Genomic DNA, 115,343 nt, shown 5'->3' with positions numbered 1-115,343 from the left:
TGAACAACGCCTTTTGTGCGATTCGCCCACCGGGTCACCATGCGGAATTTGATAAAGCCATGGGATTTTGTTTCTTCAATAATATTGCCGTAGGCACTCGCCATGCGGTTCAAGCTTATGGTCTAGAGCGAGTGGCGATTGTTGATTTTGATGTGCATCACGGCAATGGCACAGAGAATATTTTCCAGTCTGACCCTAATGTACTTTATGCCTCCAGCTATCAGCATCCGCTGTTTCCTTATAGCGAACCCAGTACGGCACATGACAATATTTTGCATATACCGCTAGAAGCTGGCACAGACAGCGAGGCTTTTCGAGCCGCCATTAGTGAGCAGCTTTTACCAATGTTGGATGCTTACCAACCCCAGTTGTTGATGATTTCCGCAGGCTTCGATGCCCATAAAGAAGATCCCATGGGACAGCTAAGATTAGACGAGTCTGATTTTATCTGGATAACTGAGCAGCTAATGGGCATTGCTGATCGTCATTGCGATGGCAAAATAGTGTCTGTATTAGAAGGGGGCTACAATATTGATGCCCTAGGGCGCGCCGCCTTTTGTCACATTAAGAGTTTGATGAAGTTATAAGAAGGAGAGAATCATGCAGAAGATTAGCTACCCAATTACAGGGTCTTGCCAATGTGGTGGCGTGACTTACGAATTATCAGCACCGCCTCTTATGGTCATGGTGTGCCATTGCAAAGAATGCCAAAAGCTATCCACAAGTGCTTTTAGTATTACCGCTATGGTGGAGGCTGACAGTGTGACATTTAGTGGTGAATTAAAGGATTGGAGCCGTTCATCAGACAGTGGCAATATCAATGCCGCGAAATTCTGCCCTTCCTGCGGTAATAGAATTTACCATTACGATCCAAGTAAGCCCGATAAGATAAAACTCAAACCGAGCAATTTATCCGACACTCGTATAATCAAACCCAGCATCCATGTTTGGGTAAGTGAAAAGCAAGATTGGGTAGATATTCCAGCTGACGTTCAAGTGTTTGATACGCAGCCATAAAAGCAGCTAAATAGCAGAGGGCAGCTAAGCTGTAAAAGCCAGTCAGACACTGCCTTCTTTTTCGATTACTAGAATACGCGCTTCACCGACAGGATGAGCCACATGTTCAGTACCTATGCTTGCAAAGAAGATATCCCCAGCTTCCATTTTTTGAACATGTTCCTCACCGCCACTTCGGTAATGCATGTTGACCTGACCATCCAACACGACGAATACTTCTTCACCATCATTGATATGCCATTTATAAGGGCTATCCGTCCAATGTAAACGCGTGGTTACCCCATTCATATTGGCAATGTCTAACGCGCCCCAAGCGCGGGTGGCGGTAAAGTCTTTTGCTCTATAGAAAACCATAAATACTTCCTAATTTAATGCTTAATAGCAGCTTAGAAAATTGGTGAATCAAGTGCAATAAGGAGTAAGAACAACCGTGAAAAAGCCTGTTATAACGGCGAAATGAAGGTAGGAAAGAACAAATTGCTTGCGGTGCACTCCCGCAAACAATTATCCGCAAGCTAAGTGCTTTGCAGGTTATTGTAAGTTCAGCAACACCAAGGTGTATGCGTACATACAGAAGCATGCAAACAGTACTAATAAAATGAATAAGTGGATAACACTAGGGAGCTTGTGAACTTGAGCTTGCAAACGCGGCAATAAGAATTTCACGATAAAAGAATGCTGAAAGAAGGAAGGTAAAGCACTCAGTCCTATGGCGTTGATGCTGGTGATAATCATAGCGATGCCTGATATCAGCGCCATATCTCCCCAAAGTTGACCTAGATGTTGTAGGCCATAAGCAAGCGCATTCCAACAGCCTAAGAAAAACGCTAACAGAAGCAGGATAGATTTAGCGCTATCGCTCAGCTTCAACAGTGGCTTTGGAAGAGAAAACGCCAAAATCAGCGCCATAAAAACAGTGACTACAATACCCATTACTTACCTCGAAAACGTTAGGCTAAAATGACTGCGCCATAGGGTGACGCTTTGGGTTGGGATTATTGCATTTAATGGGCTTAGGTTCATGTGGTAGGGAGAATTAATGCTTGATTCTTGTGACGGCTACCTATATTGTACTAGTACGTGAATACGTGGTGCTTTTAGAATGCACTTTTTTAAAGTACACAGACCGCATTAAGAGACGATTTTCTATGAAGGACTTGGTCCATTTTTTAACCGAGGCTGCGGATGATGCGGTGTTAGAGAAGCGCTTAAAAGCGCTGTTAACACCGAATGAAATTAATGAAATGCAGCATAGATTACAGATATTTTCCCTATTGGAGCAAGGCGTGCCACAGCGTGATATTGCTAAACAATTAGGTGTGGGTATTGCCACTGTTACCCGTGGCTCCCGAGCATTAAAGGAATTAAACAACGCATGAGTTCAAATAATAAAAAGCCGCAGCCCATTAGCCTGCCGCGTAAACCTAAGTACATTACTATCAGCTCCGATTGTGACTTCTTCGCCTTGTTTAAGAAGGTAGAAAAGCGCTTTGAGAACTGCTTCATGTTGGAGTCATTGGGGGAGGAAAGCTTTATTTCTCGCCACTCTATTATTGGTTTTGACCCAGAAAAACTTATTTGGGCAGAAGATAAGAAACTCTTTATTCAAGAACGTGACGGCAGCACCGAATCCTACGATTCAGAAAACCCTTATTACTTGCTTCGTGACATTGTGCCGCAGAATATTTTATCCCGTGGTTTTGCTGGTGGTTTAACAGGTTACCTTGGCTATGACAGCATGAACTACTTCGAGCCGACTTTGGACTTACAATCCAGCGAGATGTTCGATGCCTTCCGCTTTGGTTTGTACAAGGATGGTCTGATTCTCGACAAGATGACGGGTGAAGTGTTCTATTTTTACTATGAAGATGCGTCTTCCGATGGCAGCCGTTTGGATGTTATCAACGAAATGATGGCGCAAGACACACCTGAAAATGGTGCCCTTGTGGTTCGCTCAACAGGGGAGTCTATGGGCAAGTCTGACCATGCTGAGGCGGTTGCCAAAGTGAAACAGGACATCATAGACGGCAAGATTTTCCAGTGTGAAGTGGGCTTCAAAAAGTGGTTTGACCTAGATGGCGATACCATCAACTTGTACGAGCAGTTACGAGAAGTGAACCCATCTCCACAAATGTACTATGTCAAATTTGGTGAGCAAAAAGTCATTGGTGCTAGCCCAGAATCTTTGTTCCGACTTCGCCAGGGGGAAATGGAAACCTTCCCTCTTGCTGGTACTGCAAAACGTGGTAAAGACGCCACAGAAGATACTGCTTTTGCACGAGCTTTGCTGAATGACCCGAAAGAAATTGCTGAACACAATATGATTGTGGATTTGCACCGTAATGACATTGGCCGTGTGGCGCGTTTTGGTACAGTAAAAGTACGCTCTTTAATGGACATTAAACGCTTTAGTCATGTTCAGCACATTTCCAGTGAAATTGTTGGAATTATGGCAGAAGATCACGACATGTTCTCAGCATTAGCAAGCAACTTCCCAGCGGGCACATTAACCGGTGCGCCAAAAATAGAAGCCATGAAAATCATAGATGATCTTGAAAGTGATGGCCGAGGTCCATACGGTGGTGCGGTTGGTCAGTTCTCTTTTAATGGCGATTGTATGTTTGCCATTCCGATTCGTACCATTTTTGCCAACGGTTCTAAAGCTTATGTGCAAACCTGTGGTGGCAACGTATACGATTCAAACGCGGAAGATGAATTCGAAGAGATTCAACGTAAATTTGCAGGGACTAAACGTGTGCTAGACCTGTTCGCAGAAAAGACAGGTCAGGAGTAAGCAGCATGAAAGTTTATATTATCGACAACTACGACTCTTTTACCTACAACCTATATCAGTTCATTGGTGAAGTGCTAGAAACCGAAAAAAGTCGAGGCGAAATTGATGGCTTCGAAGTCATCGTAAAGCGTAATGATGAAGTCACCTTGGAAGACATATTCAAAGCGGCTCCTGATCGTATTATTATCTCACCGGGTCCGGGCTCTCCAGACGACAAAGCCTATTTTGGTGTTTGTGCCGATGTGATCCAGCAGTTCGGTAAAACTACACCTCTAATGGGCGTTTGCTTGGGCATGCAGGGTATTTGCCATGTGTTTGGCGGTAAGGTGGTAAAAGCCCCTTTACCTATGCACGGTAAAACTAGCCCTATTACCCATATTGGGGAAGGCATTTTCCATGACATTCCTGATCAATTAGAAGTAATGCGTTACCACTCACTCATTGCAGAAGCAGAAAGCTTCCCTGATGTGTTGGAAGTGACGGCCTCTGTGGGTGACCTAAAAGCCTCAGACTTCGTGGATATGAATGCGATCCATCAAGGTGGAGAGTTTGAACTGATGGGGATTCGCCATAAAGAATACCCCATTCAAGGGATTCAATTTCACCCAGAATCTTTCGCCACAGAAGGCGGTAAGGATTTAATTAAGAACTTCTTGTTTCAGGTGTGATTGACTCTTAGTTTCAATGTTAAAGTAAAAGGCTGAGTCAGATGACTCGGCCTTTTTTGTTTTTGTTGCCCCGTTCTGAAATAGGCTATATCGGAAATTTCTGCCTCATATGCAGTATGCGAAGAATTTGGATGTCTTTTTTGTCTATATAGTAGGAAACCAGCATGGATATTTCAGGGGTGATTAATAGTCGTCCTTTAAGATTCTCTCGTTCTATCCCGATTAAAGGCTGATGAAGTAAGTTTTCGATTTTTCTGATAAGAATATCGTCGGTTTTCTCGGCGGCTGAAGGGTTAAACTGAAACAGGTATTCAAAGAGTTTTCCTCGGTCTTTTAGGGCTTCCTTTTCCCATAAGATCATAACTTATCCTCGCGCTCGGATTTTAGCTTTGAAGTCTTCCATTTGAGTATTCGCTTCTTCTTGAGAAACGAATTCTGCCGAGCCTTGTTCTAGGCGCTCGAAAGCGAGGTTTACTTGTTCTGTTACCCATGAATCATGAGACATTCGTTTTTTTTGCTCGTTGGCGAGTTGCTCTGTCATTTCGCGGCATGCGTCACTTAGGCTTCTACCTTGGCTTTCCGCCATCATTTGAGCTAAGCGCTTTGTTTCTTTTTCTACTCTAAATTGAATTCTAGTATCCATATTTTTACCTTGGTGAATCACCCTTGTCATACAAATGTTAGTACACGATGAAAATTTCAACAAGGCATACTTTTGGCTTATAGCGTTTTATATATTTCAGATGTAATCTGGTTATTTTTTCAAAATACCCAACTTATCTAAGGGGGAGATATGTATTCCATCGTTCAAGCAGTCTTTCCAGACGACACAAATAAAGTGTTAGCGATTTTTCGGGAGTACATTGCCTCCGCTCCCGTCAGCTTGGACTACCAACAAAACGATACTGAGTTTTTAGAAGTTGAAAGCAAGTATTCACTACCAGTTGGTGTTGTGTTTCTAATCAAAAGAGGCGATGAAGTCGTAGGCTGTGGGGCGTTTCGAAAAGTGGATGATGCCATCTGTGAAATGAAGCGAGTGTATATTCGCCCAACGGAGCGTGGTCATAATCTTGGTGAAAAACTGGTTCAAGCGCTAATGCAATGCGCTAAAGAAAGCGGCTATTCAAGAATGTGTTTGGATGTGCTGGCTGACTTCGACACTGCAAAACGTTTATATGAACGCCTTGGTTTTACCCCTTGCGAGCCTGTGAGCTATAACCCCATTCCCGGCACATCCTTCCTTGGTCGAGATTTATAAGAGTCGTTCTCATTTATATTTTATTGTATTGTTAACATGGCTCTCATATCTGGGGGCCATTTTTGATATGAGATGAATGAAAATGCTGAAGGAGTTGTTATGAACAAGGTTGTTTGGAAATTGATAGGTATCGTTGTTGCAGTACTTACTATGGTGGGGTGTGCTACTCAATCGAGTAATCAAAATGCATACAGTGCACCTAAGCTAAACACGACGGAATTCTTTTACCTTAATAGTATTTCTTTGGTGACCGAGCAGTTCGTTACGCCAGACATTGAATACCACAGTGAATCTGAGATAGAAGAAAAAGTATCTGCAGGTGTGCGTCAATCATTATCTTCCGCTGGATTACTGTCGGAAGACACTTCGATGACGACATTAGACGTGGATGTGGTTTACCAAAAACGTTTCGTTGGCGATAAAACTCCCATTACATCTGACTCACTTGCTTACCCAATGTTCGATTACACCATCACAGTACAAAATGGTGCTAAAGAGGTCTCCACTATTTCTCGTAAGGGGCTGACTTACAGTGGTGATTTTACGATGAATTTAAAAGTGGCGGGCGGGCGTTTAAGAAAGAAATCCGATGAAGAAGTGTTTATCAAGGCTCTTGTGGACTCTATCTCGGAAACGATTCAGTCTTTTAAAAAATAGAAACCAAAAATATTGACGATCTTTCGCAATTAGCGGTTTAAGTTTCTGTAATTCTTCCATAAAAGGATTTTTGTGTGTTTAAAAATAAGCTAGTAATAAAGAGTTGTGTTTTAGTTTGTAGCGTACTTATAGCTTTCCTATTAGAACCATTAAAAAAACTTAGTTATGACGATAGTGAAGAAAGGGACCAGTTTCAAGAGTTAGTTGGAGAAGCGCAAGAAAAGTATCCAGATGATAATGAAATAGTCGCACTAACTAAGCTGGCAGAGGAGAAGAGCTCAAACTACTTTGAATCGAACGCTTCGTTAAGAGATAAGCAAGCTAAAGCAGCGGATATATTTTTTGGATACTATCTTATTAATGTTAAAGCTAGAGAAGACTTTTGCAAAGGTATAGGTATTGATATTTCACATTTTACCTACTTGTTCAAAGCGTCCGTTAACAGAGAGTTTTTGATAGCGAAAGCTATCCGAAAATATACGCCATACGAAATTAACCAACTGTATATACAATCCCGTCCAAGCATAGATGCCTTAGTTAAAAAAGATATGGAATCACTTTCGTCTAGAAATAACCTCTCGATCAAAGACGGCTGTCGTTATTTGATAAACAAAGGGAAGGATATAGTTGAATTTATACATATTTCAAACGTAAATCCGAATGTATATGAAGTATTGATAGAGGCAGAAAAAGAGAGTGCCAGTTTGAGTCAAAGAGGGCGAAGAACTAAGTAATATAAAGTAGTGATAGTATATTTTATATGGATTTATATATTGGGTTAGAGAGCACCTCTATATTTTAGATATATCTATTTGGGTGTGTTCTTGAGATTTTTTAATCAATGTAGGTAGGGCTAAGTTTCCTAACTTGAAACTCTCTAATGCTTTGAGTTTTCGTTGTTGTCGCTAGGTTGTCAAAGCTGCATTCAGTAGCTATCAAGCTCCAAAAACTTCGATCAGTTCTATTGCGAAGAAAGCCGCAAGTACGAGAAATAGCGCCAACTTAATTAAGTTAAAAGAAATGAGAGAGGGCTTTTTGAGGGGCTTGGCTTCTGTATGAGGGTTGAGGAAGTTATCCATTCTTTTTTCTGTTTCGTCCGCTTCTTGCTGATCGACAATTGGAATACCTTGCCATGAGCCTACTGCTGTCTTAGTAGCTGATAATTTAGCTAATGATCTAATTGCTTCTTTTTGCTGCTTTTCTCGCTCAGTGTTATTCATAGCATGTCCCTTTGATTAATTAGATTCCCTATCGCTATTTTTAGCACCTTCTTCAATGTGGCTGCAACCCTGTTGTGCTCTTCAGCACAGGGTTGCCTTTTTTCTGCCCTCTAATTTTTCTCCAAGTACCCGCCCACAGCTTGTAGCACTTGATTGGTTTGGTTGTCTGATACCCATGCGGCAATGGCGGTTTTCTGTTGGCCTTTGTTAGGTGCTTCAGGCAGTAGAAGAGTCCAGTTTTGGTTACCCGGTAGAGTAAGGTGGTTGAGGGCCACGAAATCGTGGTTGAGTTGTTTGTTTCTGTTCTCTCCTGCTCTTACCTTGGTGGTGAGCCCCATACCTAGGTAACTGACATGCAATGTCACATTTTTGTTTTCGCTGTAGCTCGCTTGCAGGATGTTATTGTCATCAAGGCTGATGTGTAGCTTTCCTGTTTCTTTTGTGGCTTCTGGTAGTTGTCTTTGTCCATAAAACCATGAACGCCATTCTTTGTTGTTGACGACAAACCCCGGTGTGTACACTTGGCTGATGTGTCCATCTCTTGCGTATTGGCGCTGGCGTTGGCTGTATTCAGGTGAAGCGAAAGGGTCTTTCCAACCGATGTAATCCCAGTAGTCCACATGCATGGCAATAGGCACTATGTGGTCGAATAGTTTGGGGTGATCTTTTAAAGTAGATAGCCATTTATCCGCAGGTGGGCAACTGCTGCACCCTTCGGAAGTATAGAGTTCAACCAGTTGAGCCTGTTTGTTACTGCTTTGCCATTCTTGAGCTTGTACCAATAATGGCAACAAGAAAAAGGCGGTTATCAATAGGGTTTTCATAAATATCACCTTGGTCTGCTAGCGAGTAGTTTTAATAGTGCAGTAGTCTTAATAGCCTGTGGTCTCGAGGTATGTGATACCTTGGAACGCAAGGACTAGAAACAGTTCCCTGCTTTTGAAGTGGATTAAAAAGCAATGAGCTTAACTAAAGAGATGTGGTGTAAATGAAAGACAGTGTGCTTGCTCTGTTACCGATAAAACAAGAAGCTGACTGGTGGTTGCCTCGCCATGGGGCCAAGCTTGTCGAAGCGCAATCTATGGAAGAGATAGATATTGTTTTCTTAGGAGACTCTATTTTCCAAGCATGGGAAACAGCAGGCGCTGAAGCATGGCAGCAACACTATGGGCCACGTAATGCATTAAACCTTGGCTTTAATGGTGATAGAACAGAGCATGTTTTATGGAGGATAGAACATGGCGCATTAGATAATATGCAGCCTAAAGTTTTAGTGCTGCTAATTGGCACTAATAATACGGGTCATCGAATCGATAACGCAGGGGATACGGCGTTAGGTATTCAAACCATTTTGGAACGTATAACAAAAAAACTCCCCCACACTAAAATTATTTTGTTAGCCATTTTTCCCCGTAGCGCGAAACCGACTCAAAGATTGCGAATGCTAAATGATGAGGTGAACCTTTTGATTCAAAAGCACCATGACGGTGAGCGAATTTTCTTCTTGAATATCAATCACATTTTCCTTGATGGCCAAGGTAGGCTGGGTAGCCATGTCATGAAAGACTACTTACACCCAAATGCCGATCAATACGAACGAATTGCAGCCATGATAAACCGCCAGATGGATTTACTAAATGGGTAATCACTCCAAAAACTAAGTATAAATACGTATCTTGCTACGTAGTATTTTTTGGTTTCTCGGTATTCTCACGAATTGTTTACGATCTCTATACACAGGATTATGTTCCTTGCTTGATCTATGACAATAAAAACAAGACAACAGGATATCAAAATGAAATCATTAAAAATCACCTCTTTGGTGGCTGCTGCTGCAGTTACTATCAGTGCTTTTTCTCTTCCAGCTTCTGCTGCGGACAGAGTCTATAAACTTAAGATGGCCGAAACTTGGTCTTCTAACTTCCCAATCTTCGGTGATGCGCCACGTAACATGGCTCGTATTGCTGAAAGTATGTCTAACGGTCGTCTTAAAATTACTATCGACTCATCAAACAAACACAAAGCGCCTCTAGGTATCTTTGATATGGTGCGTTCTGGCCAATATGACATGGGTCACTCTGCTTCCTATTATTGGAAAGGTAAAGTGCCAAATACTTTGTATTTCACGACTATGCCATTTGGTATGACAACGCCTGAGCAATACGGTTGGTTCTACCACGGTGGTGGTATGGAATTAATGCAAAAAACTTATCAGCCTCTTGGTTTAGAGTCTTACCCAGGTGGTAACACAGGTAACCAAATGGGCGGTTGGTTCCAGAAAGAAATCAACGGTTTGGAAGACCTGAAAGGTCTGAAAATGCGTATTCCAGGTTTCGCAGGTGAGGTATTGGCTAAGCTAGGTGCTAAACCAACAAACATTGCGTCTGGTGAGCTTTATACTGCCCTAGAACGTCGTACTATCGATGCTCTTGAGTGGGTTGGTCCTTCTCTAGACTTACGTATGGGCTTCCACAAAATTGCGCCTTACTACTACACTGGCTGGCATGAGCCTGCTACGGAATTGCAGTTCCTTGTTAATGCCCGTGCAATGAAGAAATTGCCAGAAGACTTACGTGAAATTCTACGCGTTTCTATGAAATTAGCGTCTTACGACATGTACATTCAGTCTTACCACGAAAGTGCAGAAAACTGGGTAACAATGAAAACTGAGTACCCAAATGTTGAAGTTAAAACTTTCCCGAAAGAAGTTCTAGCAGCAATGAAAAAAGCCAACGACGAGTTGCTTGCTGAAAAAGCAGCAGCAGATCCTTTAGCGAAAGAGATCTTAGATTCTCAAGCAGAGTACATGGAGAAAGTACGAGTTTGGACTAACATTTCTGATCGTGCTTACTTAGACAGTATTGATAGCCTAGATAAGTAAGACCTGTTTAGGGCGATAAGCTTGCCTCTATTGCTTATCGCCCTTTTTTATTTCTAGGAGTTTATATGCTGTTAGTAAATTTAGAAAAGGCCATTGGCCGCTTTTCGAATGCCCTCGGCACTATTTCTGCCATATTGTTTGTTCTCTTATTGTTCAATGTTTTTTATGACGTATTGATGCGCTATGTCTTTAATGACGTGTCCATCGGTATGCAAGAATTAGAATGGCATCTTTATGCTGCGGTCTTCTTACTTGGTATTCCTTATGGATTACAGCATGGCGGCCATGTTCGCGTAGATGTGATTTATGAAAACTTATCAATCAAAGGTAAAGCATGGGTTGATCTGTTTGGATGTATTTTCCTATTGCTGCCTTTTACTTTATTGGTTGGTTATTACGGTATTGGTTTTGCGCAAGAGTCTTATGCGCTAGGTGAAACCAGTGGCGATCCGGGTGGCTTGTCTCACCGTTGGATTATTAAAGCGGTTATTCCATTTGCATTTTTCTCAATGGCAATCAGTGGTTTAGGGATGATGATCCGCTCTATTAACGTGCTACGTGGTGTTAGCACAGATGGATTTTCGCACCCACCTATTCAACATTAATTGAAGTCGTTTTATTCTGATTTAGTAGGTCACTTATGATTGGCATTATTATGTTTTTTGTTGCTCTAGTAATGTTATTACTGGGCTTCCCTGTCGCCTTTACGTTTGGCGGTATTGCGTTGATCTTCGGTGTGTTTGCCGAAGGTTTTGATATGTTCGCTTTTATGCCTTTCCGTATACAAAGTTATATGGAAAATACGGTAATGATGGCGGTGCCGTTATTCATCTTCATGGGCATCGTGTTACAGAAAACGAGATTAGCAGAGCAGCTGCTTGAAGCCATGGGTAAATTGTTTGGTGGTGTTCGCGGTGGTTTGGCTATCTCTACTATTCTGGTAGGTGCATTGCTTGCCGCTTCAACCGGTGTGGTTGGTGCGAGTGTGGTTGCAATGGGCTTGATCTCATTGCCTGTTATGCTTAAGTACAACTACAGCAAGTCTCTGGCCTGCGGAACTATCTGTGCATCTGGTACATTAGGGCAAATCATCCCGCCTTCTATCATCCTTATTATCTTAGGTGATGTTTTAGGTATTCCAGTTGGTGATCTTTTCCAAGCGTCTTTAGTTCCTGGCTTAGTGTTAATTGGTTGTTACATTGCTTACATCTTGGTGCTGACTTACTTGAAACCAGAAATGGCGCCTGCGATGCCGCAAGATGTTGATGATGAAACGCGAGCACAGCAAATTCGTAGTGCATTGAAAGCGATCATCCCGCCTTTGGCTTTGGTACTAGTAGTATTAGGTTCTATCTTTACTGGTATTGCGACACCAACTGAGTCTTCTGCTCTAGGTGGCGTTGGTGCATTGATTCTTGCGCTAATTTACGGTCAGTTTAGCTGGAAAATGGTTTACGACAGTGGTTTAGAGACTGTTAAAGTAACTGCCATGGTATTCGCTATCCTGATGGGTGCAACGGCTTTCTCTATGGCATTCAGCTACACAGGTGGTGATTACATTGTTGAAGAAGCATTGTTGAATCTACCGGGTGAGAAGTGGGGCTTTATTATCCTTGCTATGGTTGCCATCTTGATACTAGGTTTCTTCATCGACTTTGTTGAGATTGCCTTTATCATAGTGCCAATTCTGGCGCCTGTTGCAGAAGCTTTGGGCATCAACATGGTATGGTTTGCGATCTTGATTGCGATGAACTTACAGACCTCTTTCTTGACGCCACCCTTCGGGTTCAGTCTCTTCTATTTGAAAGGTGTCGCACCGAGTTCGGTACGAACAAACCATATTTATAAAGGGGTTATGCCTTTCATCTTGATCCAAGTCTTGGTGCTAGCAAGTATTATGATTTTCCCAGCTTGGTATGGCATGGGTTAATCGCTGAATAGTTTCAGCACTGGCTTTACAAAAAACAAAAGCGGCCCTAGGCTGCTTTTGTTTTTTTGCATTTACAGGGTAAAGTCTTTTTCATGTTAATTAATTATCGGGGTGGCATGTGGGCTTAAAAAGTAAAATCATCTTATTGGCTGTTGCTCCTTTAATTGTCGCCACCGCCATCATCAGTTATTTGGGTTTTCAATCCGCCCAAGAGCTAGCTGCGCAAGAGCTAGCGATATACGAATACAACTTAGTCGACGCCAAGAAAAAAGCGCTTAAAAATCATGTGGGTATCGCTTTGTCAGCCATTGACCCCATATTGAATAATACAGAGCTCAGCGATCAGGAAGCGCAAGAACAAGTCAAAAAGGTACTCAGAGAGCTACGCTATGACTATGACGATGAAGGCTACTTTTTTATCTACGAGTTGTCTGGCGTTAATGTTGTTCATCCTCTTCAGCCTGAGTATGTGGGTCAAAATCTATGGAACTTTCAAGATAGGTTAGGAAACTACCTCATTCAGGGTTTAATTAAAGCGGCGCAATCGGGTGGTGGCTATCACAGGTATATTTGGGAGAAACCGCCCATACTGGAATACGACGAAAAGCTCAGTTATGCGATCTTGATAGAGCGTTGGAACTGGATGATGGGCACTGGCTTGTATTTGGGTGATATCTACGAAGAGCTAGAAAAAACCAAAGCCATCATGAATGAAAATATCCAAAACAGCTTTTTTACCGTGATGACGGTAGTTGTTATTACTGTTGTCTTGGTGATCTTGCTGGGGTTAGCCATTAACCTCCATGAACATAAGCTGGCGGATCGAAGATTAAGTGAAATGGCGCAGCGCTTTATGCGTTTGCAAGTCAATGAGCGTCGAGGCTTCTCTAGAGACTTACACGATGGCATTAACCAGTTACTGGTAAGTTGTAAGTTTCGTATTGAGTTAGCGGGTAATAAGTTACGCCGTGAAACAAGCCATGAAGTAGTACAAGAAGAGTTAGTGAAAGCCAGTGATTTGATAGGCCAGACTATCAGTGAAGTAAGGCAAATTTCCCATAGCCTACGTCCTATATTGTTGGATGACCTTGGCTTGAACTCGGCGTTAAGTGCATTAGTTGATCAGTTCTCCGAGCGAACTAATATTCAAGTAAACTATTGCTTTGATGTTCGTACCAAAATGGCCGATGAAATAGAAACGACCATTTATCGTTTAACCCAAGAAGCACTGACCAATGTCGAGAAACATGCTTTTGCAACTTTGGTTACCTTAACTTTTGAAGAAGAGCATCAGGGCTTAGTGTTTGAATGTAAAGACAATGGCACAGGCATGAAAATGGGAGCAAGCTCAGGCATAGGCATTATCAATATGCGTGAGCGTTTGGCGTTGATTGGTGGAGAATTCCGAATCGAATCTCAAAAGGGACAGGGCACAAGAATTTACGCTGTCTTTCCTATTAGTTAGAGTTAATATGTTGATCTTACATCATCGCATAACAATAAAAAAAGAGAACACAATATGACGGTACAAGCTGCTTTACGAGTCCTCTTAGTGGATGACCATATGCTGGTTTTAGACGGCTTAAAAGCACGTCTAGAACTGGAAGATAATATCGAAATAATAGGCACGGCTTCGAATGGTTTAGAAGCACTAGAAGTGTCGAAAACGTTATCGCCAGATTTGGTTTTAATGGATGTTTCCATGCCAATCTTAAACGGCCTAGAAGCGACTAAGCGTTTTAAAATAGAACAGCCGGATGTGAAGATTCTCATGCTCAGTATGCACTATGAGAAAGAATATATTCTGTCGTTAATTCAATCAGGTGCGAATGGCTATGTATTGAAAGACGTCTCTTCTGAAGAGTTAGTACAGGCCATTAATACGGTTCATCAAGGTGGCACTTACTTTAGTTCAGGTGCATCCGATGCTTTGTTTGCTCAGGTAAACCAAGAAGAAAAAACAGAAGAACTCACCAAGCGAGAAATTGCTGTGCTATCCGAAGTAGCCATGGGGTTGTCCAATAAAGAAATCGCACTGAAGCTGGATATCAGTGTCCGAACCGTGGAAACACATAGGCAGAACATCAAGAATAAATTGAATATCCACACAGCGGCTGGCTTGGTAAAATACGCTATCGCCAATCAACTTATTAAGCCTTAGTGTTCGCATTAGTGCTAAAAAGGTCATCATGGAAGATAGTCTTTTAGGAGCTTTGTTATGACACCTTCAACTCACCCCATTTTCTGGCGAGACCCAAAATTAGACTTTGTTGAACTTCGCCAAGTACTGGATGGCCGAGATGTCTCCTATTCCCCCCATTCCCATGAAGAGTGGTCTATAGGCGCGATCTTAGAAGGGCAAAGTGAGTTTCTTTGTGCAGACAGATTGCATCAGGTCGAACGAGGGAACTTGGTGATGATGAACCCTAACGTGGTTCACGCCTGTAACCCTTGTCATGACTCCCCTTGGGCCTATTACATGATGCACCTAGACAAAGAGTGGCTAGCGCAGTGCCTGTTAGATTATGGTATTAGAGCCAGTTCATCATGGCAGGACACTAGAACGGATACCCTCTTATCGACAGCATTCTACGAAGAGTTTGTGGCGCTATGCGAATACCTGATGTCGGTAGAATACAGCTCGGAAGAGAAACAGAATGCCTTAGTCGGTTACTTTGTTGGCCTATTTAAATATCTAAATAAAGTTGATGGTACGCCAGTGCAGTTGTTTCCAAATACCTTGTTGCCTAACAATAAACTATACGAGGTTGCTGACTATCTGAATCTATTTTGCTTAGAAGACACGCCTATCGAGGTGATAAGCGCAAAGTTTGGCTTTAGTACGGCGTATTTTGTACGTGCCTTTAAACGTCACTTTAATATGACGCCCCACGCTTATCGCCTTAATAAACGAGTACAACTAGGGCAACATGCCTTGAAAGAAGGGCAAGGTATTGCAGAAGTTGCTCAGGCAGTAGGCTTTAGTGACCAAGCCCACTTTCAGCGAGTATTCAAAAAGCGCGTAGCAGCGACTCCCCATCAATACCGTTGTTCTGTTTCATAACGAAACCAGCCGTTTTAGAGAACGAGCATAAAACAACTGCCTGCCAACATAAGTGCCAAGGTGCGGTTAAGTAATCTGACCTTGCTAGGGCTTTGGATGTACTGACCTAGCACTCCGCCCATGATTACCCAGACAGCGAGAGACAGCCAGCAAGTAGGCAGGTATATCCATGCGAAAACAGCCACTTCTTTTACTGTAGATTGGGGGATATAAGTGCTAATGCCAGAGACAGAAGCCAGCCATGCTTTTGGGTTAAGCCACTGCATAATTGCCCCTGTCATAAAGCTCGGTGCGTTTTGGCTAGCATGATTACTTAATTCGCCCGAGTCTTTGAATAGCTGGTAGCTTAGGTACAACAAAAAGGAAATGCCCAACCATTGTAGTAGCTGAGTAATCCAAGGTAGCGCGTCGATAAAATAATGTAGTCCAAAGCCAATCAACACAAAGAGTAGAATAAAGCCCAAAGTTGCCCCAGTGATAAAAATTAGCCCTGTCTTTAGTCCATGGGTCGCACTACTGCTTAACGACAGTAAATTCACAGGGCCGGGTGAGAGAGAAGCGGCGAGGGCAAAAATAAACATGGAAATTAGTAGCGAAAAGGACATGATGGATACTCTTTTATATTGGAAGAGGGTGTAGTATCCGTATTTAAGTCATTTGGATATTGAACAAAATTGACCTCTCGCTGGTTTTGATGAAATAAAGAGAAAGGAAGAAATAGGGTTATGGATAAAATACGTGTATTAGCTCTCTCGGGAAGCTTGAGGAGGCATTCTCTTAACACCGCAGCTATACAAACATTACAGAGCTTAGCGCCTGATTATATAGAAATTACCCAGTTTTCTTTAGGGAAACTCCCACTTTTTAATCCAGATCGAGAAGATGAGTCTATTGAATCGGTAGAGAGTTTAAAGCGAAATCTGCAATCCTCCCATGGTTTGATTATTGCTAGCCCTGAATATGCCCATGGCGTCACTGGAGTGATGAAAAATGCATTGGATTGGCTAGTAAGCGGTGAGGAATTTGTTGATAAGCCAATTATGCTTATCAACACCTCGCCCAGAGCGACCCATGCGCAAGACGCGTTAAAGGAAATACTTAAAACCATGTCGGGACGTTTAATCAAAAACGCGCATGTTACTGTTCCGTTGTTAGGCAGTGGTTTGGATATGGTTAGCATTAGAAATGATGAAGAGATAGTTAGGTTATTATCGGATGGTTTGAGCCAATTCCATCAATCTATAAGTGAATCATTTTAGGAAAGTATTCACGCATCTCAAGGATGAGTTATTTTCTGTTATAGGAGAAGTTCATGTTAGTAAGATGCTTGTTGTGTCTATGCATAGGTCTATTTTCTACTGGCTTGTTTTCGAATGAATCGATTGCCAATGAATCGGTTGATAACGAAAACCCCGCTGTAGAAACGGTAGAGGAAGTAAAGCAAGATAAAGATGTAGCCCAAACCTTGTTTGAGTTGGAGCGCAGTGTGGCGATTCTGCAATTATCCAAAGCCAATCTAGATGACTACTACAGTATGGAAAAAAGTGTCATCAGCTTGCGCTCTGTAGTGGACTTCTTTGCGGTGATGACCTTTATTCTACTGATTGGTCTGGTGGTGCTCATAATGCAAATGCGTCGCCTCAAAGCAAAGTTAATGATGACCGAACAAATACTCGAAAAAGAGCTAAATGTGGATAAAACCTCAAAAACAGTGGATTAAAATGGACTTATCAAAACACTTATGAAAAACGCGATATTGATGATTATAGATATGCAGCAAGGCATGTCGTGGCCTCAGGCTGGTGATCGTAATAACCCAGAAGCAGAAGCTAATATTGCCGCGTTATTAGTCCATTGGCGTGCTCACCATGGCAAGGTGGTGCATGTGCATCATCATTCTACCGAGCCCGATTCTCTATTTTGGCCTAACCAAGAAGGGGTGCTAGTTCAAACGGCATTTTTACCTCTAGAGCATGAAAAGTGTGTCGTGAAATCCGTTCCTGATGCTTTCACATATTCGGATCTAGCGGATTGGCTTAAAGAGCAAAAGAGTGAAGCGGTTGTCATTGTCGGTGTAAGTACCAATAACTCGGTAGAGTCTACCGTGCGAAGTTCAGGTAATTTAGGCTTCTCTACCTATGTGGTTGAAAGTGGCTGCTTTGCATTTGCAAAACAGGACTTTGATGGACAAGAACGCACAGCACAAGAGGTTCATGCCATGTCACTCGCTAACTTACAGGGTGAATATGCGGAGGTGATTTCCGTGGAAGAGGCTATGGCGCTATTGTCATAAATTTTAGTACCGAAGAGCTGGGTCACATAGGATGTTTTTTATCGCTTGCTCTACGTAAGTTTCTTTTTCACCAACGGGCGCAACGTAATGGATAGCGCTCTTCGCTTCTTCAATGCCTTCTAACCGAGCAATTAACCATGCCGCTAAATAGCTAGAAGCAAGGCAGCCGCCAGATGTGGCAATATTGCCCTCAGCGTAAAAGGCTTGATTAAGCACATTGACTCCAGCCTCTTTTACCCAAGGTGTCGTGGTCAAGTCAGTACAGGCTGGGATATTCTTTAATAAGCCTAATTTTGCGAGCATGAGTGTCCCTGAGCATTGGGCACCTAACAGCTGACGGCTCGGATCTAATTTTATTCGTTGCATAATGCTTGGATCTTCGACGATATGGCGAGTTTTCATACCACTGCCGATGAGTACAGCATCCGCTTGATTGGCTTCTTCTAAAGTGGCTTGTGATTGAATGGTTAAACCATTCATGGAAGTGACAGACTGAGTAGGGCAGGCAATAGAGACCTTCCAGTTTGGCTTTTTAATTCGATTGAGAATACCAAGGGCAATCATAGAATCGAGTTCGTTGAACTCTTCGAAGGTTAAAATACAAATATGCATGTGGGTTCCTGTCCATCATGGTGTTGAGTTATGGCTAATACTAAGCAAACTCCGTTCCACAGCATAATGATTTTATTAAAGTTTGATGCAGTGGAGCCTTAATAAGGTCGGCTCCACTGCTTTATTGGAGGGCTGTTTTGCTATGTTATTTTGGCTGATTGAGTAGTCGTATTAAATCTTGAGCAATGATTTCTGCAGCAATAATGCCTCGTGCTCTAGACCAAACATTTGGGTCATCCATAAAGTAAATTTGCTTGCTCTTCACCGCAGATAACAAATTCCACAAAAACTCGTTTTGCCACACTTTCAGTATGTTGTTGTCATTGTATTGACCAATAATGAAGTGCTTCGGATTAATGGATAACAGCTGTTCCAGTCCAGATCGAACCGATGCTTTTTGGTCTTTTATACTATCCGGAGTCATCATCCCTAGTGCTTGAATAACCGTGCCTGAGTAAGACTTTCCAGGGTGCAGTGAAATATAGTTTTCGAGAGCGATGCCAAACTGTACTTCAATTCCTTTTGGTAATTGCTGGGCATATTCCGCCATAGTGTTTTTGTGTTGAGCAAGGCGTGTCTGCATCTCTTGGTCTTTGTTTACTACTTTGCCGATGATGGCTGAGGCTTCTAAGAGTCTTGTGTAGGTTTCACGGCGAGAAGGCAAAATCAGGGTTGGGGCGATTTTCTGAAGGTCTTTATAAATACCTTCATGCCTATCCATATCGGCAATGATAAGGTCAGGTTTTAATGAAGATATTGTTTCGAGGCTAGGTTGTGAGCGAGTACCTACTGACTGCCAATCGTCTATTATATCTCGTATTGGTTTTATGATTCGTTCTTTGTCTTTATCGTCTGCTATGCCTACTGGGCTTATGCCCACTATGGCTAAAGCGTCGACAAATGAATACTCCAAGACAACAATACGCTTTGGTGTTTCCTTTATCGTGAAGCTGCCTTTACTGTCTTTTATGGTAATCGCATGGCTAAAAGCGGAGAAGCAAACGAGCAGTAATATGGTTAAGTGTTTTAATACATTCTTCATCTTGTGTACCTAAAGTGACCTATTCTATTTTTTATATTGCGTTGTTATTCGACGATACACATGGGTGTATGGGCTACTGGGTCGGTATGGATTTGTGCCGTAACAGAAAAGACGGACTCTAATAGCTCTTTTGTTAATACGGACTCAGGCTCACCTTGGGTGATAATTTCTCCTGCCTTCATGACCACAAGGTGGTTGCAGTAGCGAGCGGCTTGGTTAATATCATGCAGTACTGTGATGATGGTTTTGCCTGCCTCGTTTAGTGTTTTAAACAGGTTCATCAACTCCACCTGATGGTTTAAATCCATGTAGGTGGTAGGTTCATCGAGTAATAAATAGGGTGTATCTTGTGCCAGTGTCATGGCCAGCCAAACGCGCTGTCTTTGCCCTCCAGATAACTCACTCACAAACTGTTCACTCAGCTCAGTAACACCGGCCTGCTCCATTGCCTGTTGAATGATCTTGTGGTCTTCCTTGGTTAGTCTCCCCCAAAATCCTGTGTATGGACTACGGCCATAAGCAACCAGATCTTTTACCTTGATACCTTCTGGGATAGGTTGGGTTTGTGGTAACAAAGCAAGTTGAGTCGCTAAATACTGGGATGGGGTGCTGTGTAAATTATTTCCTTGCCAGTGAATCTCGCCACCCATTGGTGTCAAAATACGCGCCATGGCTTTAAGCAGTGTGGACTTTCCACAACCGTTAGGGCCTAGCAAGGCGATAATTTTTCCTTCCGGCAAGGTTAGGCTGACATTCTTGACGATGGCTTGGCCATGGTAGCCAACAGAAACGTTATGGGTACTGAGTGACATAATTTGATCCTAACTATCTAACCTTGAATAACAGCCAAAGAAAATACGGTGCGCCTATGATGGCTGTCATGATGCCAGCAGACAGCTCAATAGGCGGGTTAATAATACGAGCCACTAAATCGGCCAATAACAAAATGACCATGCCGACGAGCATGGTGCAAGGTAATAAGACTTGGTGTCGTCCACCCACTAAACGTCGAGCCAAATGAGGTGCAATTAAGCCAAGAAAACCAATCGGCCCACAAATGGAGACACAAGACGCAGTTAAGCCCACGGCAATCGTCAGTGCCCAGAGGCGAGTCATGGAAATGGAAGTGCCTAGGCTGGTGGCCACGTCATCACCTAAGCCAATAAGGTTAAGTCGCTTTGCCAAACTAAAAGCGAACGGGATAAGAACCAACCAAGGTAATAGCATAGTAATTTGGTTCCAGCCTCTGCCCCATAAACTGCCTGTTAACCACAGTAAAGCGTTGTTCACTTCTAAGGGTTTGGTCAGCATCAAAAAGTCTACTGCGCTGGAGTAAAGCGCTGCCATGGCAACACCAGTAATGGCGAGCTTTATCGCTCCACTATGGGAACCACACAAAAACCATAGGAAGAGTGCTGCAATAATACCGCCCGATAATGCAGCCCAAGGTAACCAAAAAATAGACACGCTTGGAAAAATTGTCATCAGTATTACGGCTGCCAGACCAGCACCTTGGCTTACCCCTAGTACATCGGGAGAAGCTAACGGGTTACGAATGACTCCCTGAACAAGGGCGCCAGATAGAGCCATCATACCGCCCACTAAAATAGCCAATATACTTCTGGGTAAACGGTATTCATGAATGGTGAAGTAAAATTCGGACGAGGCATCAAAGCCGCTGAGAATTTGCTCGAAGGATAAGCTGACCGCACCAAGTGACAGGCTAAGAGCGACAATAAAGGCAACGAGTAACGCTAATAAGAAAGAGGAAAGTAAGGTTTTCATCGATTGCGCCTACTCACCATGTAAATGAAAAAGGGTGCACCAATCAGCGCCAAGATAGCACCTGCAGGGGTTTCTAAAGGGAAGATAATCGGGCGACTGATGATATCGGCAGCCAATAGTAATAAAGCGCCTAACATAGCGGATATGGGCAATAATTTACGATGATCATGGCCGACTAATGACCTTGCCATATGAGGAACCAGCAAGCCGATAAAGGCAATAGAGCCTGCAACACTCAAGGCTGCGGCCACAAGAATCAGAACCAAAATACTACAAAGTATTCGAGCCCAACCTAGCTTAATACCTAAGCTACGAGCATTGTCTTCGCCGAGGTTTAGTAAGTTGAGAGTGGGAGTAATAAGCTGAGCACCTACTAGACCAATGAGTGCCATGGGCCAGAGTTGGTGCCAATGCCCCCAACGTGCATTAGCAACGGTTCCAGCTAACCAAGTGAGTACAGCAGAGGCTTGGTCTTCATGCAAAATAAGGATGGCTTTTGTGAAGGCGGCACATAAAGCGGAAATGGCGACACCTGCTAACACTAAGCGGCCATGCTCTCCGCCACGCCATGCGGAGCCGAGTACCATTACCAGAGCCCATGTGACAGCACCTCCGAGCATAGCGGCAACAGAAGAACCAAATAAACCAAAGGAAGGTGCCAGAATAGTCACCGTCGCCATACCTAATGCCGCTCCCGCGTTGACTCCCAAAACGGAGGGCGAAGCCAGCGGGTTACGAGTAAGGCCTTGCATAATGGCACCGGCGACGGCTAAACAGGCACCAACGGTACAAGCGATAAGTGCTCGTGGTAAACGAAGATCCAACACTATGCTGTGGGCAATAATGCTTTTATCCGTTTGAAAGAGTGCCGTGATCGCCTGCGAAGCACTCACTGGGACGATAGACCAAGAGAACAAAGACAACCATATGAACAGGCAAAGCACAGCAAGGAGCGCCGTGCATTGTACTAAGTAGCTTTGTTTTTTAAATCTGTTCAACATAGATTATTTTTGGAAAATCGTGACAAGATCTTGAGCGATGCGTTCTGCGGCCATAATGCCTCGGCAGCGCGACCAAACATTAGCGTCTACTTCGTGTAAGTTACCGTTTTGAGCGACTTTTAGGACAGACCATAAAGGTTCTGTTTTCCATGTGTCGACTATATTGGGTGTGCTGTAAGGCCCAAGAATCAAATGCTCAGGGTTGATGGCGAGTAATTGCTCCAAACCAACTTTGCGGCTAGCCTTGTCGCCTTTGGTGATTTCAGGGTTGCTTAAACCAAGTGCTCTGATGACACCACCTGCGTAAGAATCTGCCGTATGAATGTACATGTTGTCTTTACGAGCGATCGAAAACTGTACTTCTACTGCGTTAGGCAGTTGCTCGGCAAAGCGCTGCATGGTGTCTTTATGCTGTGCCAGACGTTGTTGCATTTCGCCTTCTTTTCCTAAAACCTTGCCGATAATAGCAGCAGATTTTAGGTTGTCTTGGTAGGTTTCACCCCGTGATTGCAAAATCACAGTGGGAGCAATTTTCTTTAGGTCTTCATAGATTGCTTCATGACGATTGATGTCAGCAATAATTAGATCAGGTTTTAAAGAAGAAATAACTTCTAGGCTAGGCTGTGAACGAGTACCGACAGATGTCCATTCACCAATAATATCGCGAACTTCTTTTAATACGCGGGTTGGTTTTTTGTCATCCGCAATGCCTACTGGGCTGACATTAACTGAGGCTAAGGCATCGGCAAAAGAGAACTCTAAAACCACAATGCGTTTTGGTGCGTAATCTAAAGTAAAGGTGCCTTTACTGTCTTCGACGGAGACCGCAAAAACAGCCGAGGAGAGGCTAAATAATAGGGTGGTTAAGAGTATGTTGAGTGCACGAAGCATTAGAAATTCCTTCTCTATAATTTGAAAGGCGAATAATAACACTTCTTATTAATATTTGTGCGTTTGTTGAACGTGAAAATGTTAATTTATTTTGTTTTTATGAGGGTCGCTAATGCCTGCTTTAACACCTCATTTACGGGTTTTTTGATATCAATGTGATGGGCTTCTTGCTCACTTGGCTCAACCAAGGTAGCAAATTGGCTTTCCAGCATGTCTTTTCCATTGAAATAATGGTTTTCCCGCTGCTGATGGCGTTGCCAAATGGTGTCGAAATCTCCTTTCAAATAAAGCATCGAAATATCATCTAGGTTGTTTCTAAGTTGTGCGCGGTATTGTGGCTTTAAGGCAGAGCAGGCAAGTACAACTCGGTCGTGGTTCTGTAACTCTTGGTTGAGTGTGATGAGCCAATCGGATCGGTCTTCGTCGTTAAGAGGGATACCTTGTCGCATCTTGCTGACATTCGCTTCACTATGGAAATCATCACCATCGAGAAAAACATATCCTAACACTTGCGCGATTTTTTGACCTATTAATGACTTACCTGAGCCAGATACACCTAACACGACGATTTTCTTGTTCATTACCTGTTGTCCATTTGTTGTTTTTTGAGCTTTTCCAATAGGGCTTTCTGGGTGAAAGGGCGAGCTATATGTTAGGTGTTAGTCGTGAGAGGGATCAACTAAAACGTTTTAGGTATCAGAGAATAAGGCTTTAGACATTGGTCTAAGATAGGTGTCGCTGTACAAAATAAAGGCGCACACTCTATAGCTATAGTGTTCAGAAAATACCGTAATGTAGGAAATATCGGGTTTAGGTAATACCTGATTTAGGCAAGACTGGTTTTTAGGGAGTAGCTCACAGTGACGGCGATAGACATTCCAGAAGTGCAGAAATTTGTATCATCGATACCGCCATTTGCTCACTTGAATGCATTTGAGATGAGCCAATTACTGCTGGGCGTTTCTATGCTGTATGTTCGTCAGGGGCAAACCCTTCAGCTAAGTGATAAAGCGGCAACTGTTCACCTGATTCGCCGTGGCGCTTGCGAGATTAGAACGGCAAAGGGTGGCTTAGTTGATCAAATTGCCGATGGCGAATGTTTTGGCATGTCGACCTTACTAGAACAAAACCCGCAAGGGCTTCAGGTTATTGCCTTAGAGGACAGCTTGGTTTATCGATTTGATAAGGCGCGCTTTGAAGAAAGACTGGATAAAAACGAAGCCTTCGGCCTGTTTTTTGAGCACACATTGCATAATCGATTGCGTAAAGTGTCTCGTACACAAAGTCATGAGTTAGCCTCTCCCGCCCTCCAGCTTTCTACACCTATCACTCATATTATGACGCAGAATCTTGTTTTGGCATCGCCAAATGAGACTGTACAAGCAATTGCTTTACGCATGACGGAAGCACGAGTCAGCTCGATTCTGGTGGTCGAAGAGAAGCGATTGCAGGGCATAGTAACAGATCGAGATTTACGTTCGCGAATATTGGCCGTGGGCGGTTCGGCAGACTCATTAGTACGAGATGTGATGACAGAGAATCCAGTGGTATTGCTGAACGACGCTTTGGTCATGCAGGCGCAAACTCTCATGAGCGAAAGCAATATACATCACCTGCCAATTGTAGATGATGACCATAGAGCGGTGGGCATGCTGACGGCGGCTGATTTACTGCGCCATCAAGAATTAAGCCCTTTATTGTTGATTAAACAGATTAACCGTCAACAATCTCTAGAAGGTGTCGCTGTGGTGTGTAAACAGTGGCCAACTCTGATGATTAACCTAGTCATTACGGATATGAAATCGGTAGACGTGGGTAAGGTGTTGGCTACTTTGAGTGACAACTTAACTCGGCGTTTAATTGAGTTAGCGCTTGAAAAATTAGGCCCAGCGCCTATGGATTTCCAATTTTTGGTATTTGGTTCGCAAGCACGAGAAGACCAATCCCTTGGTAGCGACCAAGACAATGCTTTGATGTTGGAGCGGGAGCCTACGGTAGAAGAAAGTCAGTACTTTGCTAACCTGTCTGACTACGTCTGCCAAGGACTAGCGGCCTGTGGTATCCGCCTTTGCCCCGGCAACATTATGGCAAGCAATCCTGAATGGCGAAAAACTAAAGCCCAATGGCAAAACACCTTTTCTAGTTGGATAAGAAATAGCACTCCTGCAGATTTGTTACATGCCAGTATCTTTTTTGATATTCGCTGTATTTACGGGCAAGAAGATGACCTGATGGACGTGATTCGCAATATGTTATCTGAAGTGAGTAAAAACAGTGTTTTCCTAGCCACTATGACGCGAGGAGCTATTGCCTCTAAGCCTCCTTTAGGTTTTTTCAGGCACTTTTTATTGGAATCTTCAGGGGAGCATAAACACCAGCTTGATTTGAAGCATCAGGGGTTGGCTTTGATTAATGACCTAGCACGCTTATATGGCTTGTCTTGCCAAACCTACCGTATCAGTACTCTTGATAGACTGGAGCAGGCATTAAAGGAGAAGAAGGTTAGCAAGGATACGGCTCGTAACTTGATGGATGCATGGGAGCAGCTTAATGAATTACGCCTTGGTACCCAATGCTCCCATTGGCAATCGCTGGGGGATGTGAGTTCTTACTTGGACCCGAAGGATCTGAGTCCTCTGGAGCGTAAACAGTTAAAAACGACTTTTAGTATGATCGCAGACGCCCAAGAAATGGCCCAGCAAAACTTTCTGCGAGGGTTCAGTTAAATGCCAGCAGGACTGCTACAACATGTTAAAAATGCTTGGGAAAATTACCAAGCCAACCAAAAAAACTGGGCCGAGTGGGATTACCTCGTCTTGGATATTGAGACATCAGGACTAAATCCTAAGCAAGACAGCATTGTGAGCTTGGGTTGGGTGTGTATTCAGGATGGCTTAATTGAACTAGGAAGCGCCCGACATATAGTGTTAGAAAATGCGCCAATTGATGAGCAGGTTGGCATCCATATGATTACCGAAGCAGATGTACAAAGTCAGGGGAAAAGGCAAGAAAGTGTATTACGTTACCTGCGACAGCTGCTCAGGAATCGGGTTCTAGTGATGCATCATGCTCCTATGGAGCTGGGATTCTTAAAGAAAATCTGGCAACAAGAGTCCTTTTCTAACTTCTCTTTATCGTGGCTAGATACGTTAGCCATCGAACGGACCAAAGCCAACCGAAGTCAGCAGCCTATTCAAGAGGGGGGCTTTCGTCTAGATAACTGTCGGGAACGCTATGGCTTGCCTGCCTATGCAGGCCATGATGCGCTGACAGACGCACTTGCGACGGCTGAATTACTATTAGCGCAAGTGGCCTACCAAGGACCAGATTGCCGGCTTCATGACTTAAACCAACTTGGCGGAGGGCGTACACGTTTATCGAGTAATCAATAAGGCGACCTTGCCCTATTTTTGTTAGCTGTTTACCGCTTCGGGAACATCTTCCCAGTTCTCGATAGCAGGCTCTGTAGCAAGAACTTTTGGATTCTCAGACCAGTGTATTAAGCTCATTTCTCCTGATGCTGACTCCGTCAGTGCGGTGCAATGTTCAACCCAGTCCCCATCGTTACAGTAAAGCACGCTGTCTTTTACTTTGAAGGAAGCGAAGTGAATGTGCCCACAAATATAGCCATCGAGCTTTTGGTTTTTAGCCGACTTAAGTGCTGCCGTTTCAAAGCGGTCGATAAATTCTTTGGCTTTGCCAATGTGACTTTTTAAGTAGCCTGCTAGTGACCAATAAGGTAATCCTGCAAAGCGTCTTATTCTGTTAATCCATTGATTGAGTGACAACATGAGACCGTGAGCTTTGTCGCCAATAGCGAGCATGATAGGGCTGATTTTTACCATCTGATCGAATTCATCGCCATGGCTAACATGGAAGGTACGGCCATTGGCTGTTTTGTGCCTATCATTTAGTTTTATTTCAATGCCTGACAAAGTTTGCCCTGCGAACTTACGGAAAAAAGCATCATGATTGCCCGGGATGAAAACCACTCTTGTGCCAGTACGAGCCATGCTCAATACTTGGTCCACAACTTGGTGATGGCTATCAATGAAATGGGCTTTATGCTGCATTTCTTGAAGGTCAATAATGTCGCCCACTAGGTAGAGGGTGTCAGTTTGAATGTTTTTCAGAAAGTTTAAAAGGTGGGTTGCCTGACAGGCTTTTGTTCCTAAATGAACATCAGAAATGAACACGGATCGAAATGTTGTCTGCATAAATACCTCCAGTTATTTAGTTCTAGACTAGAGGCGATTTATGACAGCTATGTGTTTACTTTATGACAATTAGATCACAAAAGACTGTTGTTCTGGCCCTGACATGTAGGCAACAAAACTAGGTTGTATATAAAGGTTGTTACCGCCTTTTTGTTTTGCCGATTTTTTGGCTTGGGCGGCCATTTCAGCTACTTGGTGGTGATTATCACAAATCGCAGGATTAGGTTTTACAACACCAATTGCCAAACTAAGAATGGCGTGAAAGCGCATTTCACCTTGACGGTCTTTTGTCCAGACTCCTCCCTCTTGCAACATGTCAGCAGAGTAAAACTGGCTGACGGCTTCGCTAAATTGAGTGAGTATGTTGTTGCATTCTTGTTTCCAGTCAGTATTTCCGAAAATGACTACAAAGTCGTCGCCACCAATGTGGCCTATAAAGTTATTGTCCGGAGACACGCAATCTTTAATGACATTACCAAGTAATTGAATGATGTCATCGCCTTTTGAATAGCCAAAAAAGTCATTGAAAGGTTTAAAGTCATTCAAATCGAAATAGGCAACATGGAAATCTTGTTGCGCTAATAAACGTCGACTGACTTCTCTGTGTATAGGCACATTGCCGGGCAAGAGAGTAAGAGGGTTGGAGTATGTCGCATTCTGAATTTTTAGTTCTGTAATGCGCTTAAGCAGATCTCTTAAATGGCCTATACCAAGGTATTTTCCTTCCCTTGTGACAATAATTTCATTGCTTAAGGCTTCTGCATCTTTGTTGGTAAGTTGGGTGGACACACTGGAAAGGCTGACATTATGTTCAACAATTAATGCGTCTGGATTTAGTAGATAAGAAACAGGCTTTTGTTCGTATAAAGCACGCCCGTAGGGGCTGGAAAAAAGCTCGTGTAATTGGTACTTACGTATTACACCAATAGGCTGTTCTAGGTGGTTGAGCACAGGGATAGTAGACAATTCTTTGTGCTTACTGAAATATTGTGAAGCGTCTTCTAATAAATGAGTTTCGTTTAAATAAGGCGTTGGTCGACATAGTGTCTGTACTGTTTCAGAGTGGTTGATCTGAAACTGAGCGCGCCTTTTTGCTTGCTGTACCAAGTAGTGGTTTGTAGAAAAGTCTGGCGAGTCAGTAGGGCGGCCGAGGAAGTAGCCTTGTCCTAGTGTGATACCCATCTCAATAAGCTGATCAAGCTCTTGTTTGGTTTCTATGCCTTCAGCAATAAGTTCACAATTCAAGCTTTGGGATATAGTTAAAATAGATCGCACGAACTCGCGTTTAATCTCATCTTTATCGATATCTTGGATGAAGTGTCGATCTATTTTTACTGTATCTGGACGCAGCTCTGACCATAATTGTAGCCCTGAGTAGCCAGCGCCCAAGTCATCAATAGCGACTTTAAATCCCATATCACGATAATGGTCGACGCTGTTTCTGGGTAAGCCATTGTGGTCGTATGGATATTTTTCTGAAAGCTCAATCACAATATCACTCTGATTAAGGCCAAGCTCATTCAGAATAGAAAGGGTCATTCCAGACTCATGGTATGGAGAGGCTAGTAAAGAAGCGCTGACATTGAGGAATAAGCGGCCTTTCAACGCTAAAGCAGAAAACTTGGACAGGGCTTTTTCGCGGCACAGGAGTTCTAATTCGTGTAATCGACCTTCTTTTTGAGCAAGGGAAAAGAGTGGGTCAGGTGAAAATAAGGTAGAGTTTTTAGGTCCGCGAGACAGTGCTTCATGGCCGTATATTTTACCCGTACTCAGGTCATAGATAGGCTGAAAGTAAGGTGTAATCAACTTATCTAGGAGAATTCTGTCAAATAAAGCAAGATCGTGAGTATCGGGCATATGAACTGCTGCTCTTTCAATAGTGTAATCTTATGTAATATTTCGAGAGACAGCATATGGCAGCTTTGTGACATTTTGATGACATTTTTATTAGGGGGAATACGTATAAAGTGGGAGGGAGCCAAAAGGTATGTCAGAACTTAAAATGTAATAAGTTAAATGGTTAATTTTATCTTTTCGTTAGCCACAGAAACATGGAATCAATTGCTTGACTGGCCCAATTCTCAGCCGCTTTATTAAGTGCGCTTTCTTGATTTTTTGCGATACCCCTTGCTTGAATGTTCCATGAGCCAAGCAGCTCTCCCTTTGGTGATAATAATTCAAGACTGCCTTCTTCGAATGCATAGAAACGTCCACTTTGGGTTTCTATATTAGATTGCCCCTTACTCCTTAACGTGAATACAGAATCTTGCTTAGGGCTAAGTCCGTATGTGGATAAAGCACTGGATAATTGACTTGCGAGGTGGGTTTTCGATGTATCAAAACCATAGTGTAATAAGGCCTTGTTGAGTGCTGACTCTATCCCTGCAATCTCTTGGTTTGCTTCACCTAAAACGCGGCTTTGTTGCGAGTATAAATTGAGTTGCTCTACATACCTTGCTCGTTGAGCGAACAAGGGGATAAGACGCATAAAACTTTGCCAATCAGCGGTTTTGGGTTCGCCATGAAGGGTTATGCTCTCAGCTTGTCTAAGAATGTCAGTATCTAGCTCTGCGAGTTGTTCGCTGAGTTTGCTGATTAAACGTGTTCTATTAATGGACTGCAAAGCATAGACGTAGTTATCAGCGGTAAAGCGTGCTTCGTTTTTGGTTTGTTCTAGCTCAATGGGAGCTGTGCGAACTTGAGTATAAGCAGACTGAAGCTTAGTGACTTGTTCGCTGTTGCCGTTTGATATGACTTGAGTATCTTGGGTGTTGAGCTGGCTTACTTGAGTGCGCAGCTGTTGGGCAATCTGAGCGTTGCCATTTTGTTCAGCTTGAGCAAACGCTAAGGCTAAATTTTCGATGCGACTCGCGCTACCGACTCCATATATGTGGGAGCTGTTTGACGGTGGCGAGGTCACCCAATCGGGCAACTTCTGGGTAGAAGCGGCTTCCTGTTTAGCGTTTAAGCAACCCGTTAAACTGGCGACTAAGCATAGGCCTAGTGTCCAGTTTATGAGTTTCAAAGGCATTTGCAGCGTCATGCTTAAAAGAAGCCTTTATCCGCTAGCTTTTTAAGTTTTTTCTGGCCGTTCCAAACTTCTCGATTGGTGGTCATGTTGATGAGTTTTAAGTCTACTTGATAGAAGCTCACTCGCTGATCGCCATTTGAATCTACGATAGAGTTGATGGTGCCAGATAGCGCAAAACCAGCCCCTTGCTCTAGGCCAAACTGTGCAACCGTGTCTGGCGCTGCATTAAGCTCTTGGTCTTCCCGTTCAGTTCTTACTTCTTCACGTTCTGCACCCGATACGACAAAATCGACTTTACCTGCTCGTAACAGGCTGCGTTTGATATCGTTAATAAAGGTGTCGACAGGAATGTGTTCAGAGCTTTTGTTACGTATGGTTTGCACTATGATGGTTGGGTTGCCTTTTTGAGAAAAGTTGAAGTCTCTAAACCAAGGGAAGGTTAGCATATCGGCAACCATTTCCTCTGCCACAAGGCGTGAATCTGTGTCATTCCAACGGTCAGAAAGCGCCACTTCTTTATTGGCGTCAAGGCGTTTTACGCTGCCGCTTGAACAGGCAGTTAGGAGAATCGCCATCAAAAACGTGCAAAGGCCTTTCCAGATTAAGGCGGTGTATTTGGATTCTGAGTATGCGCTTATCATAAAGTCTTCCTTTTTAGGCAATATGACCCAATAGAGTCTTTGCAGTGTAAACAATTTATCTTGGATTGCGTAGGTTCCAGACTTTTATTTCGTTGGCCTTTAACTGTATTGGCTCATGGCTATAAAGGGTCTGGTTTATTCTATATTCAGGAGTGTATTCCCCCGGAGCCAAAGGCTCTCTTGTTAGTCGAATTTGTGCGGGTAAGGTTAACCAGTTTCGAGTATCCGCTGCAGAAGATGCAAAAACAGTGACTTGGCCAACTAAACCTAATAACAACCCCGCGGTATCGTCTTTTATTTCAGAAGATATTTTATAGGCTATCCAGCTACGTAATAGTTCCCTTATTAAACTTTCGTATATATCTCTTTGACCTTGAGCAAGTTGCTCTTGAACCGCAATGTCTGCCAAGGAAGTCATCCTCAAACCTTGAGGCTGCGCAGTAGAACTAATGTTGAGCTTAGGTGAGCTGTTATCTAACGAGAAGCGTTGATAATAGGGTACGGTAATGCGAATGAATTGGTTCGCTAACACCTTGTCGACATCTGCGGCTTGAAGTTGGCGCCATACACCTCGACCAAGAATGACTCGCTTGGTAAATAGGCCAGATACACTGCCCCACGCACCACCAGTTTTATAATTGGCGATTAAATTGAGTGGGTTTATGTCCGCATAGACCATAGAGAACCAGCGAAATACATCGTTTTCTTCACGTCTTCCACCATTATGGAAGGGCTCTAATACCAGCGAGGTGGCTCTCGGGTCACTATAGAGTAGTAAACTCATTTCGCTTTTGGCGGGAACAAAACCTTGATGTTCGAGGACAACCAATTCCCCATCGCCTTGTTTATATGAGGCAAGTAACTTTTGCATTTGTGGAGAAAGCTTAGCTTCGCTTAATCGACGAATTTCATCTTGACTGTAACCGCCTTTTTGCATCATGCGGATAACGTCTAGCCAAGCTCTTTCTGCTGTTAAACCAGGTAAATCATATTGTTTAGCGTAACCGTCTTGGTATAACTCTGCAGCTTTTTGGTAGCTGATGCGGGCATCATCGTATTCCTTGCTGATCTCGTACTGCAGGCCTTCCATATAGCGCCCCCAAGCATCGTTACGGTATAGGAACTTGTCGGTGTTTCGCCCACCCGTATAGAAACCGCCTAGCCAATTCAGGGCTTTTAAATAAAATGCCTGATCTTGTTGATTATCTAGGTCCTGATAACTGGGAGTTTGCGCTTGAATTTCATTAAGCTTAACGTCTATGCGTCTTGCTTCAACTAAGGCAGCGTCTTGTAATTGGAGTTTGCGTGAAGGGCTGTCTGCCTGCTCAGCTAAGGCGAGGTAATTTAAAGATTTTAAATAACTAATGTAGACCCGCTCTAATCCGTTACCTCGATAAGTGCTCTGCCTTGGGTTGCTTAGCAGTGCCCAAGAACGGTTTGCAAAGCTTTCTTTTAAAAAGGTATCACTTAGTAAGTCCGCTTTTTCTAGCAGTTCATTACTGCGCTCATACTCACCTTGGTGTTGTGCAAGGGTGCCGATTTCTAGCAAATAGAGTAGCTGATCTTGAGGGTTGTCTAGGGCGGGTTCTAAGCTGCTCTCAGCCTTTTCCCATTCACCTTGCTGAGCGTGACTTAGACCTTCGTTAATACTGTCTTTATAGGTCGAACAGCCATTTAGAAAAATCAGTATTAGACTGAAATACGCCCACTTCACACTAGAAGCCCTTTTCTAAAAATTGATCAATAAAGAGAATAGCCATGAGAGCAAAGCAGCCGCCGCAAAGCAGAAGCCAGCGCATCTTCATACAGTATGGGCAGGGCTTTTTCTTTTTCATCTACAGGTCCGTTATTGGATGATTAAGGTTCTAAAAACGATTTAAGAAGTATTATGCTACAAAAAAAGGAGGCATATAGCCTCCTTTTTTAATTTGAATTGCAACTTATTGCGTTGCTGCTTCAGCTTGTTGCTTTTGTAGACTTTCCATATACAAAGCATCGAAGTTGATAGGAGCAAGCATTAGTGGTGCGAAGCTACCTTTAACAACTACTGAATCGATGTTCTCACGAGCATATGGGAACAGTGATGCTGGGCAGAATGCGCCTAGAGCGTGGTGCAATTGTTGGTCGTCTAAACCAGCGATAGCAAATAGACCACCTTGTTGAACCTGTACTAGAAAAGCTGTTTCGTTGTTGTTTTTCACTGTAACCGTGATCTCTAAAACAACTTCGAATACGTGCTCACCAACTTGGCGACTTTTAGTGTTTAGTTCTAAACCTACTTCTGGCTTCCACTCTTCTTGGAAAACCATTGGAGAACGTGGAGATTCGAAAGAAATGTCTTTCAAAAAAATACGTTGCATAGAAAGTTGAGGTGCTTGAGCTTCTTCTTGCTCTGCTGCTGCATTTACGTCTGTATCAGCCATGTTGGCTCCTTTATTTCGATGTTATGTTATTTAGAATAAAGTGAATTAAGCCAATAAACTATCAAGTTTACCTTGGCGTTCCAGATCATAAAGATCGTCGCAGCCACCTATGTGCTGTTCACCGATCCAGATTTGTGGGACAGAAGTTCGTCCGCATTTTTGTGTCATTTCCTGACGCAACTTATTAGAGCCGTCGACGCGAATTTCATTGAATTTCGCTCCTTTTGCACTTAATAGTTGTTTTGCTCTACTGCAGTAAGGGCAATAGTCGCTTGAATAAACTGTAATAGAAGCCATTTTTTACCCTTTAACTAATGGCAGGCTAGACGCTTGCCAGTCAGAAACACCACCCTGAAGCTTGTAGACCTGTGCGAAACCTTCTTTTTTCAAGTCTTTCGCCGTCGCACTAGAGTTAAGGCCCGCTTTACATACTACGATGATGGGGCTGTCTTTGTGTTTCTCAAGTGTATTCAGACTTTCTTTTACTTTTGTCGCAGGAATATTAATGGCATCAGTAATATGCCCCGACTTGAACTCTTTATTTGGACGAATATCAAGGATGACAGCGTTTTCAGAGTTCATCATATTGATTGCGGTTGAAGCATTGACACTTTTTGCGCCGTTTTTGCTTTCTACATAAACGACAGTTGCTAGGATCACGAAGAATACAGCGACCATTTCCCAGTGATTGATTGAAAATTCAATAAGTTGATTCATCATAATTTTGATACTCATATAAAAACTGCGAGCATTATACACGGCTAAAGGTATTGGTACACATTTTCAAGGCCTTCCTTACCTTCTCATAAAGGCCATTTAATGTACTGTCAGTTAGTGAACTTTAGAGGGTAGGGTGGCTCATAAGAAAAGGTGTAAAACATGTTGCAGCGGGCTATCGATAACTTTGTTTACAGCCAAAACATAGAAAAGCCGTCTTATAATTAAAATCTATAGCCTGAATAGACGCGGTATGCTGTCACTCAATTACTTGCCTATGGTAGTATCAAATGATAATCATGAATAATTTTCGGGAAACTTCACATGAGCAAAAAGACAACTGCACTCTTTATTCTTGATGGTTGGGGCTACAGCGAAACCTCTACATCTAATGCCATTGCAGCGGCGAACACGCCTAATTGGGATTCACTGTGGGCTAATCAACCTCATTCATTAATCAAGACATCAGGTCTTGCCGTTGGTTTGCCTGACGGTCAGATGGGTAACTCTGAAGTAGGCCATATGAACATTGGTGCTGGCCGTATCGTTTATCAAAACTTTACGCGTATCGGCAAAGCGATTGAAGATGGTTCTTTCTTTGAAAATGAAGCTTTAGTTAATGCGGTAGATAAAGCCGTTTCTGCTGGCAAGGCTGTACACATTTTAGGACTACTTTCTAACGGTGGTGTTCACAGTCATCATGAGCAAATTATGGCGATGTGTGAACTGGCTGCAAAACGTGGTGCCAAAGCGATTTATATTCACGGTTTCACCGACGGTCGTGACACACCGCCTCGTTCAGCGAAAACGCCAACGGCTGAGCTAGAAGCAAAATTGGCTGAGTTAGGTGTTGGTAAAATTGCTACTTTAACGGGTCGTTACTATGCAATGGACCGTGATAATCGCTGGGATCGTGTGCAAACAGCTTATGATGCTATCGTTCTAGGTAAAGGTGGCTTCCAAGCAGCAACGGCAGAAGAAGCGATTCAAGCTGCCTACGACCGTGATGAAAACGATGAGTTTGTTAACGCGACTGTGATTGGTGATTCAGCACCTGTAGAAGATGGCGATGCGATTATTTTTGCTAACTTCCGTCCAGATCGCGCACGTCAATTGACTCGTTCATTCACCGATGCTGATTTTGCTGGTTTTGAACGTGCATCAACACCAGCGCTTTCTGCTTTCGTAACCTTCACTGAATTCGCTTCAGATATTGCGGCTGACGTTGCTTTCCCTCCTGTTGCTTTGAAAAATACGTTTGGTGAAACACTAGCAGTTAATGGCAAAAAGCAATTACGTATTGCTGAAACAGAAAAATATGCTCACGTTACTTTCTTCTTCAACGGTGGGGAAGAAGCCTTGTTTGATGGCGAAGAGCGTGAATTGATTCCTTCTCCAAATGTGGCTACTTATGATCTTCAGCCTGAAATGAGCGCACCAGAAGTAACTGATAAGCTGGTGGAAGTGATTGAAGCGGGTAAGTACGACACTATCATCTGTAACTTCGCAAATGGCGATATGGTTGGGCACAGTGGTGTATTTGAAGCAGCAGTGAAAGCAGTAGAAGCTGTTGACGCTTGTCTAGGTCGTATCATTGAAGCGCTGAAAGTTAATGGTGGCGAGTGTTTGATTACGGCAGACCACGGTAACGTTGAGCAAATGCTAAGTGAAGATGGCTCTCAACCACTGACTTCTCATACTATTGGTCCTGTGCCTCTTGTGTTGTACACGGCAAATAAAGAGTTAAGCATTAAAGAAGGTGCTTTGTGTGATTTAGCACCAACACTGCTTGATATGATGGGCTTAGAAAAACCTGCTGAAATGACAGGTGAAAGCTTGTTGATTAGAGGCTAAATGCAAATATGAATTGGCTGCTTCGTTGTTTTTTTCTTGGTGCTTTTCTCATGTCCAGTTTCGGCTGGGCTTTGGATCAGCCTACGACATCGGCTGAAGCGAAGCAGCAAATTCAAGCTTTGCAGAAAGACTTAAAAAAGCTAAATGATTGGTTAAAAGACCTGAAATCAGAACGTTCGGGTGTAGAGAAGCAGCTTGAAGTTAAAGAGAAAGACATTCAAGACTTGCTGAAAAAGATCCAAGCCATCCAAGAGAGTATTAAAAAAGGCGATAAACAACTTAGTGCTCTGCGGGATCAGCAGCGATCATTGCAGCTGAGTATTCAGCAACAAAACGAACAAATAGCCGCCCAATTAAGGGCGGTTTATCGTTCAGGCAAAGAAGAAAGTGTACAGCTGCTGCTGAGTGGTAATGATAACGAGGACACTCAGCGTCTGGTCCAATATAACCGTTACTTTTCTACGGCCAGACAGTCCTTAATTAACGGCTTTGCTGCTGAGGTGACGGACCTTAACCTTGTTGAGAAGAGCATTCGTAGTCATCGAGCTCAACAAGCCAGAGAAGCTGTGCAGCTAAAAGAAGAACAGCAAAAATTGCTGAGTGAACAAAAAAACAGACAAGGTTTATTAGCTAAGTTAAATCGAGATCTGGTATCAGGCGATAAGCGATCTCAGCAGTTACGCAAAGATCAGCAAGATCTACAGGCTATGCTCAAGCGTTTAGATGAAGCACTTGCGGATATTAAAATACCTGATCAAAGTGTGCCCTTTGCTTCCCAACGGGGCAAGCTGGTTCGACCTCTACGAGCCTTATCCAGTTTACCCAGTGATGGCAGTGTCAATCTAGGTGGCGTTGCTTTGAAAGCAAAAGAGGGTGAGCCTGTGCGAGCCGTTTTTCATGGGCGGGTTGTTTTTGCGGATTGGATGAGGGGCTTTGGCTTCTTATTGATTCTGGACCATGGCGAGGGTTATATGTCTATGTATGGCTATAACCAAAGCCTTTTAAAAGAAGTGGGAGAATGGGTTAGTGCAAATGATATTGTTGCCATGACAGGAAGTTCTGGTGGCCGTCCTGACCCTGCTTTATTTTTTGCCATTCGACATAATGGCGCTCCTTTAAAACCACTTGCATGGATAGCCTCTAGATAACCTAAGTTAGTCGTCTTAGGATAGAGAACATAATAGGAAACACTATGCTTACATTACGCAAGAAACCGCTCCACTTATTACTGGTGACGTTATTGCTATCTGCCTTGCTTTCCACTAGTACGCAAGCGAATGAGAACTTGCCAGCGTTGGAAATCCAGTCCTTCGTTGAAACCTTTGAAACCATTCGGGAAGGTTATGTTGAGGTTCTATCAGACGAAGATATTTTGAACAAAGCGTTAAAAGGTATGGTGTCGGGTTTAGACCCTCATTCAGAATATTTTACCAAATCTGAGCTGGCGGAGTTTGAAGAGCTGACTTCGGGGACTTATGCCGGGATCGGTGTGGAAGTAGAACTGAAGGATAATGAGCTTATTGTTGTTACGCCAGTAGATGGGTCGCCAGCATCAGAAGCGGGTATTTTACCCGGCGATATTATTATTCGTATCAATCAAACCCTAGTATCTGATTTAAGTATGCAGGACATCATTACTTTGATGAGAGGTGAAGAGGGTTCGTTACTCACTCTGGATATCGACCGTGATGGCGAAATTGAAAAGGTTGAGTTGGTTCGCAGTTTAATGAGTGATGCAAGCGTCTCTAGTAAGTGGTTGGCAGAGGGTGTTGCCTACTTCAGAGTGAGCCAGTTTCAAGGAGACAGCGCAGAGGAATTTCTTGCTGCTATAGATCAGTTGGAAAGCGAAAAGGCGATCCAAAGTGTCATTATTGACCTAAGGAATAATCCGGGTGGCGTTTTGCAAAGTGCTGTGGGTATTGTTGATGCCTTTATTGATGATGGCTTAATTGTCTATACCGATGGTCGACATGAGCTATCTAGAAGTGAATTCAAGGCCACAAAAAATACTAAATTAGCGAAGGTGCCGGTCGTCGTTTTGATCAATGAAGGCTCTGCTTCCGCATCTGAAATAGTTGCTGGTGCCTTACAAGACCATGAAAGAGCCGTAATTTTGGGTACGGAAAGTTTTGGCAAGGGGTCTGTACAAACAGTCATTCCGCTATCCCATGGTAATGCAGTTAAAATTACCACAGCTCTTTATTATACGCCTAATGGTCGCTCGATACAGGCCCAAGGCGTGACACCAGATTTAATTGTCCCTCAAGCGACTTTATCTTTCGGTAAAGGGCGGTTTTTTGTTAAAGAGGCAGAACTGAAAGGGCATTTAGGCAATGGAACGGGCGGAAAAGAGCGTACCAGTATTGATGTACAAACTGATGTAGAAGAGCTCGCCAAAAAAGACTTTCAATTATTCCAAGCGGTTAGCATGTTAAAAACACTATCTAAGTTTGTGTCGCCTAAATGATGGTAAAAGTAATTCAAAAGGCGACAAGAATTTATACTTGTAAGCGATGGTTAGTAGCGACGTTATTGTTAATAGTTACTCCGCTTCATGTCACAGCGGCAGAAGTAGAACTGGTTGAGCCTGAAGAGCCTTCGGTTATTCTAGCGGAAGAAGAACAGGAATCATTGGAAAATGATGCTTTAGTGCTGGGCGAAGAGCTTGATAGCCGCCCAGGTATAAATGAATCAAACAGTTCTGCTGCCGATGTCTCTGAATTAAGTAGCATTGAGCTAGAGGCGGCTGAACTAGAAAGCACTGATCTAGAAAGCACTGATCTAGATATCACTGATCTAGATAGTACTATTCCAGAAAGTACTGAACTAGATAGCATTGAATTAAATAGCACTAAAGCCGAAGTGCTTGCCGACTCAGTTGAACTTGACTTTGATTTAGCAGATCCAGAGTCTCATTCTATAGCGGATAAAGAGGTATTAAAGGCTAAAGCTGAAAGGCTTGGCCCAGTGATTGTTAAAGAGGCCGCAGCTCAAGAAAAGCAAGCGGGTCCAGTGATCTTTTCGAATCCTCAACCTTGGCAACCATCGATAGTACCTATTTTGAAGAGCTGGGATTCGAAAGCACTTGAGTTAGATGCGCCTACCATAGCCACAAAACAGAGCCAACTTCCTTCCCCTATATCTGAAGTGGATATACATCCTCCACAGCCTACTATTGCGATTTTAATTGATGATTTGGGCTACAACCGCTCAGGTATGGAAGCATCCCTGAAGCTTCCTAAAGAAGTGGCTTTGGCTATTTTGCCAGCTACCCCTTTCGCTAAGAAAACGGCGACTACTTCTAATGAGCAACAGCGAATCACTCTATTACACGCACCTATGGAAAATCAGCGTGAGATGAAATTAGGTCCAGGTGGTCTTTATCAGGATATGACAGAAGATGAGCTTAAAGCTGTCCTAATTGAAAATTTAGAGGGATTACCCGGTGTTCTAGGAGTCAATAACCATATGGGGAGTCTTCTTACGACCAAAGAAAGCTCAATGACTTGGGTAATGGAAATACTTGAAGATCGGTCGTTATTTTTTATTGATAGTCTGACTAGCTCGGATAGTGTGGCGGGTAGAATTGCTAAAGAGCATGGTCTGAAAACGGTTACTCGAGATGTATTTCTGGATAACATTCGTACCGAAGATGCAATTGATAGGCAATTTGGCAGGTTATTAAAGCATGCCAGACGCCATGGGACAGGTCTTGCCATAGGGCATCCTTATCCTGAAACTATGAGTTACCTAAAGCGCCGTCTTGAGCAGATAGATATGGATGGTGTGAAACTGATACCCATAACAGATATTTTAACGGGCAGTTGAGTAGGGCATATAAAGGTTTATTCACACGCTGAAGCCAGTGGACTTGTTCGTACCTTCCTTAAGCTCTGAAGAGCTTGTCTGTCAGTAAATCCCGTACTTGAGATGGTTGTGTTGCGCTTCCTGTTGGGGCGTCATAAATAGCATCTACCTTATCTGAGAAGTAAGTCTTCACTTCTTCTATATTTAATGCAGGATCTAGCCCTGATGGGTTTGCCGACGTAGATACTATGACGCCATTGAAGGCCTTGCATAGTGTTTGAATTGGCTGGTGTTGTGTCAATCGTATAGCCACACTCTGATGCTCCCCACGAACCCAACTGGGTGTGATTTCTACATCGGGCACCACCCAAGAAATTGGCGCTTCGTTGATTTGGGTAAGTCGTTTGCATGCATCTTCATCGAGAGTATCTAGCCATGGTGTTAACTCATCTGGATGGCCTGCTATCAGAATAAGGCCTTTATATTCAGGGCGAGATTTTAAGGCTAATATTTTTCGCACAGCGTTTTCGTTAAAAGGGTCACAACCCAATCCCCAAACCGCTTCAGTTGGGTAAGCGATAACACCGCCAGCGTTAAGAATATCAGCCAGTTCAGCAACAGAGTTTGTAATACGCATAATCTAAATTTATGTGAAAAATGGGAAACAGATTGTAGCTATATTTGGAATGGCTAGCCAGTGGCTTGAAAGGAGAACGCTTGTTTGAAAGGGTTTCGTTAGCGCTAAAAACACTTACCCTCCAAATCAACTGTCTGTTCATTTGAAGGGTAACGGAGAAAGGAAGTTGTTAGTCCATTTCTTCAATTTTTAGTTTGATCTCAGTGATCTTACTGTTGACGACTTTCTCTAAATGGATCAACTCATTGATAAGGTCTTCTTTTGTTGCTTTTGTTTCGTGTTGCTTGCCTACAATGGTTTCTAGCTCTTCCATTGCACGTAAAACAATGAGAGAAGGTTCCTGTACTAGTTGATAAGTCTGTTGGCCACCATCGGTTAATACGGTTTTTGTAGAGCGGCCGAATTTGAACTTTTTACTTTTTGGAAGAAGTGAGCCTTTTTCACGGCGATAGTAAATCTTTAATACGTCTTGGTTGTTTTCAAATCGTAAAGTAAATTTTTCAATGTCCTGTATGCTGGTGATACCCATGGACGTTAGCGTTGGATACATAACTGCTTCCCCGTTTATTGATGGTCATTTAATAGCCTTTAATTAGTAGGGGATTATTATACTAAAAGCAAGTTTAATATTGGGAAAGGAAGGATAATACAGATACATGTCAATATAGTATCTGTATTACCTTTTTTAGAAACGGCTTTATTCTTCGTCTTGTTCTGCGTGATCGATGTTTAACTCTTTGATTTTTCTAGTCAAAGTGTTACGACCCCAACCTAGTAAAAGTGAAGCGTCACGACGGCGACCACCAGTATGAGCTAGAGCTGTTTCAATCATGATTCGTTCAAATTTAGGTACAGCTTGATCCAAAATACCTGTCTGTCCTGTGGCTAGGGTATTGTCTACCCAGTTTTTTAACGCCTCTTCCCAAGAGGAGAACGGCTGCTCTTGAGGGACAGAAGATAGTAGTTCTGGGGGAAGATCTTGTACAAGTACTTCTCGGCCAGACGCCATAACAATCAGCCAACGGCAGGTGTTTTCAAGCTGTCGCACATTACCGGGCCAGTCGAGTTGTGAAAGATAGCTTTCGGTTTCCTTAGTGAGGACTTTTGGCTCAACAGACAGCTCTTCTGCAGCTCTGCTTAAGAAGTGGCGAGCCAGTTTAGGAATGTCTTCGCGACGCTCTGCAAGCTTAGGTAAGTGGATGCGAATAACATTTAAGCGATGGAACAAATCCTCTCGGAAAGAGCCGCTTTTTACTAAAGTTTCTAAATTTTGATGTGTCGCTGCAATAATTCGAACGTCGACTTTTACTGGCGTATGGCCGCCTACTCGATAGAACTCACCATCAGCAAGTACACGTAGTAAACGCGTTTGTGTTTCCGCTGGCATATCACCTATTTCATCTAGAAAAAGCGTACCGCCATTGGCCTGTTCGAAACGGCCTCTACGTTGAGTGTTAGCACCAGTGAAGGCGCCCTTTTCGTGGCCGAATAGCTCAGATTCAATGAGGTCGTGGGGTATTGCGGCCATGTTTAAGGCAATAAAGGGGTTCGCTGCACGAGGACTATGGGTATGCAAAGCTTGAGCAACCAGTTCTTTACCTGTACCCGATTCACCATTAATAAGGACAGTGATGTTGGAGTTTGCTAAGCGGCCAATAGCACGAAACACTTCTTGCATTGCTGGTGCTTCACCAATGATTTCTTTATCGACTTCTGGTACCGCTTCTTCTTCCATGTCGGAAGTGCTTGGTAGGGAGTTTTTGTGGTGCAACATGGCACGCTTCACCAAGCTGACAGCTTCTTCCACGTCAAACGGTTTGGGAAGATATTCAAAAGCGCCGCCTTGATATGAAGCAACGGCACTTTCAAGGTCCGAATGGGCTGTCATGATGATAACTGGCAAGTATGGGTGATTAGACTGAAGTTTTTCTAACAAACTTAAGCCGTCCATGCCGGGCATGCGAATGTCACTAATAATCGCGTTTGGTTGTTCTTTTTCAATGGCGCTGGACAAGCTTTCTGCAGAGTCAAATAGACGGCATTGAATACCTTCTTGTTCCAGTGTTTTTTCTAGTACCCAGCGGATAGATCGGTCATCATCAACAATCCATACTGTCTCTTCTTGTGCCATGTGTTTTCTCCTAACCTTGGGTCGTCATCTCAATAGGGATTAATATATTAAATTCTGTGTGTTGGGGGCGGCTATGACACTCAATAATGCCTTGATGCTGGTGTATTATGGATTGAGCGATAGATAATCCTAGGCCCGTACCTTCTGCTCTTCCACTAACCATAGGGTAAAATAGTGTTTTCATGATGGCTTCTGGGATGCCAGGGCCATTATCAATAATACTAATTTTACAAGCGAGACGGTGTCGCTTTGAGCCAATAGTAAATTGTCTTAAAGCTCGAGTAGAAATTTGTATTGTTTTTTCAGTGTCTGAATCGTGCTCTATGAGCGCTTGCATCGCATTTCTCGTGATGTTGAGCAGAGCCTGTATCAGCTGTGATTCATCCCCTGTCAGATCTGGAATGCTCGGATCATAATCTCGAATCAAAGAAATTTGGTTTTCTGTTTCTACGGAAATTAATTGTCTAACACGCTCTAACACTTTGTGAATATTGAGCGGCTGACTTTTAGGGATTTGTCTTGGGCCTAATAGTCGATCGACTAAGTCTCTTAAACGATCAGATTCTTCAATAATGACTTGTGTGTAGTCGTTTAGTGCTTCGTCTGTGAAAGCTCTACTAATTAGCTGAGCTGCACCTCGAATTCCTCCAAGAGGGTTTTTGATTTCATGGGCAAGTCCACGTACTAGCTCTTTGCTGGTTTCATGGTTGGCAATGAGTTCATCTTCCTGAGAAATTCGCTTCATTCTATCTCTTGGGTAAAACTCGATAATCAAGCTTACGGTACTGTTTGCTGAACCAAGAATAGGTGTGACTGTGTAATCACAAAATAAGGTTTTTTGGTTGTTGCAGGTGATTTCTGCTTCGCGCTTTGTGAATGGGTTACCCGTATCGATTGCTGAGTATAACGATTCGATGCCTTCCTGAGTCTCGCGAAATACAGCCCCTACAGCGCTGCCTTGTATACGGCGGCGACTAACAGCAAGCAGCATTTCAGCAGCTGGGTTTAGGTATTCGATTTCTAACTTATTGTTAAGCTGAATAACTGCTGTTGATATATGGTCAATTAATACACTGTACACAAAAGGTGCCTCATTATGGATGAGAAAGTAACTGCAAAAAGCGAACCAACATTGGGCGTTTTTATTAAGCCTATTTATTGGCGTTGAGAGGGAGTATACAAAAATAACGCATCGTTTTGGTGCGTAATGTTTAGGGTGTGGTGAATTAGGTCAAAAAAAAGCCCTGACAAGTGTCAGGGCTTTGATGTGTAGTTAATAAGTACAGGGTACTTAGGTCTTATACACTGTAGTAAAGTTCGAACTCAAGTGGGTGAGTTGTCATTGAGATACGTTGAGCATCACCAGCTTTAAGAGCGATGTATGCATCAATCATGTCGTCAGTGAATACGCCACCTTGAGTTAGGAACTCACGGTTTTCGTCAAGACACTTAAGAGCTTCTTCTAGGCTACCAGCAACTTGTGGGATCGCCGCAGCTTCTTCAGCTGGTAGATCGTACAAGTCTTTATCTGCTGCATCGCCAGGGTGGATCTTGTTTTTGATACCGTCAAGGCCAGCCATCAACATAGCTGCGAAAGCTAGGTATGGGTTAGCAGTTGGATCAGGGAAACGTGCTTCGATACGCTTACCTTTAGGGCTAGCAACGTATGGAATACGGATAGAAGCAGAACGGTTACGAGCAGAGTATGCAAGCATAACTGGTGCTTCGAAACCTGGAACAAGACGCTTGTAAGAGTTAGTTGAAGCGTTAGTGAACGCGTTCAATGCTTTAGCGTGCTTGATGATACCACCGATGTAAAAAAGGGCAGTTTCAGAAAGACCAGCATATTCGTCACCAGCAAATTGGTTAACGCCATCTTTCCAGAAAGATTGGTGAACGTGCATACCAGAACCGTTGTCACCAACGATTGGCTTAGGCATGAATGTCGCTGTTTTGCCGTAAGCGTGTGCTACGTTGTGTACACAGTACTTAAGGATTTGAACTTCATCAGCTTTCTTAACTAGAGTGTTAAATTTAGCGCCGATTTCGTTTTGGCCAGCTGTTGCAACTTCATGGTGATGAACTTCAATTTCTAAGCCCATAGCTTCCATTGCACCACACATAGCGCCACGAAGGTCGTGATGAGAGTCAACTGGTGGTACTGGGAAGTAGCCGCCTTTTACGAAAGGACGGTGACCCATGTTGCCGCCTTCAATTTTCTTGTTTGAAGACCAAGCAGCTTCTTCAGAGTTTACTTCAACTGAAGAGCCAGACATGTCGCATTTCCAGCGTACATCGTCAAAGATGAAGAATTCTGGCTCAGGACCGAAGAATGCAGTGTCGCCAAGGCCTGTAGATTTCAAGTACTCTTCTGCGCGGATCGCAACAGAACGAGGGTCACACTCGTAACCTTGCATAGTAGCAGGCTCGATGATGTTACAGCGAACAATAACAGTCGACTCTTCTGTAAACGGGTCCATAACTGCTGTGTCGTCTTGAGGCATCATGATCATGTCTGATTCATTGATTCCTTTCCAGCCAGCGATAGATGAACCGTCAAACATTTGACCAACTTCAAAAATCTCTTCGTCTACAGTGCTTGCAGGAATAGATACGTGTTGTTCTTTACCTTTAAAATCGGTAAAGCGAAGATCAACCCACTTCGCATCATGCTCGGCAATCAAGGCAAGGGTTTTTGACATAATTGTTCTCCAATTGTCGTTTAAAAGCGAAATTACTTTTTATTTTCAAAAGTGCCAACATAGTAAAGCACCGTTTGCAGAATGCAAAGCACATCTTGTGCCAGAATATTGTGCATCCACATAACTCTATAAATAACAGTGGCTTATGAAAAGTCTCCTTGTGGCTCTGCTACATTGGAGGTTTTTGCTATGGATGATTTGGGTATTTTTGTCTTGTTTTGGTGCGCTATTTTGGTTGTTTGCCTAGGTTTGGTGCAAATTTAATATTTTAGAATCTGAAGGCTTTTCTTTATACTGTGCGCCTTTCTCAATCTTTGGTATGAATCGCACCTCCTATGAAATTTATCGTTAAATTCTTTGCTGAAATCACAGTAAAAAGCCGCCCTGTACGAAAGGAATTTGTTAAACAATTAAGACACAATATTAGATTGGTCCTAAAAAAACATGACACTGATGTAACTGTTTCAGGTAATTGGGACTTTATAGAAGTCTACTCAAATAAAGACGATCTTCGTGAGGTGTTTAGCGATGAGTTGTCACGTATCGCTGGTATTGCTCATTTTCAATTTGTCCGTGAGTTTTCCTTTGTTGATCTTGATGGCGTTGTCGATGAAGCTGTTGTTTCCTATGGTGATGCACTCAAAGGGGCGGTGTTTGCAGTAAGAGTTAAACGAGTGGGTAAGCATGACTTTTCGTCTGTTGAAGCTGAGCGTCATATCGGTGGTTGTTTAAAAGCTCGCTGTGAAGCGCTAGCGGTTCGCCTGAAGAATCCAGAAGTCTTGGTGCCAATCGATATTCGTGATGACAGAGTCTGGATGATTGAGCAACGCATAGAAGGTTTGGGTGGCTATCCTCTTGGCTCACAAGATCCTGTTTTGTCATTGATGTCTGGCGGTTACGATTCGACAGTAAGTTCTTATTTGACCATGGCTCGTGGTCTCAAAACACATTTCTGCTTTTTTAACCTAGGTGGTGATGCCCATGAAATTGGCGTTAAGCAGGTATCTAATTTTATCTGGGAAAAATATGGTTCTAGTCTCAATGTGAAATTTATCACTGTGCCTTTTGAGGCGGTTGTAGGTGAAATATTGACCAAGGTCGATAATGCCGAGATGGGCGTTATTCTAAAGCGAATGATGCTAAGAGCAGCTTCTAAGGTAATGGAAGAGGTAGGTGCTAAAGCTTTGGTGACGGGTGAGAGCGTTGCTCAGGTTTCAAGCCAGACGGTGACCAATCTCAAGGTGATTGATCAGGTAACCGATGAGTTGGTATTGCGTCCTCTTATTACCACTAATAAACAAGAAATCATTGATAAAGCGATCGAAATTGGTACGGCACCTTTTGCAGCGAGTATGCCTGAGTTTTGTGGTGTTATTTCTGTTAAGCCAACCACAAGAGCGAAGATGCATCGTGTTGAAAAGCAGGAATCGAACTTTGATTTTGATGTGCTAGATAAAGCGGTTGAAAACGCTAAAATCATGTCCATTCAAAATGTCATGGACGATGTTGCTAAACAATATAAAGGCGAAGTGCCAATAGTACGCATGCCAGTTGGTAATGAAATTATCGTTGATATTCGTCACCCAGATGAAGCCAGTAACCGTCCGTTAAAGGTCAGTGGTCGTCCAGTAAAAGTGATTCCATTCTTCGCTCTAGAAGGCAGCTGGTCAGAACTAGAGGCCGATGTTCCTCATCTTCTTTACTGTGGTAAAGGCGTCATGAGTCGCATGCAGGCGTCTTTCTTATTAGGTAAAGGTTATAAGAATGTAGGTGTTTACTTACCCTAATGAATATCGACTCTAACAAGCTGGAAGTGACTGTCATATTTTTGTTGCTTTGGCTTGTTAGAGTATGACTATTAAGCGCATCATATTCCTAGATGTTTGATACATTTTATAGACTTTTTTGCCTATTTTAATGGGATATTGCTCAAGATAAGAGTACAATTGCGCGAAATTTTACCTCGCACCAAGATCCAATACGCTTGATGGACTTAATTGTTTTACAAGTGGACGAATATCTTTTTGCTCACGCTAAATGCAGAGAATTATAAATGTCTAATGATATCAGTAAGTTACGTAACGTAGCGATTATTGCCCACGTTGACCATGGTAAAACAACCTTGGTTGACCAACTTTTAAGTCAGTCAGGTACGCTTGATCGTAAAGACGAAGGTGCAGAGCGCATCATGGACTCTAACGACCAAGAGAAAGAACGTGGTATTACCATCTTGGCTAAAAACACAGCCATCAAATGGAATGATTACCGTATCAATATCGTAGACACACCTGGACACGCCGACTTTGGTGGTGAGGTTGAGCGTGTATTGTCTATGGTAGATTGCGTATGTTTGTTGGTTGATGCTGTTGATGGTCCTATGCCTCAAACACGTTTCGTAACTTCTAAAGCATTTGAGCAAGGTTTGCGTCCGATTGTTGTTATCAACAAAATTGACCGTCCTGGTGCTCGTCCTGATTGGGTTATGGATCAAGTATTTGATTTGTTTGACAGCTTGGGTGCGACTGAAGATCAGCTAGACTTCCCTGTTATTTATGCATCTGCAATTAACGGTATCGCAGGTGATGACCCAGAAAACATGGCTGAAGACATGGAACCTCTATATCAAATGATTGTAGACAGTGTTCCTGCTCCAGACGTAGATCCTGATGCACCTTTCCAAATGCAAATTTCTGCATTGGATTATGACAGCTATGTTGGTGTTATCGGTGTAGGTCGTATTACACGTGGTAGCTTGTCTCCAAACCAGCAAGTTATCATCAAATCTGCTGATGGTTCAGAGCGTAAAGGTAAAGTACTTAACGTAAAAGGCTACCTAGGTCTTGACCGTATCGATACTGACCTAGCAACAGCGGGTGACATCGTTTGTATCAATGGTATCGACAAACTAAGCATCTCTGACACCTTATGTGATCCAGATAATGTTGAAGCGCTACCAGCACTAAGTGTTGATGAGCCAACAGTGAGCATGAACTTCATTGTTAACAACTCTCCTTTCGCAGGTAAAGAAGGTAAGTTCGTTACATCTCGTAATATTAAAGACCGTTTGGATCAAGAGTTGATCCACAACGTGGCATTGCGTGTAACACAAGGTGATTCTCCAGATAAATTTATCGTATCTGGTCGTGGTGAATTGCACCTATCTGTATTGATCGAAACAATGCGCCGTGAAGGTTTCGAAATGGGTGTATCTCGCCCAGAAGTAGTAACCAAAGAAATTGATGGCAAAATGTGTGAACCGTTCGAAGTTGTGGTAATCGACGTTGAAGAGCAGCACCAAGGTTCTATCATGGAAGAAATCGGTTTACGTAAAGGTGAATTGACGAATATGGAAGTGGACGGCAAAGGCCGTGCGCGTCTTGAGTTCATGATGCCTTCTCGTGGTTTGATCGGCTTCCGTGGTCTATTCCTTACTTTGACTTCTGGTTCTGGTATTTTGACCAGCGTCTTCGACCACTACGGTCCAGTGAAAGATGGTGAAGTTCAAAGCCGTAAGAACGGTGTACTGGTTAGCATGTTGACTGGTAAAACAGCTGCTTATGCTTTGTTTAACCTACAAAGCCGTGGTCGTATGTTCTTGGGTCACGCTGTTGAAGTGTACGAAGGTCAGATCATCGGTATTCACTCTCGTGATAACGATTTGGCAATCAACCCGATTAAAGGTAAGCAATTAACGAACGTACGTGCTTCTGGTACAGACGAAGCGTTAACTTTGACTCCACCTATTCGCCACACTCTTGAGCAAGCATTAGAATTCATCGAAGATGATGAACTGGTAGAAGTAACGCCAGAAAGCATCCGCCTGCGTAAAAAATTCTTAACTGAAAACGAGCGTAAACGTAACGCGCGTAAGTAAGATTGTATTGAGCAGCAGCAAATGAATTTATTTCGATAAATTCAGGAGCGACAGAAGCGCCTTCGGGCGCTTTTGTTTTTTCTGCTGTTTGATAAAGTGGGTTACATCAGAAATGAATTTATAAAGGAGTCACTGTGAAGGTTTTGGTTCAGCGAGCAAAAAATGCCAGTGTAGAAGTGGAAGGTGAAATCATAGGAGCTATTGAACACGGTCAAATGGTTTTGGTAGGCATCGAAAAAGGCGACAGCGAAGAAGATACTCAGCGCTTAGCGGACAAGCTACTCAAATACCGTATGTTCAGTGATGGTGATGGAAAAATGAACCTGAATGTTCAGCAAGTGAGTGGTGGTGTATTGCTCGTTTCCCAGTTCACATTAGCTGCGGAAACAAAAAAAGGCTTAAGGCCAGGCTTTTCAACCGCAGCAGTGCCCTTGGAAGGAGAGCGCTTATTTAATGATTTTGTGTCTAAGGTTCGAGCTCAATACCCGAAAGTAGAAACAGGCCAGTTTGGTGCAGACATGAAGGTGTCTTTTACCAATGATGGCCCCGTGACTTTTATGTTGGATTAGGTCGGCGAGTAATTAAGCGGTTTCCTGTTCGGGTTCGCTTTCTTGTTCTTCTGCTTTTACGGTTCGCCCAGCTATTAAACCTAGTTCAAACAGTAGCCACATTGGTATTGCTAGCAGTGTCTGAGAGAAGATATCTGGTGGCGTGATAAGCATGCCGACTACAAAGCAGCCAAGGAAGATATAAGGTCTCTTCTTAGAAAGAGAAGCGACAGAGGTGATGCCTGCCTTGATAAGAAGGTAAGTAGCGACTGGAATTTCGAAAGTCACACCGAAGGCAAAAAACAGCTTTAAAACAAAGTTGAGGTAGTTATTTATATCTGTCATCACAGTCACTTCACCTGGCCCTACCGTAGTAAAGAAGCCAAAGATGAGCGGTAGTACGACAAAGTACGCAAACAGCACACCAGCGTAAAAGAGAAAAATACTAGAGATGAGTAGCGGGATGGCAATGCGCTTTTCATTGCTATAAAGAGCTGGTGCGATGAAAGACCAAATCTGGTACAAGCTGAAAGGCACAGACACTAATACCGCAACCGCGAAAGTCAGCTTTAAAGGTGCTAGAAAAGGTGAGGCAACTTCCGTTGCAATTAAAGAGCTACCTTCAGGTAAAAGTAGACGTAATGGCTCAGAAACAATCAAATACAAGTCGTTTGCGAAATAATATAAGCCGAGAAAAAGTACTAAGATAACTAAAACAGACTTTAATAGGCGGTTTCTCAATTCGATAAGATGAGAGGTGAGAGGGGCTTGATTAGAAGAGTCTGTGCTCATAAAACGTCATTATCCGCGTTGGCTGTTAGCGTATTTAGATTTGTGGGGCTTTAACGGTATCTTTTTCTGTTGTTACTAAATCATTGTTATCTGGTGCTGTATTTTCAGCTATTGGCTGAGCTTTTTCAGTCATTACTTCTGCAGAGGGAGCATCGTCCTGTTGAGTATTTTGCTCTTCCTGCAATGCCTGCTTATTAGTAGCCTCAATCTTTCTTTGCAACTCTTCTTGATCTAGCTGGGCGTTAATCTCTCTTTGTACTGAGTCAACGCTGCGACGAATTTTTCGTAGCCATAGACCAAGGGTTCTCGCGGCATGAGGTAATCGCTCAGGCCCCAATACTAGGAGCCCGATGACGAAAATAATGAGCAGTTCAGAAAAGCCAATATCAAACACAGATTAAGCGCTTTTATCGTCTTTTTTGACTTCAGAATCAATGACTTTGTTTTGTGCTGTTTCTTCTGGAGTAGGTTCTTTGTCCACCGCCTCTTTGAAGCCTTTTACAGCGCCACCCAAATCAGAGCCAAGATTTTTTAGCTTTTTGGTACCAAAGATTAAGATCAAAATGGCTAAAACAATTAATAGTTGCCAAATACTGATTCCACCAAACATGTTATTTCTCCTAGCGTTATAGGTGTAAAAATTATTTTGTGCGGTTGGCTTTTTCTTCTATGCCAGACAAGTTAAAACGACGAGCTAATTCTTCCAATATTGCATCAGGCCCAAGGTCTAAATGAGATAGCATGACAAGGGTGTGGAACCAAAGGTCAGCGGTTTCATAAATCAGGTCAGATTTGTCATCTGAGTGAGCAACATCCTTGGCTGCAATAATGGTTTCGATGCTCTCTTCGCCTACTTTTTCAAGGATTTTGTTTAACCCTTTGGCATGTAAACTTGCTACATAAGAAGTGTCAGCGGCCGCCGTTTTTCGTGCTTCAAGGGTTGCCGCTAGTTCAGCCAATACATCGGTATTCATTATAATCTCTCAAGTGTTACGGTTTTAATACAAGTAAGTATAAGCCTAATAAAAGTAGCCCTACACTTAATACGTCAGCGGACTTTAAATAGTTCAGTCTGCTTGGCTCCATAATGAACCAAGCTGTGCCTATGCTAATTAGGCCAAGTAACCTGAAAGATTGATTCTTTCGGCTACGTTTAAGTTCGTTGCTTAATTCTTTAATGGATTCTGTCTGCGCCTGTAAGCGCTCTTCTTGCTGTGAAACTTGTGACAGCGCATTGAACACTAAGTTCGGTATTTTTGGTAATTGGCCAACCCATTGTGGGGCCTGCTTGCGGACTTCCTCTAGAACACGCTTTGGACCAATTTGTTCTTGCATCCATCTTTCTAGGAAAGGCTTCGCTGTCACCCAGAGGTCAAGGTCTGGATAAAGCTGGCGGCCAAGGCCTTCAATATTGAGAAGCGTTTTTTCTAGCAAAATAAGCTGTGGTTGAACTTCCATGTTGAAGCGTCGAGCAGTTTGGAAAAGGCCTATTAGTACCTGTCCAAAAGAAATGTCTTTTAAGGGCTTATCAAACATGGGCTCGCAAACACTACGAATAGCAGATTCAAACGCATGGACAGGGGTTTCTTTCGGAACCCAGCCACTTTCCACATGAAGTTCGGCAACGAGCCGATAATCTTGTTGAAAAAACGCCAACAAATTTCGTGCTAGATAGTTTTTGTCTTCGTCATCTAGACTGCCCATTATTGCGCAGTCAATCGCGATATATTTGGGCTTGTTTGGGTTGCTAGGGTCTACAAAGATGTTTCCCGGGTGCATATCGGCATGAAAGAAGCTGTGTGAAAAAACTTGAGTGAAAAAAATCTCAACGCCACGCTCTGCTAAACATTTCATATCCACATTAGCTGCATTCAGCTTGTCGATGTCAGCAACCGGTATGCCTGAGATTCTTTCCATCACCATGACACTAGTGCGCGTATAATCCCAATAGATTTTTGGTACATATAAAAGCTCTGAGTCTTTGAAGTTGCGTAGTAGTAAACAGGTATTGGCGGCTTCTTTGCTCAGGTCTAGTTCATCTAATACTGTGTATTCGTAATCTCTGACGACTTCCAATGGTCTTAAGCGCTTACCGTCTTCACTAAGAGTGTTCACAAGCCTAGCAAGTGAGTAAAGCAGCTGAATATCTTTATTAATGGTTTTGTCTATTTTTGGGCGAATCACCTTAATGATAACGTCTTCACCAGAGTATAGCTTTGCAGTATGAACTTGAGCAATGGAGGCAGATGCGAGAGGTTCTGTGGAGAACTCGCTAAATATTTCACTTACAGGTGCCTTTAGACTTTTTTCTATAATGTCTTGGGCTATTTTTCCTGAAAAAGGTGGGACATTATCTTGTAGCTGAGCAAGTTCATTGGCCAGTTCTTCATCTAGCAAATCTCGTCGCGTTGATAAGATTTGCCCAAACTTAACGAAGATTGGCCCTAATGATTCGAGTGCTAGGCGTATATTTTTTGCTCTGTTTTTCATGGCCCTTTCACGACCAATTGAGCAAATTAGGCCTAGGGTATAGCGGATATACCAAGGGGATAATTGGAACGGGATAAATACATCAAGGCGGTAACGAATTAAGGTATAAAAAATTCGTAAAAAGCGAAGGGTATTAGTTAGCATAATTAGAATTTAAATCCTTTATGCAAAGCGACGATACCACCTGTTAGATTTTGGAATTGTGTGCGTTCGAAGCCGACTTCATCCATCATGCCTTTTAATGTTTCTTGATCTGGGTGCATGCGAATGGATTCCGCTAAGTAGCGGTAACTCTCTGCATCATTAGCAATAAGCTTACCCATAGTTGGCAGTAAGCGGAATGAATAATGATCGTAAGCTTTGGACAGCAGTTCAGATTGAGGCTTTGAAAACTCCAAAACTAATAAACGCCCGCCGGGTTTTAGTACTCGGTACATAGAAGCAAGTGCTTTGGATTTATTGGTAACATTGCGCAAGCCAAAAGCGATGGTGATGCAATCAAAAGTGTTGTCTGGGAAAGGTAGCTCTTCGGCATTCGCTTGAACGAATTTTACATTACCGACAGCGCCATGATTAGCCAGCTTGTCACGGCCAACCTTGAGCATAGAGTCGTTAATGTCTGCTAGGATAACTTGCCCTTCACTGCCCACTAAACGTGAAAATTTAAGGGTTAAATCGCCTGTGCCGCCGGCAATATCTAGTACCTTGTTGCCTGCACGTATTCCAGATTGGCTGATAGTATGTCGCTTCCAAAGACGATGTACGCCACCGGACATAAGGTCATTCATTATGTCGTATTTTGCAGCGACAGAATGAAAGACCTGCGCAACAGCTTGTACTTTTTCATCTTCTGGGATTTCTTTAAAGCCGAAGTGAGTGGTTTTTTTAGTATCGTCTTGCATAAATTACTTCTTAATTCTCGGTGGGGGCTTTAGCAACCCTTATGTATTCTAAATAATCGATATTGTAACCGTGACGGCTGAGAACGCATACAGATTTCTATTGGATTATTTGTCTAGCATGACCCTATTACGACCAGACTCTTTGGCTGAGTATAAGAGCTTATCGGCACGGAAAAATAATGACTCAGGATCTTCTGCTGGGCTCAGTTCTGCGACACCAATCGAAATAGAAATCGAAACCGGTTTACCTTGCATATTAAAAGGTGTCTTCTCTACGGCACGACGAATGTCTTCGGCTCGTTGTGCTGCTTGCGCGGCATTCGTATTGGGGAAAATAATGACGAACTCTTCACCACCGTAACGGAAAATCGAATCTTCTTTTGCTAAAGTACTTTGGATTTGTTTTGGTACGAGGCGCAACACTTTGTCTCCAGCCAAATGCCCCCAAGTGTCATTTACGCGTTTAAAGTGGTCAATGTCACATACAGCTAAGCATAAAGGCTGTTTGCTTTGGTGTGATTTCTTACAGAGAGTGGAGACTGCATCTTGATATGCCATGCGGTTAGGTAGCTCTGTGAGTGAATCCGTAATGGCTTGCGCAAGCTTTTCTTGGAGCATGGAGCGTAATGAGGTGGTGTCTTTCTCCATACGCGTCACTTTATTTTTTAAAGAAGCAATAGAAGAGTTGGCTTGCTTTTCTTGCTCTTCCATTTGTGTTTTGTGCTCTTCCATAGTTTGGGAGATAGTTGTTAAGCGTTCACCGATAAGTGTTTTTAAACTGTCTAGGTTATTGGCACCTTGGACAGCATTGTTCGTATCAGAAACTTGCTCTTGCAAAGTGGTATTAAAACCTTCCCGGCTCTGTGAAAGTGTTTTTTGTGATTGATAACTATCCGTAATCGAAGAGTTGATACTCGAAAGCTGTTTGTTTAACTGGTTTAAATAATTGGTTAGGTTTTCTTCTGTTTTCCCTATGATGATCATGATGTAGTGAATCACATCATCTAGCAGATCTGGCAGTTGCTCTAAATTATCATTATTGCGTAATGCAGCTTTCAGCTTGGCGAGGCCATCATCATGGTGGCTGGGTAGTTGTAGGTTACTCATTAGGCCTGAGAGTTTATTGCTGATCTCTGCGAGAATTTGCTGGTTATTTTGGGCGTTCCTATCTTCTTCTCTGCGGTTAAAGATACGCTTGATAACTGAGTCTTTATTTGTGTCTTGCGCAGCTTCGGTCGCTGTTAACGAATTTTTTGTTAAAGATAAAAACGCTATCAGTAAGGTGGGCCATTGGGCTGGTGTCTGCCAGTGTTTGCGTAAAGACGACTCAAACTGTCGTTTTTCTTGTTTAGGAATGCTTGCTGAATCGTTTTGCTCCAATAAACTCACTAACTCATGGAACACCTTTCGTACGGCTTTTGCTCGCTTCAGCTGAACCTCTTCACTGTTTAAAAAAAGAGGCTCTGCTTTATTAAATACTTTGAGTATTTCTTCAGCGTTTTCGCCCTTAGTGGTTGCTTGGCGAATCTCACGAAGAGCGGAATCAAGCTTAGGATCACTACCTTCTGCAATGATACTGGTGCGAGAAATGATTTTTCGAAGAATTTCTATCAGTTTTACGCTGGATGATTCCGCCATAGTTTTTTAGCCTTTTACTTTTGTCGTTCCTTCTCAATTAAGAAATCGACGACTTTATAAATGTTTGCGTTACCTTTTGCGGTTTGCGCAGTTACTAAGTATTTACCATTTACAATCAACCCTGGAACGCCTCGTGCACCATAAGCGCGTATCTTAGCGTCTGCTTGAGTTAAACGGCTGTTCACCGTAAACGAGTTGTAATGCTTACGGAACTCATCTTCGTTAACACCATATTTAGCAAAGAAAGCCGCTAAATCTTCTTCAGAGTTTAGACTGCGTTTTTCGACATGAATAGTGTGAAAAATATCATCACGCATCTTTGATTCTATGCCTAGTAAATCTGCCACATAGTAGGCTTTTGCGTGGGCTAACCAATTACGACCAAAAACGGCTGGTAAGAACTTGAAGTCAACATCGTCAGCGATGGTTTTTTCCCAAGCATGGGTAATAGGTTCAAGTTGATAACAATGTGGGCAGCCATACCAAAAAATTTCAGTTACTTCGATTTTGCTAGGGTCAGCGGTACGAACTGGATTTTTGATAGTGGTGTAACCATTGCCATCGCTAAACTCTGCTGCGTTGACTGGCACAGTAAGGAAAAGAGAAAAGATAAAGGCTGAAAACAGCTTGATCATGGGGGTGCTCCTAATTTAATTTGCTCAATAATTCGTACAACGTACACAATATAACTGGATACTATGAGCGCATGGAACGTATTAAGTTCTATCTAAGTGACTAGTTTACATAAAATTTACGACGAATGGTCCACTATCTGAAATTTTCTCTTTGAAGTCGTCTTTCAATACTCTTATCGCTTTAGATGAACATAGAAAATTCATCCACTTTCTGGCATTATAGTAGTTCTGAAATTAATGCCAATTGCCCACCTAATTAGACGATACCTGCTTATGACTCCCTATGATTCTATTTTCCAATCCGCACACTTTATTAAGAGTGCCGAAAAGCTTTCTCAATGCCCTTTAGATCAAGGTGTTGAAGTCGCATTTGCAGGGCGCTCTAATGCCGGTAAATCTACCGCATTGAACACACTAACCAATCAACGTAAGTTGGCGCGAACCTCAAAAACACCAGGTCGTACTCAGTTGATTAACTGTTTTGGCTTAAATTTGGATGATAGGCGCTTAATTGACCTGCCAGGTTACGGTTTTGCAAAAGTGCCAATTGAGATGAAAAAAGTTTGGCAAGCTCATATGCAAGATTATCTAATGAATCGACGTTCATTAGCTGGTGTAGTATTGGTAATGGACATACGCCACCCATTAAAAGAGTTTGATGAAATGATGTTGGATTGGGCAAAGTCTAACAACATGAAGGTGCATGTATTGCTTACTAAATCCGATAAGCTCAAGCGTGGTCCTGCTAAATCGACACAACTTTCTGTAAAACAGACCTTAAAGAAACAGGGTGTTGATGGTTCTGTACAAACATTTTCTGCATTGAATGGCGATGGTGTTGAAGAGTTGCGAATTAAGCTAGCGGAATGGCTAGTGTTTGATAATCTAGATAGTATCCCATTGTCGCCCAACGCTTAAGGAAGGTGCGAATAAGTCTTCTGAGCTTCAGTCTTATCAGAGAAACGGCCTATCAAGGCAAGAGTGAGCAGGAATGTTAATACCTTTCAATCACTTTTAACACAGAGAGGTCATTTCTCTGAAAGACCCGAAGGGCGTGTACTAAACTCTTTTTATTCTTTGTTAAGCTTCTTGCCAATATGTTCAATATTGGACGGCGAAACTTGCCTCGAATAATAAAGGTTTATCCACACGCTGAAGCCAGTGGGCTTGTTCGTACCTTCCTTCATTTCTGTGTGATATAGAAAAGTTAAAAAAGCCCTTGAATATCTAGTATTTAAGGGCTTTGTTATTTGTTGCTTCTTGCGTTTTAACTATTGCTGTTTTAAGTAATGATTTAAGAAGTCATCAAAGTTTATTTCATCATGGGCTTCTATCTCTTTCTGTTCTGCTAATGAACGTTTAGCTTTGTCAGCGAAGCGGCTTAGTAAATCGTCAGAAATAGGCTTGGATAGCCATTTATCTTGCTGTTGGTTAGAGAGTGCTAGCATGGCAGTTTGATAGCCACCTTTCTCTTGGCACAGATTTAGTAAGGATGCTGATGGTAGGCTACCGTCAGTGAGCTTTTTGCTCTGTAATGCAACGGCTTCTTTATAGGCTGGGTTGCCAGTTAATTTTGATAGCACCTCGGCAACTTCGGCAAGCTCAGTTAATAGGCGTTCTGTTTGGCTTCTTAGTGCGATTGGCCCTTGTCCGAAATTAAATTCTCTTGCTAAATCTTGACCGTGCTCGGCGATATCCTGCTGAGTGAGGCGTAATTGATGACACTCTTCGCTACTGAGTTTTTTATCACTGTGTAGCATGCAATAGAGTAGGAAGGTATCGATAAAGTAGAGTGTCGAAGCTTGCATGCCAATTGGCGAGCTTGGGTCTAAGTCCATGATACGAACTTCTATATACTCAATGCCTCGTTCTTTAAGAGCTGTACTTGGGTGCTCTCCTGACTTTGCGACACGCTTTGGTCTAATATCGCTATAGTACTCATTCTCTATTTGTAGCAAATTGGTATTGAGCTGACGGTATTCCCCATCCACTTTAGTACCTATGTCTTGGTATGCCGGGTAAGGAGTCTGAAGTGCTTTTTTGATCGTGCTAATGTATGTACCGACTTCGTTATAGCAAACATACAAATCGGCTTGGGCTTTGTTTTGATAGCCCAAATCACTCATGCGTAATGAAGTGGCTTGGGAGCCAAACCAAGTGTGATCTTGTAATGTATCAAGAGTAGCTGGTTTGTTTGTTAAAAAGCTTTGGTCGACCGCTGGTGAGGCGCCAAATAATAAAGATAGCACCCAAGAATTACGGCGAAAGTTTCTGATTAGGGCAAAGTAGTGATCGGATTGGAAGTCCTGTTTTTGCTGAGGTGATAGCCCGTGTTTGTCTTTATAAGCTTCAAAGAATTGCCAAAACTCGCTATCAAATGAGAAATTATAATGCATGCCGGCAATGCACTGCATAATGCGACCGTATCGATTAGACAAACCTTCTCGGTAAACACGTTTTAACTTGCCTGTATTAGACTCGCCATAATAGGCAATAGGCACATCTTCATTACCTGAAAGGTAACAAGGCATACTGGATGGCCATAAGCTTTCGTTTTGCTTTGCAAGCTCATGCTGCACAACCTGATGAATGCTTTCTAACTCGTCAGTTACACCTTCGACACTAGGATGAACCCCAGTAATAAACTCCATCAAGGACTCAGAGTAATCCGTGGTGATCGAGTTGTGTGTTAATGCAGAGCCTAGACTGGATGGGTGAGGTTCGTGAGATATGCGTCCAGTGTCTTTTTTGACACGTAATGCCTCTCGCTCGACGCCACGGTGGAAAGTAACACCTGAAAGAGATTGGTTGTCTTTACAGTAAGTAGCCAGTGCTTCTAATGCATGAGTTAGAGTGCTCAAGGAATGGGTCCTTATGAATAACAAAGCAAGCAGTTAAGAATGAAAGAGCTTTGATTAAAAAAATAGAATGGTCGGATTGTACGCGCCCGAAGGGATTTACAGCAAGAGGAAGAGATCGAATACTCATTGATTACTTAATCTTATGGCTTGTGATCGATTGCCAATTTGTGAATTTTGGGCAAAAAAATAGCCGCTAACGAGCGGCTATTTTTAGTGTAAGTAATGTGCTTGTTCAGCTTAAAGGCGCATCTCAATACCTGCATCTGTCATACGTTGCTTAGCTTCTTCAATGCTGTATTCCCCAAAGTGGAAAATACTCGCAGCAAGTACGGCATCTGCCTTACCCTTAGTGACACCTTCTACTAGGTGATCTAAATTGCCCACACCGCCAGAAGCAATGACAGGAACATGAACTGCTTCACTAATAGCGCGTGTAACACCTAGGTCAAAGCCGTTTTTCGTGCCGTCACGATCCATACTGGTTAATAAAATTTCTCCAGCACCGTACTCAACCATTTTCTTCGCCCATTCAACTGCATCTAAGCCTGTTGGTTTACGGCCACCATGGGTGAAAATTTCCCATTTGTCTGCCTCACCTTCCGCGCTGACTTTCTTAGCATCAATGGCAACAACGATACATTGAGAACCAAATCGTTGCGCAGCTTCACGGACAAACTCAGGGTTAAATACTGCAGCCGTGTTGATCCCCACTTTATCCGCCCCTGCATTCAGCATGCGACGAATATCGTCACACGTGCGAATGCCACCACCGACAGTGAGAGGGATAAATACTTGGCTGGCAATGGCTTCCACCATATGTACGGTTGTCGCTCTATCATCTGAGCTAGCGGTGATATCAAGGAAGGTGATTTCGTCAGCACCTTGTTCGTTGTAGCGTTTTGCTACTTCTACAGGGTCACCTGCATCACGAATATCAACAAATTGTACGCCTTTTACTACGCGGCCGTTATCCACATCAAGACAAGGGATAATGCGTTTTGCTAAGCCCATAAGTGGCTCCTAAATACTAACAATCAGTTCTTATTGAACTCAGGGTTTGCCATCCCACTGGATGAAGTTTTTATAAAGTTGTAGACCGTCTTTATGGCTTTTTTCTGGGTGGAACTGCACGGCAAATACGTTATCGCGAGCCAGTGCGACACAGAAGTCCAAACCATAGTTACAGGTGCCAGCGACTTCACCTTTGTTCTCCGGAACAACATAAAAACTGTGCACAAAGTAGAAGCGTGCGTTGTCTTCAATGTTTGCCCAAAGAGGGTGATTAATCACCTGTTTCACTTGGTTCCAGCCCATGTGAGGCACTTTAAGTTTACTGCCGTTATGGTCTTTGTGATCTTCGCCAAAGAATAGAGCATTGCCTTGGAAGTGATTTAAGCAGTCAACCCCACCATTCTCTTCACTGTGAGACATTAAAGACTGGATACCAACACAGATCGCTAAGAATGGTTTTTCTGCCATAGCCTTACGAATACTAGGAACCAACCCAGCATTGTACATTTCACCGATGCAGTCGCGTATTGCACCAACGCCGGGTAAAAGTACTCGATCGGCTTGGTCTATGGCTTTTGGATCGCTGGTAACAACAACCTTGGTGTTTTCATCTGCAACGTGTTCAAGCGCTTTGGCAACAGAGTGCAAGTTGCCCATACCGTAGTCGATAACGGCAACTGTCGATTTTTTTATTTCGCTCATACTACTAGAGTCCTACAAACAACCTTTTGTTGATGGCATTTGTCCAGCCATTCTCTCGTCCACTTCCAGCGCCATACGAAGTGCGCGACCAAATGCTTTGAAGATGGTCTCCGCTTGGTGATGAGTGTTTTTGCCACGAAGGTTATCAAGGTGCAATGTCACCTTGGCGTGGTTTATGAAACCGTGGAAGAACTCAGAAAATAGGTCCACATCAAATCCACCAACAGAAGCGCGAGTAAAAGGTACGTGCATTTCAAGACCTGGACGGCCAGAAAAGTCGATCACCACGCGAGACAAGGCTTCATCTAATGGAACATAAGCATGGCCATAACGTTTGATGCCTTTTTTGTCGCCTACAGCTTCATCGAAGGCTTGGCCGAGCGTGATACCCAAATCTTCAACAGTGTGATGGGCGTCTATGTGGAGGTCGCCAACCGCATGAATGTCTAAGTCAATTAAACCGTGACGAGATACTTGCTCAAGCATGTGATCCAAGAAAGGAACACCTGTAAAGCAGTTAAATTTGCCAGTACCGTCTAGGTTGATTGATACTTTGATCTGAGTTTCAAGCGTATTACGCTCTACACTAGCAATGCGATCGGACATTGGTTGTTTTCTCCACAGTGTTGGTGACGTTATTCGTCACTTTAAATACGATATAAGCTGCCTATTATAGAACGAGGGCGCCCCAGCGGCTATGCCTTATCTAGGTGTTTTTTCATTGTGCTTACCTATTGCATCGATAATCCTTGCCTACCACTGGTATAATGCGTTTTTTACCTTGTTTTAAAGGCTTTTGGTGTTTCATATTTAGGGAGATCAGTATGGTTTGGATAAAGCGATTCTCATTATTAGTTGCAGCAGTCTTAGCTGTTTTAGTGATTCTGCTTGCTTATGTCGCCTTGTTATTAAATCCAAATGATTTTAAAGACGAACTAACCTCGATAGTGCGTGATAAAGCAAAAGTTGAACTGCGCTTTGATGGTGATATTAAATGGTCTTTTTATCCTTGGCTTGGTCTCGAGCTGGATAACCTTGGTATGGCAATAGAGGGTGATAGTGAATTACTGCGCTTTGATCGTGCCGAATTTGGCCTTGCCTTAATGCCTTTGTTGCAACAGAAAATTCAAGTGAACAAAGTGAAATTGGTCAACCTTACGGCTGACTTATCCATCGATCAAGAAGGTAAAGGGAACTGGCAGTTTGCCGAACAAACTTCTACGGCGGCTTCCTCATCAGAAAAGAGTGACGAGGTAGAGTCGCCTATTTTAATGGGGACAACCAAATCCTCTACCCATCAAGACGACACCGCTGAATTTTCCCTGCCGGATGTGAAATTAGAACTACTGCAGATCGAAAACGCTCGTATTAATTATCGTGATTTGCAAACCAATCAACAGGTTAGTGTGGTAATGAACGCACAGGTCGATGATGTTGAGTGGGATAGAATTTGGCCTGTTACCATGGATATCGCATTAACTCAGAGCGACCTTCAAGGCAAAATGCCAATGAACCTAGAGGCTCAATTGAATGCCAATCTATCGGTTTTCCCTGAACGACAGTTTTTCTCTATGGATTCTTTAGTTCTAACGACTAAATTGCAGGCACATGAACTGCCTGTTGAGACGATAGAAAGTAAATTAAAAATCATGAAAGTAGATTTTGATTTACCTCAGGAAAATATGTCGGCGGAAGGGATATCTCTAAGCTCACTGGGTATCAATGTCGACGCGAATCTTCAAGCATATCAAGTGTTAAGCTCGCCGAGCTTTACGGCCAATATCGCAGTAGGTGAGTTCAGCCCAAGACAAGTGATGGAAAGCTTGAGTTTGCCTTTACCTGATATGTCCAGCAAGAGTGTATTGAGCAAAGCACAGGCGAGCCTTGAATTAAATGGTAATGCGCAGCGTCTGACCTTATACCCTGCCACAGTTCAATTTGATGAAACCAAAGTGGACGCTAAAGCCGTATTGGATTTGTCTCCTTTGCGTTGGGATATCCGTGTTGAAGGTGAAAACCTCAATCTGGATAGTTATTTACCTGCTGAGGAAGAGGGCAAGCAGACTCAGTCCGATGCAACGGCCGAATCGCAACCTTCAGCAAATGATGAAGTGGCTGAACTCTTTCCAGTTGAGCTGGTACATTCATTGAATGGTTATGTTGAACTGGCCTTTAAAAACTTGCGAGTCAAGAATTTAGCGATTGACACCATTCAGCTGGTGTCGACACAGAGCCAAGGTGTGGTGAAGGTGTCGCCGCTTATGGCAAACCTTTACGAGGGAAATGTGGAAGCTAAGGTCAATCTGGATGTACGTAGCAACGAACCTGTTATTGATATCGTACCTTCTATAAATGGCATACAAATCCAACCCTTGTTAGTGGACTTTATGGACATGGATAAAATTTCTGGAACGACTCAACTTACCGGTGGTTTGCAAGCCTCGGGCAATAATATAGATGCTTTAATGTCATCGCTAACGGGTGATCTTTTGGTGGACATTAAAGAGGGTGCCCTGGTTGGCATTAACCTGACTAAAACAGTATGTGAAGGCATCTCTTCTGTTCGTAATGAAGAAATTGATAATAGCCGCTTTTCAGATGACACCCCATTTGAAAGTATGAGATTCCCTGCAAACATTGTGAATGGTCAAGTGTCCACTCCGGGGTTAACCGTTCGCTCTGCAGGTGTTCAAGTGACAGGGGACGGCACAGTATCCCTCACAGAATCTAATTTGGATTACCTTGCCCGCGTCGGTTTTTCTGGAAGTGAATTAGACGACGCTTGTCGAGTGAACGATAAGGTCGCAGCACTGACCTTCCCTATTCAATGTAAGGGTGCTTTTGATGATGATCCGTCATCCTTGTGTAGACCTGACTTAAAAGGTTTTGCAGGTTTATTTGCCAATCTTGCTAAAGCCGAATTAAAGCAAAAAGCAGAAGAAGAGAAAGTGCGACTTCAGGCTGAATTGGATGAGAAAATAGCCGAAGAAAAAGCGAGATTGAAAGCGCAACTGGAAGCTAAGCGTCAAGAGGAAGAGGAAGCCTTAAAAGAAAAGCTAAAGAACAAACTGAAAAGTCTCTTTTAACTATTAAATCATGGCGCGACGATAATTTATGCAAGCAGTGGAAAATTTTGCGCCTCGTGTTTTAGCGTGGTTCGACGAATATGGGCGTAAAAACTTGCCTTGGCAGGAGAATAAAACGCCTTATCGAGTGTGGATATCGGAAATCATGTTGCAGCAGACGCAGGTGACAACGGTGATTCCTTACTACCTCAAATTTATGCAGTCCTTCCCTACGGTTGAAGCACTGGCTGCCGCCGACCAAGAGCAAGTATTGGCCCACTGGAGTGGCTTAGGCTATTACGCTAGAGCCAGAAATATGCATAAAGCCGCCCAGATGCTGGTGGATGAAATGGATAGCGAGTTTCCACAAAGTGTGGAAGCCGTGTGTGAATTACCCGGTATCGGGCGCTCCACTGCTGCAGCGATATTATCTATTTCCCGAGGTGTTCAAGCGGCGATTTTAGATGGTAACGTCAAACGAGTCTTGGCACGCTTTCATGCTGTGCCTAAGTGGCCCGGTGAAAAGCAAACCGAAAATGCCATGTGGGATTTGGCGGAAGCTTATATGCCTTCATCGCGCTGCGCCGATTATACGCAAGCTATGATGGACTTGGGTGCGACGCTCTGTACTCGTTCTAAACCACAATGCTTGATTTGTCCTTTAATGGAAGATTGCCAAGCACAGAAAACCCCCGATCCAACACAGTATCCCATTAAAAAGCCTAAGAAAGCGGCAAAGCCTGAAAGGAGTGTGCAACTACTAGTACTGCGTAACTCGCAGCAGCAAATCCTGTTGGAAAAACGACCCCAGACGGGTATTTGGGGTGGTCTATGGAGTTTGCCTGAATTGTCTTCTGATGAATCTATTATTATGCATGTTGAGCAACGTTTTGCTCTTCCTGTTTCGGCTGTAATGCCTTTGTCATCTTTTCGACATACTTTTAGTCATTACCATTTGGATATTAGCCCTAGCTCTGTACAGGTCGGTGAGACTCATCAAGTGATGGAGTCGAGTAAATACCAATGGTTCGATTATCAAGATGCGTTATCGCTCGGGCTCCCTGCTCCAGTGCGAAGTATTTTTGAATCACTAACAGAATAACGTAAAGAGAAAATTGCATGTCAGCCGATAATTCAACTTCCTATGTATCTCGTCTATATCATGTCTTTGTGTCTTTCTTTTTGCTTGGCTGGACGAGCTTTGGTGGGCCAGCGGCGCACCTTGGCTACTTTAACCAAGAGTTTATAAAGGCGAAAAAATGGGCGACGGAATCTCAGTATGCCCAGTGGGTGGCGTTGAGCCAAGTTGTTCCGGGGCCGGGATCGAGTCAAGTAGGCTTTGCGCTTGGTTATCACAGGGCTGGCTTTTTCGGTGGTGTTGCGGCTTTTGTGGGCTTTACCCTGCCGTCATTTATCATCATGGTCGCGTTAGCAATGTTTGGCGCAGCTTGGCAAGGGCATACTCTTTTTGACGGTGTGCTTTATGGACTGAAATTGCTAGCGGTTGTGGTAGTCGCTGATGCTTGCGTTAGTATGTGGCGATCATTCTGCCAGACCAAAGTGATGGCAGCGGTGGCGATTATTGGCGCGGCAAGTATTGTTTTCCTTCCTTTCCCATTTATAAGTCTAATCATATTAGTGTTAGCGGCTTTGTTTGGCCTCACACAAGGTTCAAGCGAACCTTCGGAACATGAACTATTGCCGAGTGTGCCTTTTACAAAAATCATTTTTGCGATCGCACTGATGCTGTTTGTTGCCAGTTTTTTCTTTGATAATGGTTTGGCGGGGATGTTTGCAGACTTTTATAAAGCAGGTGCTCTGGTGTTTGGTGGTGGTCATGTGGTTTTACCTATGCTGTCTGCATTCGTTTCTGATACCGCTTCTAGCTCTGATCTCTTGCTAGGTTATGCCGCAGCGCAAGCGGTCCCCGGCCCAATGTTTACTATGGCAAGCTTTTTAGGAGCAGCAGCTACCCCAGAAGGCAGTAGCATATGGTTATGGGCATTGGTCGGTACGCTAGCTGTTTTTTTACCCGGTTTAATGCTGATGCTGTGCGCTCAGAGTGCGTGGCAGAAATTGGCAAATTACCCTCGTTTCCGTTCCGCTATTAATAGTTTGAATGCCGCCGTTGTTGGAATATTGATCGCGGCTTTATACAGCCCTATTGCAACTTCTAGTTTGTTTAGCGTGTTTGACGTATTAATTGTATTGGCTGGTTTTGCATGGTTGAAGTATAAGCGGCCTTCAATCTTTCTATTAATTCTTGCTTATATTGTGATCGGGGTTGTCTTCGGCTTGTTAGCCTAATGTAATAAATATTATTAGGTTGAAACGGTATCACCTTGATTTATTGCGTTTTGCTGCCATTATGTTCGACATACTTTTTATCTGTTGAGAATGTTTTATGTCCAATACTGTTTTTTGCAAGAAATACCAAAAAGAGCTTGAAGCTTTAGCGCGAGCACCTTTACCTGGTGCTAAAGGGCAAGAGGTTCTTGAGACTGTTTCTAAGCAGGCGTGGCAAGAATGGCAGCTACTGCAGACTATGATGATCAATGAAAAGCAGTTGAACCTGATGCTTCCAGAATCCCGTAAATATGTGATGGAGCAAATGGATAAGTTTTTTAATAACGAAGAAACAGACAAGCTGACCGGCTATGTAAGCCCAGACGATATTACGGAGCTGTAGAGTCGATAAATTTATATACGAGACAATAAAAAAGCGCCCTAGGGCGCTTTTTTATTGTTTTCTTGAAATGAGATAGGCGGCGCTTACTGAGTAATGAAACTAGAAAATAATACGTCTTGAATAGGAGATATTCCTATTTGCTCTTGTAAAGCACTGTTCACAACGCCAACAGATTCTTGTCTGGTTTTTTCTCTTGCTAAAGCGCCTTTCACTTGGTCTTCAGCGCGAGAGCTTAAAAACATAACAAGAGCATCACGGATAATTGGCATGTTATTTTCAATTGTTTCCTGTTGGCTCATGTCTGCACGTACACTGATGCTCGCTTTGATATATCTTAATCGAGAACCTGTACTAATGTGATTCACTACAAAGTCTGGCGTTAATGCAATATAAACTGGGACTGGCGCCATTGCATCATCTTCAGCAGAAGCAATTGAACTGATGAAACACGCAACAATAAACAGGGGTAGCATGAGTATGTTATTTCGAATGGAGGTGATTAATGGCATAGCTGGGTCTCATTTTTAATTCAATACACAGTATACTAACGCTCTATAAAGTAGGTTGTCAGTAGTAAAGTCGCACTTTTTATCCTTTCTATTGTCACATCTTAGCTACTTATTTACTTCTATTTAATAACGAGTTTGGGAATTTTAATTTATGTTTGGTTTTTTTACCGCTCGCCGCTTTCATGGTTTAGTTGCTTTTGCCTCTTTTGCGTTGTTATTAGTGGCTTTTTATATGGAATATCAAATGGGATTAGAGCCATGCCCATTATGTATGTTGCAACGCATTGTTTTTTTTAGTGTTGGTGTTGTGTCTTTATTCTGCGTGATAGCTCGAAATCCATCGATTTTAAAAGTATTAACATGGCTAGTTGCTCTGCTTTCTGCGGTTGGGGCGGCTTTGGCCATTCGTCATCTATATTTGCAGAACATTCCTGCCGATCAGTTACCTGCTTGTTTACCTGGATTAAGTTACATGTTTGAGGTGTTCCCATGGCAAGAAATTATGCAGGCCATGATTATGGGGACGGGAGAATGTGGTGATGTTGTGTGGACCTTGTTTGGTATTAGTATTCCAGGTTGGACCTTGATTGCTTTTCTTTTGATGGCTTCCACAAATATTGTTATTGCGACACGTATTAAGGGCAACTCAGCAAAATTTTAAGGCTCCACATGATATAGGGATTATCTTGCAGGACTTGAAATATGGGAATATGCTTGAATTATACTTAAGAAATCACTTTTCACTTGATGGAGCCTGCTATGTTAGAAAGTTGTAAAACAGCGCAAGAAAGATGGGGTGGTGTTCACGAAATTATCGATCGTTGGCTTGAACAGCGTCGACAGTTAATTGAAGCTTTGATGTACCTAAAGGGGTGCAAGACCTTTTCTGGCTCCGATACGGAAAAAGTTCAGCATGCCTGCGATATGTTAGTTGATTATGTGTCAGCTGGTCATTTTACTGTTTATGAGCAGCTCGCTATCGAAGCGAAAGAGTTTCATGATGATGACTCTATATTACTGCTACGTAAATTATTACCCTTGATTGAAAATACGACTGAAGTGGCTATCGAGTTTAATGATAAATTTGGTATCAAAGACCACTCTGCTAGCCAACTTGAAAGTCTTTCTTTTGCATTGCAAGCGCTACTTGTCGTGATGGCTGAGCGTTTTCAGCATGAAGATTTGCTTATTAAGGAATTGCATGAGGTCCACAGTGAAAAAGTTCCTGAAGAGTAGCTTACTGCTGCTCTCCAGTGTTGCCTTATTATCTTGTACAGCGGAAGCGCCAGTTCGAACGGCACAATACGCAGTACAGGGTATATATGCAGCAGGACTAAGTGATGATGGAGCATTCTCTTTAATTGGTTCGATACAGCACGGTGGAAGTTACTGGAATAACTCTAAGAATGAACGAGTTTTTAATTGGAATCATGCGCAAGGTGACAGCACCGCATTTAGTAGCGTGGATATTGACCCTACCGGAGAATTTGCTGCTACAGCCAGCGGTCAAGATCTCGTTTTATGGAATGCGGTTACAGGGGCGTTAGATGGGTTTTGGACAACGCCTGCAAATATTCAGTCTGTAAAGCTAACTCAAAATGGTGACTTTGCTTTAGTTGGGCTTAATGATAGAACAGCACGCTTTTTTGATGTCAAAAATGGTGGGATTAGACAAACCTTTCAGGCTAATGAAATTGTGCGAACGGTTGATATCACACCTGACGGTAGCTTAGGAATTACTGGGGATGATAGCTCTACTGTCATTCTTTGGGATATTCAAACCGGTGAGAAAAAGTATGAGTGGATGCTAAATAATAACGTCTCCACAGTTGTTTTATCCGCGGACGGTAAGTATGCATTTGCAGCAGCGCATTTTGGTCATGCCAAGGTCTGGTCAACTCGTTCGGGAAAAGAGCTATCTACCATAGACACTGGTAGTCTACCGTTTCGAAATGCGACTATTAGCCAAGCGGTTTTTTCTGATAACAATAAAACCATTTTGACCGGTGAAGTGAATGGACTCGTATCCTTAGTGCAGGTTAGTACTGGGGTGGTATATAAAGAGTGGGAGCTCTATACCAAACAGGGCGGCCCTACTGGCGCTAGAGTATTGGCTTTAGCTTATGGCCGAGATAGTAGATACCATGCTATTGGCAGTAATGGTTATTTAAATATTCTGCAGTAATAAAATGAAATATCTCCCTTTATCTTCTTCTAATGTCTTATCTAAATGGACAAGTTTATTTTGTCTGCAAGGCCTTCTTTCAGTTGCTGCTGGTGCTTTTGCTGCCCATGCTTTGGAGGGGGTGCTGACGCTTAAAGCTGCGGGTTGGTGGAGTACTGGTAGTCAGTACCTTATGTACCACTCTATTGTTGGGATGGTGGTATCTTTAACTCTTTCTGAGCTAGCTCGAGTAAGGGTAGTCCTACGTTTCTTTCTTTGTGGTAATTTTCTTTTCTCTGGTAGCTTGTATGCAATGGCTCTGACTGATTTTCGATATTTAGGCATCATCACGCCATTAGGTGGGACTATGTATCTTCTGGCGTGGTCTCTTCTCAGTGTCCAGCTATGGCGCTCTAAATAAATAGGCTAGGTCGAATAGTGAAGCGAAAAGGTAAGACAGTTTAGCCTTTTTCTGTTAGGGTAAGCTCCCAAATATATCTTCAAAAAAGTAGTTTAGGTGACCTTAATTTAGGTCTCTTGAAACTACCTATATAAGGCAATAAGCGATTTTATAGCATGTCAGATCAAGAAAAAGAAACTCAAGAACCTATCAAAAAACGCACCATTCGAAGTTTTGTTGTACGCGGTGGCCGTATGACCGAAGGTCAGCAAAAAAATTATGACACTAATTGGCGGGAGTATGGCTTAGAATTGCAAGATGGTCGTATTTCGTACGAAGCTATCTTTAGTCGTAAGTCTGATGTGGTGATTGAAGTGGGCTTTGGTATGGGAGCCTCTCTTGTTGAAATGGCTAAAAACGCACCTGAAAAAGACTTCATAGGCATTGAAGTACATCCACCTGGTGTTGCTAAACTAATGATGTTGGCAAAAGAAGAAGGTGTACACAACATTCGTGTTTATTGTGATGACGCGATTGAAGTCATGGCTAAATGTCTACCTCCATCAGAAGCCTCTGCATTTCAATTGTTCTTTCCTGACCCGTGGCATAAAAAGAAACATAATAAACGTCGCATTGTGCAGTCGCTATTTGCTCAGCAAGTGGCAGGTGTTCTACAAGACGGTGGACATTTCCATATGGCGACAGACTGGCAGCCTTATGCTGAGCACATGATGGAAGTGATGGAGCAAGAAGTAATCTATGTGAACAAAGCTGGGGCGGGGAATTATCACCCTCGTCCTGATTGGCGCCCTCTTACTAAATTTGAGCAGCGTGGTGAGCGTTTAGGGCATGGAGTTTGGGATTTGATTTATACGAAAAGCTAGACTCATTTTCAGGCATTTAAAGTGCTTACGGGCTATATTGCCAAATTTAGTTCTTATTTGTATTAAAGAAATCATAAAAAAAGCGATTTACTAATGAATAGTAAGTCGCTTTTTATTTTTTAGTAGCAGGTTACTTATTTAATTGTAACGCTGTCTCTGCTGTTACCAGCATCAAAATATTCTTGGAATACTTTTGGTGTACGACCACGGCCAGTCCATTCATAGGTTTCACCATCAACAGTAAGACGATACTTAGGCTCGACAGTATTTCCTTTTTTTGCCCCAGCCTTAGAAGTTTTAGGTGTACTTAAAGCAACAATTTCTTCTACTGTTAGACCACTATTAACGATAAGGTCTGCAATTTCTGCTGCGCGGGCTGTCTTTTGTGCTTTTTCTGCTTCTAGTGCTGCTTCTTCTTCTTTTGCTTTTTCTAATGCTTTATTAAAACCAGCAATTAAATTCTCAAGTTGAGGGATGCTTAGCTCTTTTGCTGCTGCGCGAGCTTTGGCTTTATTGCCGGCCAATTCTAGTAATAGACTCATTAAGTCTCTCCTATTATTCTTTAATTATCAAAATATGGTATTTTTTTGTCTTTTAGTGATTGTATTTTTACTTCCATGGCCGCCTTTAATTTACAATCACTAAAAAATTATGCGGTAAACTCTCAATGCTTCCTAAATTAAGAAAACTTTATTCTAATAATAGCGATTCGTTTTTATTAGAATAAAGTTTTGAATAGAGACTGGTAATATAAAATTTCATTACACATATATGGCTTATGTAACTTTGTGAATTTTAATAAAGAATTATGGAATATGCCAATCGAATAGTGTTAATAAAATGTTAAAAGTGTAAAGGTTAAGTTAGTAATGAAAAGTATATCAGAAAAACTTAGTGCTGAGTTCTCCATAGCTCTTAAGATCAGTGAAAATATTATTCAGCTATTTGAAGATGGCGCCACAGTACCTTTTGTAGCTAGGTATAGAAAAGAGAAAACTGGTGGAATGAACGATGTTGATTTGCGTACTTTCTTTGATCGTTGGCAATATCTTGTCGATTTAATGAAGCGTAAAGATAATATTATTTTATCACTAGAGAAAGAGAAAACCCTTTCTGATTTTTTAAAAAAACGGATACGTAATGCGGAAACGAAAAAAGAATTAGAGGACATATATTCCCCTTATAAAAAAACCAAACGTAGCAAATTAGATGAAGCGATTTCTCTAGGCCTTTTGAATCTTGCTCAAAGAATATGGTCTGGGGATATTAAATTGACCCTCGCCTCTATTCAATCTTGGTGTAACGAGAAGAAAGTTAATATCTCTGTTTTTGATGCTCAACAAGGTGCGGAAAGTATAATACTGGAAATGCTTGCTAATGATGTCGATGTTTTAAAATATGGGCGAGAAAAGCTCCATCAAAAGGGTACAGTCATAAGCCGTGTGGTAAGGGGTAAAAAACAATTAGGCGAAAAGTATAAAGATTACTTTGACTACCAAGAGCCAGCTAGAAAAATACCGTCCCATCGTTTGCTCGCTCTTTTTAGGGGAAAAAAGGAAAATATCTTAAAGTTGAGTGTGCTTTTTGATTATAAGCAGGACACAATGCTAGCGAGAAAGTTTGCTTATTTGAGTCAGATGTTTGAAGAATCTACTTTGAGCGACAGGTTATCAAATGTACAAATGCATTACTTTAACTTGGCGTGGAAAACAACACTGGGAGCTAAGATTGAATCAGATGTGCTTAGTCAGCTTAAGAGGCAAGCTGAGGTTGGCGCAGTAAGGGTTTTCTCCGAGAACTTAGATGATTTGTTGATGGCTTCACCTGCGGGTGCTTGTAAGGTATTAGGGGCTGATCCAGGTTTTAAGAATGGCGTTAAATTGGCTGTCGTTGGAAGGCAGGGGGACTTTTTAGATCACAAAGTCATATACCTATACGGGAATGCTCAAGCCAAGGCAGAAGCTGAATTGTTGGAATTTCTTTCTTTGCATAATGTGGATTGGATAGCTCTGGGCAATGGAACCGCATCTCGCGAAACAGAATTATTATTTAAGAGGCTGATAGAGAAGCATGGGCTGGGGTGTCGTGTCGCGGTCGTTAATGAGGCAGGGGCATCTGTATATTCCGCATCACCTATTGCAGCAAAAGAGTTCCCAAATCTAGATGTTACTATCCGAGGAGCGGTGTCTATTGCCCGACGTTTTCAAGACCCTCTTGCTGAACTGGTAAAAATAGAGCCTCAAGCTATTGGAGTTGGGCAATATCAGCATGATATAAAACCGTCTTTATTATCTAAGTCGTTAACAAACGTTGTCGAAGATTGTGTAAACAGGGTAGGTGTCGATGTGAATCTCGCCTCGGCATCTTTGTTATCCTATGTGTCTGGGTTAACAGATCGCTTGGCTCAGAATATAGTTGATTATCGACTAGAAAAAGGTCGTATCGAATCTCGTGAAGAGCTTTTAAGTATTAAAGGTGTTGGCCAGAAATGCTTTGAGCAATGCGCTGGCTTTATACGAGTGTTAAATGGTAAGGAGCCTTTAGATCAATCTGCGGTTCACCCTGAATCTTATCCTTTAGTGAGTAAAATGGCGGCTTTGCTGACGCTTTCTCCACACAATTTATTAAATAACCCATCTGCATTGCAGCAGGTTAGAAGTTTGTTACCAAGCTTACCTTCTGGGAATGAATTTACCTATACCGACATATTGGCTGAACTTAGCTGGCCTGGTAGGGACCCAAGGCCGGAATTCAGGTACGCCTCTTTTGATGACCAAGTGAATACTCTGGATGATTTACAAGAGGGTATGTCTTTGGAAGGCGTTGTTACCAATGTGGCAGGCTTTGGCGCATTTGTAGATATTGGTGTTCACCAAGATGGGCTGATACATATCTCACAACTAGCAAATCGTTTTATCAAAGACCCGCGAGATATTGTGCGCGTTGGTCAGGTGGTTAATGTCACTGTGTTGGAAGTGGATAAACAACGTAGAAGAATTGCTTTGAAAGGTAATGAACTATGACAAGCTTCTTGTATTGTTTTTTGACGATTTTTGATGTTTTTTATTTTTAAAAAATAATTGTATAACAAAGGCTTTTTGTTTTCTAAAACATATTGTCAATTTATTTTTGACATTTTAGGTTGTTGGCTTTCAGCTAATCCTATTTAATAGCCGCATTCTCAATATTTTTATTAACACGCCACGAATAAGGACGTTTTATGACACAGGATATAGTAATTTTAGCTGCAGGTAAGGGAAGCCGAATGAAATCGGCTTTCTCTAAGGTTCTGCATAAGGTTGGCGGTGTTTCAATGGTGAAAAGGGTGCTTGCTACTGCCCAGAGTATCCCTAATGCAAAATTACATCTTGTCGTTGGTCATCAAGGCCAACAAGTAGAACAGCATTGTCAGGATTTTTCTGCCAATGTGGTTTGGCAAAACAACCCTCAAGGAACTGGAGATGCATTACGTCGTGTTGCACCTGATTTGCAAGCCAATGGCGCCACATTAACACTCTATGGTGATGTGCCGCTAATTCAAACATCGACTTTAGAGAAGATGATCTCCTTATCAACACAAAATACATTAGTGCTATTAACTATCTCCCTTGATGACCCTACCGGCTATGGACGTATTGTTCGAAATGCTCAGGGTAAAGTGACAGCTATTGTTGAGCAGAAAGACGCGTCTGCAGAAGAAAAGATGATTCAAGAGGTAAATACTGGCATTCTGCTAGCACCTAATAATCACCTTCAAGGGTGGTTGAAGAACTTAAATAATGACAATGCACAAGGTGAATATTATTTAACTGATATTATCGCGATGGCGGCAAATGATGGAGTCGATATTGTCACGGTAAACCCTGAGAATGAAGCGGAAGTGGCTGGTGTTAATGATCGTGTGCAATTAGCGGCATTAGAGCGCGAATTGCAGAGACAAACTGCGATTGAACTTATGCAAAATGGTACTAGCTTATTAGACCCTTCTCGAATTGATGTTAGGGGAGAGCTGGTCAGCGGCCAAGATGTTGTTATCGATGTGAATTGTATTTTCGAAGGTAAAGTTGTTCTAGCTGATAATGTTGAAATTGGCCCTAATTGTCATTTAAAGAACTGCTCCGTTGGCGCTGGAACTGTTATTAAAAGCAACACTTTAATAGATGATAGTCAGGTGGGTGAATATTGTGATATTGGCCCTTTTGCTCGTTTGCGCCCAGGTACTGTATTAGCTGATAAAGCCAAGATAGGTAATTTTGTCGAGACGAAAAAAGCTCACATTGGCGAAGGCAGTAAAGTGAACCACCTAAGTTATGTGGGTGATACACAAATGGGGCAAGGCGTTAATGTTGGTGCAGGCACCATTACTTGTAATTACGACGGTGTGAATAAGCACCAAACTACCATAGGTGATGGCGTCTTTATCGGCTCTAACTCGTCTCTTGTTGCTCCGGTTAATGTGGCTAAGGGGGCAACGGTGGCCGCAGGCTCTACTATTACAAAAGAAGTAAAGCAGGATCAGTTGGCATTCGCTCGTGCACGTCAAGCGAATAAAGATAATTGGCCAAAGCCGACTAAAAAATAATTTAATATATTGATCGCTGTGAAATAAGACAGCGTAAAGCAAAAGGGATTCAACATGTGTGGAATAGTAGGCGCGATTGCTCGTCGTAATGTATCTAAAATTTTAATTGAAGGCTTAAGCCGCCTAGAATACCGCGGTTACGATTCGGCTGGTGTGGCGATTAATAATGAAGAGGGTGTGTTTTCCCATCGCGCAGTCGGTAAAGTTCAAGCGTTAAAAGATAAGTTTTCAGATCAGCTATTAGATGGAAAAATGGGCATTGCTCATACTCGTTGGGCAACCCACGGAAAGCCAACGGAAAGTAATGCACACCCTCACTTTTCAGGAGGTGATCTTGCTTTAGTACACAATGGCATTATAGAGAACCATGAACCTTTACGACTCGAATTAAAGGCAAAAGGGTATGTATTCCAGTCAGAAACAGACACAGAAGTCATTGTGCACTTAATACATGATGCTTTAAAAGTTGAGCCGAGTTTGTTGAACGCTGTGCAAGCGAGTTTGGCTAAGCTTGAAGGCGCCTTTGCTATTGGCGTGGTGCAAAACGACGATAATGAGCGCTTTATCGCTGCACGTAAAGGTAGTCCATTGGTTGTGGGTGTGGGTATCGAAGAGAACTTTGTCGCTTCAGATCAATTAGCTTTATTGCATGTCACGGATCAGTTTATCTTCTTAGAGGAAGGTGATGTGGTGGATGTCACTCTTGATAAAGTGACTATTTACGATGCTCAGGGTGAGCAGCAAGATCGCCCAGTGAGTGTCTTTAACCATAGTATTGATGCTACTGATAAGGGCGAGTTTCGTCATTACATGATGAAAGAAATATACGAGCAGCCGAAGGTTATTCGAGCTTGTCTAGAAGGACGCATTAGTGATAATAAAGTTTTAACCAGTTGCTTTGGTGCTGACTCTGGTTTTCTAAAGCAAATTGAAAACATTCATATTGTGGCATGTGGTACCAGCTATCACGCAGGAATGGTTGCCAAATATTGGTTGGAAGAACTGGCAGGTTTGCCATGTAGTGTTGAAGTGGCAAGCGAATACCGTTATCGAAAAGTAGCCGTACCTAAAAATACCTTGTTTTTAACCTTGTCTCAATCTGGTGAAACAGCAGATACCTTGGCGGCCTTACGTATGGCCAAAAGCTTAGGTTACTTAACAACCCTTGCAATCTGTAATGTGCCGTCTAGTACCCTGGTTCGTGAGTCAGCACTTACTCTTCTTACAAATGCAGGGGCGGAAATAGGCGTTGCTTCTACGAAAGCTTTTACTACTCAATTGACAGCTTTACTACTTACGAGTGTGGCTATTGCTGTTGAAAATGGTTTATCTGCTCAAGAAGAGAGTGCTTTAGTTGATGCAATGCGGTCACTGCCAGCTTATGTCGAATCTGCATTAGCGGAAGATGAGCATATTAAGAAAATTGCAGACAGGTTTGCGAATAAGCACAATGCTTTGTTTTTGGGGCGAGGAGCTATGTTTCCAATCGCCTTAGAAGGGTCTTTGAAATTAAAAGAAATTTCTTATATTCATGCTGAAGCCTACCCTGCAGGTGAGTTGAAACACGGTCCATTAGCTCTTGTTGATGAAGATATGCCGATCATTACTTTAGTGCCTCACAATGATATGTTGGATAAATTAAAGTCAAATATGCAGGAAGTCGCCGCTCGTGGTGGTGAGTTGTATGTGTTTGCAGATAAAGACACAGACCTACACAATGAAGACAATATTGTTTTCACTGAAGTGCCAAAAGTTGACAGTATTTTAGAGCCAATTGTCCACACGATTCCGTTACAGCTGTTGTCCTATCATGTTGCAGTGGTGAAAGGCACGGATGTGGATCAGCCGCGAAATTTGGCTAAATCTGTTACTGTTGAATAATCGTTAAGTAATACTGAAAGTATTTAATTTGACTTACCTTTGCATCAAAATTAAATGATGTAGAGGTAAGTTGAAGTAAATACGCCCTTTCTAGTTACTTGTATACTGCCTATTTCTCGTTTGACATTACTTAATGCCACCTACCCCTTAGAAATAACATACCGTTGCTTTAAAAAGCCTAGATACCTTGTTATTAGTTATATACTCGAAAAACTTATCATAAGAAAATCGCATTTCATTATGTATTGAATGACATTTCATCGGCCTGATATAGTAATATAGTATGAATATATCAAAACAATAGGAGAGAAATTATGTTTACATTTAACAAAGACGTAGAACTTGAAGATTTAGGTGGTGGCCTTTCTCGTAAAGTAATGTCTTACTCTGAAAATATCATGACAGTAGAAGTTCACTTTGAAACAGGTACTGTTGCACCAATGCACAATCACCCACATGAGCAGCTAACTTACGTTAAATCTGGTAAGTTCGAATTCACTGTAGGTGACGAAACAAGAACAGTAGTAGAAGGTGACACTATCTACAAAGTGCCAAACATCATGCATGGTTGTAAATGTGTTGAGAAAGGTATCTTGATTGATAACTTTACACCAATGCGTAAAGATTTCTTAGAAACATCAGGCTACTAAATGGCTAAGGAAGTCTTAATGGACAAGGCTTCTTTTTACATAGCTAGAAATTCGCCTTTCTCATCTCTCTAATAAGTATAAAAAATTCGGAGACAGTAATGAAAATCGCACTAATGATGGAAAATAGCCAAGCAGACAAAAATGCTGTGGTATTAGAGCAACTGAACAGCGTGGCTCTTCCTCTAAACCATGATGTTCATAATGTAGGAATGAGTGATAGTAATGATCATCACCTTACTTATATACACCTAGGAATTATGGCAAGTATTCTTTTGAATTCTAAAGCGGTGGACTTTGTTGTTTCTGGTTGTGGTACCGGTCAGGGTGCCATGATGTCATTAAACGCTCACCCAGGTGTCGTTTGTGGCTATTGTTTAGAGCCTTCGGATGCTTTCCTTTTCAATCAAATTAACAATGGCAATGCGTTAGCGCTCGCTTTTGCTAAGGGCTTTGGTTGGGGAGCTGAGCTTAATGTGCGAAATATGTTTGAAAAAGCATTTACTGGATCACGTGGTGAAGGATACCCATTAGAGAGAAAAGAGCCTCAGGTCCGAAATGCTAGCCTGCTAAATGATGTAAAAGCTGCCGTCATGAAAGACAATTACTTGGATTCACTAAAAGCGATCGACCAAGAATTGGTTCGAACAGCTGTATCGGGTGAACGTTTTCAAAAGTGCTTCTTTGAGCGCAACCAAAACCCAGAGGTAGAAGGCTATGTTAAGTCATTAATCTCATAGTGGCACCTGCGCCAACACATTTTTGCTAGGTAATAATTTCATTGCTTAGTAAAATTAGATAAGCCTAAAATGGTGATCATAGCTTTTATGATCGCCATTTTTTATAGAGCTAATTTTGATTAGGTCTTTGGAACCAAGGGGAAACTGTGTCGGTTAGGTTGAATAGGGAATGTTTCCTACTGAGTTTCTGACCGCCGTCTCGTAAAATAGGTTGCCAAGCAGCTTTTACTCTTCGAGTTGTAGGTTTGAGTGATAAAGTATCGAAGGGCATTGATAAATAAAAGCCTTTAGTGAAGCTTCCCTCACCAAACTCTTCAGCGCTTAAATTAGTTTTGCTGGCAAAAGCCCCAACTATAACACCACTTTTATATTGTTTAGAGAAATCAAATCTTACACCTACATCAGTCGCTAAAAACTTGCCAGCATCAACCTGTAAAAGGGTGTCATTTAAAAGTGACCATTGGGGAAGGTAATAAAGAGAAATGTGCCCGGTGGTGCCATTGGCCAGAACCTTAGCGTTATTACCGTAGCTGTTCTCACTGTCAAATAGCCCAAATGTTGAATCAGGATCTCTTTGGGATATTGAATTCCAGTCTGCTCCAATGGCCCAGTTTGAGTTAATAGGGCGGTATAAAACTTCGCTCCCAATGCCTGCAAACATTCTCTCTAAGTAACCCGCATAGAATTGTTGATACCAGTTTTTTTCATACTTTTGGAACATGGTGAGTTGTAGGTTTTTGATATTTGAATCCGATTCCTGAACATAAGCCCTTATGAGAGTGCGAACTCGATAATTAGAAGTGCCATCACTAGGTACGGTAAAATTAAGTTTGTCGTAGTTGTTGACTAGGTTTGTGCTTGCTACTCCAGAGAGTAGCAACTTACTGTTAAGCCAATAAGATGCTTCAGCATTTATACTGAGGTTATAAAGGTAAAAGCTTTCAGGGCTGCCAAAGGATTGATTCAAATGAGGGTATAAACTGAAGTTTAATGGAGTATTAGGAATGTGGATAGAGCTGGTGTTTAAATAATCGCTAGGTGAGATTGAGTAAGTGTCCTCAATTTTTGGTTTTAAGTATTCTACATTGATAAAATGTTGGAACTTTTCAGCAGATACTTTTGTTGATACTAATGGTAAGCCTTGGTTTTCTTCAATAACCTCGTAAGACTCTATGTTGGAAGGTAACTGCTTTTCGAATATAGAGCTCGCTCTTTCTAGAGCCTTGTTTCTGTCTCGGTATTTGTCTTGTGTAGCTACTACAGAGACTTGGTTGTTAACGGTATGTATAGATTTCGTTTGATAGCCAGATGCTTGGTATAGCGATTGAGTAAGATCTTCCCAGTTGACCTCATCTAATGTAGTGGGGCGAGAGTCTTTTGCCACTTTAATTGGAGCGTCATGAGAAATAGTGGGTAGCGTATTGAGATTTGCGGCTAACGTAAACCCTAGAGTTAAGGTGGTGCCTCGTTCGTATCCTAGTCTTAAGTTAAAAGCGTCATTAACAGAATAAACGGCACCAAAGTTCCACGGTGTTTCAGGAGTCATATTGACTCCTGCGTTTGTAACTGGCCTATCAGAACTATAGTCGTTACCGTCATATTCCAGTTTAAATTGCAAAGGCAGAGAAGGGGGTTGATATACTATTCCGCCAAAGAAGGAGGATCTTCCTGTGAACCAGCGTTGAAAGTCAATTGATCCACCATTCCCAGAAAAACCAGCAGATCTATTGCAGAAGTGTTCTGCCGTTGAGCATAAAGGGTTATCTAATGTGCCGCGTGTACCCAAATACCCCCAACCAATGCCTAAAGTAAAGTCAAATTGCCCATGACTTTCCGTAGAAAAGTTTTTACTAGCAGCAATAAATTCACCATCAAATAAGCCAGTACCGCCGATGTCTCTTAGTCCTACAGATAGATCTGGTAATAAATGACTTTCTTTCCATAGTTTTATTTTTGTATCTAGTCCTTTATCTGCATAGCTGGTGTCGCCACTAAAGCTTTCGTCACTACTGTATAATACATCATCGACTTCCGTGTAACGAATGACACTTTCAAGCCAAGGCATAAGCTGAAAGGATAGGGTATAGAATTGGTATTCGTCATTATGGCTATAGCCAAAACTTAACGTGCCTTCATCAGCCATACGTGCTGATGGCATTTGCATTATCCCTACTCCACCCAAATCCATTTGAGATGTTCTGAGTTTAGAGGACTGAAATGGTTCGCCAAAATGCAAATCTGTTTCCGCATTGGAATTCATCGTAATAAAGCTAGCTATGAGGGCAGTGAATAGCTGTCGAAAAAAGTTTCTTGAATACATTACAAATCCAGACGAAACGTCAATAGGTCAACGATCTCTTCATTTAAGTATTTATACTTTTTAGGAAGTTTTTGAAGAGGTTTATAAATAATAGCTCCTGGGCTGAGGAAGTATGCGGTATTTTTCCATAGAATATTGGTGGCTAAGTAGGCGGTTTTGTCAGCCTGTATTAGCCAGACTTTTTTATAATTTCTGAGGGTGTTATCGGTTAATAAGTAATCCCGTAAGCTAAAGTTTGGCACTATCTTAATGGGGATACTGCTTTCGAATTGGCTGTCTATTAATAGAACCTTATCAGGTCTTGTAGGTAAATATAGTTGGTAACTTCCCTCTAGCATAGGGTTGAACTGTTTTAGCTCTTTTACTTTGGTGATATTGGTATCTATTGTTTCTCGATATTGAAAAATTAAATTTTTTAGCTGAGTTTTCAGGTTCAATGATTCAGAGGTATTTAAGCTATCTAATGCATTGAAAATAGCAGCTTTTCTTTGCTCAACAAGAGGTTGTTTGTGGGGGCTTATGAGAGCAATCCCTAAAGGGTAAATTTGGGTGCTTGTACTTTTATAAGCATCTTCAAGTATGGTCGAGAAGCGCTCTGGCTGAGAATAGTTTAGAGAAACATCGCTATGTAATAAGGCTATTTGAGTTACGGAACCGTAGGCTCCTAAGCAAACGAAATATATGACTAGATAACCTACTAATTTAACAATGCTGTGGGTCATATTATTGAGTCGCCTCACGGTTTTCTGTAGCAGATATAGGCTCTAGGAAGGGTTTTATAAACAACATCTCAATTTTATCCATATTAGGGCCAATGTATTGAGTGGTTTTTATAATATAAGATTTATAAGAGCCTTGCTGAGGGACTTTCCAGAAGTGATTGGTGAAACTAGTGTTTAATGATTCAAAAAAAACTATCTCGCTAGTATGTTCAGTTTGCTCTGTCCACAATTCGGTAGAAATCTGCTCGCTACCATGTGTTTTTGATTGGATGTCTGCTGTGAAATTGTATCGGTAGCCTGGAGACCAGTCGTAAATGGCATGCCAACTTTTTGAAGTCCCAGGTGTAGGAGGCCCATTATGGTTTTGGGTGAATAACTGCTCTAAGTTGTTGCCCGTCAGCCCGATGGTTTTAACTATGCGTCCATTCTCGGTCACAATGGCTGCCTTATCAGAAGAGAGCCATGTTAGAGAGTAGCTGTATTTAGAATTTATGTATTCAGCTGAAGAAAGAATTATTAATATCGGTGCGCGATCATTAAGCTTAACGATAGCACTCGCATATGGTAAGGAGTTTACATACTCTGCAGTTATCGGGAGTCCTTTGTTGATGGTCCTAGCTTCTAATGCGGAGTTTATAGCGTCGGTAAAATTAGAACTGCAACCTGATGCAGAAATCGCCAAAGTTAGCAGAAAAAGGTGGGCAGTAACTTTATTAAAAAAGTTCATTTTTGTAGGTTGCTTAAAAAAGTAGAAATAAAAAGTCGCTCGCACTGTTATTAGGTAGTGCTAAGCGACTTTTGGTATTAATTGGTAACAGTAGTTACTGTATCTGCTTCAGAATCAGCTACTGCAGTAGCTACTGCTCCAACGGTTGCCGCTACTGCTGCACTTGTTGATACTACTGTTGCACCAACGCTTGCAGCAGCTGCTGCACTACTTCCTGCTGCTGCGCCAGCGCTTGCTGCTGCACTAGAGCTTGCTGCTGCACTAGCTGCACTAGTAGAGCTTGCTGCTGCACTTGAGCTTGCTGCTGCGCCTGTTGAAGAGCTAGCTGCAGAGCCTGCAGCTCCACTAGTTTCTGCAAAAGCTTGGCTAGCTAGGCCTAGAGCTAATGCAGCGACAATAGGTAATACTTTCATGTTTGACTTCCTTTATGATTAAACATCGATGTTTGAATAAAAAATATTCAAATCGATCATATGGCAAACGTAATGAAAATGGAATATGTCACAGCTATTTTATAGAAAGTTCTAGACGATTTGTAGAGGAAAGGGTAGAGAAATATGGTTAAGCGAAATAAAAACGATATAAAAGTTCATATAGGAGGGGAAATCGGTTAAAGTTTCGCCCAGTCTTAAAATTTGTTGATCACGCGTTGTTTTTAAGTTGTATGCTCCTTTCGAGAAGTTCTCTTTAATTGGCAACGATTGATGTGTGATTGCTTTTGTAAAGTGTACAAAAAGGATGTACTTGGTGTTTTTTAAGAATAAAAACTGTCTACATATTCTGGTAAAGCTCTCAAGGCTACCTTTCTCGCTATTTTATTTTTTTTTGATGCTTTCCAGTGCGAATGCTTCGCCTTGGCTAGAAGCAAATGATCCTTTTTTAAGGTCTTCTCTTGTTTTGCTTTCTGATGCGGGCAATATCTCCTCCCCTATTAATATCTATCCTTTACGATGGTCAATGTTTGGTGATGATTTGGGTGTATCCAAAGCTTCGTCGGATGCTTTTACGGTAACAACAGCAAATCAAGAAATTTTGTATGCATTAAATTCGATAAAGTTAAACAGAGGGAATCGTCTTTTTAAAGTTTCCAATTCAATATACTCCCCTCTATTGCCTAGTTTTGGACAGTTTTCTGAAGACGAATGGGGAATCTACACAAGTGTTGATCACTTAAGTCGAGATTTTTCATATCGCTTTACTATCGGTTACGGTGAATATAGTGGTGAGAGTGAACTTAACTGGAATGATAGCTATCTATCCCTTAGTGCCGGTGAATGGCTGTTCAGTATTGGTAATCTTAATCGCTGGTGGGGGCAAGGTTGGCAGCATAATTTAATTTTGGCTTCTTATGCAAAATCGGCGCCTGATATGAGTGTGAGTTATATGGGGTTGAACGCGGGCTTGGGAAGTTGGTTTTTTGAGAGTTTAATATCCTCGCCAGAAAATAATGATGTTGCATACCACAGTGCTACACGCTTAGTAAGCAAGCCTCTAAACGTTTTTGAATATGGCGTTACTTATCAAGTGTGGTTGGCTGACCTGAATAGTGGGGAGCAAGACCAACAGTTATCAATAGATGCCAAACTGGTTCTTCCTTCTTTAGATTGCCTATATCATAGTGTCTATTCTGAAGTGGCATCCACTTCGAATGTTTCTGAATTGGGGGCTTGGCTTATAGGTTGGACAGGTAGTTTCCCTATTGCAAATCATTCAGCTCGTATTGTGTTGGAGTCTCAACAAACGACGAGTGCCCATGATTCAACTGCATGGGATTTAGGTGATTACCCTTCTGTAACGGAAAACGTTAGTAACACCAGCTATTTATTGGATGAGAGTCAATCTATTGCTTTCTATCTACAGCTTAAAAACGACCATAGCTTTGGACTTATTTACCAAAAATCAAAAGAAGATGATAAAGAAACGTCCAGCAAGCAATTGACCTATCGTCTGCCAATCTTGTCTGGTATGGGGCATGTTGGTTTAAGTTTTGATCGCACAGTGGGTGCTGGTACTGATAATGATATAAATGTGTGGGCTGGTTATGAATTTCGTTTTTAATGTGCCGCCACTAAGAGTGCTGGTGCACTGGTAAGGTATTTTCCTTAAACCTTTATATAAACAACACTGAATTGAGTTTAAATAACATAGAATTGAAATTATGAGCTTAAAACAACGACTACTTACAATTTTTCTTATTGCCTTTTCTACTTCTTTGTTAGCTTTTACGCCTACGGCTGCACAAATTAATCAATTTAAAAGTTTACCTAAAGTTCAGCAGGAGCAGTTGGCTCGTCAGTATGGTGTTGATATAAGTGCTTTTGTTGCCTCTGCTTCCGCGGCCCAGGAAGTGGTGCAAAAAGCGCCTATCTTGAGGCGCACTTATACATCAGTCGTTCAACCGCAAAGTGATGACCTACGGCCTTTTGGTTATGATGTGTTAGTTGGAAAAGCGGCTGGTTTGACTGTGGTGGATGACTTGCCTATACCGTTGGATTATCAAATGGGCCCTGGTGATGAAATTAATGTGCAGATGTTTGGTAAAAGTAATCAAGCAATGTCTCTGCGGATAGGTAGGGATGGGAGTGTTAATATACCTAGTCTTGGTCCTTTGTCTGTCTCAGGTCAAACCTTTGGTGAGCTAAAGAGGCATCTGACTAAAGTTATCAAGCAAAAAGTGATTGGTGTAGATGTTTCTGTCTCTATGGGTAGTATGCGAACAATGCAGGTTTATATTGTTGGGGAGGCGGTGCAACCAGGTGCTTACAATGTTAATGCCTTAACGACAGTGACGCAGGCTTTAATTGCCAGTGGTGGTATTAAAGAGTCTGGAAGTCTGCGTAATATCCAATTAAAGCGTAAAGGTAAGATAATTTCTGAGTTTGATTTATATGACCTGCTTCTTCAAGGGGATACATCAAAAGATGTTCGCTTATCTTCAGGAGACACACTGTTTATTCCTATTAAAACGCGCAGCGTCTCTGTTCAGGGCGAAGTTTTTCGTCCCGCTATGTATGAGTTAAAGGGTGAAACTAGCATGTCACAATTGCTTAACTTAGCGGGTGGCACTAGGCCTCAAGCATACCTTTCAAAGGCGGGTTTGCGTCGAGTTCATGCTGGCCTGAAGCAATATACATTAGATCTAGAAGCCCCTTCAGGGCAAGAGTTTTTGCTGAAGCAGGGAGATCAAGTAAATATTGGTCGAGTATCCTCCTCATTGGATAATGTAATATCAATACGTGGTGAGGTTGTAACACAGGGTGCTATGGTTTTGACCGAAGGAATGCGAGTAAGTGATGTGGTCGGCTCGATTGATGAGGGTTTAAAAGATGGGGCTGATCTTGAGTATGCGCTCCTAGTGCGCGAAAAAAACGAAGTTCAAGATATAGAGGTGTACCAATTCAGTCTTTTAAAAGCCTTAAGTGAGCCAGGGTCACAAGACGACCTATTATTGCAAGGGAGAGATCAGATATTTGTATTTAGCAACGGTTTAGATCTCAACTATTGGGCAGATGTTAATCAAAATCGTTCGATAAATGGCTCTACACAGTCTACTCAGGTAAGAGTGGCATCTGAATATGTGGACCCAGAAACTGGTGCTGTGGTTAAAAATGAAGCCGAAACAGCACTAAATACCCCTGATGAAGATGATATATCGCTTTCTACTCGGTCTCGCCAGAAAAATAGAGAGGACTTATTAGAGCCTATAATTACTCGCTTAAAAGAACAGTCCTCGATTGGCTCGCCAGCGCTTTTGTTTGAAGTGTCTGGCTTAGTTAGGTTTCCAGGCGTGTATCCGTTAACGGTAAATGCCTCAGTGGCCTCGCTTATTGAGGCTGCAGGTGGTTTAAAAGAAGAGGCCTATTTAGACTCTGCTGAGTTGACTTACAGAAACCTGACTGATGGACGGACAGAGCTAAAACAGTTGACTTTTTCATTGGCGGATGCGTTAAGTGGCAAATCGACTGTTTCACTTTATCCCCAAGCGCACCTTGCAGTTAAGGCTAAGCCAGATTGGTCAGAGGTTCTTACGCTTGAGTTGCAAGGTGAAGTGGTGTTTCCTGGTAAATACACTTTTAAACGAGGGGATACGATTAAAGATATAATTGAGCGAGCGGGTGGCTTTACCGAGTTTGCTTACCCTAAAGGTGCCGTATTTAGTCGCGAACGTTTAAAGCGTCAAGAAGCGGAAAGGCTTAAATATCTAAATGCTCAATTGAAACAAGAAATCAGTAATATGTCTCTGCGTAGTGATGGTAATGTGTCGGACCCATCACAAGCTATCGCTGTGCTTGAGCAACTAGGCCAAGCTGAGCCTGTTGGACGTTTGGTGATTAATATGACTGAAGCTATGGCGGGTAATCCATTGCAAAACTTGATTTTAGAACAGGGCGATAAGCTCTTTATACCCGCTCTAAATCCTGCGATAAGTGTTGTAGGTGAAGTGCAATACGCATCACACCATACTTATAACCCAGATTTAACAGTAGATGAATATATAGCTTCTTCGGGTGGCACTAAGCGTCAGGCAGATACAAGTCGAGTATATATAGTAAAAGCAAATGGTTCTGTGGAAGTGCCCAATAGATCGTTTTGGTTTAGTCGCAACTACAAACCACTCGAGCCCGGTGATGCTATCATAGTGCCAATCAATACGGATTACATGAATGGTCTAACGACACTATCCACTGCGACACAGGTTCTTTATCAACTAGGTGTGGCATGGAGTGCGGTTAAAGATTAGGGTGCTAGGAAAGTCGTTTTTCAATCAAGCGACTTGACCCATAAATTTACCAGTAGAATTGGATAACATGAGTAAACAAAATTTAATGCCACAGTCTCCACATCACGATAATGAAATAGACTTAAAAGCGCTATTCATTGCTCTCTGGAAGGGTAAGTGGATTATTCTATTTATGACAGCTATCTTTGCGGTGGGGGGTGTTTTTTATGCGTTGTCTAAACCAAATGTCTATAAGGCTGAGGCGACTTTAGTGTCAGCATCTGGCGGTCAGTCAGGAGGATTGGCGGCCATGGCTTCCCAATTTGGCGGTTTAGCGTCACTTGCTGGTATTACTCTAGATGGTGGTGGCGCAGACAGTAAAGGAATGGCATTAGCTGTGCTTCAGTCCCGCCAGTTTATAAACGCCTTTATCCATAAATATGACCTTTGGGTTCCTTTGATGGCTGGCGAAAAATGGGACCCGAATCAAGATAAGCTAATACTTAACGCAGAAGTTTATAACGAAGATACTAAGAAGTGGGTGCGAGAGGTTGAGTCAGGTAAATTATCTGTACCAACTGACTGGGGGGGGCATAGGGCTTTTAAACAAGCTATCGCTATAAGTGATGCTAAAGACACAGGGTTAACGACCTTATCTATAACTCACTTATCACCCACTATTGCCAAGCAATGGGTGGATTGGTTGATTCTTGAACTCAATGCTTGGATGAAAAAACAATCGCTTGATGAAACGAGAAACAATATAAGTTACCTTGAAGAGCAAATAGGTAACACCAATATAGCCGACATGCAGTCGGTTTTTTATCAACTTATTGAAGAGCAAACCAAAAATCTCATGTTGGCGGAAGTGCAAACTGAGTTTGCTTTTAAAGTGATAGACCCAGCCGTAGTGCCGGAAGAAAAATTTGGTCCGAAACGTGCTTTGATATGTGTTCTCGCAACTTTGCTCGGTGGTATGTTGGGTGTGGCTGTTGTACTCATTCGCTTCGCCTTTATTAAAGAAATTAATTAAGTAGACTGCCTGCTCTCAACTCTTTAAAGAGGAGGATTATTTGGTTGTGCTTTAAAGTTGATGGAGTGAAAGGTGAATTGGATTTATACACATTTTTTGCATTTTAAAAATTGTTAATTTAATATTGTTCACATGATGAACATGATGAACATGATGTGAAATGGAGTAATACGCATGGAGAGCACGTAACATAAAAGCCTCTTATTTTTCTTGTCTTAATGTCTCACGATGAAGCATCTAACGTTAAGGTGCCTAAATGTTAACAGATGAATATCGTTACAAGATTTTAAACGTTTTGCAACAAGACCCAAACATAAGTCAGCGGGAATTGGCGAAACGCTTAGGCGTTAGCTTAGGAAAAACTAACTTTTGCTTAAGGTCATTAATTGAGAAAGGCTTAATTAAAGCTGAGAACTTTAAGAACAATTCCAATAAAGTGAAGTATTTATACTTACTCACTCCAAAAGGTATTGAAGAAAAGATATCGCTCACCCAGTGTTTTCTTAAGCGAAAGCTAAAAGAACATGAAGAGCTAGAAAAAGAAATAGAGCGGCTTCGTAAAGAAGTTTCTGACACAAAATGATTTTATATAAATAAACGAATTAGAACGGAAATATACCATGAAAAAAAAAGCGCTTATAACAGGGATAACAGGTCAAGATGGTTCGTATTTGGCTGAGTTTTTACTTGAAAAAGGGTACGAGGTGCATGGAATTAAACGTCGTGCTTCATCATTAAATACTGAGCGTGTTGATCATATATATCAAGATAACCATGAAAAAGATCAAAGCTTTTTCTTACATTATGGTGACTTAACGGACTCATCTAACCTTACTCGTATTATCAAAAATATTCAGCCTGATGAAGTGTATAATCTAGGGGCGCAATCCCACGTTGCTGTGTCCTTTGAAGCGCCGGAGTATACAGCAGATGTTGATGCAATGGGTACGCTACGTCTACTGGAGGCGATTCGTTTTTTGGGGCTAGAAAAGAAAACTAAGTTTTATCAAGCTTCTACGTCTGAGTTATACGGTGAAGTGAAGGAAATCCCGCAAAAAGAAACCACACCATTTCATCCTCGTTCGCCTTATGCTGTTGCTAAAATGTATGCCTATTGGATAGTAGTTAACTACCGTGAATCCTACGGTATGTACGCCTGTAATGGTATTTTATTTAATCATGAGTCGCCACGCCGTGGTGAGACCTTTGTTACTCGTAAAATAACCCGTGCTATTGCTAATATTTCTCAAGGGTTAGAGAGGTGTTTGTACCTTGGTAATATGGATGCATTACGTGACTGGGGTCATGCGAAGGATTATGTGCGCATGCAATGGATGATGCTTCAGCAAGAAATGGCTGACGATTTTGTTATTGCTACAGGTAAACAAATTAGCGTTCGCGAATTTGTAAAGTTGTCGGCTAAAGAAGCGGGTATTGAGCTGGAATTTAGTGGTATAGGTATTGATGAAATTGCTACTGTTAAATCTATTCAAGGTGATAATGCGCAAGCTGTGAGTGTTGGTGATGTAATCGTTAGAGTGGATCCCCGTTATTTCCGTCCAGCTGAAGTAGAAACATTACTTGGCGACCCATCAAAAGCAAAAGAGAAGTTAGGTTGGATGCCGCAAATAACAGTAGAAGAGATGTGTGCTGAAATGGTGGCTAACGATTTAGATAAAGCCAAACAGCATGCGATTTTAAAAAAGCATGGGTATATAACATCTGTTGCAGTTGAATAGGCTTATATATTATGAAAATTTTACTCACAGGCGCAAATGGAATGGTTGGAAGAAACGTTCTTGAAGTGTCGAAGCTGCATGAACACGTTTTATTATCACCTACAAGCTCTGAACTTAATTTATTGGATGTCAAATCGGTTGAGCAATATATAGCTGAGCATAGGCCTGACATGGTTATTCATGCGGCAGGTGTCGTTGGTGGAATTCAGGCTAATATAGCGAATCCTGTCAGGTTTTTAGTTGATAATATGCAGATGGGGCTTAATATTCTGACGACAGCCAAAGATCATAATATAACTAAATTTTTAAATTTAAGTAGCTCTTGTATGTATCCTCGGGATGCATTGAATCCACTGGGTGAAGACTTAATTTTAAAGGGTGAGTTGGAGCCAACAAATGAAGGTTATGCGTTGGCAAAAACAGCAAGTACACGATTATGTGAATACATCTGCAAAGAAAATTTAACTTTACTTTATAAGACAATTATTCCATGTAATTTATATGGCTACTTTGACAAATTTTCACCTGAAAATTCCCATATGATCCCTGCCGTAATTCGTAAAATAGATGAAGCAAGAAAAAATAACCTATCAGATATTGATATTTGGGGGGATGGTGAAGCTCGTCGTGAATTTATGTTTGCAGAAGATCTTGCGCATTTTATTTTTTATGCAATTGAAAGATTTGATGAGATGCCTCAAAACCTAAATGTCGGGTTGGGTAGGGATTATACTATTAATGAGTACTATCAGGCCGTTGCTGAAATAGTCGGATACACTGGTAGCTTTAAGCATGATCTAACTAAACCCGTTGGCATGAAGCAAAAATTAATAGATGACACAAAATTAAAACAATTCGGCTGGTCCCATACAACAAGTTTAGAAACTGGAATCAGTAAAACGTATCAACATTATTTAAGTGAGTATGCAAATGACTAATTATGCTCTAGCAAGCAGCACTTGGGATGAAAAAGAATACTCTGCTATCCAGCGTGTCATAGATTCAGATATGTTTACTATGGGTAAAGAAGTAGCTAAGTATGAGGAAGACTTTGCTAATTTCTTTGGCTCTAAGTATTCAGTAATGGTTAGCTCAGGTTCAACCGCAAATTTGTTAATGATTGCGTCATTGTTTTTTACTAAGAATGAATCTTTGAAATTAAAGCGTGGGGATGAGGTTATTGTCCCTGCGGTTTCATGGTCTACAACCTATTTTCCGTTACAACAATATGGTTTAAAAGTTAAGTTTGTTGATATTGATCCTAATACTCTAAATATGGATCTAGATAAACTTGAAGGAGCAATTACAGATAAGACTAGAGCTATTTTGTCTGTTAATTTACTTGGTAATCCTAATGACTTTAACCGCATGAATGAAATTATTGCTGACCGTAATATATTTATTCTAGAAGATAATTGTGAATCAATGGGTGCAACAATTGATGGCAAACAAGCGGGTACCTTCGGTGTAATGGGGACATTTAGTTCATTTTTTTCACATCATATTGCGACTATGGAAGGTGGTTGTATCGTTACTGATGATGAAGAACTTTACCATATTTTGCTATGTATTCGTGCTCATGGCTGGACGCGAAATTTGCCTAAGTTTAATAAGCTCACAGGTGAAAAAAGCGATGATATGTTTGAAGAATCGTTTAAGTTTGTTTTGCCCGGATACAATGTGAGGCCCCTAGAGATGAGTGGTGCTTTGGGTGTGGAGCAATTAAAGAAGTTGCCTAGCTTTATTAAGACCCGCCGCGATAATGCAAAAATATTTCAATCGTTGTTTGAGGATCATCCTTTTATTGAAATCCAAAAAGAAACTGGCGAGAGCAGTTGGTTCGGCTTTTCCTTAATACTTAAGCAAAATGCTCCTTACAGTCGAGCTGACTTAGTTAAGAAGCTTATGGAAAATGGTATTGAGTGTCGTCCGATTGTTACTGGGAATTTTTTGAAAAATAAAGAAGTTTTGGAATTTTTTGATTATGAAGTAGCCGGAACCCTGGAAGCAGCGGAGTACCTAGATGCGCATGGGTTGTTTGTTGGGAATCATCAGGTAGATATAAAAGATAATATTAAAGCATTAAGAGACTTGTTGGTTTAATGTATTTGGAAAGAGACGATTTCAGGCATCTTGTTCAATATGGTGTATTGTTCTCAATAGATTTAGTTGTGTTAGACGCTCAAAACCGAATATTAGTAGGTGAACGTATTAACCGTCCAGCACAGGGGTATTGGTTTGTGCCGGGCGGAAGAGTTTATAAGAATGAAGCTCTTAAGAAGGCATTTGAACGTATCTGCTTAGATGAGTTGGGTCATGCTTTCAATTATCAAGACGTCAAGCCGTTAGGGCTATATGACCACTTTTATGATGATAGTGCATTTGGTGAAGATATTTCGACGCATTACATTAATGCGCCTTATCTAATTGAACTGTCTGAAACTGAAATGTTGAGTTTACCATCTGAGCAGCATCGGCATTATCGGTGGGTTCAGATAGAAAATTTAGCTTATGACGATTCGATACATCGATACAGTAAAGTGTTTCTTAATTACCTGAATGATTGGCTTATAAATGCTGAACGTTTAGGTCTTAATCGCTTGGTAAACATAAAATGATAATTTATACAACCGAAAACAAGAAGTTCGATGGGCAAAGGGAAAAAACGGTATTGGATGCTGCGTTGGCTTCTGGTTTAGTGTTTGAATACAGTTGCAAAAATGGTCAATGTGGTGTCTGTAAAACCACTTTACTGAAAGGCGAGATTATTGAAAAGCAAGGACAGTTGGCATTAACAGATCAAGATAGAAAAGAGCGAAAGATATTGACCTGCTGTTGTGCTCCTGTGACAGACATAGAAATAGATGCCGCTGATTTAAGTGCTCTGCATGGTATTGAAGTGAAAACTTTACCGGCACGGGTAAACCGCATTACTTATCTTAGTGACAATATTGTCGAGATTAAACTCCGTTTACCCCCTACAGCCAATTTTCAATTTATTGAAGGACAATATATAGATGTTATTTGGGGGGCTGTTCGTCGTAGCTACTCCATTGCAAGTGTGTCTTCAGATAAAGAGCTTACTTTGCTGATTAAGTTCTTTGAAAATGGTCAGATGAGTGATTACTGGTTTAACCAAGTAAAGACAAATGATTTACTGAGAATAGAAGGCCCCAAAGGGACCTTTTTCTTGAGGGATACAGCCAAACCACTGGTTTTTCTAGCCACTGGGACGGGCATTGCACCAGTAAAATCTATATTAAGTAAGTTAGAATACGACCCAGATTATCAGCAGTCACAAACAATAGAGGTGTACTGGGGGAATCGATATCCCGAAGAGTTTGTGTGGGATGCAAGTTTTAATAAGCTCCATATTACTGTTCATAATGTTTTATCTCGACCAGTAGATGGTTGGTCTGGTGATGTAGGGTATGTTCAAGATGTTGCTTTAGCTGACCGAAAAAATATCGATGGACTTGTTGTTTACGCTTGTGGTTCAAATGCCATGATTCAGTCCGCCAAGAAGCGCTTTCTGGAATCTGGTTTGCTGGAAGGAAATTTTCACTCTGATGCCTTTGTACAAAGTTTTTAAAAAATAGGATATTTTAAATGAAAGCGGTAATTTTAGCGGGTGGCTTAGGCACACGACTTAGTGAAGAAACCAGTACGCGCCCAAAACCAATGGTTGAAGTTGGGGGGAAGCCCATTCTTTGGCATATTATGAAAATGTATTCATCTCATGGAATTAATGATTTCATCATATGTTGCGGATATAAGGGCTACGTAATAAAAGAGTATTTTGCAAATTACTTTTTGCATCAGTCTGATGTCACGTTTTCCATGAAAGATAACTATATGAAAGTGCATGAGAAGCGTGCAGAGCCTTGGACGGTGACGTTAGTAGATACTGGCGACAGTTCTATGACTGGTGGTCGTCTACATCGGGTAGCTGAGTATATTAAAGATGAAGAGGCATTTTGCTTTACCTATGGCGATGGCGTGTCGGATGTTGATATTGCTGAGACTATCCGTTTCCACAAAGAACATGGAAAACAAGCTACTTTAACAGCAACTTATCCGCCAGGGCGTTTTGGCGCGTTGGATATGAAGAATGGCCTTGTGCGCAGTTTCAAAGAAAAACCTCAGGGTGATGGTGCCATGATTAATGGCGGCTTTTTTGTGCTCTCTCCTAGAGTATTGGAATTGATTGACGGTGATGATTCTACTTGGGAGCAAGAGCCACTCATGACTTTGGCAGAACAAGGTGATCTGATGGCGTATGAGCACACAGGTTTTTGGCAACCTATGGATACCTTGAGAGATAAGCATTATCTAGAAGAACTATGGCAATCTGGTAAGGCGCCTTGGAAAAATTGGGAATAAGTATGGTGAATGTATCATTTTGGCAAGGCAAGCGAGTTTACCTTACTGGTCATACTGGGTTCAAAGGTAGTTGGCTGACGCTTTGGCTCACCAATATGGGAGCGGTTGTAAAAGGCTACGCATTAGCGCCTCCAACACAGCCTAGTTTGTTCGATGTGGCGAATGTGGCCGATAAAATTGATTCAGAAATAGGTGATATTCGAGATCTCAAGCAAATTTCTGCCAGCATGATGGATTTTAACCCTGACATTGTTATTCACATGGCAGCTCAGCCTTTAGTACGACTATCTTACCATGAACCCTTGGAAACTTATGATGTAAACGTTATGGGTACCGCTAAGGTACTGGAAGCAGCAAGCTCCTGTAGCAATGTAAAAGCCATTATTAGTGTTACAACCGATAAGTGTTACGAGAATAAAGAATGGTATTGGGGGTATCGTGAAGATGAAGCTATGGGTGGTTATGACCCATACAGCAGTTCCAAGGGGTGTGCAGAGCTTGTTACATCAGCTTATCGTCGCTCTTTTATGCAAGAGAAAGGGATAGGGTTAGCATCGGCTCGTGCGGGTAATGTAATTGGTGGTGGAGATTGGGCCGAAGATCGTCTGATTCCAGATATACTAAGAGCGTTTGAAAAAAATGCTCCTGTTATTGTACGTAACCCCGCAGCGATTCGACCTTGGCAGCACGTATTAGAACCGTTAGCCGGTTACTTAGTATTGGCGGAGCATCTTTACAAGCAGCCAGAGGCTTACGCTGAGGGGTGGAATTTTGGCCCAGTGGAAAACGACGCTAAGCCTGTGGACTGGATTCTCAATCAGATGGTTTCAAAGTGGCCTCGTGCTTCATGGCAGTTGGATAGCAATGCCCATCCTCATGAGGCTGGCTATCTCAAGCTAGACATATCTAAAGCCAAATCTAGATTGCATTGGCAGCCGACATGGCATTTGGAACATACCCTAAGCAAAATTATCAATTGGCATAAAGCTTGGTTAAATAACGATGATATGCAGCAAGCTTGTCTGAACGAAATAAACGATTATATGAGAGATATGCACAATGCAAACCACTGAAACGTTACGAACTGAAATTGCAGCACTGGTTGAGCAGTATGCAAAATTACAATACCAAGAAAAAATGTTTATACCAGGTGAGAGCGTAGTTCCTCCATCAGGTAAAGTAATTGGTGCGACCGAATTACAATATATGGTGGATGCTTCCCTTGACGGTTGGTTAACAACAGGTAGGTTTAATGATCAATTTGAAAAAGAGTTAGCTGAATTTATTGGAGTTAAGCATCTTATTACAGTTAACTCAGGATCATCTGCAAACTTAGTTGCCTTTAGCGCATTAACTTCTCCTAAATTGGGCGATCGCGCCATTAAAAAAGGTGATGAGGTGATTGGTGTTGCAGCAGGCTTTCCAACAACAGTGAACCCGATTGTGCAGTTTGGAGCCATACCAGTATTTGTTGATGTTGACTTGCAAACACACAATGTGGATGCTGATTTGATTGAAGCTGCAATCACCCCTAAAACAAAAGCAATTATGCTTGCGCATACCTTAGGTAACCCATTTAACCTAATAAAAGTGAAGGCGCTTTGTGATAAATACAATTTATGGCTAGTTGAAGACTGCTGTGATGCTCTTGGTGCGAAATTTGACGGAAAGATGGTTGGGACTTGGGGGGATATTGCAACATTAAGCTTCTATCCAGCTCACCATATGACTATGGGAGAAGGTGGGGCTGTTTTTACCAATAATAGCCAGTTGATCTCAATTGCCGAGTCATTCCGTGATTGGGGGCGAGATTGTTATTGTAAACCTGGTTGCGATAATACCTGTGGAACGCGTTTTAATATGCAATTAGGTTCATTGCCACAAGGTTATGATCATAAATATACCTATTCTCATCTTGGGTATAACTTAAAAATCTCTGATATGCAGGCGGCATGTGGTCTAGCGCAATTAAAGCGTTTACCAGAATTTATCGAAAAACGTAATTCCAATTTCGATTATTTAAAAAGCAGGTTATCAACGGTTACAGAGTTTATTGAGTTGACTGAGCCTACTGAAAACTCGACCCCTTCTTGGTTTGGGTTTCCTGTCACAGTAAAAGAAGCTGCAGGTGTCAGTAGGGTTGATTTAACTAAATATCTTGACCAATGTAAAATCGGCACACGCTTACTGTTTGCTGGAAACCTGATTCGCCAACCATATTTTGAAGATGTGGAATATAGAACCGTAGGCGACCTTACTAATACGGAAATTACCATGAATCAAACTATATGGCTGGGGATTTATCCTGGTTTAGGTGAGCAACAATTGGATTATATTGCTGAAAAAATAGAAGAATTTTTTGGTGTGAATTTTTAGTAAATAACGTTCTATAAGGGATTAAAGATGAGAGATCTTTCTGAAATTGCTTTTCAAGTCGAAGGACAGCCTATGTTTGCGATCCTTGATAAGGCACAAAGGTTGGAGCGAGAAGGTCGATCAATATTGCATTTTGAGCTTGGTGAGCCCGACTTTGATACTCCAAAGAATATTATACAAGCCGCCTGTGAGGCGATCAAAACAGGCGAGACTCATTACACTAGTTCTATGGGCTTATATGATTTTAGATTAGCTGTTCAAGAAACTACTGCTTTATCAAGAGGCTTTGCTCCAGCTCTTGATCAAATCCTGGTTACGCCTGGAGCGAATTCAATTATATATTTAGCTATTAAATGTGTTGTGAATCCAGGAGAAGAGGTTATTGTACCTGATCCTGGTTTTCCCACATATTTTTCAGCTATTAAAGCTTGTGGAGCGGTGCCAGTAACTGTTCCTTTAAAAGAAGAGAATGACTTTCGTTTAAACCCAGATGACTTAAGAGAAAAAATTACAGATAAGACTAAGATGATTATCATTAATTCTCCTAGTAATCCTACAGGAGCAGTAATGAGCGAATTAGATATAAAAGCAGTATCTGAAATAGCTCAAGAATATGGAATATATTTATTAAGTGATGAAATATATGGGAGGCTAATTTTTAATGAAAATTCAAAATTTCTAAGCCCCTCTTATTTAGATAAATGTAAAGAAAGAACAATTATTATCAATGGTTTTAGTAAGGCTTTTGCAATGACTGGGTGGCGATTAGGGGTTGCTATTGGGCCAAAGCTATTGATAGAAAAAATGGGGTTGTTAGTGTCGACAATAGTTTCATGTGTACCGCCATTTATTCAAAGGGCTGGTATTGAAGCTATTAAGGGGGATCAAACTCAAGTTAAAATGATGAAAGTTGAGTATGATAAGCGTCGTAAAGTGCTGGTTGATGGGCTCAATTCCTTACCAGGTGTTAGTTGTGTAATGCCTACTGGTGCTATATATGCTTTTCCGAATATTCAAGGTACTGGAATGACGAGTGATGAATTTGCAGATTTTTCTCTGGAGAAAGCTGGTGTTGCTCTGTTGCCTGGGAATAACTTCGGCCAGTGTGGCGAGGGGTATGTTCGAATATGTTATGTTAATAGTTTAGACAATATTAAAAAAGCAATAAGCGCTTTAGATTCGGCGCTGAGGGACAAACGATGAATAAAATTCGAGTTGCTGATTTTGTTGCCGATTTTGTTGCCGATGTACTTGGTGTGTCAACGGTTTTTACTGTTACTGGCGGCGGCGCAATGTTTCTGAATGATGCTTTCGGAAATCATGATAAGTTAACCTGTATTTATAATCATCATGAGCAAGCTTCTGCTATGGCTGCTGTTGGTTATGCTAAGCACTCAGTAGGGTACGGAGTCGCTTGCTTTACAACAGGTTGTGGAAGCACAAACTCCATTACTGGTGTATTGGATGCTTGGCAAGATAGTACACCTCTTTTATGTATTTCTGGCCAAGTGAAAAGAAAAGAGACTACATATAATACAGATGTCCGTTTAAGGCAGTTTGGTGTACAAGAAGCAAACATAGTTGAAATTGTAAGACCTATTACAAAATACGCAATTATGATTAATAACCCAGCCGATATTGCTTATGAACTCGAAAAAGCTGTTTATTTAGGAGCTAATGGCCGCCCAGGGCCTGTTTGGATTGATATTCCACTGGATGTGCAAGGGGCTTGGATTAACCCAGCAGAATTGAAGCATTTTATTCCAGAGCATGAATCAATAAAATTTCCATCTACTCCCAAAACACAAGATATATCATGCCTAGAAAAACTATTATCGCTTGCAAAAAGACCTATTATTATTGCAGGCAATGGTATTAGGCTGAGTAATACTGAAAAAAACTTTGTTAATTATGTTGAGAAATATCAAATTCCAGTGGTTTTCTCCTACCTGAGTATAGATTTACTTCCCAGCTCACACCCCTTGGCCATTGGCCGTTTAGGAGCCAAAGGTGATAGAGCTGGTAACTTTTCAGTACAAAATTCGGATTTTGTTATTGTTCTTGGCTCTCGACTTAGCGTAGCTTTAACAGGGTTTGAATATGACCTTTTTGCTAGAGAAGCTAAAGTTGTTGTTGTAGATATAGATAGTGAAGAGCATAAAAAAAATACAGTTAATATTGATCTGATGATAGAAGCTGATTTAAGAGACTATTTTAAATCTCATTCTTTTGATTATAGTGCACCGTCAGATTGGTCTGAGCAGTGCTTAAAGTGGAAAAATCAGTGGCCTGTCTATCAAGGCCCTTATATCCATGAAAAAAATATTAACATGTACGAGTGTATACATCAGTTAGGAAAATTGATGGGGGACAATAGTATTGTTGTCTCTGATGCTGGCTCTGCATACTACGTCACCTCTCAAGCTTTGAGTATCTCTGGGACTCAACGGTATATTACATCTGGCGCTCAAGCTGATATGGGCTATACGCTACCAGCCGCAATAGGAGCCTGTATTTCAGCAAATAGAGTAGATACCTATGCTATAACTGGAGATGGGTCATTCCAGATGAATATTCAAGAACTACAAACAATTATTCATAATCAGTTACCTATTAAAATTTTGATTTGGAATAATAACGGTTATTTATCTATAAAGACTACTCAGACAAAATTTTTTGAAGGCCGTTTGGCAGGTACTAATTCTGAGTCAGGTTTAAGCTGTCCTGACTTTAGAAAGATATCTGATGCTTATGGGATTTCATATCTAAAAGCAGATTCGATTGAAAATCTTGAAAATGCTTTGTTGACACTTAAAAGTACGCGTGGACCTATTATTTGTGAAGTTATTTGCCCTGAATTCCAAGAGGTGATTCCAGCCGTCTCATCGATGAAAAAGGCTGATGGTGTTATGGTATCTAAGCCAATTGAGGATATGTACCCTTTTTTGAGTAGAGAAGAATTTAAAAACGAAATGCTTATTTCTCCTTTATCTGAGGATTGAAATGTATGGGGCTTAATGGTTTATATGGTTCTTAAATAACAGTATTAAATATGAGAGCCAATCAACTGTGTGAAGTCTACTGTCAAGTTCAAAAGACATTAACAGTCTTAAGTAGGATAGAAATGAGAATAGGGATACTAGGGGCAACTAGTCAAATAGCCAAAGATTTGATTGTTTCATTCTATGAAAGTGGTGGTGAGTACAATATTACCATGTTTTCACGTTCTCCTGAAAAAGTAGAGGAGCAATTTAAAAGATTAGATAAAAAGCTTAGTTATCCCAATTTGGTGTACTCCGAATTTTCTACTGAAAATAGTTTTGATGTTCTTATTAATTTTGTTGGTATTGGTGATCCTGCTCAAGCAAAAGAGATGGGGGCTAAAATTTTTGAAGTTACAGAGCAATACGATAACCTTGTGCTTGATTACTTAAAATCTCACTCATCTTGTAAATATATATTTATGAGCAGTGGTGCTGTTTATGGCGGTGGCTTCGAAAAAGCTGTTGATAAAGGTACCGTTGCTAAGGTCGATATTAATAATATTGAACCAAGTGACTGGTATACAATTGCAAAGCTGTACGCAGAATCAAAGCATAGGGCTATGAGTGATTATTCCATTATAGATATAAGAATATTCAATTATTTTAGTCACACACAAAATGTTAATGCACGTTTTTTAATTACTGACATTGTTCGTTCAATTCAGAATGGCACTGTTTTAAAAACAAGTTCTGAAAATATTACTCGAGATTTTATAACGCCTTCTGATTTTTATAGGCTTATTCTTTCTGTAATTAATTCATCGAGAATGAACATTTCCATAGATTGCTATACTAAATCTCCAGTTGATAAGTTTTCTTTATTGAAGCGCTGCCAAGAAGAGTTTGGTTTGTTGTATGAAATAGTAGATAGTGCAGGTGTAAATGCCACGGGCTTTAAAAAGAACTACTTTTCTAAATATAGAGTTCCTAATGGGAAGTTTAAGCCGGAATATGACTCTTTGTCTAGTTTGATAAACGAAATCTATCGTATTACAAAAGGCGTTCGCAATAAAAATGAAAATAATGTATGTTGATTTGCAGTTTGATTATGGAATAGAAACCAGAGGTAAGAATTACATTGGTTTAGATGGTTTTAAAACTAGTATGGAAGCTTTAGGGCACATTGTTGAGCCTTTTTTTTATGATCACTATCTTAATGATCTTGAAAAACTGCAAGTTGATATTCTGGATTTTTCAGATGATTTTCAGCCTGACCTAATTTTTTTCTGTTTATTTAAAAATCAGTTTGAACATCAAACTCTCCTTACTTTAAAAAAGAAATTTAAAACTATTAATTGGTTTGGTGATGATCAATGGCGATTTGAATCGTTTAGCAGACATTATGCTAATGATTTCAGTTGGTGTATTACAACAGATCAATTTTCAGTTAATAGCTATAAAGCTATTGGACAGAAAAATGTTGTATACAGTCAATGGGCCGCCATCGATGCTCATATCAATTTATTAAATATAAATAAAAGTTCCGATAAGGAAACGTATATTCATGATGTTTCTTTTGTAGGTGGTTATCATCCTTATAGGAAATGGTTTATTGATGAATTGAAAAAAAAAGGTATAAAAGTAACCGTATATGGTAATGGTTGGCCGAATGGACCATTGAGTGCAGAAGGAATGGTTGATTTATTTAAAAAATCAAAAATCAACCTTAATTTATCTAATAGCCTTTCCTGGGACTTAAGGTACATGTTATCAAACCCTCGATCCTTTGTTTCTTTAGGAAAAATGTTTTTAGGGAAAGGTGTAAAAAATTCCAGTCAAATAAAAGCCAGAAACTTTGAAATTCCATTCTTTGGCGGCTTTCAATTGACAGAATATGTACCGAGTCTTGAAAACTACTTTGATATAGGTGAAAACATTGCTTGTTATAGTTCCCCTGACGACGCATTTACCCAGATACAGTATTACCTAGAAAATAATGAGAAGAGAGAGTTGATGAAGGAAATGGGGACTAGGACAGCTAGAGCAAACCACGGTTATATAAATCGCTTTAAAGACATTTTTGAGGTTGTTTCATGAAAAAAGCTTCTATTGTGATGTCCAGTGATTACTATAATAATAATAGATTATTTGATTTGAATGATAAAATTTCAAATAGAGATGATTGCTTATACCCATATTCATTGTTAAAGGATAAGCTTTATGAGAAAGGCTATTTGTTAGCCACTTCAGATATTCATGACCCATCTACTTCAGATATTGTATTATACAACGAAATGCCAAGAAGCTTTCCTTTGAAAAGTATAGTGGAGAAATCTTATTTACTTTTATTTGAAAGTGAATTGATTAGGCCCGATAATTGGGATGTCAATAAGCATAGTTTTTTTAAAAAAGTGTTCACGTGGAATGATGCTTATGTAAGTAATGATCAATATATAAAATTCAATTTTCCTAATACAATTTCCTTTCCACAGAAAAAAAATAATCAACTGAAGCTTTGCACCCTAATAGCTGGTAATAAAAAATCTGCACACCCTTTAGAATTATATTCGAAGAGAGTGCAAGTGATACGTTGGTTTGAAGAAAATCATCCGGAAGATTTTGAATTCTATGGAATTGGTTGGGATGCTTATCGATTCACAGGACCAAAGTATATCAGAATCCTCAATCGAATTAGACCTATATGTAAAATTTTGGCTCCAACTTACTCTTCTTATAAAGGAAAAGTTGAAGCTAAGAGAGAGGTATTGGAGCAGTATAAGTTTGCAATCTGTTTTGAAAATGCTAGAGATATACCTGGTTATATTACGGAAAAAATATTTGACTGCTTTTTTTCTGGCTGCATTCCGATATATTGGGGAGCAAACAATATTGAAGAACATATCCCAAGTAATTGTTTTATCGATTTTAATCAATTTGAAAGTTTAAATGAAATGTATTGTCATATTAGTAGTATGCCTGAAGCTGCATATGACGGCTATTTGGCAAGTATAAACGAATTCTTGAGAAGTAATGCTTGCTTTAAATTCTCAGCGGAATATTTTGTTAACAAAGTTACTGATGTTGTTTTAAAAGAGAATAAAATTGAAGAATGAGTTGGCTTTAATTATTTTTGGCCGGTTTTTTGTCGCGGTAGCTGGTTTATTTGCGTTGCGTATTATGACACACTATATGCCTCCAGAGAGATATGGTGAATTGAGCCTATTAGTAGTTATTCAATCTATGTGTGGATTAATTCTTGTTAACCCTGTTGGGCAGTATTTAAATGTGAATACACACAAGTGGTATGATGAAGGTTCATTATTCTCTCGTCTAAATTCTTATCGTATATATTTGTTTGTCGTATCTTTAATCGCTGCTTTATTGCTATTTTTAATTATGTCAGAAACGATTGAAAGTTTACTGATTTCAGCATTTGCTTTGTTAATTGTGGTTTGGTCTGTTAACTGGAATAACACTTTGGTGCCACTTTTAAATATGCTGGATGCTAGGATTGCATCGGTAGTTTGGTCTATTATAACAGTGGTTATGGCTACAGTAAGTTCAACGCTTTTCATCATTTATTTTGAACCTAGTGCACACGCTTGGTTACTTGGACAAGCCATTGGTATGTTTTTGGGGATTTTAGGGTCAAAATATTCACTAAGAAAATTCATGCCAATAGCGAAAAAAGAAAAAAGTGTATTGATTACAAGGAAAGTGTTTGTTTCATTTTGTTTACCGCTTTCTTTCGCGACATTTTTTATGTGGTTTTCTCAGAATGGATATAGATTTTTCGTTGAATATTATTGGGGATTAGCTGCTTTAGCTTTTTTTGTTGTAGGCTTCCAGGTAGCCACGGCATTATGGTCGATTGTAGAAACCATCGCTATGCAATTCCTTCACCCTTACTATTATCGAGCTTCATCAGATATAACAGATGGAATTAAGTTGCAAAGTGCGCTATCTGATTTTGTAAACACTCTTATACCCTTGTACATTTTTTTGAGTGCAATAATGATGCTGGGTGCTAATCAAATAATCTATTTACTTGTTGACTCTCAGTACCATTCAGCCAAAGACTTTTTTTATTTTGCAGTTATTGTAGAGCTTGTTAGGGTCTCTTCGAATGTAATCGGTCACGCAGTACAAGTAAAACGTAAAACTAAAATGTTAATATTGCCTTATTTTCTTTATGCAATAATTATGCTGGTGAGTGTTATAGTTTCTGGTTATTTTGAATTTGACATGCATACCTTTGTTTTTTCAATTTTTATTTCAAGCGTGTTGTTTTTTGTATCCATGTTTTTTCAAATGAGGCGCTTGATTTCGTATAAAGTAAATTGGCGGTCAATTTTCTATATGAGTTCGTTCCTTTTTTTAGTCGTGATTTATGTTTTTTATGTGAAATCTAATTCAGCTTTGACAGTTTTCTCTTCGATTTATTATCTATTTTCCCTAGGTTGTGGAGCTTTGCTGTTTATTATTTATTACCTTAAGATTTCTAAACCTTTAAAAAGGTTTTTAGAAGAAAAAATAATTTAGTATTGGTAGGTGTTTTATGGGTTAGATCAGCCTTTGGTTTTTTATATGTATACCGAACTTTAATAATGAAACGACGATAGCTGAGTATCGCAAACCTATAAGAATATCAAAATTAAATTTTTTATAAGGTGTTGATGGATTAAAACTTGGTTTTTTGATTGTATGAAAATAAGTATAGCTATATAGGTGTGTTCGTAAATTAAAAGAATATAGGTAGCTAGACTGATTTCACCAGGTGTGTGGGCGTGAAATTGTTCGACATTTTACTCAGATGATATTTATATGACAACTATAGTAGAATTTGCAGATTTCTATTTAGAATTAGAAACTAATTTTTCTGTTAGTTCAAATGTTTATAAATATGACTCTATAAAAACATTGACTTTATGTTGTATGGTTCTTCAAATTTAAGTTTTTATGAAGGACTATATGAAATCAAAAGTAAGGTTGGTTTGCTGAAGTTCATAGTTTATAAAAGTAATGTGATTAAATTTTTTGATGTTTTTTTAGAATCGATATATATAAAGGGTGTTGTAACCTAGTATATTCTTGGTTTTTAAAAATGTAGATTTAGATGTGTACTTGAGGAAGTTTTCTTCGGTGTTATTGATGAAATTGCATCTCTTAAATTTTCTTAATGATAAAGACCTATCTAGCCTCGATTTTTTTATTTGGGAATTCTATCTGAATTATTGTTTATAAGAAAATATAGAGTTAGGCTTGTCTTTAATTATTTATTATGAGCAGATCAAAGAGAAAATGATGTTATATATTTTCTTTTTTTAAGTGGAGTTATGGTTTTTGATATCTTCTAAATCACTATGGAATGTTCTTTTATTTGTTTTCTGTTATTACTTTTTGATCGCATTAGCTCGGGTTCTTTTGCCTTATGGGGATGAGGCAGACTTCCAGTTTAGAGTGAATTCAATATTGTACTCGGATAAAAGTATTATAAATCCTTTTGGCTATTTTGATTTTTTCTTTTTATATTATGACTGGTTAAGTTCAGAAGTCGAAAGTGCTTCAATGAAATTTTTTCGAGTGAATTGGACTTTTTTTTTGATCCTGTTTACTTTTTTTATGGTTTATGTTTTTTCTGTTTTTTATTTTCGTTTTCAATCCCCTTTAATTAGGGGGGAGTTTTCATTGTCTTCAGAAATTTTGTTTTTGTCGATGATTTTTCCTAGTGTTTGGCTACATTTAGGGCTGCTCGCAGAGGAACAATTCACTTTATTGTTGAGTTTATTTTCTATACTGTTTAGGCGTTCCATTATAGTTTTGTTTACTATAGGCTTTCTGGTCTTTTTTATTGATTTTGGGAATTCTATTGTTTATTTTTCCTTTTTGTTTGTTTTCCTTTTTTATAAGTTTTTGACTAATAAATATAGTATCAGGGTATCTATACTTTTCCTTTTACTTTCGATTTTGTTCTCACTTGTTGTAAAGATGGAGTTTATAAAATTACTTTCATTTCTCCCTGTTATTGGAAGTAAAGCTTCAGTTATATATGAGCATTATACAACTATCTATGATATCAATGACAAATACCCTTTAGTACTTCGACCAGTTATAACCTTCATGTCGTTGGTTTTTATGCTGCCAAACTCTAAGACGTTATTTTTTATTCCATATATATCAATATTTTTATTTTCTGTTTTTTTTGTCTTCAAGGTTTTTAAATGTGTTAGCTTTTTGAAGGGTAGGCCTTATTTTAATGAAGACTTTTCTTTTTTCTTAGCAGGAGTTTCTTTGGTTGTTAATTATCCAATTCTATTGCCAGGCTACTCTAATGCAAAGTATTACATATTTGTAATTCCATTTTTGATTCTGTTTTTTAGTTATTTTTATTCAAGATATAAAATAATGTTTTTTATTTTTCATGTTAATTTTTTTGTTTTTCTTCAGTTGATATTTATTGGCTTTAAACTATCGTAGTTGTGGAGGTGTTTTGTGTTTTGTGATAAGCCTTTAGTGTGTATATGTATGCCAAATTTTAACAATGAGGCAACTTTGTCTGAAACATTGGATAGTTTACTTTCTCAGACTTATAGTAATATATTAATTAAAGTTTTTGATAATGCGTCGACTGATTTAAGTTTGGAAATTCTTAATCAGTATGCAAGGAAATATTCGAATATAAAGGTATATAAAAGTGAATATAATATAGGTGGAGAGGCTAATTTCACAAGATGTATAGAGAACATGGAAGGTGAATTTTCTGCTATTTATCATTCGGATGATGTTTATATGTCTACTATAGTTGAAGAGCAGGTAGCAGTTTTAAGCAAGCATGAAAATGTCAGTGCTGTCTTTACTAATTCTAATTTGATCGATTCGTCCTCCAAAATTATTGGTAGAAATTTTTACCCAAAGTCACTTAAAAGTAAAGCATGCGTAAGGCTGAGTTTAATTGAATTACTTAAGCTGACAATTAGTAATGAGAATTTTCTTATATGCCCAACCGCCATGGCTAAAACTTCTATTTATAGAAAGTATATATCTGTTTGGTCTTTTTCTAACTTTGATACAGCCTCTGATGTTGGGGTTTGGTTTAGATTAGCAGAGAAAGCGGACTTGATGGTCATTAATAAGCCGCTTATACATTACCGACTTTCAAATAACAGTTTTTCTTATAAAAATTTAAGGAGAAGGGTTGTGCGAAAAGATCTATTTAAAGTTCTCGACTTTTATATGATTAAATATAAAGATTTTTTGTCTGATGTTGATTTTAAGAACTATAAATATATTGATTTTAAGGAAAATGTGTTGTTATCATATAATGCTTTGAAATATGAGAAAATAATATTTCATACCTATTTAGATATTTTTAATTTTGATATTTTATTAAGATCTTTTAAAGGGTGTAAGTTCTTTTTTATTTATGTTTTAGCTTTATTTTTTGTTTTTTTTGTTTTTCCTCTAAAAAAGAATAAAGGATTTGATTTTGATTAAAAAGATTCCGATTATTATTTTGACTCGAGACGAACCTGGTTTTCTCAAAATTTGTGTTGATTCTATTGTTAACCGAACAGACTATCCATTTGAAATAATTATTGTCGATAATAATTCAAAGTCTTCTGATCAATTAGAGATTTTAAAGGATATCTCTGTTGAACATAAAGTTATATATAACGATAAAAACAATTGGATTCTTGGTTTCAATTTAGGTTTGGCTTATGTGAAGGGGTCTGAACATCTAGATAGAAATTACTACGTTCTTACAGATGGAGATATCGTTGTTCCCCTGAGAAAAGATGGTGTTTGTTGGTTGAGTTTTTTAACTGATTCATTAAATAATAAATTTTTCATTGGCAAAATCGGCTTGGGTTTAGATATTAGTAACTTGAAAAAATCTCCTAATCTTGCTAAAGCTTATAAGGATGAGTTACGTTATCTAAAGGGGAAGAAATATTCTAACTTTGTTTTAGCTCCGGTAGATACAACCATTGCAATATATCGATCCGACTTATTCGTGCATGATGAATTTTTAATTTATCCAGGTCATGCATCATTGGTCAAACCTTATTATTATGTTTTTAGAACTGTAGATGTATATCAGGCGAAGCATTTAGGCTGGAGGAAATACAAAAAAATAACTTCTTCAGATCTTCAATCTCTTCATAGTAAAATAAAGTGTTTTTCTTTATTTTCAGCTTACATGGATCCTAATGAATTAAAGAAGGCAGCATTTCACTACCGTTTCCTATATAAAATAAAGCTTTTATTTAAACTCTATTGGGCTGGGAAAGTTGCTTTTTTTTGGGGGAAATACATCATTAAAAAATTCCCAAGAAATTTTAATGAGATTCAATCTAAAATGAGGTAAGGACTTAGTTAACCACGTTCTATAATTTTTTAAGGCTTATCTATTGGTAATTAGCTGTTTTGGTTTGCTTATAATAATGTGTAGAATGCTATTGTCGGCAAAAAATGTATGTCTTAATCTATCGTATAATTAAGTTTTTATGTTTTATAATAGGTGAAAAATTATGTGTAAAGTAGCTGTTCTACTTGCCGCTTACAATGGAATGGAATGGATCGAGGATCAAGTTAACAGCATTCTATCTCAAAAGAGTGTTAGTGTGAGTTTATTTATTAGTGTTGATTTATCTTCTGATGGGACTGATGTTTGGGCTCGAGAGCTAGCTGAAAAATTGAACAATGTTTATTTATTACCCTACGGTGAACGGTTTGGTGGTGCAGGAGCCAATTTTTATCGTCTTATTCGAGATGTTAACTTTCATGGTTTTGACTATATTTCTTTTTCAGACCAAGATGATATTTGGTTAGATAACAAGCTAGAAAGAGCTTGCTCGCTATTATCAGCCAAAATATGTGATGTATATTCTTCTGATGTTTTAGCTTTCTGGTCAGATGGAAGGCAGCAGCTCATTAAAAAGTCTTATCCCCAGAAAAAGTTTGATCATTTCTTTGAGGCGGCCGGTCCCGGTTGCACGTATGTTTTTAATGAAAAATCTGCTGAAGCTCTTCAAGGGTTTATTCGTGATACAAATGACTTAACAAAGCGTGTTGCTTTACATGATTGGCTTGCTTATGCTTTCTGTCGAAAGCACGGCTTTAAATGGCATATCGACGACCAACCCTTAATGCTTTATAGACAACATGATAGTAATCAGGTTGGAATTAACGATGGTTTTCAAGCATACAAAAAGAGACTGCGTTTAATAAAAAATCACTGGTACCGAGGGCAAGTGAAAAGTATTTTAGAATTAGTTGATCCTTACCTATCAAAACATCTAGATAGTTACTTTTTTAGGTGTGCTAACGCTAGTTTATTCCGTCGTCGTACTAGAGATAACGTTGTGCTTTTTATCGTTCTTCTTTTTGGCATTTATTAAGAATGTGTAAAATTCATTTTGATAAATTTAATTAACTTATAAGGTAGGCTATATAGTGCAGAAAAACATTCCCAGATATCAATCAAGACGTGTTCTTTGGGCTTATCGTATTGTTGACCTGTGTTTACCTTTAGTGACTTTACTATGCTGGCAATTCATCTTGGGTGATCAGCCTTGGAAAACAATTTATGCTTGGCTTGGGACTTGTGCAGGCGTATTACTTCTTTTATCAACTATGGCTTTACGTGGTTACAGTCGTTCACTTGAACGTTCAATAGCGAAGAAACTTGAAGTCACTTTTAAAGCTTGGGCTTCTAGTATTCTTGCTATATCTTTTTTTGCTTATCTAAATGGTACGGTATTTATTTACAATCAAGCCGTCATCATTATATGGGGAGTTATCACTCCCATGGCAGTTTTTCTATTCAAATTTTTTATAAATAGGAAAAGTCGGTCTGCATCTCGTGGCAGTACAGATGTTCTTGTATTAGGCAATGGTTATGCTTTTAATAAATTTGAACTTGCGCAGTTGAAAAGACACAATATTCAACTCCGTACTATTGTCGATTATGATGTTCTTGCTGTAAAAAGTGCCGTCGCATCTAAGCCCCCTGATTTTATCGTCATGAATTTAGATAAGGTGGCGGAACCCGATTTAATTAAAGCGTTAACGCACTTAGACTTACAAGGGGCTCATTTGCTTGCCTTGCACCACTTTATGGAAAGCTTTTTACGTAAATGTTATATCCCTTATGAATCCACAGAGTTAGCTTATTTAGACCGTATTTGCTCATACAGTCGTATTAACTTTCTTCTTAAAAGGTTGTTAGATATATCTGCTTCCGTGATTATAGCTCTACTTACTTCCCCTGTGATGCTATACGCTGTCTTGAAAATAAGACGTGAATCTCCTGGACCTGTTATTTTTTCGCAGAAAAGGGTGGGCCTTTCTGGTCAGGAACATACAATTTATAAATTCCGGTCTATGCATCTTGATGCAGAAAAAAATGGTGCGCAATTTGCCAAGGCGGATGACCCAAGAGCATATGCTTTTGGAGCATTTATGCGTAAAACTCGCATTGATGAATTACCTCAATTGTGGAATGTTATAATTGGGGATCTACACTTTGTTGGCCCAAGGCCAGAACGTAAGGTGTTTACTGATCAATTAGAAGAAGAAATACCTTATTATAATGAGCGCCATTTAGTTAGTCCTGGAATTACTGGTTGGGCTCAGGTTCTTTATCCTTACGGTGCTAATACTGAAGACTCTCGTCAGAAATTAATGTACGACCTTTACTATATTAAGCATTGGAGTATTTGGTTAGAAATTGAGACCATAATTCGTACTGCTTTTGTTGTATTGGGGCGAAAAGGTATATAGATTTACTTCTAAATCCTAATTTAATTTGGAGCTTGAATGTTTGTTTTGGTGACTGGTGGGACTGGCTATATTGGTTCGCATACTTGTATTGAGTTGATTAAAGCGGGTTTTAGTCTTGTCATTGTGGATAATTTATCCAACAGTAGTGAAGTTGTTTTAGATCGTATTGAAATCATTACAGGTAAACGTCCTGACTTTTTTAAAGGCGATATCTTAGATTTCTCTTTTCTAAATGACATTTTAAAGAAATATTCGTTTTCTGCTGTTATGCATTTTGCAGGTTTAAAAGCCGTTGGCGAGTCTGTAGAAAAGCCATTTTTATATTATGAGAATAATGTCGCTGGAACGCTTAACCTCATAAAAGCAATGGAGTCAGCTGGGCTACGTAATTTAATTTTTAGCTCCTCGGCTACAGTTTATGGTTTACCTGAATCTGTACCTATCCGTGAAAACTCCCCCACTTCTACTCAAAACCCCTATGGAGCTAGTAAATTGATGGTAGAAGGTATGTTGACGGATTTAGCACATGCTAATAGTGAATGGAATATTGCTACCTTACGTTACTTTAACCCAATTGGTGCCCACGAGTCTGGTTTGATCGGTGAAGATCCAAAAGGTATTCCTAACAATCTATTGCCTTATATTAGTCAGGTTTCTGCGGGTAAATTAGCTTGTTTGAGTGTGTTTGGTGATGATTATGATACGCCAGATGGAACCGGTGTTCGTGATTATATTCATGTTGTCGATTTAGCTCGTGGTCATGTTTGTGCCTTGGAGAAAGTTCTTGCTCAGTCTGGTCATTTTGTCGTGAACTTAGGTACGGGTAACGGTTATTCTGTATTGGATATGGTGAAAGCTTTTGAAGCTGCTTCAGGTCAGGCGATTAATTACAAAATTGTTGACCGTCGTCCGGGAGATATTGGAACTTGTTATGCAGACCCTAAATTTGCGAAAGACTTTTTAGGTTGGCAAGCTGAATTTGATTTAACGAGCATGTGCGAGGACTCATGGCGCTGGCAATCTAATAACCCTAATGGCTTTGAATAGAAAAAACCATTAGGGTAAATTGTTACTAACCTTTAATTTTTCCACGTTATGCAGTTTGCAATATTTTTCCTTTCTTGTGTTGCTCCTCTTTCTCTTTTGCTAGAATTGCGGAAATATTTTTTTATTGCATACTAAGGATCTAGTGTGAAAATCATTCCTGTTATTTTATCTGGTGGCGTCGGCAGTCGCCTGTGGCCTTTATCTCGCGAGCACTTCCCTAAGCAATGCCTTCCCCTTACTGATGCTCAATTTAGTTTATTACAGCAAACAGCGAACAGAACAAATGATCTAGATGTTAGTTCTCCTATTATTGTTTGTAATGAAGATCACAGATTCCTTATTGCTCAACAGTTACAAGAAATTGGCGTGAAAGGCGCCAGTATCATTCTTGAGCCTAAAGGCCGTAATACTGCGCCAGCCATTGCGTTGGCAGCGTTGGAAGCAAAATACAAAGAGCATGAAGATACTTTATTATTGGTTCTTCCTGCTGATCATGTTATTCGTGACATCAAAGCTTTCGAAACGGCTATAGAAAAGGCGACAGAGCTTGCTAAAAGTGCATCATTGGTTACCTTCGGGATTCAACCCACACGACCTGAAACAGGCTACGGCTACATTCGCAGCGGTGAAAATTATACCGTGGCAGAGTTTGTTGAAAAGCCAAACCTTGTCACAGCAGAACAGTATTTAGCATCCGGTGATTTCTTATGGAACAGCGGTATGTTCCTGTTCAGTGCTCAAGTGTACCTAGAAGAGTTAGCTACTCATCGTAACGATATTTCTCAAGCTGTCAGTCAGGCCTACGCGCAACGCAATGCAGATATGGATTTTGTTCGTGTGGATGAGAAATTGTTTTCTGCTTGCCCCTCGGAGTCCATTGACTATGCCGTGATGGAGCTTACGAAGAAAGCCAAGGTTGTGCCTTATGTGGGTGATTGGAGCGACATTGGTGCGTGGGATGCTTTGTACGATTATACAGAGAAAGACAAAGATCAAAACGTACTGTTAGGCGATGTTATGTCTGAAGGCTCTTCAAACTGCTTGATTCGCTCAGAATCTCGTCTTGTGGCGGCTGTGGGTGTGCAAGATTTGGTGGTGGTTGAAACAGCCGATGCCGTTTTAGTGATGGACAAAAACAACGCTCAAGATGTGAAGAAAATCGTTAAGCGTATTCAATCTGAAGGCCGTGAAGAGCATATGTATCACACTACGGTACATCGACCTTGGGGAACCTATCAAACGGTTGATCTTGGTGACCGTCATCAAGTGAAACGTATCATGGTAAAACCAGGTGAAAAGCTAAGTGTGCAAATGCATCATCACAGAGCAGAGCATTGGGTAGTTGTGTCTGGCACCGCAAAAGTTCAAAACGGTGATAATGAGATATTGCTAACAGAGAATGAGTCGACTTACATCCCTGTGGGCGTGGTTCATGCTCTGGAAAATCCAGGTAAAATCCCATTGCAGTTGGTAGAAGTGCAGTCTGGTAGTTATTTGGGTGAAGACGATATCGTCCGTTTTTCAGATCGTTATGGGCGTTAGTCACTGATGAATAAACAAGTAAAAGTATTGAGTGAAGAGCTTGGTGTGGCGTTTGGCACCAGCGGCGTTCGTGGTTTGGTGAAGGATCTCACACCAGAGTTGTGTTTTGCCTTTGTCGCGTCTTTCTTGAAGGGAGTGTGTTCTGGTTCAAAGCGCGTGGCGGTTGGCTTGGATTTACGTCCTAGCAGCCCTGACATTGCGAAAGCCTGTATCGCGGCCATTGAACAAAGTGGCGCAGAAGCGGTTTACTGTGGTGTAATTCCTACGCCTGCCTTGGCTTTCTATTCTATGCAACATCAAATACCTGCTGTGATGATTACCGGTAGCCATATTCCTTTTGATCGTAATGGCATTAAGTTTTATCGTCCAGATGGTGAAATCAGTAAAGCGGATGAAGCGGCTATTATGGACGGTTTTGTTACCTTGCCAGATTCGTTTTCTAACACCTTGCTTCCTTATGTCAATGACGCTGCTATGACGATCTTTGAAGACCGTTATAAAGTATTATTTCCAAGCGACATGCTGGAGGGTAAAAAAATTGGGGTATACGAGCATTCCAGTGTGGCTCGTGATGTGATTAAGCGATTGTTAGCGCATTTTGGTGCGGAAGTTGTGTCACTAGAGCGCACTGATACCTTTGTGCCCATTGATACCGAAGCCGTGTCGCAAGAAGATGTTGCCAAAGGTCTGGCTTGGTCTCAAGAGCATCAATTGGATGCTATTATTTCTACGGATGGTGATGGTGATAGGCCGTTGATTGCTAATGAAAAAGGCGAATGGTTACGTGGTGATATTCTTGGAGTGTTGTGCGCGGATTACTTACAAGCCAGCCATGTTGCCGCACCAGTTAATGTAAATACAGTTCTAGAATTGCAGGGGCCGGAACGTAAAACACTACGAACCAAAATTGGCTCACCTTATGTAATTTCTGGGATGGAAGCCCTATTAAAGCAAACACCTGATGCACGCATTGTGGGTTACGAAGCCAATGGTGGCTTTTTAGTAGGGTCAGACTTTAAGGTAAATAGTAAAACGTTACATTCTTTACCTACTCGTGATTCTGTTTTGCCTGCTTTAATCTTGCTGGCTATGGCGCATGAAAAAAACTGCCCAATCAGCCAGCTAACAAACGATTATCCTGCTCGTTACACAGCAAGCGACCGCATTCAAAATATTCCAACACAAACCAGTAAGCAACTTATTAGCGAACTAAAAAACAGCAAAACGAAACAAGTTGAACTGTTGTCTGTGGTAGCGGAGAAAGGCGAAAAGTTAGAAGTGGTTTCTATGGATGAAACCGATGGCCTGCGGATGACGTTTAACAACGGTGATATTGTTCACTTAAGGCCCTCAGGTAATGCCCCAGAGCTTCGTTGTTATGTGGAGAGTGATGCAGGCATAAAGTCTTCTTGTGTCTTAAATGCAGTATTGTTAAAAGTAGGTGCTAAATGAAAATATTAGTAACAGGTGGCGCTGGGTTCATAGGTAGTGCTGTTATACGTTATATACTTAGTGATACGAAACACAGTGTCGTTAACCTTGATAAACTCACTTATGCTGGGAATCTGGAATCTATTCCAGTTTCATTACATGATGAACGCTATGTCTTTGAGCAAGTAGATATTTGTGATGTTGCTGAATTAGATCGCACGCTTTTAACACACGAGCCGGATATCATTATGCATTTGGCAGCAGAAAGTCATGTAGATCGTTCTATAGATGGCCCTGGTGAGTTTATACAAACTAATCTTGTCGGGACTTATACTCTGTTAGAAGCGGCACGTAAGTATTGGAATTGTTTAGATAGAAACAAGAAAGAAGCTTTCCGCTTTCATCATATATCTACAGATGAAGTGTATGGTGACTTGCCCCACCCCGATGATGTTACTGATGGCCAATATCTTCCTTTATTCACTGAAAGAACCTCCTATGCTCCGAGCTCACCTTATTCTGCCAGTAAAGCAGGGTCAGACCATTTGGTACGCGCTTGGTTGCGGACTTATGGCTTTCCGACTATTGTGACTAATTGCTCTAATAACTATGGCCCCTACCATTTTCCAGAAAAACTCATTCCTCATATCATCCTAAATGCATTAGCCGGTAAACCTTTGCCTGTTTATGGTGATGGATCGCAAATTCGAGATTGGTTATATGTCGAAGATCATGCTCGCGCACTTATTAAAGTAGCAATAGAGGGCCAAATAGGCGAAACCTATAATATTGGCGGTCATAATGAGAAACGAAATATTGAAGTCGTTGAAACAGTTTGTTCTTTGTTAGAAGAGCTTGTACCTGAAAAACCCAAAGGTGTATCTGCCTATACAGACCTTATTACTTTCGTAAAAGATAGGCCAGGGCATGATGTAAGGTATGCAATAGATGCAACAAAAATTGCTAATGAGCTGGAGTGGACGCCAGAAGAGACATTTGAATCTGGAATGAAAAAGACAGTTCGATGGTATTTAAATAATCAAGAATGGTGGCAACGAGTTTTGTCTGGTGATTACCAGATGGAGCGAGTGGGTGATGGGGTAGAAAAAAATTAATATGAGCACAGTCAAAAAGACACGTAAAGGTATTGTTTTAGCTGGAGGCAGCGGCTCTCGTCTTCATCCTTTAACGCTAGCGACTTCAAAACAGTTGATGCCGGTTTATGATAAACCGATGATTTATTACCC

The 115,343-nt window shown here is 41.1% G+C and carries 114 protein-coding genes (2 of these 114 running past the window's edge); 69 read left to right on the top strand and 45 right to left on the bottom strand.

Annotation, left to right across the window (positions count from 1 at the left end; genetic code table 11):
• Both OFY17_RS02470 and OFY17_RS02465 read left to right on the top strand, forming a co-directional pair.
• Nucleotides 1-587, top strand: partial view of a histone deacetylase family protein gene (locus tag OFY17_RS02470; RefSeq protein ID WP_263529114.1) — the 3' portion only. 337 nt of this gene lie to the left of the window's left edge; 587 of the gene's 924 nt are visible here — the last part of the coding sequence; its start codon lies beyond the left edge, outside the window; it ends in the stop codon at nt 585-587.
• 13 nt (nt 588-600) lie between these two features.
• The gene (locus tag OFY17_RS02465; protein ID WP_263529113.1) at nt 601-1,017 is read left to right on the top strand and encodes a GFA family protein; all 417 of its coding nucleotides are present in this window, start codon (nt 601-603) and stop codon (nt 1,015-1,017) included.
• 42 nt (nt 1,018-1,059) lie between these two features.
• Here OFY17_RS02465 and OFY17_RS02460 read toward each other — a convergent pair whose 3' ends face one another.
• Complete coding sequence (locus OFY17_RS02460; RefSeq protein WP_263529112.1) at nt 1,060-1,371, bottom strand: cupin domain-containing protein; 312 nt, start codon at nt 1,369-1,371, stop codon at nt 1,060-1,062.
• Nucleotides 1,372-1,548: 177 nt separating this feature from the next.
• The gene (locus tag OFY17_RS02455) at nt 1,549-1,950 is read right to left on the bottom strand and encodes a hypothetical protein (protein ID WP_263529111.1); all 402 of its coding nucleotides are present in this window, start codon (nt 1,948-1,950) and stop codon (nt 1,549-1,551) included.
• A 215-nt stretch (nt 1,951-2,165) separates the two neighbouring features.
• Between OFY17_RS02455 and OFY17_RS02450 the strand changes: the two genes are divergently transcribed.
• Genes OFY17_RS02450 through OFY17_RS02440 form a run of 3 tightly spaced genes read left to right on the top strand, consistent with a single transcriptional unit; the run spans nt 2,166 to nt 4,479 of the window.
• Nucleotides 2,166-2,396: a trp operon repressor gene (locus OFY17_RS02450; RefSeq protein WP_263529110.1), complete on the top strand. Its 231-nt coding sequence runs from the start codon at nt 2,166-2,168 to the stop codon at nt 2,394-2,396.
• Nucleotides 2,393-3,811 (top strand): anthranilate synthase component I family protein, encoded by a 1,419-nt coding sequence (locus tag OFY17_RS02445; RefSeq protein ID WP_263529109.1) that lies wholly within the window; start codon nt 2,393-2,395, stop codon nt 3,809-3,811. Before OFY17_RS02450 ends, OFY17_RS02445 begins: the two co-directional genes overlap by 4 nt.
• A 5-nt stretch (nt 3,812-3,816) precedes the next feature.
• Nucleotides 3,817-4,479 carry an anthranilate synthase component II gene (locus OFY17_RS02440; protein WP_263529108.1) on the top strand — a complete coding sequence of 221 codons (663 nt, stop codon included), beginning with the start codon at nt 3,817-3,819 and terminating at the stop codon, nt 4,477-4,479.
• 85 nt (nt 4,480-4,564) lie between these two features.
• Here the strand turns inward: OFY17_RS02440 and OFY17_RS02435 are convergent, their stop codons facing one another.
• Both OFY17_RS02435 and OFY17_RS02430 read right to left on the bottom strand, forming a co-directional pair.
• Complete coding sequence (locus OFY17_RS02435; RefSeq protein WP_263529107.1) at nt 4,565-4,840, bottom strand: type II toxin-antitoxin system RelE/ParE family toxin; 276 nt, start codon at nt 4,838-4,840, stop codon at nt 4,565-4,567.
• Nucleotides 4,841-4,843: 3 nt separating this feature from the next.
• A complete protein-coding gene (locus OFY17_RS02430; RefSeq protein ID WP_263529106.1) occupies nt 4,844-5,122 on the bottom strand; it encodes a damage-inducible protein J in 279 nt (92 codons plus the stop codon).
• 150 nt (nt 5,123-5,272) lie between these two features.
• On the opposite strand from OFY17_RS02430, the gene OFY17_RS02425 reads away from it, so the two are divergent.
• The 3 genes from OFY17_RS02425 to OFY17_RS02415 all read left to right on the top strand — a co-directional run bounded on the left by OFY17_RS02425 (nt 5,273) and on the right by OFY17_RS02415 (nt 7,128).
• Nucleotides 5,273-5,737: a GNAT family N-acetyltransferase gene (locus tag OFY17_RS02425; RefSeq protein WP_263529105.1), complete on the top strand. Its 465-nt coding sequence runs from the start codon at nt 5,273-5,275 to the stop codon at nt 5,735-5,737.
• 99 nt (nt 5,738-5,836) lie between these two features.
• Nucleotides 5,837-6,394: a hypothetical protein gene (locus OFY17_RS02420; RefSeq protein WP_263529104.1), complete on the top strand. Its 558-nt coding sequence runs from the start codon at nt 5,837-5,839 to the stop codon at nt 6,392-6,394.
• 74 nt (nt 6,395-6,468) lie between these two features.
• Entirely contained in the window at nt 6,469-7,128 is a 660-nt protein-coding gene (locus OFY17_RS02415; RefSeq protein ID WP_263529103.1) for a hypothetical protein, read from the top strand.
• A gap of 201 nt (nt 7,129-7,329) precedes the next feature.
• On the opposite strand, the gene OFY17_RS02410 is transcribed toward OFY17_RS02415, so the two are convergent.
• Together OFY17_RS02410 and OFY17_RS02405 are read right to left on the bottom strand one after the other, a co-directional pair.
• Nucleotides 7,330-7,614, bottom strand: coding sequence for a hypothetical protein (locus tag OFY17_RS02410; RefSeq protein WP_263529102.1), 285 nt, complete (start codon nt 7,612-7,614; stop codon nt 7,330-7,332).
• A 110-nt stretch (nt 7,615-7,724) separates the two neighbouring features.
• Nucleotides 7,725-8,438 (bottom strand): DUF1223 domain-containing protein, encoded by a 714-nt coding sequence (locus OFY17_RS02405; protein WP_263529101.1) that lies wholly within the window; start codon nt 8,436-8,438, stop codon nt 7,725-7,727.
• A gap of 164 nt (nt 8,439-8,602) precedes the next feature.
• On the opposite strand from OFY17_RS02405, the gene OFY17_RS02400 reads away from it, so the two are divergent.
• From OFY17_RS02400 to OFY17_RS02370, 7 genes are all read left to right on the top strand, one after another.
• Nucleotides 8,603-9,259: a GDSL-type esterase/lipase family protein gene (locus OFY17_RS02400; RefSeq protein ID WP_263529100.1), complete on the top strand. Its 657-nt coding sequence runs from the start codon at nt 8,603-8,605 to the stop codon at nt 9,257-9,259.
• Nucleotides 9,260-9,409: 150 nt separating this feature from the next.
• Nucleotides 9,410-10,495 (top strand): TRAP transporter substrate-binding protein, encoded by a 1,086-nt coding sequence (locus tag OFY17_RS02395; RefSeq protein ID WP_263529099.1) that lies wholly within the window; start codon nt 9,410-9,412, stop codon nt 10,493-10,495.
• Between the two features lie 65 nt (nt 10,496-10,560).
• The gene (locus OFY17_RS02390) at nt 10,561-11,100 is read left to right on the top strand and encodes a TRAP transporter small permease subunit (RefSeq protein ID WP_263529098.1); all 540 of its coding nucleotides are present in this window, start codon (nt 10,561-10,563) and stop codon (nt 11,098-11,100) included.
• 35 nt (nt 11,101-11,135) lie between these two features.
• The gene (locus tag OFY17_RS02385; RefSeq protein ID WP_263529097.1) at nt 11,136-12,425 is read left to right on the top strand and encodes a TRAP transporter large permease; all 1,290 of its coding nucleotides are present in this window, start codon (nt 11,136-11,138) and stop codon (nt 12,423-12,425) included.
• Nucleotides 12,426-12,543: 118 nt separating this feature from the next.
• Nucleotides 12,544-13,890, top strand: a complete 1,347-nt coding sequence (locus OFY17_RS02380) for a cache domain-containing protein (protein WP_263529096.1) — start codon at nt 12,544-12,546, stop codon at nt 13,888-13,890.
• Nucleotides 13,891-13,944: 54 nt separating this feature from the next.
• Complete coding sequence (locus OFY17_RS02375; RefSeq protein WP_263529095.1) at nt 13,945-14,586, top strand: response regulator transcription factor; 642 nt, start codon at nt 13,945-13,947, stop codon at nt 14,584-14,586.
• A 57-nt stretch (nt 14,587-14,643) separates the two neighbouring features.
• A complete protein-coding gene (locus OFY17_RS02370; protein WP_263529094.1) occupies nt 14,644-15,489 on the top strand; it encodes an AraC family transcriptional regulator in 846 nt (281 codons plus the stop codon).
• 14 nt (nt 15,490-15,503) lie between these two features.
• On the opposite strand, the gene OFY17_RS02365 is transcribed toward OFY17_RS02370, so the two are convergent.
• Entirely contained in the window at nt 15,504-16,094 is a 591-nt protein-coding gene (locus OFY17_RS02365) for a LysE family translocator (protein ID WP_263529093.1), read from the bottom strand.
• Between the two features lie 120 nt (nt 16,095-16,214).
• Between OFY17_RS02365 and OFY17_RS02360 the strand changes: the two genes are divergently transcribed.
• The 3 genes from OFY17_RS02360 to OFY17_RS02350 are packed head-to-tail and all read left to right on the top strand — an operon-like array spanning nt 16,215 to nt 17,782.
• Entirely contained in the window at nt 16,215-16,748 is a 534-nt protein-coding gene (locus OFY17_RS02360) for an NADPH-dependent FMN reductase (protein WP_263529092.1), read from the top strand.
• A 53-nt stretch (nt 16,749-16,801) separates the two neighbouring features.
• A complete protein-coding gene (locus OFY17_RS02355) occupies nt 16,802-17,209 on the top strand; it encodes a hypothetical protein (protein WP_263529091.1) in 408 nt (135 codons plus the stop codon).
• Nucleotides 17,210-17,230: 21 nt separating this feature from the next.
• Nucleotides 17,231-17,782 (top strand): isochorismatase family protein, encoded by a 552-nt coding sequence (locus OFY17_RS02350; protein WP_263529090.1) that lies wholly within the window; start codon nt 17,231-17,233, stop codon nt 17,780-17,782.
• Nucleotides 17,783-17,785: 3 nt separating this feature from the next.
• On the opposite strand, the gene OFY17_RS02345 is transcribed toward OFY17_RS02350, so the two are convergent.
• From OFY17_RS02345 to OFY17_RS02315, 7 genes are all read right to left on the bottom strand, one after another.
• Complete coding sequence (locus OFY17_RS02345; RefSeq protein ID WP_263529089.1) at nt 17,786-18,394, bottom strand: DJ-1/PfpI family protein; 609 nt, start codon at nt 18,392-18,394, stop codon at nt 17,786-17,788.
• Between the two features lie 145 nt (nt 18,395-18,539).
• Complete coding sequence (locus tag OFY17_RS02340; protein ID WP_263529088.1) at nt 18,540-19,436, bottom strand: Fe(3+) dicitrate ABC transporter substrate-binding protein; 897 nt, start codon at nt 19,434-19,436, stop codon at nt 18,540-18,542.
• A 44-nt stretch (nt 19,437-19,480) separates the two neighbouring features.
• Nucleotides 19,481-20,248, bottom strand: a complete 768-nt coding sequence (gene fecE, locus OFY17_RS02335; RefSeq protein WP_263529087.1) for a Fe(3+) dicitrate ABC transporter ATP-binding protein FecE — start codon at nt 20,246-20,248, stop codon at nt 19,481-19,483.
• Between the two features lie 13 nt (nt 20,249-20,261).
• Entirely contained in the window at nt 20,262-21,221 is a 960-nt protein-coding gene (gene fecD, locus OFY17_RS02330) for a Fe(3+) dicitrate ABC transporter permease subunit FecD (protein ID WP_263529086.1), read from the bottom strand.
• Complete coding sequence (locus OFY17_RS02325) at nt 21,218-22,165, bottom strand: iron chelate uptake ABC transporter family permease subunit (protein WP_263529085.1); 948 nt, start codon at nt 22,163-22,165, stop codon at nt 21,218-21,220. The genes fecD and OFY17_RS02325 overlap by 4 nt, the downstream gene beginning before the upstream one ends.
• 60 nt (nt 22,166-22,225) lie before the next feature.
• Nucleotides 22,226-23,113 carry a Fe(3+) dicitrate ABC transporter substrate-binding protein gene (locus tag OFY17_RS02320; RefSeq protein WP_263529084.1) on the bottom strand — a complete coding sequence of 296 codons (888 nt, stop codon included), beginning with the start codon at nt 23,111-23,113 and terminating at the stop codon, nt 22,226-22,228.
• 86 nt (nt 23,114-23,199) lie between these two features.
• Nucleotides 23,200-23,694, bottom strand: coding sequence for a gluconokinase (locus OFY17_RS02315; protein WP_263529083.1), 495 nt, complete (start codon nt 23,692-23,694; stop codon nt 23,200-23,202).
• 279 nt (nt 23,695-23,973) lie between these two features.
• On the opposite strand from OFY17_RS02315, the gene OFY17_RS02310 reads away from it, so the two are divergent.
• The gene (locus tag OFY17_RS02310; RefSeq protein ID WP_263529082.1) at nt 23,974-25,839 is read left to right on the top strand and encodes a DUF294 nucleotidyltransferase-like domain-containing protein; all 1,866 of its coding nucleotides are present in this window, start codon (nt 23,974-23,976) and stop codon (nt 25,837-25,839) included.
• On the top strand, nt 25,840-26,505 hold the full coding sequence (locus OFY17_RS02305; RefSeq protein WP_263529081.1) for a 3'-5' exonuclease: 666 nt from the start codon (nt 25,840-25,842) through the stop codon (nt 26,503-26,505).
• Nucleotides 26,506-26,526: 21 nt separating this feature from the next.
• On the opposite strand, the gene OFY17_RS02300 is transcribed toward OFY17_RS02305, so the two are convergent.
• The 8 genes from OFY17_RS02300 to OFY17_RS02265 form a co-directional block, all read right to left on the bottom strand.
• Nucleotides 26,527-27,330, bottom strand: a complete 804-nt coding sequence (locus tag OFY17_RS02300; RefSeq protein ID WP_263529080.1) for a UDP-2,3-diacylglucosamine diphosphatase — start codon at nt 27,328-27,330, stop codon at nt 26,527-26,529.
• 69 nt (nt 27,331-27,399) lie between these two features.
• Nucleotides 27,400-29,187 (bottom strand): GGDEF domain-containing protein, encoded by a 1,788-nt coding sequence (locus OFY17_RS02295; RefSeq protein ID WP_263529079.1) that lies wholly within the window; start codon nt 29,185-29,187, stop codon nt 27,400-27,402.
• 169 nt (nt 29,188-29,356) lie between these two features.
• On the bottom strand, nt 29,357-30,373 hold the full coding sequence (locus tag OFY17_RS02290; RefSeq protein ID WP_263529078.1) for an LPP20 family lipoprotein: 1,017 nt from the start codon (nt 30,371-30,373) through the stop codon (nt 29,357-29,359).
• 2 nt (nt 30,374-30,375) lie between these two features.
• Nucleotides 30,376-31,002 (bottom strand): penicillin-binding protein activator LpoB, encoded by a 627-nt coding sequence (locus tag OFY17_RS02285; protein ID WP_263529077.1) that lies wholly within the window; start codon nt 31,000-31,002, stop codon nt 30,376-30,378.
• 55 nt (nt 31,003-31,057) lie between these two features.
• Nucleotides 31,058-32,716, bottom strand: coding sequence for a hypothetical protein (locus OFY17_RS02280; RefSeq protein ID WP_263529076.1), 1,659 nt, complete (start codon nt 32,714-32,716; stop codon nt 31,058-31,060).
• 226 nt (nt 32,717-32,942) lie between these two features.
• Nucleotides 32,943-33,425 carry a protein-export chaperone SecB gene (gene secB, locus OFY17_RS02275; RefSeq protein ID WP_263529075.1) on the bottom strand — a complete coding sequence of 161 codons (483 nt, stop codon included), beginning with the start codon at nt 33,423-33,425 and terminating at the stop codon, nt 32,943-32,945.
• A gap of 45 nt (nt 33,426-33,470) precedes the next feature.
• The gene (gene grxC / locus OFY17_RS02270) at nt 33,471-33,722 is read right to left on the bottom strand and encodes a glutaredoxin 3 (protein WP_263529074.1); all 252 of its coding nucleotides are present in this window, start codon (nt 33,720-33,722) and stop codon (nt 33,471-33,473) included.
• 3 nt (nt 33,723-33,725) lie between these two features.
• Nucleotides 33,726-34,160, bottom strand: a complete 435-nt coding sequence (locus tag OFY17_RS02265) for a rhodanese-like domain-containing protein (RefSeq protein WP_263529073.1) — start codon at nt 34,158-34,160, stop codon at nt 33,726-33,728.
• A gap of 306 nt (nt 34,161-34,466) precedes the next feature.
• Here OFY17_RS02265 and gpmI point away from each other — a divergent pair, with 306 nt between their 5' ends.
• The 4 genes from gpmI to OFY17_RS02245 are packed head-to-tail and all read left to right on the top strand — an operon-like array spanning nt 34,467 to nt 39,824.
• On the top strand, nt 34,467-35,996 hold the full coding sequence (gene gpmI, locus OFY17_RS02260; RefSeq protein WP_263529072.1) for a 2,3-bisphosphoglycerate-independent phosphoglycerate mutase: 1,530 nt from the start codon (nt 34,467-34,469) through the stop codon (nt 35,994-35,996).
• A 50-nt stretch (nt 35,997-36,046) separates the two neighbouring features.
• Entirely contained in the window at nt 36,047-37,144 is a 1,098-nt protein-coding gene (locus OFY17_RS02255; RefSeq protein WP_263529071.1) for a murein hydrolase activator EnvC family protein, read from the top strand.
• A 44-nt stretch (nt 37,145-37,188) separates the two neighbouring features.
• Nucleotides 37,189-38,463: a S41 family peptidase gene (locus tag OFY17_RS02250; RefSeq protein WP_263529070.1), complete on the top strand. Its 1,275-nt coding sequence runs from the start codon at nt 37,189-37,191 to the stop codon at nt 38,461-38,463.
• Nucleotides 38,460-39,824 (top strand): divergent polysaccharide deacetylase family protein, encoded by a 1,365-nt coding sequence (locus tag OFY17_RS02245; RefSeq protein ID WP_263529069.1) that lies wholly within the window; start codon nt 38,460-38,462, stop codon nt 39,822-39,824. Before OFY17_RS02250 ends, OFY17_RS02245 begins: the two co-directional genes overlap by 4 nt.
• Before the next feature lie 58 nt (nt 39,825-39,882).
• On the opposite strand, the gene OFY17_RS02240 is transcribed toward OFY17_RS02245, so the two are convergent.
• The 5 genes from OFY17_RS02240 to glnA all read right to left on the bottom strand — a co-directional run bounded on the left by OFY17_RS02240 (nt 39,883) and on the right by glnA (nt 45,276).
• Complete coding sequence (locus OFY17_RS02240) at nt 39,883-40,440, bottom strand: L-threonylcarbamoyladenylate synthase (protein WP_263529068.1); 558 nt, start codon at nt 40,438-40,440, stop codon at nt 39,883-39,885.
• Between the two features lie 169 nt (nt 40,441-40,609).
• On the bottom strand, nt 40,610-40,990 hold the full coding sequence (locus tag OFY17_RS02235) for a DUF3461 family protein (RefSeq protein WP_263529067.1): 381 nt from the start codon (nt 40,988-40,990) through the stop codon (nt 40,610-40,612).
• Between the two features lie 147 nt (nt 40,991-41,137).
• Nucleotides 41,138-42,571, bottom strand: coding sequence for a nitrogen regulation protein NR(I) (gene ntrC, locus OFY17_RS02230; protein ID WP_263529066.1), 1,434 nt, complete (start codon nt 42,569-42,571; stop codon nt 41,138-41,140).
• 10 nt (nt 42,572-42,581) lie between these two features.
• Nucleotides 42,582-43,652: a nitrogen regulation protein NR(II) gene (gene glnL / locus OFY17_RS02225; RefSeq protein ID WP_263529065.1), complete on the bottom strand. Its 1,071-nt coding sequence runs from the start codon at nt 43,650-43,652 to the stop codon at nt 42,582-42,584.
• Nucleotides 43,653-43,869: 217 nt separating this feature from the next.
• On the bottom strand, nt 43,870-45,276 hold the full coding sequence (glnA, locus tag OFY17_RS02220) for a glutamate--ammonia ligase (RefSeq protein ID WP_318013648.1): 1,407 nt from the start codon (nt 45,274-45,276) through the stop codon (nt 43,870-43,872).
• 332 nt (nt 45,277-45,608) lie between these two features.
• On the opposite strand from glnA, the gene thiI reads away from it, so the two are divergent.
• The 3 genes from thiI to dtd all read left to right on the top strand — a co-directional run bounded on the left by thiI (nt 45,609) and on the right by dtd (nt 49,716).
• Complete coding sequence (thiI, locus tag OFY17_RS02215; protein ID WP_263529063.1) at nt 45,609-47,060, top strand: tRNA uracil 4-sulfurtransferase ThiI; 1,452 nt, start codon at nt 45,609-45,611, stop codon at nt 47,058-47,060.
• 266 nt (nt 47,061-47,326) lie between these two features.
• Complete coding sequence (gene typA / locus OFY17_RS02210) at nt 47,327-49,147, top strand: translational GTPase TypA (RefSeq protein WP_263529062.1); 1,821 nt, start codon at nt 47,327-47,329, stop codon at nt 49,145-49,147.
• 134 nt (nt 49,148-49,281) lie between these two features.
• A complete protein-coding gene (dtd, locus tag OFY17_RS02205; RefSeq protein ID WP_263529061.1) occupies nt 49,282-49,716 on the top strand; it encodes a D-aminoacyl-tRNA deacylase in 435 nt (144 codons plus the stop codon).
• Between the two features lie 12 nt (nt 49,717-49,728).
• On the opposite strand, the gene tatC is transcribed toward dtd, so the two are convergent.
• From tatC to OFY17_RS02165, 8 genes are all read right to left on the bottom strand, one after another.
• Nucleotides 49,729-50,487, bottom strand: coding sequence for a twin-arginine translocase subunit TatC (gene tatC, locus OFY17_RS02200; protein WP_263529060.1), 759 nt, complete (start codon nt 50,485-50,487; stop codon nt 49,729-49,731).
• Nucleotides 50,488-50,521: 34 nt separating this feature from the next.
• Nucleotides 50,522-50,881: a Sec-independent protein translocase protein TatB gene (gene tatB / locus OFY17_RS02195; RefSeq protein WP_263529059.1), complete on the bottom strand. Its 360-nt coding sequence runs from the start codon at nt 50,879-50,881 to the stop codon at nt 50,522-50,524.
• Between the two features lie 3 nt (nt 50,882-50,884).
• Nucleotides 50,885-51,097 carry a Sec-independent protein translocase subunit TatA gene (tatA, locus tag OFY17_RS02190; protein WP_263529058.1) on the bottom strand — a complete coding sequence of 71 codons (213 nt, stop codon included), beginning with the start codon at nt 51,095-51,097 and terminating at the stop codon, nt 50,885-50,887.
• Between the two features lie 31 nt (nt 51,098-51,128).
• Complete coding sequence (locus tag OFY17_RS02185; protein WP_263529057.1) at nt 51,129-51,461, bottom strand: phosphoribosyl-ATP diphosphatase; 333 nt, start codon at nt 51,459-51,461, stop codon at nt 51,129-51,131.
• A 16-nt stretch (nt 51,462-51,477) separates the two neighbouring features.
• Entirely contained in the window at nt 51,478-53,121 is a 1,644-nt protein-coding gene (ubiB, locus tag OFY17_RS02180; RefSeq protein ID WP_263529056.1) for a ubiquinone biosynthesis regulatory protein kinase UbiB, read from the bottom strand.
• A gap of 2 nt (nt 53,122-53,123) precedes the next feature.
• Nucleotides 53,124-53,879, bottom strand: a complete 756-nt coding sequence (gene ubiE / locus OFY17_RS02175; RefSeq protein ID WP_263529055.1) for a bifunctional demethylmenaquinone methyltransferase/2-methoxy-6-polyprenyl-1,4-benzoquinol methylase UbiE — start codon at nt 53,877-53,879, stop codon at nt 53,124-53,126.
• A 105-nt stretch (nt 53,880-53,984) separates the two neighbouring features.
• Nucleotides 53,985-55,517 carry a GGDEF domain-containing protein gene (locus OFY17_RS02170; protein WP_263529054.1) on the bottom strand — a complete coding sequence of 511 codons (1,533 nt, stop codon included), beginning with the start codon at nt 55,515-55,517 and terminating at the stop codon, nt 53,985-53,987.
• A 14-nt stretch (nt 55,518-55,531) separates the two neighbouring features.
• The gene (locus tag OFY17_RS02165; RefSeq protein ID WP_263529053.1) at nt 55,532-56,152 is read right to left on the bottom strand and encodes a thiol:disulfide interchange protein DsbA/DsbL; all 621 of its coding nucleotides are present in this window, start codon (nt 56,150-56,152) and stop codon (nt 55,532-55,534) included.
• 273 nt (nt 56,153-56,425) lie between these two features.
• Between OFY17_RS02165 and yihA the strand changes: the two genes are divergently transcribed.
• Nucleotides 56,426-57,070 carry a ribosome biogenesis GTP-binding protein YihA/YsxC gene (gene yihA, locus OFY17_RS02160; protein WP_263529052.1) on the top strand — a complete coding sequence of 215 codons (645 nt, stop codon included), beginning with the start codon at nt 56,426-56,428 and terminating at the stop codon, nt 57,068-57,070.
• A 353-nt stretch (nt 57,071-57,423) separates the two neighbouring features.
• Here the strand turns inward: yihA and gshA are convergent, their stop codons facing one another.
• The 4 genes from gshA to hisB all read right to left on the bottom strand — a co-directional run bounded on the left by gshA (nt 57,424) and on the right by hisB (nt 61,332).
• The gene (gshA, locus tag OFY17_RS02155; RefSeq protein WP_263529051.1) at nt 57,424-59,013 is read right to left on the bottom strand and encodes a glutamate--cysteine ligase; all 1,590 of its coding nucleotides are present in this window, start codon (nt 59,011-59,013) and stop codon (nt 57,424-57,426) included.
• 237 nt (nt 59,014-59,250) lie between these two features.
• A complete protein-coding gene (gene hisF / locus OFY17_RS02150) occupies nt 59,251-60,024 on the bottom strand; it encodes an imidazole glycerol phosphate synthase subunit HisF (RefSeq protein ID WP_263529050.1) in 774 nt (257 codons plus the stop codon).
• Nucleotides 60,025-60,063: 39 nt separating this feature from the next.
• Nucleotides 60,064-60,726 (bottom strand): imidazole glycerol phosphate synthase subunit HisH, encoded by a 663-nt coding sequence (hisH, locus tag OFY17_RS02145; protein ID WP_263529049.1) that lies wholly within the window; start codon nt 60,724-60,726, stop codon nt 60,064-60,066.
• A 12-nt stretch (nt 60,727-60,738) separates the two neighbouring features.
• The gene (gene hisB, locus OFY17_RS02140) at nt 60,739-61,332 is read right to left on the bottom strand and encodes an imidazoleglycerol-phosphate dehydratase HisB (protein ID WP_263529048.1); all 594 of its coding nucleotides are present in this window, start codon (nt 61,330-61,332) and stop codon (nt 60,739-60,741) included.
• 218 nt (nt 61,333-61,550) lie between these two features.
• Here hisB and OFY17_RS02135 point away from each other — a divergent pair, with 218 nt between their 5' ends.
• The 4 genes from OFY17_RS02135 to OFY17_RS02120 all read left to right on the top strand — a co-directional run bounded on the left by OFY17_RS02135 (nt 61,551) and on the right by OFY17_RS02120 (nt 66,480).
• The gene (locus OFY17_RS02135; protein WP_263529047.1) at nt 61,551-63,812 is read left to right on the top strand and encodes an AsmA family protein; all 2,262 of its coding nucleotides are present in this window, start codon (nt 61,551-61,553) and stop codon (nt 63,810-63,812) included.
• 28 nt (nt 63,813-63,840) lie between these two features.
• On the top strand, nt 63,841-64,893 hold the full coding sequence (mutY, locus tag OFY17_RS02130) for an A/G-specific adenine glycosylase (protein WP_263529046.1): 1,053 nt from the start codon (nt 63,841-63,843) through the stop codon (nt 64,891-64,893).
• A gap of 17 nt (nt 64,894-64,910) precedes the next feature.
• Nucleotides 64,911-66,098: a chromate efflux transporter gene (gene chrA, locus OFY17_RS02125; RefSeq protein ID WP_263529045.1), complete on the top strand. Its 1,188-nt coding sequence runs from the start codon at nt 64,911-64,913 to the stop codon at nt 66,096-66,098.
• Between the two features lie 97 nt (nt 66,099-66,195).
• Nucleotides 66,196-66,480, top strand: coding sequence for an oxidative damage protection protein (locus tag OFY17_RS02120; RefSeq protein ID WP_263529044.1), 285 nt, complete (start codon nt 66,196-66,198; stop codon nt 66,478-66,480).
• Between the two features lie 83 nt (nt 66,481-66,563).
• On the opposite strand, the gene OFY17_RS02115 is transcribed toward OFY17_RS02120, so the two are convergent.
• Nucleotides 66,564-66,989 carry a flagellar basal body-associated FliL family protein gene (locus OFY17_RS02115; protein ID WP_263529043.1) on the bottom strand — a complete coding sequence of 142 codons (426 nt, stop codon included), beginning with the start codon at nt 66,987-66,989 and terminating at the stop codon, nt 66,564-66,566.
• 151 nt (nt 66,990-67,140) lie between these two features.
• Here OFY17_RS02115 and OFY17_RS02110 point away from each other — a divergent pair, with 151 nt between their 5' ends.
• The 5 genes from OFY17_RS02110 to trmB all read left to right on the top strand — a co-directional run bounded on the left by OFY17_RS02110 (nt 67,141) and on the right by trmB (nt 70,437).
• Nucleotides 67,141-67,650: a disulfide bond formation protein B gene (locus tag OFY17_RS02110; RefSeq protein ID WP_263529042.1), complete on the top strand. Its 510-nt coding sequence runs from the start codon at nt 67,141-67,143 to the stop codon at nt 67,648-67,650.
• 98 nt (nt 67,651-67,748) lie between these two features.
• Nucleotides 67,749-68,225, top strand: coding sequence for a sigma D regulator (gene rsd / locus OFY17_RS02105; protein ID WP_263529041.1), 477 nt, complete (start codon nt 67,749-67,751; stop codon nt 68,223-68,225).
• Nucleotides 68,203-69,174 (top strand): WD40 repeat domain-containing protein, encoded by a 972-nt coding sequence (locus OFY17_RS02100; protein WP_263529040.1) that lies wholly within the window; start codon nt 68,203-68,205, stop codon nt 69,172-69,174. Before rsd ends, OFY17_RS02100 begins: the two co-directional genes overlap by 23 nt.
• Nucleotides 69,175-69,178: 4 nt before the next feature.
• Nucleotides 69,179-69,574, top strand: a complete 396-nt coding sequence (locus OFY17_RS02095; RefSeq protein ID WP_263529039.1) for a DUF423 domain-containing protein — start codon at nt 69,179-69,181, stop codon at nt 69,572-69,574.
• Nucleotides 69,575-69,729: 155 nt separating this feature from the next.
• A complete protein-coding gene (gene trmB / locus OFY17_RS02090) occupies nt 69,730-70,437 on the top strand; it encodes a tRNA (guanosine(46)-N7)-methyltransferase TrmB (protein ID WP_263529038.1) in 708 nt (235 codons plus the stop codon).
• A gap of 134 nt (nt 70,438-70,571) precedes the next feature.
• On the opposite strand, the gene OFY17_RS02085 is transcribed toward trmB, so the two are convergent.
• Nucleotides 70,572-70,979 (bottom strand): H-NS histone family protein, encoded by a 408-nt coding sequence (locus OFY17_RS02085; RefSeq protein WP_263529037.1) that lies wholly within the window; start codon nt 70,977-70,979, stop codon nt 70,572-70,574.
• Between the two features lie 327 nt (nt 70,980-71,306).
• Here OFY17_RS02085 and OFY17_RS02080 point away from each other — a divergent pair, with 327 nt between their 5' ends.
• The 5 genes from OFY17_RS02080 to OFY17_RS02060 all read left to right on the top strand — a co-directional run bounded on the left by OFY17_RS02080 (nt 71,307) and on the right by OFY17_RS02060 (nt 78,287).
• A complete protein-coding gene (locus OFY17_RS02080; protein ID WP_263529036.1) occupies nt 71,307-73,460 on the top strand; it encodes a helix-hairpin-helix domain-containing protein in 2,154 nt (717 codons plus the stop codon).
• Between the two features lie 197 nt (nt 73,461-73,657).
• Nucleotides 73,658-75,019: a bifunctional UDP-N-acetylglucosamine diphosphorylase/glucosamine-1-phosphate N-acetyltransferase GlmU gene (glmU, locus tag OFY17_RS02075; protein WP_263529035.1), complete on the top strand. Its 1,362-nt coding sequence runs from the start codon at nt 73,658-73,660 to the stop codon at nt 75,017-75,019.
• A gap of 54 nt (nt 75,020-75,073) precedes the next feature.
• Nucleotides 75,074-76,900, top strand: a complete 1,827-nt coding sequence (glmS, locus tag OFY17_RS02070; protein ID WP_263529034.1) for a glutamine--fructose-6-phosphate transaminase (isomerizing) — start codon at nt 75,074-75,076, stop codon at nt 76,898-76,900.
• 314 nt (nt 76,901-77,214) lie between these two features.
• The gene (locus OFY17_RS02065; RefSeq protein ID WP_263529033.1) at nt 77,215-77,550 is read left to right on the top strand and encodes a cupin domain-containing protein; all 336 of its coding nucleotides are present in this window, start codon (nt 77,215-77,217) and stop codon (nt 77,548-77,550) included.
• A gap of 98 nt (nt 77,551-77,648) precedes the next feature.
• A complete protein-coding gene (locus OFY17_RS02060) occupies nt 77,649-78,287 on the top strand; it encodes an RpiB/LacA/LacB family sugar-phosphate isomerase (protein ID WP_263529032.1) in 639 nt (212 codons plus the stop codon).
• A 109-nt stretch (nt 78,288-78,396) separates the two neighbouring features.
• Here the strand turns inward: OFY17_RS02060 and OFY17_RS02055 are convergent, their stop codons facing one another.
• The 4 genes from OFY17_RS02055 to OFY17_RS02040 form a co-directional block, all read right to left on the bottom strand.
• Nucleotides 78,397-80,547, bottom strand: coding sequence for a YjbH domain-containing protein (locus tag OFY17_RS02055; protein WP_263529031.1), 2,151 nt, complete (start codon nt 80,545-80,547; stop codon nt 78,397-78,399).
• Between the two features lie 59 nt (nt 80,548-80,606).
• Nucleotides 80,607-81,329: a capsule biosynthesis GfcC family protein gene (locus OFY17_RS02050; RefSeq protein ID WP_263529030.1), complete on the bottom strand. Its 723-nt coding sequence runs from the start codon at nt 81,327-81,329 to the stop codon at nt 80,607-80,609.
• A gap of 1 nt (nt 81,330) precedes the next feature.
• Nucleotides 81,331-82,056 (bottom strand): YjbF family lipoprotein, encoded by a 726-nt coding sequence (locus tag OFY17_RS02045; RefSeq protein ID WP_263529029.1) that lies wholly within the window; start codon nt 82,054-82,056, stop codon nt 81,331-81,333.
• Nucleotides 82,057-82,133: 77 nt separating this feature from the next.
• Nucleotides 82,134-82,469, bottom strand: a complete 336-nt coding sequence (locus OFY17_RS02040; RefSeq protein ID WP_263529028.1) for a hypothetical protein — start codon at nt 82,467-82,469, stop codon at nt 82,134-82,136.
• Between the two features lie 484 nt (nt 82,470-82,953).
• On the opposite strand from OFY17_RS02040, the gene OFY17_RS02035 reads away from it, so the two are divergent.
• The 27 genes from OFY17_RS02035 to rfbA form a co-directional block, all read left to right on the top strand.
• On the top strand, nt 82,954-84,114 hold the full coding sequence (locus tag OFY17_RS02035) for a capsule assembly Wzi family protein (protein ID WP_263529027.1): 1,161 nt from the start codon (nt 82,954-82,956) through the stop codon (nt 84,112-84,114).
• A gap of 100 nt (nt 84,115-84,214) precedes the next feature.
• Complete coding sequence (locus OFY17_RS02030; protein ID WP_263529026.1) at nt 84,215-86,797, top strand: SLBB domain-containing protein; 2,583 nt, start codon at nt 84,215-84,217, stop codon at nt 86,795-86,797.
• A gap of 67 nt (nt 86,798-86,864) precedes the next feature.
• Nucleotides 86,865-87,809: a Wzz/FepE/Etk N-terminal domain-containing protein gene (locus OFY17_RS02025; protein WP_263529025.1), complete on the top strand. Its 945-nt coding sequence runs from the start codon at nt 86,865-86,867 to the stop codon at nt 87,807-87,809.
• A 256-nt stretch (nt 87,810-88,065) separates the two neighbouring features.
• Nucleotides 88,066-88,392 carry a MarR family EPS-associated transcriptional regulator gene (locus OFY17_RS02020; protein ID WP_263529024.1) on the top strand — a complete coding sequence of 109 codons (327 nt, stop codon included), beginning with the start codon at nt 88,066-88,068 and terminating at the stop codon, nt 88,390-88,392.
• Between the two features lie 37 nt (nt 88,393-88,429).
• Nucleotides 88,430-89,548, top strand: a complete 1,119-nt coding sequence (gene gmd / locus OFY17_RS02015; RefSeq protein WP_263529023.1) for a GDP-mannose 4,6-dehydratase — start codon at nt 88,430-88,432, stop codon at nt 89,546-89,548.
• An 11-nt stretch (nt 89,549-89,559) separates the two neighbouring features.
• The gene (locus OFY17_RS02010) at nt 89,560-90,486 is read left to right on the top strand and encodes a GDP-L-fucose synthase family protein (RefSeq protein WP_263529022.1); all 927 of its coding nucleotides are present in this window, start codon (nt 89,560-89,562) and stop codon (nt 90,484-90,486) included.
• The gene (locus tag OFY17_RS02005) at nt 90,479-91,651 is read left to right on the top strand and encodes a DegT/DnrJ/EryC1/StrS family aminotransferase (protein WP_263529021.1); all 1,173 of its coding nucleotides are present in this window, start codon (nt 90,479-90,481) and stop codon (nt 91,649-91,651) included. Before OFY17_RS02010 ends, OFY17_RS02005 begins: the two co-directional genes overlap by 8 nt.
• Nucleotides 91,652-91,656: 5 nt before the next feature.
• A complete protein-coding gene (locus tag OFY17_RS02000; RefSeq protein WP_263529020.1) occupies nt 91,657-92,166 on the top strand; it encodes a GDP-mannose mannosyl hydrolase in 510 nt (169 codons plus the stop codon).
• Complete coding sequence (locus OFY17_RS01995) at nt 92,163-93,140, top strand: 2Fe-2S iron-sulfur cluster-binding protein (protein ID WP_263529019.1); 978 nt, start codon at nt 92,163-92,165, stop codon at nt 93,138-93,140. Before OFY17_RS02000 ends, OFY17_RS01995 begins: the two co-directional genes overlap by 4 nt.
• A gap of 17 nt (nt 93,141-93,157) precedes the next feature.
• Complete coding sequence (rfbF, locus tag OFY17_RS01990) at nt 93,158-93,931, top strand: glucose-1-phosphate cytidylyltransferase (protein ID WP_263529018.1); 774 nt, start codon at nt 93,158-93,160, stop codon at nt 93,929-93,931.
• A gap of 2 nt (nt 93,932-93,933) precedes the next feature.
• Nucleotides 93,934-95,004 carry a CDP-glucose 4,6-dehydratase gene (gene rfbG / locus OFY17_RS01985; RefSeq protein WP_263529017.1) on the top strand — a complete coding sequence of 357 codons (1,071 nt, stop codon included), beginning with the start codon at nt 93,934-93,936 and terminating at the stop codon, nt 95,002-95,004.
• Entirely contained in the window at nt 94,991-96,307 is a 1,317-nt protein-coding gene (gene rfbH, locus OFY17_RS01980; protein WP_263529016.1) for a lipopolysaccharide biosynthesis protein RfbH, read from the top strand. The genes rfbG and rfbH overlap by 14 nt, the downstream gene beginning before the upstream one ends.
• Nucleotides 96,308-96,334: 27 nt before the next feature.
• Nucleotides 96,335-97,510, top strand: a complete 1,176-nt coding sequence (locus OFY17_RS01975) for a pyridoxal phosphate-dependent aminotransferase (protein WP_263529015.1) — start codon at nt 96,335-96,337, stop codon at nt 97,508-97,510.
• The gene (locus tag OFY17_RS01970) at nt 97,507-99,309 is read left to right on the top strand and encodes a thiamine pyrophosphate-binding protein (RefSeq protein ID WP_263529014.1); all 1,803 of its coding nucleotides are present in this window, start codon (nt 97,507-97,509) and stop codon (nt 99,307-99,309) included. The genes OFY17_RS01975 and OFY17_RS01970 overlap by 4 nt, the downstream gene beginning before the upstream one ends.
• A gap of 122 nt (nt 99,310-99,431) precedes the next feature.
• Nucleotides 99,432-100,385: an NAD-dependent epimerase/dehydratase family protein gene (locus tag OFY17_RS01965; protein ID WP_263529013.1), complete on the top strand. Its 954-nt coding sequence runs from the start codon at nt 99,432-99,434 to the stop codon at nt 100,383-100,385.
• Nucleotides 100,366-101,388 (top strand): CgeB family protein, encoded by a 1,023-nt coding sequence (locus tag OFY17_RS01960; protein WP_263529012.1) that lies wholly within the window; start codon nt 100,366-100,368, stop codon nt 101,386-101,388. The genes OFY17_RS01965 and OFY17_RS01960 overlap by 20 nt, the downstream gene beginning before the upstream one ends.
• Nucleotides 101,385-102,404: a glycosyltransferase family 10 domain-containing protein gene (locus OFY17_RS01955; RefSeq protein ID WP_263529011.1), complete on the top strand. Its 1,020-nt coding sequence runs from the start codon at nt 101,385-101,387 to the stop codon at nt 102,402-102,404. The genes OFY17_RS01960 and OFY17_RS01955 overlap by 4 nt, the downstream gene beginning before the upstream one ends.
• Nucleotides 102,394-103,833: a lipopolysaccharide biosynthesis protein gene (locus OFY17_RS01950; protein ID WP_263529010.1), complete on the top strand. Its 1,440-nt coding sequence runs from the start codon at nt 102,394-102,396 to the stop codon at nt 103,831-103,833. The genes OFY17_RS01955 and OFY17_RS01950 overlap by 11 nt, the downstream gene beginning before the upstream one ends.
• A 1,950-nt stretch (nt 103,834-105,783) precedes the next feature.
• Nucleotides 105,784-106,785, top strand: coding sequence for a glycosyltransferase family 2 protein (locus tag OFY17_RS01945; protein WP_263529009.1), 1,002 nt, complete (start codon nt 105,784-105,786; stop codon nt 106,783-106,785).
• Complete coding sequence (locus OFY17_RS01940) at nt 106,778-107,659, top strand: glycosyltransferase family 2 protein (RefSeq protein ID WP_263529008.1); 882 nt, start codon at nt 106,778-106,780, stop codon at nt 107,657-107,659. The genes OFY17_RS01945 and OFY17_RS01940 overlap by 8 nt, the downstream gene beginning before the upstream one ends.
• A 163-nt stretch (nt 107,660-107,822) precedes the next feature.
• Nucleotides 107,823-108,692 carry a glycosyltransferase gene (locus OFY17_RS01935; RefSeq protein ID WP_263529007.1) on the top strand — a complete coding sequence of 290 codons (870 nt, stop codon included), beginning with the start codon at nt 107,823-107,825 and terminating at the stop codon, nt 108,690-108,692.
• Between the two features lie 55 nt (nt 108,693-108,747).
• Entirely contained in the window at nt 108,748-110,076 is a 1,329-nt protein-coding gene (locus tag OFY17_RS01930; protein WP_263529006.1) for a sugar transferase, read from the top strand.
• A 36-nt stretch (nt 110,077-110,112) separates the two neighbouring features.
• Nucleotides 110,113-111,123 (top strand): UDP-glucose 4-epimerase GalE, encoded by a 1,011-nt coding sequence (gene galE / locus OFY17_RS01925; protein ID WP_263529005.1) that lies wholly within the window; start codon nt 110,113-110,115, stop codon nt 111,121-111,123.
• A 144-nt stretch (nt 111,124-111,267) separates the two neighbouring features.
• Nucleotides 111,268-112,665 carry a mannose-1-phosphate guanylyltransferase/mannose-6-phosphate isomerase gene (locus OFY17_RS01920; protein ID WP_263529004.1) on the top strand — a complete coding sequence of 466 codons (1,398 nt, stop codon included), beginning with the start codon at nt 111,268-111,270 and terminating at the stop codon, nt 112,663-112,665.
• A gap of 6 nt (nt 112,666-112,671) precedes the next feature.
• Nucleotides 112,672-114,117: a phosphomannomutase gene (locus OFY17_RS01915; protein ID WP_263529003.1), complete on the top strand. Its 1,446-nt coding sequence runs from the start codon at nt 112,672-112,674 to the stop codon at nt 114,115-114,117.
• Nucleotides 114,114-115,211 (top strand): dTDP-glucose 4,6-dehydratase, encoded by a 1,098-nt coding sequence (gene rfbB, locus OFY17_RS01910; protein WP_263529002.1) that lies wholly within the window; start codon nt 114,114-114,116, stop codon nt 115,209-115,211. The genes OFY17_RS01915 and rfbB overlap by 4 nt, the downstream gene beginning before the upstream one ends.
• A gap of 1 nt (nt 115,212) precedes the next feature.
• Nucleotides 115,213-115,343 carry the 5' portion of a glucose-1-phosphate thymidylyltransferase RfbA gene (gene rfbA / locus OFY17_RS01905; RefSeq protein ID WP_263529001.1) on the top strand. It continues 763 nt past the right edge of the window, so 131 of the gene's 894 nt are visible here — the first part of the coding sequence; it begins with the start codon at nt 115,213-115,215; its stop codon lies off the right edge, out of view.

Source organism: Marinomonas sargassi, assembly GCF_025716875.1.
GTDB classification, from domain to species: domain Bacteria; phylum Pseudomonadota; class Gammaproteobacteria; order Pseudomonadales; family Marinomonadaceae; genus Marinomonas; species Marinomonas sargassi.
This window is presented reverse-complemented; position numbering and strand designations above follow the sequence as displayed.

Excerpts from the sequence above, each read along its gene's own strand:
- OFY17_RS02465 (WP_263529113.1), top strand. The coding sequence starts at position 601 with ATGCAGAAGATTAGCTACCCAATTACAGGGTCTTGCCAATGTGGTGGC.
- OFY17_RS02460 (WP_263529112.1), bottom strand. The coding sequence starts at position 1,371 with ATGGTTTTCTATAGAGCAAAAGACTTTACCGCCACCCGCGCTTGGGGC.
- OFY17_RS02455 (WP_263529111.1), bottom strand. The coding sequence starts at position 1,950 with ATGGGTATTGTAGTCACTGTTTTTATGGCGCTGATTTTGGCGTTTTCT.
- OFY17_RS02450 (WP_263529110.1), top strand. The coding sequence starts at position 2,166 with ATGAAGGACTTGGTCCATTTTTTAACCGAGGCTGCGGATGATGCGGTG.
- OFY17_RS02445 (WP_263529109.1), top strand. The coding sequence starts at position 2,393 with ATGAGTTCAAATAATAAAAAGCCGCAGCCCATTAGCCTGCCGCGTAAA.
- OFY17_RS02440 (WP_263529108.1), top strand. The coding sequence starts at position 3,817 with ATGAAAGTTTATATTATCGACAACTACGACTCTTTTACCTACAACCTA.
- OFY17_RS02435 (WP_263529107.1), bottom strand. The coding sequence starts at position 4,840 with ATGATCTTATGGGAAAAGGAAGCCCTAAAAGACCGAGGAAAACTCTTT.
- OFY17_RS02430 (WP_263529106.1), bottom strand. The coding sequence starts at position 5,122 with ATGGATACTAGAATTCAATTTAGAGTAGAAAAAGAAACAAAGCGCTTA.
- OFY17_RS02425 (WP_263529105.1), top strand. The coding sequence starts at position 5,273 with ATGTATTCCATCGTTCAAGCAGTCTTTCCAGACGACACAAATAAAGTG.
- OFY17_RS02420 (WP_263529104.1), top strand. The coding sequence starts at position 5,837 with ATGAACAAGGTTGTTTGGAAATTGATAGGTATCGTTGTTGCAGTACTT.
- OFY17_RS02410 (WP_263529102.1), bottom strand. The coding sequence starts at position 7,614 with ATGAATAACACTGAGCGAGAAAAGCAGCAAAAAGAAGCAATTAGATCA.
- OFY17_RS02405 (WP_263529101.1), bottom strand. The coding sequence starts at position 8,438 with ATGAAAACCCTATTGATAACCGCCTTTTTCTTGTTGCCATTATTGGTA.
- OFY17_RS02400 (WP_263529100.1), top strand. The coding sequence starts at position 8,603 with ATGAAAGACAGTGTGCTTGCTCTGTTACCGATAAAACAAGAAGCTGAC.
- OFY17_RS02395 (WP_263529099.1), top strand. The coding sequence starts at position 9,410 with ATGAAATCATTAAAAATCACCTCTTTGGTGGCTGCTGCTGCAGTTACT.
- OFY17_RS02390 (WP_263529098.1), top strand. The coding sequence starts at position 10,561 with ATGCTGTTAGTAAATTTAGAAAAGGCCATTGGCCGCTTTTCGAATGCC.
- OFY17_RS02385 (WP_263529097.1), top strand. The coding sequence starts at position 11,136 with ATGATTGGCATTATTATGTTTTTTGTTGCTCTAGTAATGTTATTACTG.
- OFY17_RS02375 (WP_263529095.1), top strand. The coding sequence starts at position 13,945 with ATGACGGTACAAGCTGCTTTACGAGTCCTCTTAGTGGATGACCATATG.
- OFY17_RS02370 (WP_263529094.1), top strand. The coding sequence starts at position 14,644 with ATGACACCTTCAACTCACCCCATTTTCTGGCGAGACCCAAAATTAGAC.
- OFY17_RS02365 (WP_263529093.1), bottom strand. The coding sequence starts at position 16,094 with ATGTCCTTTTCGCTACTAATTTCCATGTTTATTTTTGCCCTCGCCGCT.
- OFY17_RS02360 (WP_263529092.1), top strand. The coding sequence starts at position 16,215 with ATGGATAAAATACGTGTATTAGCTCTCTCGGGAAGCTTGAGGAGGCAT.
- OFY17_RS02355 (WP_263529091.1), top strand. The coding sequence starts at position 16,802 with ATGTTAGTAAGATGCTTGTTGTGTCTATGCATAGGTCTATTTTCTACT.
- OFY17_RS02350 (WP_263529090.1), top strand. The coding sequence starts at position 17,231 with ATGAAAAACGCGATATTGATGATTATAGATATGCAGCAAGGCATGTCG.
- OFY17_RS02345 (WP_263529089.1), bottom strand. The coding sequence starts at position 18,394 with ATGCATATTTGTATTTTAACCTTCGAAGAGTTCAACGAACTCGATTCT.
- OFY17_RS02340 (WP_263529088.1), bottom strand. The coding sequence starts at position 19,436 with ATGAAGAATGTATTAAAACACTTAACCATATTACTGCTCGTTTGCTTC.
- fecE (WP_263529087.1), bottom strand. The coding sequence starts at position 20,248 with ATGTCACTCAGTACCCATAACGTTTCTGTTGGCTACCATGGCCAAGCC.
- fecD (WP_263529086.1), bottom strand. The coding sequence starts at position 21,221 with ATGAAAACCTTACTTTCCTCTTTCTTATTAGCGTTACTCGTTGCCTTT.
- OFY17_RS02320 (WP_263529084.1), bottom strand. The coding sequence starts at position 23,113 with ATGCTTCGTGCACTCAACATACTCTTAACCACCCTATTATTTAGCCTC.
- OFY17_RS02315 (WP_263529083.1), bottom strand. The coding sequence starts at position 23,694 with ATGAACAAGAAAATCGTCGTGTTAGGTGTATCTGGCTCAGGTAAGTCA.
- OFY17_RS02305 (WP_263529081.1), top strand. The coding sequence starts at position 25,840 with ATGCCAGCAGGACTGCTACAACATGTTAAAAATGCTTGGGAAAATTAC.
- OFY17_RS02300 (WP_263529080.1), bottom strand. The coding sequence starts at position 27,330 with ATGCAGACAACATTTCGATCCGTGTTCATTTCTGATGTTCATTTAGGA.
- OFY17_RS02295 (WP_263529079.1), bottom strand. The coding sequence starts at position 29,187 with ATGCCCGATACTCACGATCTTGCTTTATTTGACAGAATTCTCCTAGAT.
- OFY17_RS02290 (WP_263529078.1), bottom strand. The coding sequence starts at position 30,373 with ATGACGCTGCAAATGCCTTTGAAACTCATAAACTGGACACTAGGCCTA.
- OFY17_RS02285 (WP_263529077.1), bottom strand. The coding sequence starts at position 31,002 with ATGATAAGCGCATACTCAGAATCCAAATACACCGCCTTAATCTGGAAA.
- secB (WP_263529075.1), bottom strand. The coding sequence starts at position 33,425 with ATGGCTGATACAGACGTAAATGCAGCAGCAGAGCAAGAAGAAGCTCAA.
- grxC (WP_263529074.1), bottom strand. The coding sequence starts at position 33,722 with ATGGCTTCTATTACAGTTTATTCAAGCGACTATTGCCCTTACTGCAGT.
- OFY17_RS02265 (WP_263529073.1), bottom strand. The coding sequence starts at position 34,160 with ATGAGTATCAAAATTATGATGAATCAACTTATTGAATTTTCAATCAAT.
- gpmI (WP_263529072.1), top strand. The coding sequence starts at position 34,467 with ATGAGCAAAAAGACAACTGCACTCTTTATTCTTGATGGTTGGGGCTAC.
- OFY17_RS02255 (WP_263529071.1), top strand. The coding sequence starts at position 36,047 with ATGTCCAGTTTCGGCTGGGCTTTGGATCAGCCTACGACATCGGCTGAA.
- OFY17_RS02250 (WP_263529070.1), top strand. The coding sequence starts at position 37,189 with ATGCTTACATTACGCAAGAAACCGCTCCACTTATTACTGGTGACGTTA.
- OFY17_RS02245 (WP_263529069.1), top strand. The coding sequence starts at position 38,460 with ATGATGGTAAAAGTAATTCAAAAGGCGACAAGAATTTATACTTGTAAG.
- OFY17_RS02240 (WP_263529068.1), bottom strand. The coding sequence starts at position 40,440 with ATGCGTATTACAAACTCTGTTGCTGAACTGGCTGATATTCTTAACGCT.
- OFY17_RS02235 (WP_263529067.1), bottom strand. The coding sequence starts at position 40,990 with ATGTATCCAACGCTAACGTCCATGGGTATCACCAGCATACAGGACATT.
- ntrC (WP_263529066.1), bottom strand. The coding sequence starts at position 42,571 with ATGGCACAAGAAGAGACAGTATGGATTGTTGATGATGACCGATCTATC.
- thiI (WP_263529063.1), top strand. The coding sequence starts at position 45,609 with ATGAAATTTATCGTTAAATTCTTTGCTGAAATCACAGTAAAAAGCCGC.
- typA (WP_263529062.1), top strand. The coding sequence starts at position 47,327 with ATGTCTAATGATATCAGTAAGTTACGTAACGTAGCGATTATTGCCCAC.
- tatC (WP_263529060.1), bottom strand. The coding sequence starts at position 50,487 with ATGAGCACAGACTCTTCTAATCAAGCCCCTCTCACCTCTCATCTTATC.
- tatA (WP_263529058.1), bottom strand. The coding sequence starts at position 51,097 with ATGTTTGGTGGAATCAGTATTTGGCAACTATTAATTGTTTTAGCCATT.
- OFY17_RS02185 (WP_263529057.1), bottom strand. The coding sequence starts at position 51,461 with ATGAATACCGATGTATTGGCTGAACTAGCGGCAACCCTTGAAGCACGA.
- ubiB (WP_263529056.1), bottom strand. The coding sequence starts at position 53,121 with ATGCTAACTAATACCCTTCGCTTTTTACGAATTTTTTATACCTTAATT.
- ubiE (WP_263529055.1), bottom strand. The coding sequence starts at position 53,879 with ATGCAAGACGATACTAAAAAAACCACTCACTTCGGCTTTAAAGAAATC.
- OFY17_RS02170 (WP_263529054.1), bottom strand. The coding sequence starts at position 55,517 with ATGGCGGAATCATCCAGCGTAAAACTGATAGAAATTCTTCGAAAAATC.
- OFY17_RS02165 (WP_263529053.1), bottom strand. The coding sequence starts at position 56,152 with ATGATCAAGCTGTTTTCAGCCTTTATCTTTTCTCTTTTCCTTACTGTG.
- yihA (WP_263529052.1), top strand. The coding sequence starts at position 56,426 with ATGACTCCCTATGATTCTATTTTCCAATCCGCACACTTTATTAAGAGT.
- hisF (WP_263529050.1), bottom strand. The coding sequence starts at position 60,024 with ATGGGCTTAGCAAAACGCATTATCCCTTGTCTTGATGTGGATAACGGC.
- hisH (WP_263529049.1), bottom strand. The coding sequence starts at position 60,726 with ATGAGCGAAATAAAAAAATCGACAGTTGCCGTTATCGACTACGGTATG.
- hisB (WP_263529048.1), bottom strand. The coding sequence starts at position 61,332 with ATGTCCGATCGCATTGCTAGTGTAGAGCGTAATACGCTTGAAACTCAG.
- OFY17_RS02135 (WP_263529047.1), top strand. The coding sequence starts at position 61,551 with ATGGTTTGGATAAAGCGATTCTCATTATTAGTTGCAGCAGTCTTAGCT.
- mutY (WP_263529046.1), top strand. The coding sequence starts at position 63,841 with ATGCAAGCAGTGGAAAATTTTGCGCCTCGTGTTTTAGCGTGGTTCGAC.
- chrA (WP_263529045.1), top strand. The coding sequence starts at position 64,911 with ATGTCAGCCGATAATTCAACTTCCTATGTATCTCGTCTATATCATGTC.
- OFY17_RS02120 (WP_263529044.1), top strand. The coding sequence starts at position 66,196 with ATGTCCAATACTGTTTTTTGCAAGAAATACCAAAAAGAGCTTGAAGCT.
- OFY17_RS02115 (WP_263529043.1), bottom strand. The coding sequence starts at position 66,989 with ATGCCATTAATCACCTCCATTCGAAATAACATACTCATGCTACCCCTG.
- OFY17_RS02110 (WP_263529042.1), top strand. The coding sequence starts at position 67,141 with ATGTTTGGTTTTTTTACCGCTCGCCGCTTTCATGGTTTAGTTGCTTTT.
- rsd (WP_263529041.1), top strand. The coding sequence starts at position 67,749 with ATGTTAGAAAGTTGTAAAACAGCGCAAGAAAGATGGGGTGGTGTTCAC.
- OFY17_RS02095 (WP_263529039.1), top strand. The coding sequence starts at position 69,179 with ATGAAATATCTCCCTTTATCTTCTTCTAATGTCTTATCTAAATGGACA.
- trmB (WP_263529038.1), top strand. The coding sequence starts at position 69,730 with ATGTCAGATCAAGAAAAAGAAACTCAAGAACCTATCAAAAAACGCACC.
- OFY17_RS02085 (WP_263529037.1), bottom strand. The coding sequence starts at position 70,979 with ATGAGTCTATTACTAGAATTGGCCGGCAATAAAGCCAAAGCTCGCGCA.
- OFY17_RS02080 (WP_263529036.1), top strand. The coding sequence starts at position 71,307 with ATGAAAAGTATATCAGAAAAACTTAGTGCTGAGTTCTCCATAGCTCTT.
- glmU (WP_263529035.1), top strand. The coding sequence starts at position 73,658 with ATGACACAGGATATAGTAATTTTAGCTGCAGGTAAGGGAAGCCGAATG.
- glmS (WP_263529034.1), top strand. The coding sequence starts at position 75,074 with ATGTGTGGAATAGTAGGCGCGATTGCTCGTCGTAATGTATCTAAAATT.
- OFY17_RS02065 (WP_263529033.1), top strand. The coding sequence starts at position 77,215 with ATGTTTACATTTAACAAAGACGTAGAACTTGAAGATTTAGGTGGTGGC.
- OFY17_RS02060 (WP_263529032.1), top strand. The coding sequence starts at position 77,649 with ATGAAAATCGCACTAATGATGGAAAATAGCCAAGCAGACAAAAATGCT.
- OFY17_RS02055 (WP_263529031.1), bottom strand. The coding sequence starts at position 80,547 with ATGAATTCCAATGCGGAAACAGATTTGCATTTTGGCGAACCATTTCAG.
- OFY17_RS02050 (WP_263529030.1), bottom strand. The coding sequence starts at position 81,329 with ATGACCCACAGCATTGTTAAATTAGTAGGTTATCTAGTCATATATTTC.
- OFY17_RS02045 (WP_263529029.1), bottom strand. The coding sequence starts at position 82,056 with ATGAACTTTTTTAATAAAGTTACTGCCCACCTTTTTCTGCTAACTTTG.
- OFY17_RS02040 (WP_263529028.1), bottom strand. The coding sequence starts at position 82,469 with ATGAAAGTATTACCTATTGTCGCTGCATTAGCTCTAGGCCTAGCTAGC.
- OFY17_RS02030 (WP_263529026.1), top strand. The coding sequence starts at position 84,215 with ATGAGCTTAAAACAACGACTACTTACAATTTTTCTTATTGCCTTTTCT.
- OFY17_RS02025 (WP_263529025.1), top strand. The coding sequence starts at position 86,865 with ATGAGTAAACAAAATTTAATGCCACAGTCTCCACATCACGATAATGAA.
- OFY17_RS02020 (WP_263529024.1), top strand. The coding sequence starts at position 88,066 with ATGTTAACAGATGAATATCGTTACAAGATTTTAAACGTTTTGCAACAA.
- gmd (WP_263529023.1), top strand. The coding sequence starts at position 88,430 with ATGAAAAAAAAAGCGCTTATAACAGGGATAACAGGTCAAGATGGTTCG.
- OFY17_RS02010 (WP_263529022.1), top strand. The coding sequence starts at position 89,560 with ATGAAAATTTTACTCACAGGCGCAAATGGAATGGTTGGAAGAAACGTT.
- OFY17_RS02005 (WP_263529021.1), top strand. The coding sequence starts at position 90,479 with ATGACTAATTATGCTCTAGCAAGCAGCACTTGGGATGAAAAAGAATAC.
- OFY17_RS01995 (WP_263529019.1), top strand. The coding sequence starts at position 92,163 with ATGATAATTTATACAACCGAAAACAAGAAGTTCGATGGGCAAAGGGAA.
- rfbF (WP_263529018.1), top strand. The coding sequence starts at position 93,158 with ATGAAAGCGGTAATTTTAGCGGGTGGCTTAGGCACACGACTTAGTGAA.
- rfbG (WP_263529017.1), top strand. The coding sequence starts at position 93,934 with ATGGTGAATGTATCATTTTGGCAAGGCAAGCGAGTTTACCTTACTGGT.
- rfbH (WP_263529016.1), top strand. The coding sequence starts at position 94,991 with ATGCAAACCACTGAAACGTTACGAACTGAAATTGCAGCACTGGTTGAG.
- OFY17_RS01975 (WP_263529015.1), top strand. The coding sequence starts at position 96,335 with ATGAGAGATCTTTCTGAAATTGCTTTTCAAGTCGAAGGACAGCCTATG.
- OFY17_RS01970 (WP_263529014.1), top strand. The coding sequence starts at position 97,507 with ATGAATAAAATTCGAGTTGCTGATTTTGTTGCCGATTTTGTTGCCGAT.
- OFY17_RS01965 (WP_263529013.1), top strand. The coding sequence starts at position 99,432 with ATGAGAATAGGGATACTAGGGGCAACTAGTCAAATAGCCAAAGATTTG.
- OFY17_RS01960 (WP_263529012.1), top strand. The coding sequence starts at position 100,366 with ATGAAAATAATGTATGTTGATTTGCAGTTTGATTATGGAATAGAAACC.
- OFY17_RS01955 (WP_263529011.1), top strand. The coding sequence starts at position 101,385 with ATGAAAAAAGCTTCTATTGTGATGTCCAGTGATTACTATAATAATAAT.
- OFY17_RS01935 (WP_263529007.1), top strand. The coding sequence starts at position 107,823 with ATGTGTAAAGTAGCTGTTCTACTTGCCGCTTACAATGGAATGGAATGG.
- galE (WP_263529005.1), top strand. The coding sequence starts at position 110,113 with ATGTTTGTTTTGGTGACTGGTGGGACTGGCTATATTGGTTCGCATACT.
- OFY17_RS01915 (WP_263529003.1), top strand. The coding sequence starts at position 112,672 with ATGAATAAACAAGTAAAAGTATTGAGTGAAGAGCTTGGTGTGGCGTTT.
- rfbB (WP_263529002.1), top strand. The coding sequence starts at position 114,114 with ATGAAAATATTAGTAACAGGTGGCGCTGGGTTCATAGGTAGTGCTGTT.